Raw genomic sequence first — 115343 nt, 5'->3', positions numbered from 1 at the left:
ACGAAATTTATTTGCGTCGAATACACCACTCTCATTTAAGAACTGAGGACTTTGACTATATGCAGGGTTGCTGCTGATGTAATTTACAATCTGGTCCTGCTCAATATCAATACCAAGCTCTTCAAATTGCTGACCCATTACCATATTACGAACCTCTTGTTCCCAAACACTGTTTACTACTTGCATGGAAGAGGCTTGAGGGCCATATCTTCTAGATGCGGCCTCTACTTTTTGTCTAAACTCATCTATAGAGATATCCTCACCATTAATTTCTGCTATAGAAGAACCTACCTTTCCGTCAGAAAAGCCATTACTGCTGAATACACCTGAAATCACAAATGCAAACAAAGCCAAGCCGATAATTAAAATCAATACCGTAGTCCGTTTCCTAATCTTCTCTAATACTGCCATTATGTAAACTATTTTAAATCAGTTGGCGAAATTACCATTTTCTTTCATGTATTAAAATTTTTATTTTACAAATAGCAAAGAAAATATAGTATAACTGATGGATTCTAAATCTATTGTGGCTCCATTACATGGAATAAGCGAAAAAAGCAAGGGTACATTAATATTTCATCAAAGCTAAAGAGGTCCTCTATAGCAAGAACCTTTTAGATAAAACGAAATCTGAAAAGGAAAGCTTAATCGTTATCCAGAATTTTAAGACTAACTAGGTCTATCTTTGTATTAGAAGCCTCCAACACCGTAAACATGAAATTACCGATGACAATTTCGGAGTTATTGGCTGGAATTTCTCCAGTTTCATTAACGATAAGTCCTCCTAGGGTTTCATACTCGTCGCTATCAGGTAGATTGAGTTTATAGTTCTCGTTAATGTAATCTACCTCTAACCTAGCAGAGAACCTGTAGGAGTTATCTCCAATTTTTTCCTCAAGTAGGTCTGTGGAATCATGCTCATCCTCAATCTCTCCAAAAAGCTCTTCTACAATATCTTCCACGGTCATTATACCAGAAGTGCCCCCATATTCATCCAGAACCACAGCAATGCTTTTGCGTTTTTTTATTAGGACATTAAGAATATCGCTTATCATCATGGTTTCAGGGACAAATTCAACAGGAAGTAACACACTTTTAATAGTCTTTGGCTTTTTAAACAGCTCATAAGAATGGACGTAGCCTATAATATTGTCTATGGTGTCCTTATAAATAAGTATTTTAGAAAATCCTGTTTCGGTAAAAAGTTTTACTAAATTTTTTGGCTTCTCATGCAATTCCACAGCCGTAATCTCGGTTCGCGGGATCATAACTTCCCTTGCCTTGACAGCAGAAAATTCTAATGCATTTTGAAAAATTTGGATTTCAGAATCTACCTCATCTGCTTCTTCAACCGCTTCCATTTGTTCCGTGATGTAATCCCCTAACTCTATTTTACTGAATGCCAATTGAACCTCATCTCCATCTGTTTTAAAAAGAGCTTTTAAAATAAAATCGGACACCCAAATAACAAATTCGGAAATAACTGAAAAAAGAATGTAGAAAAGATAGGCAGGCACGGCCAATATTTTGAGAAGGGTATTGGAATAAATCTGGAATAACACCTTGGGTAAAAACTCTGCGGTAAAAAGAATCACAAAAGTTGAAATAATCGTTTGAGCCACTAAACTAAAATCGGTCAACATAATATTGACCAAGCCATAAGAGGAGGGATACATGCCTTGAAACCATTGCATGAGGACATCTCCCATATAAAACCCGTAAACAACCAAGGCTATATTGTTACCAATCAGCATGGATGCAATAAATTTGGAAGGTTTTCTGGTAAGTCTAGTAAGTACTTTAGCTAAAATACCTTCCTGCTTTTTCTCAATTTCTATGTGAATTTTATTCGCAGAAATAAACGCTATTTCCATTCCAGAAAAAAATGCGGATAATAAAAGGGTGACAATTATTATAATTGAAGAGGCGTCCACTATTCTTTTTGATTATCATTTTTACGTTGTTCGAATTTCTTTCGATAATTTCTCCTGAAAAAGAACATCCCTAATGAAACTGCTGCGAAGAAAATAAAAATATAAGTCTCTTGTGGCGCTATGCCCCAAAGTGTTGCTATTTTATATAGTGAAATGATGGCAACTACCAGATAAAGATATTCTGTATATTTTAAAACTTTGATCATATTACTCTTCTTTAATGCTCATAAAACCATACGTTTTATGTGCGCTGAAAAAACTAAAATCTTTATTAAAATCCATTCCCTCACCGTCCATTATGGTACCGTCTTCTGGATTGGTATACTTAAATTTTGCTTGGGTAAAAATCCATTCATTAGCCCTATCCCAATAAAGCTGTGGCGTTTCCAACTTTTTACCATCATAGGTCTCAATGACCACATTCCCTTGTAAATCTATCAAATTTGTATCAGAATAAATAATTCCATAATCGGAGCTTACAATGCTTTTGTTATTTTGATCATCATAAAAGTCAACCCTTAATCCATCTGGAAAAGTTCTATACCTGAACCTTAGGTTATCAAAATCCTCAGTGCTGGGACTTGAAAGAACAGCTATAATTTTGGTCGCTTCAACACCCTCACTACCTAGGTCATTTTTAGTTTCGGTATAGGTAAGTGTGAAATTTTGGGCCACACCTTGGGGATATATTAATTCCGCCGCTTCTTTCCCAACCCTTTTATAGTTGTCCGTACAGGATAAAAAAAACATTGCCATAGAAAAAACTACGGCAATGCTCTTGAAATTATTTTTAAAAAGTTTGTGCATCTTATAAGCTAGGCACGGTTACGCTACCACCAACCCAACAATTGAAGGAAACAGTTTTACCCGACATTCCTGAGTTAAATATATCCTCTTTAGATGGAGCTTTCGACGCATAACTGGTGGCGGCTTGAGCAGCTCTACCACTTAAAGCAGGATCTACCCTACCGGCTTGTCTTGCTACATCTGCCGCTTTCCAATAAATAGCTCTTTTCTCAAAGGTAGTAGTTCCACAATCGTTAGCACTACTTGCATATAGACTAGCAATCATCAAATAAGCCTTTCCGTTGGAAGGATTTGCATCCAACGCCTTTTGGGCATAGCTCCGTGCTGATGACTTACTACTCCTAACGTAGGTAGTCGCAATTTTGTATGCGATCTCTGAACGTTTTTTAGCGTTAGTTTCTAAATCCAAGGCTTTGTTATAATCTGATAAAGCTCCTTTAGAATCACCTGCCTTCATCTTTAAAGTAGCCCCATACATGTAGGCTTCAGCTGAAGGATCTAAAGCCATTTGGGCTTCGAAAAGTTTTTTAAACAAAGGATCATCGGTACATTCCTTAGAGTACATTCTGCCTACTGCACCCTTCACCCAGTTTAAATCGTTCTTTTTATCATCAAAATTCTTTTCGTATAATGGGATCAAGTTTTCGCAGTTTGCTAAGGCACCTAATTTACCATCGATACTTTCAGAAATTTTACCATAAGTTTCCGAATAACTATTTGCCGACCTCAATTGACTTTTTTCTTTAGAGGTCAAAGTGTTGGCATCCTCTTTAGGAATTAATTTTGCGATAATACTTGTGTACTTATCATTTTCCACATATATTTTTGCTATAACAGCATCATAGGTCTGAAATACCAAATCCGGATCCTTACTTCCCTCTGCATTCAAATCTACAAGGCTTGAAAAGTAAAGGTACAATGCCTTTGGATTTGTGAAATTATCTTGGTCCTCTGTAAAGGCTTTGTGTAACTGATCGTAGATTTCACTATTGGAGGCAATTTTATTTTCATATTTTAAGATTATCTTATCAATGATAGTCTCGGCCTTAGTGGTTTTGTTTGAAAAGTATTTTAACCTGTTTTCATATAACATCTCCATCTGGTTAATGGCAGCAGTCTTATCTGCTCCAGTAGCCTTTTCAACCCTATCGGCAAGAATACGTTCCCCATATGCAAAGTTTGCCCAATTAAGATCAGGACAATTATCATAAACCATTTTCCAAGGGGTGTAGGCGGCATCGTAATTTTTAACTTTGGCATGCTCAACGTAGATAGAAAGGTTATTACTACATTCTGGATTTTGAGCCTGAGCTTGAGCATTGTTTATACCCCCATACCCCAATGCTGAGAAGACAGCGATGTAAAGTATCTTTTTCATTTTCTTATGAGTTTAAATGGTTAATGTGCAAATTTATTAATTAATTTTTCTTTTCTGGAACCACCTATCGTTCAAAGAAAGCCCTAAATTCATTTTTAGATAACTTTCTTCTACCAAATTAGCGTCTGTTGTTCCCCTTCTTCCCAACTCGAAACCGATGTTGAGATTGGAGAAACTTCCTCCCAGTGGTAATCCAACTCCAAAAGTTATGCCAAAGTTATTTATCTCCTTATCATTAATCACCAAGCCTGACTTAGTAAGCTTAGCCCCAGCTCTATAAGTTACTCTTTTAAAGTAACTTGTAAAAGAAGAATAGTCAGGAACAAAAAATCCTCCAAAACCAAAAGTACTAGCGTCATTATAAGAAACATTGTCTCTTCTCAAGAAATCATTTTCAAAAGAAGAAAATTGCTGCAAACTATATTCGGCTCCTAAAAACCATTTATTATCCTCTCCTATTCCAAGTCCTAAAGTCGTTGTCGTTGGAACCTTAATTTCCGTATTTTTTAGACCCTGTGCTTGCAAATTTACATTAATTACCTCAACCTCAGCACCTGTTGAAGAGGAAAATGATCCAATTGTACGTGTATTTTCTGAAACTAAATTCATTTGAGTATTCACCCCCACGGAGGTATATAACCTATTTTTTTTTGAAATTTTGGGGGTATAATTAGCCGCATAATTAAAATCGAACCCGTTTATCCTTGAACTCCTCCTATCTAATGTTCCAAATTGCACGCCTTCTATGGTCTGGATTCTATTATTGTTCAAAGTCCCAAAATTAAAGTTCAATGTGGCACCGATACTGAAATCCTTAAAAACTTCATAACCTAAGGAAGTGTAAAGTCGATTCAAACCTCCGTCGCCAGAAGCGGAATAGATCAAAGCAGCCCCTTCCGAATTGATACCCTGTATTACAGAATTGTACCCTACTGAAGAGAATGGCATCAAACCGAACCCCAATCCTAAACCATTTCCCAATGGCAATCCAATTGCTAAATAGTCCAAATTAGATACAGATGCATTTTCCTGATTGTCAAATGTCTTCAACCTAGATTCTCTTCTGGTCAGTCCCGCAGTGTATGTAGTCAATGCCAGTTTGCTGTAAGCTGCAGGGTTTCTAAGGTTGATATGAATACTATCCGCATAAACAGCAACGCCACCCATCATTTGGTTTTCAACAGTTCCTACTGCTTTTAATTCGCCAATACCAAAAGAATAAGGGGATACTGTACCGTTTTGGGAATAGATTATACAAGTTGCACAGTAGACAATTGCAATTACAAATTTTTTGATCATTTATCGTTTATTGTATTCGAGCAAATAATTTAACCCCTCTAGGAGAAATTTAGAATGCGCAAATATGGTATTTTTTAATCGTTTTGACAAAAATTGCATATCCCCACCCGTTAAAATAACTGTTAAATTTACAAATCTGGCATTATACTGCTGTATTACCCCATCTATTTCATTACAAACGCCATTAACTACGCCGCTGTGAATGCTATCCGCAGTTGTATTACCAATAAAGTCTAATATAGTTTTAGCTTCAAGTAATGGTAGTTTGGAAGTCTGCTCATGCAATGCCCTATACCGCATAGCTATTCCAGGGGAAATGGCACCCCCCAAGTATTCACCCATATCATTAATCATGTCATAGGTTATGCAAGTTCCTGCATCTATAACTAAAGTGTTTCCTTTGGGATTATGATAAAAGGCTGCGGTAGCCAAGGCAATCCTATCAACCCCTAACGTCTGGGGCGAGGCGTAGGAATTTTTAAAAGGCACCAAACTTTTGGCGCTTAAAAGATGCACCCTACTAAAAATAGCGACCATCTCGAGGTGCTTTTTCTCTAAAAACCCTACCGTGGAAACAATAGAATGATTAATATTCGGGTATTCCTCAAATAATTCTTTGATCTTTTTACAGAAACCATCTAATTCAACTTTTTGATTAGAAAGCATCCTATCTGTATCAAAGACAGCTAGTTTGATAAAAGTATTGCCGGCGTCAACTATGAGGTTCATACCACAAAGATCATCATTTGAAAAAAAACTATCTGCTTTTTTTTTGATTTTTGTTTGGATATCGCGAAATTGAAATTATATTTGCAACCGCTTAAAAGGCATGGTGCCTTAGCTCAGTTGGTAGAGCAATGGACTGAAAATCCATGTGTCCCTGGTTCGATTCCTGGAGGCACCACAAACAAATCCTTACTTCGGTAGGGATTTTTTGTTTTAGATAACTTATGAAACCTTCGATTTTTATAGGCTATAAAAAACCGCTTATTTTAACCTTCGCCTCCTCTTCCGCTTTTTATCCAAAACAATTTTTACACTAAAGGACCCAAAGATTCCTCCCAAAGTAGTAGCGACCATATCTCCTGTATCAGCTTTCCCATATCTATTATGATCAATAACCTCCTTGGTAATCCCTGCTAGCGTACTCAAGCCTATACCCCATATTACTGCCTTGGTCTTATTTTTGGTAATGCCATAGACCACACCTGTTGTTCCAGCACCAATCACTGCGCCTACACCAAAATGCAACATCTTATCCTCTTGGATTAACTGTCCCTTTAAAGTAGGAATTACCACAAAAAACATCCCAAGTATCAATAGTAGAGGCAACCTTTTAACCTTACTTGTATTTTGACCTCTTAAATATGTATCCATCTGTATCTTAAATCCCTGCAATTTCATAAAAAATTAGCTACTGTTGGCATTTTTTCCAAGATGAAGATAAAATTCGAATAATCACCATGTTAATTTCATGGTCAAACACACAAAGAGACCTCCCTAATCCTTTGTTAAAATCCATCAATTTCCTTACAAATTAATACCTTTGTTAGCAAAGATTTTATTTATCTCCTCTATGCGGTTATTTCTTTCAATTTTTATTTTTATTTCAGGCTTTCTTGGTTCCAATGCCCAAAATTCTATTGACGAAGTTTTAATGAAATATAACAAGCACAATGTGGCCTACATAAATACTCAAAAAGCTATTAGCCTTAAAGGTTATGTATTTTTAGATGCTAGAAAAAAGGAGGAATACGATGTTAGTCATATTGAGAATGCCATTTGGGTAGGCACTAATAAATTGAATTCTAAAGAAATATCTAGTTTGGTACTAGACAAAAGCACGCCTATTATTGTTTATTGCTCCATAGGTGTTCGCTCAGAAAATACCGCTGAAGAATTTTTAGCGGAGGGTTATACCAATGTCAAAAACTTATATGGGGGTATTTTCGAATGGAAAAACCAAGATTACCCAGTCTTTGACAATCAAGGAAAAGTAACGGATAAAGTACATGCCTTTAGTAAGCATTGGGGGCAATTTCTGACTAAAGGTGAAAAAGTATATTAACTTGCTTATGACATCCAATTCCGATTCTCCAAACCTGAAAAACCTACTTCTAATTTTCACTAGGAACCCAGAATTAGGGAAATGTAAGACTAGATTAGCAGCCAAAGTAGGCGACGCTATAGCCCTAGAAATCTATTCCTTTTTATTGGATCACACCCATGCCATTACTAAAGAGGTAAAAGCAGCAAAGCAAGTACTTTATTCGGAAGAAATATGGGAAAATGATATCTGGGAAAATTCACATTATCACAAAAATCTACAACAAGGTCAGGATCTAGGGGAGCGCATGTTAAAGGCCTTTCAGGAGGGATTTGAAGCAAAATATAAAAATATAATCATCATTGGTAGTGATATGTACGATCTCACCTCAAAAGACCTAAATACTGCTTTTAAAGAATTGGAAAATAGCAAATTTGTTATAGGACCAGCTGAAGATGGCGGATACTATCTTTTAGGGATGTCCACAATCAATAAGTCCATTTTTAAAAATAAAGCCTGGGGCACAGATACTGTGCTTGAGGAGACTTTAAATGATCTAAAAAACGAAAATGTCACATTATTGAAAATAAAAAATGATGTGGATCATTTTGAGGACATTCAACATATTGAAGCTTTTCAACCTTTTTTAAAAAACATAAAAATATGATATTAAAGCAATTAGAAGAGTCCACTGCCTATTTAAAGCACAAGGGTTTTGATGCCCCTGAATTGGGAATCATTCTAGGAACTGGACTTGGAAAATTAGTGGCTGAAATTGAAAATCCCATTGAGGCTCATTATAACGACATTCCATTTTTTCCATTAGCAACCGTTGAGTTTCATACCGGAAAATTGATCTATGGCACCATAGAAGGAAAAAAAGTGGTGGTAATGCAGGGTCGTTTTCACATATATGAAGGGTATGATTTAATTGATGTCACCTACCCTATCAGGGTGATGCACCAATTGGGAATCAAAAACCTATTCATCTCCAATGCAGCCGGGGCTGTAAACCTTGATTATAAAAAAGGAGATATTATGTTGATCGAAGACCATATCAATCTGCAAGGTGGATCCCCCTTAGCTTTTAAAAACATATCGGAATTTGGAGATCGATTTGTTGACATGAGTGAACCTTACGACCTAAAAATGCGTAAGAAGGTAGAAGCAATTGCACTAAGAGAAAATATTTCATTGAAGAAAGGCGTATACGCCTCTGTTGTTGGACCGCAATTGGAAACCAAGGCAGAATATAGAATGATAAAAATGATTGGTGCCGATGCCGTAGGAATGAGCACCGTGCCCGAAGTTATAGTAGCCAATCACCTCCGATTGCCTGTAATGGCAGTTTCTGTGCTTACGGATGAGTGCGACCCAGACAATCTGAAGCCTGTTAATATCGCAGAAATTATTCAGATCGCAGGAGAAACGGAACCAAAAATGATTACTTTATTCAAAGAATTAATAAAAGAAATATGAATTATTTAAATGCCACAAATAACCTATACAAAGAGGCTGCGTTAACACCCGATGTTGGTCTATGTTGTACCACAAATCCCGTATGGCAATTTCCCGGGCTTTCCATTCCTAAGATTATGCAGGAAATGAACTATGGCTGTGGAAGTACGGTTTCTGCCCAAGATTTAGTCAATAATCCTAAGGTGCTATATGTTGGGGTTGGAGGCGGAATGGAGCTTTTGCAATTCTCCTACTTCTCAAGACAGAAGCAGGGTGTAACAGGAGTAGATGTCGTAGATGAGATGTTGGAGGCCTCCAAAAAGAATTTCAAAATCGCAGAAGAGGAAAATGAATGGTTCAAGAGCGAGTTTGTGAATCTTATAAAAGGAGATGCCTTGAACCTTCCTGTAGCTAATGAAAGTATTGACGTAGCTGCACAAAATTGTTTATTCAATATATTCAAGGCAGAAGATCTACAAAAGGCGGTAGCGGAAATGTATCGTGTCCTAAAACCACAAGGTAGGTTGGTAATGAGCGATCCTATTTGCGAGCAGCCCATGAACGAAGAATTACGGAACGACGATAGGCTTCGTGCCCTTTGTCTTAGCGGTAGTATCCCCTTAAAAGATTATATCAAGGCATTAACAGATGCGGGATTTGGGACAATAGAAATAAGAGCGCGCAAATCATATCGCGTACTATCCCCCAACCACTACCCTACCGAGGAACTGATATATATAGAATCCATTGAGATAGCCGCGATTAAAGACCCCATGCCAACAGATGGGCCTTGCGTCTTTACTGGAAAAACAGCTATCTACTATGGTGACGAGCCATATTTTGATGACAAAAACGGACATGTTTTAATGCAAAATCAGCCTTTGGCAGTCTGCGATAAAACAGCCGCTGCTTTGGCAAAGACAAATGACCAAATACATATAAGTGCAAGTACCTGGCACTATAATGGGGGTGGATGTTGTTAACTGCAAGGTGAAATAGTAATACTTCTACATTGTAAGGTTAGCAAGTACTTCTATACTAATGTATTAACCGTCTAAGTTTTAAATAAATTCTATTGTGAAATATATTCTCATCCTATTGCTAGCGATTACCGGATATGCCAATGGCTATGCCAATTACTTTGGAATCGTAAAACCACCTATGACACTCTTAAAAATTGATTACTCAACTTGGGATAAGCTATTAAAAAAGTATGTTGACATAGATGGCAATGTAGATTACAAAAACTTAGGTAAGGAAATAGGATTGCTAAATTCATATTTAAAAGATCAAACTAAAAATCCCATTTCGGAATATGATACCAATGAAAGTAAATTAGTTTACTATATCAATTTATACAACGCGGCTACCGTGAAATTAATTCTTGATAATTATCCTTTAGGTAGTATCAAAGACCTTAAAGGTCCATGGAATAGGCAAGTCATTTCCATTCGTGACAAAAAACTCTCCTTAGGAGACATTGAACACAATATTTTAAGAAAAATGGACGAGCCTAGAATCCATTTTGCCATTAATTGCGCTTCGTATTCCTGTCCAAAACTTTTAAATGAAGCATTCACAGTTGAAAAGCTTGAAGAACAATTGGAAAAGACGGCAAGAAATTTCGTAAATGACCCAAAAAGGAATGTTATCAACAAGGAAAAAGCCATGCTATCGCAGATTTTTAAGTGGTACAAGAAAGACTTTACCGATAAAATGGCATTGGCAGATTACATCAACAAATATTCTACTACCAAGATATCAAATGATACCAGCATCGAATATATCAACTACGATTGGAGCCTAAATGCAGTTAAATGATTCCCTTAAAATAAGTATAATAATCCCAGTGCTCAACGAAGCTAAACATATTGGGAGTCTCTTAAAATTTCTTACAACTGAATGCAATACATCCCATGTTCAAGAGATCATAATTGTAGATGGAGGTAGCACGGATAATACCACAACTATTGCTAAAGAATTTGACACTATCTTGATATATTCAGAAAAAGGTAGGGCCAAACAAATGAACAAAGGAGCCAAGCTGGCAACTGGATCCATATTATACTTTTTACACGCAGACACCTATCCCCCTAAGAATTTTGATGCCCATATAATGAATACGGTGGTTTCAGGTAATCCTGCTGGATGCTTTCGCCTTAGATTCGACTCCAACAACTTGCTCCTAAAAGCATCAGGTTGGTTTTCTAGAATCAACCTTAAAATTTGTCGGGGAGGAGACCAATCCCTTTTCGTTACTAAGGAATTATGGGACATATCAAAAGGATTCAATGAAGCCTTTATTATTTACGAAGACAACGAGTTTATAGGTAGACTGTATAAATTAGGAAACTTTAAGGTATTACCACAAACAGTTATAACTTCTGCAAGAAAATACAATAAGAATGGAACCATTAAACTTCAATACCATTTTGGAGTAATCCATTTGATAAAACTATTGGGTGCTAGCCCGGAACGTCTATACCGTTATTATCAGAAGAACATTGTTACCTAAGGCACTTTATTCCTTGTTTGATAATCTAAAAGAACCCCTTCCGAAATCCATTTTGCTAAAGCTTGTCTGTTATCAGGATCTAATATTCTTCTTTGGTCTTTGGTGTTTTTTATGTTTCCAATTTCAATGTATACCATGGCAGGGTGCGTCTTTTTAACTAGATACAGATTCGTGCGATCCTCAAAAGTTCCCGAATATTCCCTGTTGGGCTGATATCTCTGATATTTGTTCTGAAAGGTAGTATGTATGTTCTCGGCAAACCTCTTCCCGTTCTTACTTTTCTCATGGTGGTAAAAAAATACATCAATGTTCTGCCCACTGCTGCGACTGTCAACATGAGTGACGATTAGTCGTTGATATTTTCCCATATTTTCCCCGTACAAGGTATTTACAGCATCTACTCTCTGCTTAAGTCTGGCCAATTGGTTAAGGGGAATTTCCAATGAAGGATAGGTAACCTCATCCCTGTCTATTTCTAAGATACGTTCATCACGAATCCCATCATTGGGGTCTCGTATAATAATATATACCTTTGCACCTTGAGACATCAGTTCACGAGCAAGACGCAAAGTAATATCATAGGCATATTCATCTTCGGCAATAATTTTTCCTTCATAATTTTCAATGGCACCGGGATCCGGACCACCATGGCCAGAAATCAAATAATATACAGCCCCATCCAACTCCTTACTCATATTTGGGACAAGGGCATACTTCTTCCCAAAAATAGCGTATTCGGTCTCACTGCTGATTATCTTTCTTTCGGTTGATTTTTTCTGAATAGTATCCACAACGACCACCTCTTCTTCCACAAAAGGCGGTAAAATATATTTACGGCCCTCGTACAGCTGAATGCTATCCCGGAGATTATCCTTATTCAAGGCCATGAAATGGCCATAATGTTTAATGGGATCCATGCCCTGCTTTCTAAGAATAGAAAAAATGCCATCGCCTTTTTCGGCAATTACAGTCCTAACAGCGTTTTGGGCACCAAGGGTTAGGGTTACTAAAACGAAAACCAATAATAAGAGACTACTTTTTTTGAGGTACACTGGGCTATTTTTGCGCAAATATTACCAAAAATAAGATGTACTTCCAAAAAGTAGTGCTTCAATTACGCAAATAGATCAATGATTTTTATAAAAGGTCCTTATTATTTCTTCCGCAGGTTTATTCTGAGGGGTAAATCTATTGTCTCCTCCCCCTCCCGCAGATTTATGATCTATAAACCATTTCCAAACAAAACCTCCTTGAAACCAATCTTCCCCCCAAAAAGATTCAAAAATGGCCTTAGTGGCATTGGCCTGTGCCTGAAGGTTTACGTCGTCCTTGCTACGATCTACCAACCATGGGCGTTTAGCAGCATAATCATTACTTCTATAGCCATATTCGGTAAATACAATGGGCCTGTCCAGATTTTCGGATAGCAACTTAAGTTTTTCTTTATAAGGAACCCACCCTTCTACCAATTGTTCTACCGTAGGGGTCTTCTCCTCGGAAAGGGGGAAATAGGCATCTACTCCAATGTAATCTAAGTCTTTCCAAAAAGGGGTCTTGTCATATTCATCCCAATTAGCTGCATAGGTTAGTTTACCTTTATATATCGTCCTGATATTTTTAACTAAGTCGTGCCAATATTCAGGCCTGTTGGCAATGAATTTTTCCAATTCTGTTCCAATACAAAAAAACTCCGTTTGCGTCTCTTCTGCCAATTGAGCATAAGTCATGATGAATTTTGTGTATGAGTTTTCCAAAGTCTTCCAATCTTCTTCCGAGTTCATTTTTAAGGTACCTGTAAATGTCCCTTTCCAAATCCAAATCTGGGGCTTCATCATCACTCTAACTCCATTTTTATGAAGTAATGCTATGTATTGCTTAGCACCCCTTTTGGTCTCTCCAAACCACTGCCGTTCAGTGTCAAAAATTATCTCAGGGGAAGATACATCCCTTATAAATCCAAAGGGCATGACTGCGGCTGATTCTGCATTGATTCTCAAAAGGGCATCTACATGTTCTTGAGACGCTTGATCTCTTGAAGCCACAAAACTTACGCCGTTTATTTTTTTTCTATCTTGACTTATACAAGAGAGTTGCAAAGAGAATAAGATTAAGAGGATCAGCTTTTTCATAGTACTAAAATACTGCAAATTAGGATTTGAAGTATAAATTATCACCTACATTAACATAAACCTAAGAAATGGTCTTTAGGTTTGTTCATATTTAAATAACTTATAAATATAAGCCTAGAATTAAGTTCTTATATTTAAGCACGACTTACAGACCAACAACCGCTACTACGCATGGAACATATTGTCATTATTGGAAATGGAATAGCTGGAATTACCGCTGCAAGACACATAAGAAAGCTTTCTGACAAAAAAATAACTATTGTTTCAGCTGAGACAGACCACTTCTTTGCTCGTACAGCCCTTATGTATGTTTATATGGGGCATATGAAGTTTGAGCACATAAAACCCTATGAGGATTTCTTTTGGAAAAAAAATCGATTCCACCTGGTAAATGGTTTTGTTACCAAGGTCGACTATAAATCAAAAAAAATAGTCCTGGCCAATTCTGAATCACTTGCCTACGATAAATTGATCATCGCAACCGGCTCCAAACCGAACAAGTTTGGATGGCCGGGACAAGATCTGAAAGGGGCACAAGGGTTATATTCAAAACAAGATCTCGACGCTTTGGAATTGCACGCCCCCAATAAAGAGGTTTGTTCCCGAGCTGTAATTGTAGGTGGTGGACTCATAGGAATAGAATTGGCAGAAATGTTGAGAACCAGAAAGATTCCAGTAACATTTTTAGTAAGGGAAGAGAGTTTTTGGAACGGGGTACTTCCCAAGGGAGAATCAGAAATGATCAATGAACATATTTTAGAACATCATATAGATTTACAACTGGGCACCAACCTAAAAGAAATACTGTCTGATGAAAATGGCCATGTCAGAGCTATTGTCACGGATAAGGGAGAAACGATTGAATGCAACCTAGTGGGTCTTACCGCTGGTGTAACCCCGAATATAGATTTTCTTAAGGACTCAGGTATTGAGCTGGATAAGGGAGTAAAAGTGAACCGCATGTTGGAGACCAATATTCCTAACATCTTTGCTATTGGCGACTGTGCGGAACAGCACGAACCCATTGGGAACAGAAGACCAGTGGAAGCTGTTTGGTATACAGGCCGAATGATGGGCGAAGCTATCGCCCAAACCATATGCGGCAACCCAACACCTTACAATCCAGGCCACTGGTTTAATTCTGCCAAATTTTTGGATATTGAGTATCAGACCTATGGATGGGTATTTAGTGAGCGCAATATAAAACCATATGAGGAACACTTCCATTGGAGGCATAAAGATGAAAAGATATGTATCACCATTTCATTCCACAAAGAGACTAAGGCATTTTTAGGCATTAACACATTTGGCATCCGAATGAGGCATGAAATGATGGATAGATGGTTAACAGAGAATAAATCCATTGAGCATGTCATAGCCCATTTACAGGATGCTAATTTTGATCCTGAATTTTATGCCACCTATGAAGCATCTATCGTAGCAAAATACAATGAACAGTTTAAGGCATCTATTGGTTTAAAAAAGAAAAGTTTAAAAAGAATATTTTTCAACATATAACCTCCTTCTTACATGAGTACTTACGACAAAAATATGGCCTTGACTGGCACCCCACCAAAATCTTTGAACCTAGGCCAAAAAATAGCTACCTTGATGGGAATGAGTGGACTTTCTATCTTAGTCCTAGCCATTTTCAATGTGAATTTCCCCCAAAAGGGAATTTGGCTTACCATATCACTATTAGCTATTTTTTCTGGCGTTGTTTTGTTTTCTGCCGCAGCATACGCCCAATCCCTTAAGGGAATAAAAAATGATGGGGTTTGGTTCAAATCCATCTCCGGTAGAGGAATATGGGCTTGGATGGCGGGTATTGCCCTTACTTCTTTTTATATTGTCCTCTATTTTTATCCACAATTTCTAGGTCTGGCAAAATCTGGCGATAATACAGGAATCATCGCTTTTTTTGATCCCTTAAGCAAACTTCTCAGTGGTAATCCCGCAAGTCAATGGTTTGTATACGGCACACTCTATACGGTGGCTATTTTAGCTTTCGGAATTAAGTTTATTTGGAAATATAGGCACAATAGGTATGAGATGATACGAACCTCTAGTGTCATGTTTTTCCAAACAGCTTTCGCTTTTTTGATTCCTGAATTTATGTCCAGACTAAACAGTGAATCATTTTCACTTCCGTACTACGACCTAAAGAACATTTGGCCCCTTAACTATTACAATTTTGAGCGTTACCGTGTTAATAGCATGATTGATTCCGGTGATATAGGGATAGCCATGCTCATATTTGGTGTCCTTTCTATCTTTGTAATTACGCCTATCCTCACCTACAAATATGGAAAACGATGGTATTGCTCATGGGTATGTGGATGCGGAGGCCTAGCGGAAACAGCAGGAGATTCCTTTAGACAATTAAGCGATAAAACCCAAAAAGCTTGGAAAATAGAACGATGGGTAGTACACAGTGTAGTAGTGTTTGTAACGTTAATGACTACAGCTGTAATTTATTCTTATCTAGGAAATGACAGTAGTACTTATTGGTTGACTAAAAATATCTTTTTACTTGGAGTAGCGGGCTTATTAACCCTGGTTTTCGGCTGGGTGATCCTCTTTAAAAGGAAAGAACTTCAAAAAGATGCCATCTATGGAGCTATAGGCTACTTTACCATCATAATTACCCTTATTGGATTCCATTACCTAAGTGGGGATGGGAACGTTTTTCTTTTTAAATCTGAAACCTTAAGAAAGACCTATGGCTTTTTAATAGGCAGTATTTTTTCTGGTGTAATTGGCACAGGATTCTACCCAATTTTTGGAAATAGGGTGTGGTGTAGATTTGGCTGCCCAATGGCCGCTGTCCTTGGGTTCCAGCAACGTCTTTTTTCAAGGTTTAGGATAACCACCAACGGTGGACAATGTATTTCTTGCGGTAACTGTTCCACCTACTGTGAAATGGGAATAGATGTAAGGGCCTATGCACAAAAGGGAGAGAATATAGTTAGATCTAGTTGTGTTGGTTGTGGTATTTGCTCTGCCGTATGTCCGCGTGGGGTTTTAAAGCTAGAAAATGGACCTGAAGAAGGCCGAATCAATCCTACTGAAATCCTTTTAGGCAACGATGTTAACCTAATGGATTTAGTTAATCAAAAATAAAAAAAACATTGTTATTTTCATGTTGTCGTTGACACCGAGTTATCTACTTTTGTCCCCTTTCCAAAACGATAAGAGGAATAGTAATTACATCAAAGATGAAGCTAAATCAATGTAAGATGGAAGGACAAGTTCCCGTCCAAATCTAGTATAATGAAAGATATCGTAGTAATTATTCCCGCTTATAATGAAGAAGATTCTATAGCCAAAGTAATTCAAGAAATCCCTGATTTTATATCAGAAATTATTGTCGTCAACAATAATTCTTCTGATAAAACTGCTATAAATGCCCAAAAGGCAGGTGCCACAGTACTAAACGAAAACAAACGGGGATATGGGTACGCTTGTCTTTGTGGAATGGATTACATAGCCAAAAGATCCAAAACACCAGATATTATCGTATTTATCGACGGTGACTATTCCGATTATCCGGATGAACTCACCAAAGTAGTTGAACCCATCATAAAAGAAGATATAGATTTTGTTATTGGGGCTCGCGTTAAGGAACTGAGGGAACAAGGTTCTATGACACCGCAACAAATTTTTGGCAATAATCTAGCAACTTTTCTAATGAAAATGCTTTTTAAGGCTAAATACACAGATTTAGGACCCTTCCGAGCCATAAAATACGACCGTTTATTGGCGCTGGAAATGGAAGACAAGACCTATGGTTGGACTGTGGAAATGCAGTTAAAAGCGTTACGTAAGAAACTTACATACACCGAAGTAGCAGTTCGATACAAAAAAAGAATTGGGGTGTCAAAAGTATCAGGTACGGTAAAAGGTAGTATATTTGCAGGCATAAAAATCCTAGGTTGGATTTTTAAATATAGTATTAAATAAAAAACAAACTTAATCACACTTTTCTTTATCAACTAAAATGGGACTAACCATCACTTACATTATCATTGCAGTCTACAGTATTGCGCTAGTTTTAATCTTCTTTTACAGTTTGGCTCAATTGAATCTTCTTGTAAATTATCTTTGGTATAAGAGACAGAACCAAGAAGCTCCAAAATACAATCTTCTTGATCCAAAAGAAATCCCATTTGTTACCATTCAGCTACCTATTTACAATGAAGAATATGTTGTAGAGAGATTACTGGAGAATATCGCGAAAATTGAATACCCATCTAGCAAACTTGAGATACAGGTATTGGATGATTCTACTGACGAATCGGTCAATGATACCGCTAGAAGAATTGCTGCCCTACAAGAAACTGGATTGGACATTACCCATATTAGAAGAGAAAATAGATCTGGCTATAAAGCTGGTGCCTTGAAAGAAGGCCTTACAATTGCCAAAGGTGAATTCATCGCAATTTTTGATGCCGACTTTTTACCTGACGCAGATTGGTTAAAAAAGACTGTTATCTATTTTAAAGATCAAGAAATTGGCGTGGTTCAGACCCGATGGGGGCACATCAATAGAGATTATTCTACTTTAACCAAGATACAAGCTTTTGCTTTAGATGCTCACTTCACCTTGGAACAAGTAGGAAGAAACGCAAAAGGACATTTTATCAACTTTAATGGTACAGCAGGAATTTGGCGTAAGGAATGTATCCTCGATGCTGGTAACTGGGAAGGTGATACCTTAACCGAAGATTTGGACTTGAGTTATAGAGCTCAATTGAAAAACTGGAAATTTAAATATTTGGAAGATGTAGAAACCCCTGCAGAGCTTCCTGTAGTTATAAGTGCAGCTCGTTCCCAACAATTTCGTTGGAATAAAGGTGGCGCAGAGAACTTTAGAAAAACAGTCTGGAGCGTTATTACCTCTAGAAATATTTCATTTAAAACAAAGTTTCATGGGGTAATGCACCTATTGAACAGTTCTATGTTCTTATGTGTATTTATAGTAGCATTTTTGAGTATCCCTATGCTCTATATTAAAAATATGTATGGGCACTTGGGATGGATCTTCGAAGTAACCAGTTTTTTTGTTGTAAGCTCCATTATCTTATTTGTATGCTACTGGTTTACCTATAAGAGTATTCAAGGCAGTGGTTTTGATAATTTTGTGGATTATATAAAAATATTCTTTACTTTCTTCTCCGTAGCTTTAGGTTTTTCCTTGCACAATTCTATGGCAGTTTTGGAAGGGCATATGGGAAAAAGAAGTGAATTTGTCAGGACTCCAAAGTTCAATATCAACAACCTTACAGACAGCTGGAAAGGAAATAAATATTTGACTAAAAAATTATCTCCGAACATGATCCTAGAAGCGTTGTTGATGATCTATTTCTTGTTTGGTATGTACAGTGCAATTCCTTTAAACGATTTTGGATTGTTTCCATTTCATTTTATGTTGTTCCTAGGTTTCGGATTTGTATTCTTCAACTCTCTTACTGCTAAAGCATAAGTATGTCCTCCTATTGGAAACTTCATAAATTTCCAATCCTCATGGTGCTTATCAGCATCAGTTTTTATGGGAGTTTTGCTTATGATTTAGAAAGAACAGATTTTATAAAACTAATAACCCTATCGCTAGGGTTATTTTTTTTGTGTTATAAAATCATACAATTTGAAAAGTGGAATTTTAAATTTATTCTAGTAGCTGGTATCCTTTTTCGTTTGGTGTTTTTTATGATCTTACCAAATCTCTCGCAAGATTTTTATCGTTTTATATGGGATGGGGAGTTAGTGGCCCATGGCTTCAACCCCTATATTTTTACCCCTAATGAATTAATAACTCAAGGTAATCTTGTTATTGCGAATGCACAGGAATTACATTTAGGAATGGGAGAGCTAAGCGCTAAACATTTTTCCAATTACCCTCCTCTTAATCAATTCCTTTTTGCTGTTGCTAGTATGTTGGGTGGGAAGTCCATACTAGGCAGCATCATTGCAATGCGTGTAATCATAATATCGGCAGATCTGGGTATTCTTTACTTTGGAATAAAGCTACTCAAACATTTAAACAAATCTTCTTATTTGATTTTTTGGTATTTTTTAAATCCGTTAGTCATTATAGAACTTACGGGAAATCTTCATTTTGAAGGGGTTATGCTGTTTTTCTTTTTGGTTTCCATCTATTTTATTGCAAAGAAAAAATGGCAATGGGGCAGCATATTTTATGCATTTGCTATTCTGACAAAGCTTGTTCCCCTTCTCTTTCTACCCCTATTTTTAAAATACTTTGGCCTTAAAAGAAGTATGATATTTTATTCTCTTATTGGAGCCGTCATTATTTCTTTTATCCTCCCATTTTTTACTATAGATTTCATAGCCCATTATTCTGCGACTTTAGGGCTTTGGTTCTCAAATTTCGAATTCAATGCCAGCAACTATAATATCATTAAATCTATTGGCAAACAATTGGATGTTCCGGCTTATGAAATGATCAAAATATTTGGAAAAATCATCCCATTTATAATTGTAATATTGGTCCTTATTTTTTCCTTTTTACGAAACAATAAAAACATATCTTCCCTGATTACTTCCATGTTATGGGTCCTAAGTTGTTATTATTTTTTAGCCACAACTGTTCACCCGTGGTACATCATCTTCTTAGTCATTTTGGCCATTTATACAGAATTTAGGTTTCCATTAGTTTGGTCACTTACTGTCTTGCTAAGCTACTGGGCCTACACTAATGCCCAATTTCAAGAGAACCTTTTAATTCTCAGCATTGAATATATCCTAGTATATGGCTTTCTAATCTATGAATTGATTAACCTAAATAACAAAAACTTGTTATTTTGTAAAAATTAAACATGTTTTGCCCCTATTTCATTTTAATTGATACTTTTGTCTTAGAATGAATACATCAACACACATACTTTTTTATAATCGGGTTTCTTTTCCCGCTTATTCATTTACGCCTACACGTCGTCGCCCGTAAGGGTGCACTCCTTTTATGGAAATAGGTGAGTCCATTTCCAACTCTCGAAAAAAATCATTATTTTATTCAATACTAAAGCAACATTCAATGAAGATTGTTATTGCTAACGAATCATATTTTAAATACTCTCAAATTATCTGTGATACCATAGAGGAGTCTGCCAAGGTACGTGGTACTGGTATAGCAAAACGTACTACGGAGTATATTGAGAAAAGACTAAAAAACGGCAATGCCATTTTAGCCTTAGATGGAGACAAATTTGCCGGTTTCTGTTATATTGAGGTATGGGGTCATGAAAAATTTGTCGCCAATTCAGGATTAATCGTACATCCAGACTATAGAGGGCAAGGCCTTGCCAAACAAATCAAAAAAGCTGTTTTCGAACTATCTAGAAAAAAGTTTCCTGACGCTAAAATATTTGGAATTACCACTGGGTTGGCCGTCATGAAAATGAATTACGAACTTGGCTATAAACCTGTTACCTTTTCCGAGCTAACCGATGATCCTGAGTTTTGGAAAGGTTGCCAGACCTGTAAGAATTTTGATATTCTTACTAGGACCGAAACAAAAATGTGCTTGTGTACGGGTATGTTATATGATCCTCATGCAAAGAAAAAAGTGGAGGAACATAAATTGAATACTAAAGCATTTACAAGATTAAAAAGTATAAAGGAGAACTTGTTCCTTAAAAAGAAAGAAAAATGAAAAAATTAGTATTAGCCTATAGTGGTGGTCTAGACACATCGTATTGTGCTAAATATCTGTCTAAGGACCAAGGCTTTGAAGTACATGCCGTAAGTGTAAATACTGGTGGGTTCTCAAAAGAAGAAATTAAGAACATTAAAAAGAAGGCACTACAATTGGGGGCTTCATCCTATACCTCAATTGATGCCGTTCAAACATTTTATGACAAGGTAGTGAAGTACTTGATCTTTGGTAATGTCCTAAAAAACAACACCTATCCCTTATCGGTAAGTGCTGAGCGTATTGTGCAGGCTATAGAAATAGTGAACCACGCTAAAAAAATAGACGCTTCCTACATTGCCCATGGGAGTACAGGAGCTGGTAATGATCAAGTTAGGTTCGATATGATATTTCAGATCTTGGCCCCAGAAATCGAGATCATCACCCCTATTAGGGACAACAAACTTTCCAGGGAAGCCGAAATAGCATACCTTAAAGAAAGTGGGATGGACTACCCCTGGGAAAAGGCCAAATATTCGATCAATAGAGGTCTTTGGGGTACATCCGTTGGTGGAGAGGAGACATTAACATCACATACCGCCCTTCCCGATACTGCCTATCCAAACCAGTTGCAAGAAACTAACCCAATGGATGTAAAACTCACCTTTAAAAAGGGCGAACTTGTAGCTTTAAACGACAAGATAAACACTCCTGTGAACAATATCATAGAATTAGATGCCCTTGCCTCTAAATTTGCTATTGGAAGGGACATACACGTTGGAGATACAATAATTGGCATAAAAGGAAGGGTTGGTTTTGAGGCCCCTGCATCTCTTATCATTATTAAAGCCCATCATTTGTTGGAAAAGCACACATTGAGCAAATGGCAACAATTCCAAAAAGAACAGCAAGGAAATTTCTATGGCATGCTCCTGCACGAAGGAAATTATCTAGATGAGGTTATGCGGAATATTGAGGTTTTTCTAACGGATACCCAGAAAAATGTTTCTGGAGATGTGTTTTTAAGTCTTCACCCTTATCGTTTTTCGCTAAATGGTATAACTTCTAAGCATGACCTCATGATTACCTCTTTTGGGAGCTATGGGGAAATGAACAAGGGTTGGACAGCAGATGATGCAAAAGGGTTCATCAAGATATTATCTAACGCAGGAAAAATATATAACCACGTCAACAATACTAATGATTAAAGCAGGAATAATAGGTGGGTCTGGATATACGGGAGGGGAACTAATAAGAATCCTCCTAAATCACCCCAAGGCAGTTATTGATTTCATATATAGTACTACTAGAGCAGGTAAAAATGTATCTTCTGCCCATCCCGATCTCTTGGGAGTAACTGGAATTAGGTTTACAGGAGAGGTAAATTTAAATGTGGATATAGTCTTTCTGTGCTTGGGACATGGTAATTCAACTGCTTTCCTAAACGAACACCAATTTTCGGCAAGCACGAAAATCATCGACTTGAGTAATGATTTTAGGCTAACAGCCGATTCAATTTTTAATGGCGACAATTTTGTCTATGGCCTTCCAGAATTGAATAAGGAAGCCATTAAAAAGGCAAAATATATTGCCAATCCAGGTTGCTTTGCTACGGCCATACAATTAGCCCTATTGCCCATGGCCAAAGCGGGTGCCCTTGAAAATTCGGTACACATCAATGCTGTCACAGGCAGTACAGGAGCAGGCGTTGGCCTTTCCTCAACTTCACATTTTAGTTGGAGAACCAACAACATATCTTGGTACAAGCCTTTTACACATCAACATCTGGGAGAAATAAACGAAAGTTTACATTCCCTTCAATCCAATGCAGGTGACCTGTTCTTTTTGCCAAGTCGTGGCAACTTCACTCGCGGCATATTTGCTACAGCCTATACCAATTATGGAGGGAGTATAGAAGCTGCCAAAAGCCTGTATCAGGATTTTTATGCCGATGCTAAATTTACCCAAATTTCTGATGAGGAAATATGCCTGAAACAAGTAGCGAACACGAATCATTGCCATATCCATCTGCATAAACACAACGGAGTGTTGTTGGTTACCTCTGCCATCGATAATTTATTAAAAGGTGCATCAGGGCAGGCTGTACAGAATATGAATTTAATGTTCGGGTTCGAAGAGACGGAAGGCCTTCAGTTAAAGGCAGGGATATTTTAACGTATTGAATGTTAACTTTTATGAGCAAAAACAAATAAACCAATCAAAAATGAAAATAGCTATAATTGGGACGGGGAACTTGGGTTTATCCATAGCCAAAGGATTATTGAATACAAATGACGGAATTTCCTCTATTTATCTTACCAAAAGGGATATAAATCAGATAAAAACCCTAGAATCCTACGGCAATGTAATAGTAACCAAGGATAACAAGGAAGCACTTAAAAATTCGGATATTTTAATTTTTTCTGTACAACCAGTACATTTTGAAGGCATCTTGGAACAGCTAAAAGACCAATTAGCAGAGAACCATATTATTATTTCCACCATTACGGGTTATAGTATGGCACGTATAGAAAAAGTCATAGGTAAAAATCACAATATTATTCGAAGCATGCCCAATACGGCTATTTCTGTAGGCCAGTCTATGACTTGTATCTGTGCCAATGAAAAGGGACAAGAAAAAATTGAACTAGCTAAAACCATTTTTAATAAAATGGGGCATTCTATGATTATACCAGAAAGTCAAATGCAGGCAGCCACAGTCATTTGTGCAAGTGGTATAGCGTTTTGGATGCGTCTTATTAGGGCAACCACCCAAGGTGCAATACAACTTGGTTTTGATGCTAAAGAAGCACAAGAATTGGCCATGCATACCTGTAATGGGGCCGCCCAATTGTTAATTGCCTCTGGTAATCATCCTGAAGAAGAAATTGACAAGGTGACCACCCCAAGGGGATGTACCATCCAAGGATTGAATGAGATGGAACACCAAGGCTTGAGCTCTTCTTTAATTCAAGGTATCGTGGCCTCCTATGAAAAGATCAATCAAATTAAAAAAGAATAACAATGAACCTATTTGATGTTTATCCCCTATATAACGTTACCCCAGTTTCGGCTAAAGGAATTGTCGTAACAGATGATAAAGGTCAGAAATATCTCGATTTTTATGGAGGACATGCGGTCATATCCATTGGTCACTCCCATCCGCACTATGTTAGGCGCATCAAGGAACAATTGGACCTAATTGGATTCTACAGCAATGCCATACAAAATCCTTTGCAGTGTGAATTGGCCGAAAAACTAGGAAAACTATCCCATTGCGAAGATTATAATCTTTTCCTGTGTAATTCTGGGGCGGAAGCTAATGAGAATGCCTTAAAATTAGCCTCTTTTCAAACTAAAAAATCAAGGGTGTTGGCATTTCACAACAGTTTCCACGGAAGGACCTCAGCCGCAGTTGCAGTAACGGACGACTTAAAAATAAATGCCCCCATCAACCAACAACAAAAGGTCTCGTTTTTACCATTTGATGATATAAAAGCGTTTTCCAAAGAAATTGAAAAAGGGGACGTGTGCGCAGTAATTATAGAAGCTATACAAGGCGTAGGGGGTTTAGACCAACCTTCTACCGAATTTTACCAAGAAATTGCCAGTCTTTGCAAAGAGTACCACGCACTACTCATTGCAGATGAAGTACAAGCCGGATATGGAAGAAGTGGCAAGTTCTTCGCTTTTCAGCATCACGACATTCAACCAGATATTATAACGATTGCAAAAGGGATGGGCAATGGTTTTCCTATAGGTGGCGTATTGATACATGAAAGCATTAAAGCTTCTTACGGATTATTGGGTACTACCTTTGGCGGCAATCATTTGGCTTGCGCCGCGGGATTGGCCGTATTGGAAGTCATTGAGCAGGAGTTCCTCATTGAGAATGCCAACAAACTATTCGAATATTTTAAGTCTAAAGCATCAAAAATACCAGAAGTCAAGAGGGTGAAGGGAAGGGGACTGATGATAGGCCTAGAGTTCAATTTTGATGTATCCGAATTGCGTAAAAAATTGATCTACAACCAATATTTATTTACGGGAGGAGCAAAAGACAAACATGTTTTGAGAATTCTCCCAGCTTTGAACATCACTAAAAAACATATAGATCTATTTTTTGAAGCCCTTCAAACGGAGTTAAAAACATAGAATTCCTTGATTGCCTTTTAACCAAAGTTTGTTGGGAGGCATAGTTACAGAAGCATGAAAAGAAAACGCATCTTACTTAAAATTGGCACCAATACCCTGACCAAGGAAACCGATCAGATTTCCAGAGGAAAAATTGAGGATATTGGCCGCCAGATAGCTTCATTAAAAGAACAATACGAATTTATTATTGTTAGTTCTGGAGCCATTGCCGCTGCAAGACAGTTCGTAAAATTAGAGCACAATGGAGCCGAAATCAATATAAAGCAGGCATTAGCAGCCATTGGTCAGCCACATTTGATGCGTATTTTTCAAGAAAATTTCAGGGAATTGGGATTGTTCACCTCACAATGCCTGCTGTCCTATTCAGATTTTGAAAAGGAGGCTTCCAAAATAAATATATGCAATACCATTAACGTCCTTGTAATCAATAACTTCATTCCCATCATCAATGAAAATGATACAGTGTCTACGGATGAAATCCAGTTTGGCGATAACGATAAATTAGCTGCTCTTACTGCTACCCTATTAAAAGCGGACCTACTTATAATAGCCACGAATACAGATGGTATTTACACCAAAGAATCTATAGAAAACAATAAACCTATAACGATTAGGACGGTAAACAACCTTGGAGAGCTAGAACGAGAAATAAGTAGCTTGAAGTCTTCCCTAGGAACAGGTGCAATGCAGTCGAAGATTGAAGCTGCAACAATTGCTAAAGAAGCAAATATTGAAACTTGGATCGTAAATGGTCTAAAGGATAATTTCATAATCGATTCCCTAAACAACAAGAGCAGTTTTACCAAAATAAAATAAAAGACATGTTACATTACCTATCCCTTAAAGATATTGACTCATTACCCAATTGGGTGCAAGAAGCGAGATCCTTAAAACCAAATCCTAAACTATATAAAGACCTAGGAAAAGATAAGACCTTAGGATTACTTTTTTTTAACAACAGCCTTAGGACACGTTTGAGCACTCAAAAGGCAGCTATGAACTTGGGAATGGATGTTATTGTTATGAATTTTGGAAGTGAAGGTTGGGCCTTAGAATATGGGGATGGCACTATTATGGATCAAGGGTCCTCTGAACATGTCAAAGAAGCTGCGCTAGTGATTTCCCAATATTGTGATATCATAGGCATAAGGGCCTTTGCCTCCCTCACCAATAAAGAGGAAGACGAATCGGAGATAGTGTTGGAATCATTTAAAAAATATGCCACGGTTCCCATTTTAAATATGGAAAGTTCCGTGGGACATCCATTGCAGGCCTTAGCCGATGCAATAACCTTAGCAGAAAACAATACCAAGTCTAAACCCAAAATAGTCCTTTCTTGGGCACCTCATCCAAGAGCCTTGCCCCATGCAGTGGCCAATTCTTTTGTAGAAATGATGCAGAGGCAAGAGGCAGATTTTGTAATCACCCATCCCAAAGGCTATGAGTTAAGTGAAAAAATCACGGGAGGTTGTACTATTGAATATGATCAAAAAAAGGCCCTAGAAGATGCAGACTTTGTGTACGTAAAAAACTGGAGTAGTTACAGGGATTACGGGAAGGTTACCAACAAGGATACCAATTGGACGATCGATTTAAAAAAGTTGGGACAGGCGAAATTTATGCATTGTCTGCCAGTTCGCAGAAACGTAATCGTGGCAGATGAGGTATTGGACAGTGCACAATCATTAGTCATTGAACAGGCAAATAACAGAACCTATGCAGCACAAATAGTACTAAAAAAAATATTGGAAAGCCTATCTTAATTCGTATTCATGAAAGAAAAATTATCCATAATTAAAATAGGGGGAAACGTCATACAAGAAGAAAATCAGCTATCCAAGTTTCTCCGCTCTTTTTCAAAAATGGAGGGTCTTAAAATCTTGGTACATGGTGGCGGCAAACTAGCCACACAATTGGCAGAAAAACTTGGAATACAGTCTCAATTGGTAGGTGGTAGAAGAATCACAGACCAAGAAAGCTTAAAAGTAATCACCATGGTATATGGCGGCCTTACTAATAAAAATATTGTGGCCCAATTACAGGCCAACAATTGCAATGCAATTGGACTAAGTGGTGCCGACGGCAATACCATCCAAGCCCATAAACGCCCTATTAAAAATATAGATTACGGTTATGCCGGTGATGTAGACGGTATAAATGCCAACACTATAAATGCGCTTCTTACCTCTGGACTAGTCCCTGTGTTCTGTGCCATCACCCATGACGGGAAAGGGCAATTATTGAATACCAATGCAGACACTATCGCTTCGGAAATCGCTATTGGCATGAGTATGCTTTATGAAACTACCTTGTATTACTGCTTTGAAAAAAAAGGCGTCTTGATGGATATTTCGGAAGAAGACTCCGTTGTCAAATATATTAATAGTCAATCTTACCAAGAACTTCTTACCCAAAAAATAATAGCTGACGGAATGCTTCCGAAATTGGAAAATTGCTTTCATGCCTTACACAAAAGTGTAGACAAGGTGTGCATAGGGGATATTTCCATGTTACAACCTACAGCCACCTTATATACAACTATTACTTTATGACCATAGACCAAAAACAACTCACATCAAAAGCACTAGCATTGTTGCAGCAATTGATATCAATACCATCTTTTTCTTCAGAAGAGGATAAAACTGCTGATGCCATTGAAGCTTGGTTCACAGCTTACAATATTCCCTTTAAGAGGGAGAAGAACAATGTGTACGCATTTAATAAATACTATGACGATAAAAAGCCTACCCTTTTACTAAACTCCCATCATGATACGGTAAAACCAAATTCGGCCTATTCCAAGGATCCCTTTCATCCACATATAGAGGATGGAAAATTATATGGCTTGGGAAGTAATGATGCAGGAGGTTGTTTGGTGTCATTAATCGCAACTTTCACACATTTCTACGAGACAAAAGACCTAAACCACAACATTATTATAGTTGCATCTGCAGAAGAAGAGAGTTCAGGCACAAATGGTCTTAATAGCATGCTTCTTATTTTGCCCCATATTGAAGTTGCCATTGTAGGGGAACCTACTTTGATGAACCTGGCAATTGCTGAAAAAGGACTGGTAGTTTTTGATGCCGAAGTAAAGGGAACCCCTTCACACGCTGCACATCCGAACAGCGATAATTCTATATACAATACCATAGAAGTACTTCAGTGGTTTCAAAACTATTCCTTTGAAAAGGTGTCCGAAGCCCTGGGAGAGGTAAAACTGACTGTTACCCAAATTAATGCGGGCAGCCAACATAATGTAGTTCCCGCAAAGGTAGATCTAGTAGTGGATGTAAGGGTCAATGACCGCTATAGCAATAAAGAGATTGCCGACATATTGACCAAGGAAGCTCCTTGCCTAATGAGGCCTCGGTCCCTAAGACTAAATTCATCCTCCATTGACAAAAATCACCCCTTGGTGCAATCGGGGATTAATTTAGGAAGAAGCACTTACGGCTCACCTACCCTGTCCGACCAAGCGGCATTAAGCTGTCAGTCTTTAAAATTGGGGCCTGGTGATAGTACAAGATCCCATTCTGCGGATGAATTTATCTATGTGGATGAGATTGAGGAAGGTATAGATTTGTATATTAAGATTTTAGAGGGATTCCTACTCTAATGATGCAGTAAAATAATAACAGCTGGTTGGAGATCAATCAAGAGCTAGAAAATTAAAGCATATGAAACTCTGGGACAAAGGATTTAGTACAGATAAAAAAATTGATCATTTCACGGTAGGAAATGATAGAGAACTGGATTTGGTTTTGGCTAAATACGATGTTATTGCATCTAAAGCACATGCCAAAATGCTTGGTAGAATTGGATTGTTGACGAGTGAGGAAACCCAAGCCTTATGTGCCGAATTAGATCAAATTTCCAAATCCATCGAGGAAGGAAAATTTATTATTGAGGACTCCTTTGAGGATATGCATTCCAAAATAGAATATGTGCTTACCGAAAAGCTAGGGGATACGGGCAAAAAGATCCATACCGCTAGATCTAGAAACGATCAGGTCTTAGTGGCCATGCAGCTCTATTTAAAAAATGAGCTTTCCGAAATAAAGGAAATGACCCAATCGTTGTTCCACCTTCTTTTAGAATTGGCAGACCATCATAAAGAGGTTTTACTTCCGGGATATACTCATTTACAGATAGCCATGCCTTCTTCGTTCGGACTATGGTTTTCGGCCTATGCAGAGAGTCTTGTGGACGACCTATATTTTATAGAAGCAGCATATAAGGTAGCTGACCAAAATCCCTTGGGAAGCGCAGCTGGATATGGCAGCTCCTTTCCCATAGACAGAAGTTTTACCACCATGGAAATGGGATTTGGAACCATGAAATACAATGTTGTTGCTGCACAAATGGGCAGGGGAAAAGTGGAAAAGGCCACCGCATTTGGAATAAGCAGTATTGCCGCAACCCTTTCTAAAATGGCTATGGACATCTGCTTATACATGAGTCAGAACTTTAATTTTATTTCCTTTCCCGATGAGCTTACTACGGGTTCTAGCATTATGCCCCATAAAAAGAATCCAGATGTTTTTGAATTGGTCAGGGGAAGATGCAATAAGCTGCAGGCCGTCCCTAATCAGCTCATATTAATCACCAACAATTTACCCAGTGGGTACCATAGGGATCTTCAATTGGTGAAGGAGGTCATTGTCCCGGCCATACAAGATTTAAAAGCGTGTTTGGAAATACTCACTTTCAGTTTAAAGGAAGTAAAGGTCAACAAGAGTATCTTAGAAGATCCCAAATACGATTACCTATTTAGCGTGGATACCTTGAACGAATTGGTATTGGGTGGAATGCCATTTAGGGATGCCTACAAGAAGATGGGAATGGAAATAAATGAAGGGAATTTTACTCCAAAAAGGGACATTAAACATATCCATGAAGGCAGCTTGGGAAATCTCTGTCTGGAAGAGATCCGTAAAAAAATGAAATAGCATTCAAGGAATAACAATAAAAAAGGGGCATAAACAATGTTTAAGCCCCTCTATATTTCTTAAGATCTATTGGCTATTTAATCATACCCAAATTAATCACTTCTTGTTCTGTAAGATATCTCCAATGACCTCTAGGTAAATCTTTTTTGGTTAGTCCGGCATATACCACACGATCCAATTTTTCAACTTCATAACCCAAGTGCTCAAATATTCTTTGAACAGCCTTATTACGCGTACTGTGTATCTCAATACCCACTTCACGCTTAGGAGAATTCTCTATATAACTTATTTCAGCTACCCTAATCACGCTCTCCTCAATGGTAACTCCCTCTTCTATAGCCTTTAAGTCTTCGAACTTTAAGTTTTTATCAAGAACAACATGGTAAATTTTCCTCAACCCATTCTGTGGGCGGGCCAAACGTTTGGCCATTTCACCATCATTAGTGAAAAGAATAAGTCCGGTATCGTCCTTATCTAAACGACCAATCGGGGATATTTTTGATTTGGAAGCATTCAATACCAATTGCATAGCCGAACGTCTCCCTCTTGAATCTGTAGCAATGGTCACGAAGTCTTTGGGCTTGTTCAAAAGAACGTATTCCTTTTTCTCCGGACTTAACAACCTACCATCAAACTTTACTACATCAGTAAGCTTTACCTTATAACCCATTTCAGTAACAGGCTTCCCATTTACAGAAACATTCCCTGAGGCGATATAAATATCGGCATCCCTTCTGGAACAAACCCCTGAATTGGCCACGTATTTGTTTAAACGTATTACATTGGGATCAGAAGGTTTCTTATCCCCTTCAGATTTTCTTTTTATGGGTGCATTTCCCCTCGCAAAGCTCTTTTTCTTAAAGCCTTCACCTCTTCCTGAAGTTTTCCCATCTCTATTGTCATCTGACCTTCCCATATGTACTATCTACAAAATATTTGCACAAAGGTACAAAGGAATTTCAGGATTATAGCAATTACCTTTTATATAGTTGATTAACCTCACAGGGGTTGATTAATCCTTGAATTCCACGGTAGATTGGCGTTCTCTGTTCACATATAGCTTTGTGACATCGGGCCTTGAATAATGCCCTACGGGATCAAAATTTTGACGTTCCCCATAAACCCTATTAAAATCTAAGGTTTGATAGATTAAGCCTTCTTTATTTACTACTGGTTCCAAGATCCATTCTCCATCGGGACCAGCAATACAAGAACCTCCATCCGCAAGAACCTCAGGTGCTTTTTCCAATATTTCATTTAAATAAGGGGTATCCTTGGGAAAATCCTCCTTTTTCATCAAAGAACTAACAGAAATTACAAAACTCCTGGATTCCCTGGCTATAAACCTAGTAATGTCCTTGGTATTGCATTCATTGCCGGGCCAAACAGCTATATGCAAATTTTCTCCTTGACCGTAAAGTGCTGCTCTTGGTAAGGGCATCCAATTTTCCCAGCAATTTAGTCCACCTACGGTAAACTGTTTTAAGGGGTGTACTTGAAGACCGTTCCCATCTCCAGGTGCCCAGGTCAACCTTTCATCATAAGTAGGTTGTAGTTTTCTATGGACAGACTTAATCTCGCCCAATGCATTTATGTAGACCAAAGAGCAGTAGATACTATGGCCTCCCCTATCCTTGGCACGTTCCATGATCCCCAGATAAATGGCAATTTTATGTTCCCTTGCTAAAAGGCAAATAGAATCCAATTCTCCCGCTTCTATTTGTACCGCATTTCTAACATAGTGGGCATGAATTTCCTTGTTCACCTTTAAATCCCATGCAGCCCCATTGGTCAGAGCCAACCAAAATGGATAACCAGGCAAAAGGGCCTCTCCAAACACAACTAGCTCGGCCTTATTGGTGGAAGCCTCCAAGATGGTTTTTTCAATTTTAACGAGTGTAGCTTTTTTGTTCAACCAAACTGGACTAATCTGAGCTAGCGCTACTTTTAGTAAGTTTTCCATTATATTATTCTATTTAACACCAATTGTACATTAATTAATAATATACTAAAAACACCTACAATGATAATCAGCTTTAAAATATTATGCAGCCACACATAATGTTTCTTACTATTTGATTTCCAAAGTAAGACAAGAAAAATAAGGAGTAGGACAATTGCCAAGATAAAATAGATGTACATATATCCAACGTCATAGGTGGTGATTAGCAAAATGGAAGGAACTAAAGTCAGTGCTATCAAAATGCTAATTCCTATCTTAGAAAAACTCTCCCCGTATAAAATAGGGATGGTTCTATAATTTTGCGCCAAATCTCCGGCCATATTTTCCATATCCTTGATCATTTCCCTAGCCAAAATCAATAAAAACAGAAAGATAGCATGAACAAATATTTGAGCTTCAAAATTTTTATAATGAACAAAGACGATAAAAAAGGGTGTAATGGCCAGAATAGCAGATACTATATTACCCACAAAAGGTAATTTTTTCAATTTATGGGAGTATAGCCAAATACCAAAAATATATGCCGAAAAAAAGACAACCGCCTTAAATGAGACATAACTAGATAAAAAGACTGAGATAAAATTGAGAACAAAATAGGTGGTTAACTTAGTGCGCTGGCTTACCAAGCGATCTAACATAGTTTTTCTTGGTTTGTTTATCAAATCCTTTTCAGCATCATAAAAGTTATTGATGATATAGCCTCCAGCAATGACCAAGGCCGAAGCTGCAACTAAAACAAACAGATTTACATCCAAAACCACCCTCCTTAAAGGAAGATCTGGTGCCAATATGTATATGGAAGCTAGGTATTGGGCCAATACAATCATTAGAATGTTGTATCCCCTAACCACGGAAACAAGACTCAAGAACTTTAATAAAAGGAGCTTGTTTTTTCTACTAAGCATGGCTCAAACCTTTAGAAGTTATAGACCACTTCTAAATTATAGCCATGTAGTGCTTTTTTTGCTTTATTGATGTCTTGGGTAAAACCTAAAATATAACCTCCTCCACCTGAGCCGCAAAGCTTTAGATAGTAATCGTTAGTTTCTATCCCGTTCTTCCAAAGTTTGTGAAATTCTGCTGGAATCATGGGCTTAAAATTGTCTAAAACCACATTGGAAAGTTCTTTTAAATTTCCAAAAAGCGATTTTATATTCCCACTGATAAAATCCTCCACACAGGCGTCTGTGTGTTTTATGAATTGGTCTTTCAACATATTCCTAAATCCATCCTGCTTCATTTGTTCCATGAATATTTGTACCATAGGGGCAGTTTCCCCAATGATACCGCTATCCAGCAAGAATACGGCTCCAGTTCCTTCCAAGTTCTGTGAAGGAATGCTGGCAGATTCTATATTGTCCTTTGAATTAATTAAAATGGGGAGACTTAAATAGCTATTTAAGGGGTCTAATCCTGAAGATTTTCCGTGAAAAAAGGATTCCATTGAACCAAATATAGCCTTCAAGGAAAGTAATTTTTCTCGAGTAAGATTCTCTAAAACTGTAATTTTTTCGACTGCATATTTATCATAAATGGCAGCCACTAGGGCACCGCTACTACCAACACCGTAACCTTGTGGTATGGAACTGTCAAAATACATACCATTAGCAACGTCCTTTTTCAAGGACCCAAGATCAAATGTCACCAATTCAGGATTTTCAAACTGCATTTTTTCCAAATAAACTGCGAACGCCCTTAGGCTTTCGTTCGACTTCACTGCCGTTTCAGAAAGATTCTTGCTGGTTTTTAAGGCTCCTTTGAAGAAGTTATAGGGAATAGAAAGACCTTTTGAATCTTTTATAATCCCATATTCCCCAAAAAGTAAAATTTTAGAGTAAAATAATGGTCCTTTCATAGCCTTTTTAAAATTGAATTCTAAAAGCGATATACAAATAACGCCTTATTTAGTCAATAATGATATTAAATTACATTTTTTTGGCACCATATCCAATTGCATCACAAATATACTGCCCGTTTTCGCAATATGCAACCAACTCATTCTTAATAAATTGATAAACTATTTCCTTTTCTGCTTCGGGGTACAATACGTGTACATTTGCTCCTGCATCTAAGGTAAAACAGACGTGGGTTTTGGAAAGTTCACGAAAGGCCCATATCTTATTAATGATTTCCAGGGTATTGGGCTTCATTAATATAAAATAGGGCAAACTGGTCATCATCATGGCGTGTAAGGTCAAGGCCTCACTTTCCACAATTTCAATAAATTCATTTAAGTTTCCGTTAGCAAAAACCAATTGCAATTTGGTGAGATTGTTATGGGCTTGCAGGAAACGTTGTTCCGCAAAGGGATGTCCATGCATCAGCTCATGTCCAACCGTGCTACTCACCTGTTTTTGTCCTTTATCTACTAGTAAGATGGTGTCTTGATAGTTAGTAAACACCTTATGTATTGTATAAGGGTATTTGATGGCATATTCATTAGAACTCCCATCTGTTTCACCGTGTAGACCCCATTCCATAAGATTTCCTTCTATACTTCTACAGGCACTACCAGAACCCAAACGAGCTAAAAAGGAGGCTTTTCTATTAAAGTATTCCGCACTCATTTCTGGATACAATTCCTTTTCAAGACTCATTAAACACAAGGAGAGGGCACTCATTCCACTCGCTGAAGAGGCAATTCCACTACTATGTGGAAAAGAATTGGAAGTTTCTATTGTAAAATGATAGGATTTTAAAAAAGGCAGGTACTTTTCTATCCTCTTAAAAAAAGTCATGATTTTTGGCCTGAATGAATCTTTTGGCTTCCCTTCAAAAAGTAGATCAAATGAGAATTCGTTCCCTTCTTCCTCCAACTTCCTATAAGCAATCGTTGTGGTTGTAGCGCAGGTATCTAAAGTAAAACTGATAGAAGGATTGGCAGGAATCTGGTTTTCTTTCTTCCCCCAATATTTCACAAGGGCTATATTACTAGGTGATTTCCAAGTGATCTTCCCATTCGCTACTTCATTTGAATATGCGAAAGGGACAAAGTCTGATGCGGTCATTTGGTAAATAATTTTTGCAAAGATAGTTTTTAAGAGGTTTTACGATGGTCCCGATTAAAATAAATTACTACTTTAGGGTCTTATACCCATATTTTGAAAAAAAGAATCTACTACATAACAATTTCCGTTGCAGTTTGTTTGCTGATTGGATTTCTATCCAGTTTTGCTACACAATCCTCTATAAATGATTGGTATGTAACCCTTAACAAGCCAAGTTTTAACCCTCCCAATTGGATCTTTGCCCCTGTATGGACATTACTTTACATAATGATGGGCATAGCAGCCGGATTGGTTTGGGCTAGGGGTTTCTATCATGTTTGGGTAAAAACAGCCTTATATCATTTTGGATTCCAACTATTGCTCAATGCCCTTTGGAGCATCGTATTCTTTGGATTTCAAAACCCCTTAATGGCCTTATTGGTCATTGTGACCTTATTGATTATGATTGTGTTAACTATCAACTGGTTTAAAGTGGTATACAGACCAGCTGCCTATTTGATGATTCCCTATTTATTATGGGTAGGTTTTGCGATGGTATTAAATTACAAGATTTGGGAATTAAATTAAGTGTTCCTAATGTGAACAGTAAGAATTAAGATTCTCCAAGATTTATAACATCCTCAATTCTCTGCTATTGCTTTAGCTGCAATATAAGCGCCCGTCCAAGCATTTTGAAAATTAAAACCTCCCGTAATAGCATCCACATTCATCACTTCCCCTGCAAAATAGAGCCCAGGTACCATTTTACTCTCGTAGGTTTTAAAATTTATTTCCTTTAAATCTATCCCCCCTGCAGTAACAAACTCTTCTTTAAAGGTACTTTTACCATCTACTATAAACTCAGAACGAGTTAATTGTCCAGTCAGTTCTTGAAGGTCATTCTTAGAAATATCAGCCCATTTAGTGCTGTCGGATATCCCTGCTGCCTTTACTAGATTTACCCACAATCGTTTTGGGATATCAAAGGCATTGGTTCGCAGGATGGTCTTTTTTGCTTCTACCTCCTTTATGTCCAGTAATTGTTGATATACCCCACCTTCGTGATAGGTTGGCAACCAATTTACCCTAATTCTAAATTTGTATTTGTAATCACTTAATACCCTTGCACCCCATGCCGACAATTTTAATATTGCCGGACCACTCATCCCCCAATGGGTTATCAATAATGGTCCTTCTGACTCAAGGCTTAGTTCCTGTGTAATCTTACTTTTAAGGGGTATGTTTACCTTTGAATCTAAGGGAATTTGGGGCAAAACCACAACAGCCGCATGTGTACTTACCCCAGGAATTTCTGAAATACGGTCGTCTTTGATATTAAAAGTAAAAAGGGAAGGAACAGGGGAAACAATGGAATGCCCCAAATCTTGCAACATTTTCCAAATTTTTGGATTACTGCCCGTAGCTACTAATATTTTTTTTGCGTGATACTCTTTTTTTATGGATTGTATAGTAAAAACATTTTCTGTCTTGGTTATCCCGGTGACCGAACTATTTTTTAGAATGGTAATATCCAATCGGTCCACTTCACCCATAAAGCAATCAATAATAGTCTGTGAAGAATTTGAAACCGGAAACATACGACCATCCTCCTCAATTTTAAGAGACACGCCCCTAGCCTCAAAAAATGCAATCGTATCGCCTGTACAAAAGGTGTGAAAAGGCCCTAATAATTCCTTGTCTCCTCGGGGATAGTGATTAATCAATTCCCCAGGATCAAACTCGGCGTGGGTAACATTACATCTACCTCCCCCAGATACTTTTACCTTGGTGAGCACTTCCTTTCCACGCTCTAAAAGCACAATTTTTAACTCTGGGTTTTTCTCTGCGATATGGATAGCCGCAAAAAACCCTGCAGCCCCACCGCCAATGATCAGCACATCGTACATTAACGTATCCGTTCTGGAAAATTAGTAAAAATACCATTTACCCCTAAATCCTTCATTTTCTCAATATCTTTAGGTTCATTTACAGTATAGGTGTAGATTTTAAAACCTCCGTCCTTAATTTCCTCTACATTTTCTGAATTGAGCATTTTATAATCTGGATTAATGGCAATAGCTCCCAGCTCTTTGGCCATAGGGATGGCCTCAATTGGGTTTCCATCAGAGAGTATCGCTATGGCAATATTTTTGTTTATTTTGCGCATATCCCTCAGTTCATCCCAATTAAAACTGGAAATTAAAAAATCTTCTATTTTCCAGCCTTTTTCTTTAATATAATATTCTACAATAAAATTAACACGGTCTGCGGTTCCAGCACCTTTCAATTCAATATTCAAGGAAACCTTATGATCTATTAATCTGAGCACATCCTGCAACATAGGTATTTTGTGATTGCCTTCTAAAATTACCTTCTTCAGGTCAAAAATATTATAGTCCTCAATTCTTCCCCCAGCATTTGAGAGGCGCTCCAAAGTTTCATCATGAAATACAACAATCTCCCCACTTTTGACCTTAAAGACATCAATCTCAATCATATCCACTCCAAGATCCAATGCTTTTTGGACTGACGCCAAGGTATTTTCCGTTTCATGGCCCATGGCCCCCCTATGTCCTATTACCATTATTTCGTTCATTTTTTTACAATTAGATAATGTAAGCAAGAAGACTAAACTTAAAAAGAAGCAGTACTTTTTCATTTTTGGTTTGTTTAAATGAGAGTTCAAAAATACAATTTGAAATGGAATTTACACTATTGGAAATTTATAGATATAAACGATAAAAAATGATTATAAATAAATGGAATCACTATGTAAAGTGTTAAATTATTCATTATATCATAATATTTAACTAACCATACCCTTTTAAATTAATAAAGTATGTTTTCAAAATCAAACGTATTAGCCACCGTTGTAGGCTTCCTAATCATGTTTCTTTTGGGTTATGCCTTATGAGGCATAGCTACAGCTGATTTTTTTGAAGCCCACGCCACAAAAAACATAATGAAAGACCCACCCAATATATTGTTTATCGCCTTGGTAAATTTGATAGGAACATTAGCAATAAGCACCATCTACGGCAAATGGGCTGCAGGGGTATATAGTGCCTCCAATGGTTTTGCCTTTGGCGTTTGGATAGGAATATTTGTCGGTTTGGGAATGGGCTTGCTTTGGTATGGCACCTCCGAACTAATGGATATGAAAGTTCACTTGGTAGAAGCTATCATTGATATCGTATTTAATGGAATTATAGGCGCAGTTATTGGATAAGTATATCAAAAAACAGCAGCTTAAAAGCAAAAATAAGAACTGGGTAATTATTGGTTACACCAGTTCTTGTTTTTATTTATTTGGATACAAGGCATATTCCCTAGGATAAATAAACCCCAAAATCTTATTAATTCTCCAATTTAAATATGAAAGACTGCAAAGGCTTTAAATCAACACGCATCTTAGCATTCCCTTTTTGCACCTTAAGGATAGCTATGCCTTCACCATAAAGCTGATCTGTCAGCAAATAATCCCCGTCTTTTAATTGCCATTTATTGATAAGATCGTGCGGTAGACCAAGGCTAAAACCATATGTGCCATTGGCATCAAAATTGGTGACGATGATCAGTTTTTCCGTATCTGACCATCTGGCAAAGGAAAAAACGCGATGATTATACCATTCTGTATGTTCCCTATTGAAAGAATGTATCTCTTGGTAGTTACCCATTAAAGCACTGCTTTGGATGGTAAAATTCAAAAGTCTTTTGTAAAAATCCCTTAATTCCTTTTCTTGTGGTTTTAAAGCGGCACCATCAAACTTTTTATTATTGACCCATCGTTGCAAATGGGGCACCCCGATATAGTCGAAAATAGAGGTACGACCAACGCTTCCAAATCCAGGATTTTCTAACCCAGGCTCTCCAACCTCTTGTCCAAAATAGATCATCGTAGGGGAGGTACTAATTGTTGCGGATACAACCATTGCTGGCTTACCATTTTCAGCACTGCCTGCAAATTCAGGACTTGGTAGACGGAGTTCATCATGATTTTCCAAAAAGTGCAACATATGATGCTCTATATCCAACATACTCTGTTGTACCGTATTGATCTGATCTGTCCAACCATGCCCTTGAATTATTGGAACCAAAGAATCATACAACCCCACCTTATCATATAAAAAGTCCATTTTACCCTTATGGATATAATCCCTGTACAAGTGTGGTCGGTAAACCTCTGCCATCAAGAAGGCCTCGGGATTCTTCATTTTAATGGATGAATTCATAAAGCTCCAGAACTCTACGGGGACTATTTCAGCCATATCATATCGGAAACCATCTACCCCGAAATCGATCCAATACAAGGCGATATCTCTAAATTTTTCCCAACTATTGGGCACATCCTTATTATTCCAAAACTTGAAATGGACCTTGTAATCTTTTGTATCATACCCTTCAGGTAGGCTATCAAACTCGTACACTCCATCTGGGGTAATACCATAATTAATTTTTACCGTCTCATACCAATCATTGAATCCGGGCTGGGAAGTGCGCGCTCCATTCCCGGTCCATTTTGCAGGGAATTCATCAAATTTATCATCGATAAATTTTGATTTTTCTCCTCCTAAAGGCAAGTAACCATGCTCCCAATGGGGCACTATAAATGGTTTTCCTGGATTATAATAGAAATCATTGTCTCGCTTATAGGTTACCGAAGTATCGTCCTCTGCACCAAAATCTACGATCCCTTCCGGATTGGTTTTTCCTTCATATTGTCTGGCAACATGGTTGGGAACAATATCGATGATCACTTTCAATCCATTTATATGGGTTCGCTCCACTAGTTCCTTAAACTCTTCCAACCTCTTGGCGGGATCTGTTGCCAAATCAGGATTCACATTGTAATAATCCTTTACCGCATAGGGAGAACCAGCTCTGCCTTTCACCACATCAGGATCATCATTGGAAATTCCATAAGCAGTATAATCATTGATTACGGCATGATGTGGAATCCCTGTATACCAAATATGGGTGACACCAAGATCCTTTATTTCTTTAAGGGCTACATCGGTAAAGTCGGCAAATTTCCCCACCCCGTTTTCCTTTAAAGTTCCCCAAGGTTTGTTAGTGGTATTTGTATTTCCAAACAAACGGGTAAACACTTGATAAACCACCTCTTTATGTTCTTCTTTCGCCTTTTTCATTTCTAATTTTTCTTTTTTCTCTTGTCCATAACCCAATATTAAAAGGCATACACTTATTGTACTAAAGATAATAAATGTCAATTTCTTCATAGGATGATAGGTCAGATTTTACAAAAGGTAACAAATTCTACTTTTAAAGTTGAAATTCCAACATGTTAGATCTTATTTCTCTAATTCAAGGATCATACTTTTCTTGGGCCTAATAGTCAATTTATGGCCTAATTTTATAACCGCATCGGTCAATACATCTTTCCCTTGTTGAAAACCCTTCAAGTTTTCGGTAAACCTATCCAATGAAAGCTCTTTTGATGTCTTATTATTGTTCAAGATTACCATTACCGCTTTCCCTTCCATAAACCTAAAATAAACATATAACTCATCTTCAGGCAGGTAATGAGTGGTTTGTCCTTGATGAATCACATTGGCACTTTTGCGCCAATTGAAAAGTTTTTTTGAAAAATTAAAATATCTGTTTTGCGTCTCGTTTCTTCCTTCAGCAGTAAAAGCAGTAGAGGAATCACTTTGCCAACCTCCAGGAAAATCCCTGCGGATATCCCCATCGCCTCTATACTTATCACCCTTCATTCCTATCTCGCTACCGTAATAAATTTGGGGAATACCCCTCACGGTTGCAATTAGGGTCATGGCCAATTGGTAATCCTCAAAATTAGGATACAGCTCATTGATCCTAGGAGTATCATGATTTTCTGCAAATACCAGAATATTATTGATGTTGGGATAAAGGAAGTCGTTTACGAAATTCTCATAAACCTGAATAATCCCGGTGTTCCATGTAGGTTTTTCAACCCTAAAGACTTCCATAATGGCATCATGCAGAGTAAAATCCATTACCGTAGGCAAGTTGGAGTTATACCCCTGAATAGCACCCACCTGGCTATCTTTTTGCCAATAGGCCATCTGTGCCTGATCATGCATCCAGACTTCCCCAGCGATGTTGAAATTTGGATATTCATCGGTTATGGCCTTGGTCCACTTAGCAATCGCTTCCTTATCGTTAAAGGAATAGGTGTCTACCCTAAACCCATCCAAATTAGCATATTCAATCCACCAAATGGCATTTTGTGTGAGATAGTTCAATACCAAGGGGTTCTTTTGATTAAGATCGGGCATGGACTTTACAAACCATCCATCCATACAATATCTGTAATCGTATTGGGACGTATTGGGGTCCATTTGCGTGGTTGTTCTATAGTTCGTTTGACCATAGCCAGGAAATTGATGGATCCAATCATAGGTAGGTAGATCTTTCATCATCCAATGGGTAAGACCCCAATGATTGGTTACGTAATCAAAAACCAGTTTCATCTCCCTCTTATGAAGTTCCGATGCCAAGCGCTTATAGTCTTCATTGGTCCCAAACCTTGGGTCGATCTTATATACATCGCTCTGGGCGTAGGTATGGTAAGAATATTTTTCGTCATTATCCACACACAAAGGTGTACTCCAAATGGCAGTTACCCCCAACTCCTCTATATAGTTCAGATGATCAATAATACCCTGAATATCGCCCCCGTGACGGCCTCCATCTAATTTCCTGTTGACGTTTTCAATGACATCGGGATGTGAATCTATGGCCGGATTCCCATTGGCGAAACGATCTGGCATCAAGAGATAGATCAAATCAGAAGAATCATAACTCTTCCTATGTGCTGAATTAGACTTCCGTTCCTTGAGTTCAAAGGGAATCGTCTGTACCAGATCATCCCCGTCCTTAAGCCGGATCTCAAATATTCCCGCTTTTACACTAGCTATATTTAGCGTAATAAATAAGTAATTTAAATTCTCCGTACGGTGTACATCGGCAACATCCAAACCCTTCACATCAGGATCATACTTTGCAATCTCCTTTCCATATAGCATGACCTGCACTGCAGGGTTTTTCATGCCGCTCCACCAAAATGGCGGTTCTACCCTATCTACTTGTCCCATAACTGAAACACATGACAAGACAGAACATATCAAAAAGAAAACTTTTTTCATGCATCTTGGATTATTTAAAACGCTGGATTATCCTTCCTTGTTTATTCTATTCAGAGGAAGCAGATATCGTTTCTCCGGCCTTAAGCACCAATCTTTTTCCATTGACCCGTATGGACATTTCGTCCGTTCCCTCCAAATCAAAACTGCCTCCCTCTTCAGTTACCCTTACCTTTAATATCCTATTTCTAAAGTTTACCTTGAACGAATATGCCTTCCATTGTTTTGGGATTCTAGGAGTAAAGGACAATTTATCGTCTACCACACGCATTCCCCCAAAGCCTTCTACAATACTCATCCAAGTACCCGCCATGGACGTAATGTGCAACCCTTCTTCTACTTCCTTGTTATAGTCGTCCAGATCTAAACGAGAGGTTCGAAGATAAAAAGTATATGCCTGTTCCATCCTATTCAGCTTTGCTGCCTGTATGCTATGCACACATGGTGACAAGGAAGACTCATGAACGGTAAAAGGTTCGTAGAAATCAAAATGCTTTTCTAGTTGCTCCTGAGAAAAATGATCTTCGAACAAATAGAAGCCTTGTAGTGTGTCTGCTTGTTTGATATATGGAGATCTCAAAATACGGTCCCAGCTCCATTTTTGGTTGATGGGACGTTGGGTTCTATCCAAATTAGCAACGGTGATCAACTCTTTATCCAGGAATCCGTCTTGCTGCAAATAGATATCCAACTCTTCAGAAAATGGGAAATACATATTATCTGCCACTGCCTTCCAAGAATCCATTTCAGTATCCGTTAATTTGGTCATCCCTATGATTCTCTTGTGATCATCTGAATATCCATCCTTCACTTTTCCAATCTGTTCCAAAGTATAGTTGATACACCATTTTGCAAGATAATTGGTATACCAGTTGTTATTTACGTTGTTCTCATATTCGTTGGGTCCAGTAACCCCCAAAATGACGAATTTGTCTTTTTGTTTTGAAAATGTAGCTCTTTGCTGCCAAAAACGAGAAATCCCAATGAGTACTTCCAGACCCATTTCCGGGATATAAGAGTAATCTCCCGTAAATCTGAGATAATTATATATAGCAAATGCAATAGCCCCATTGCGATGGATTTCCTCAAAAGTAATTTCCCACTCGTTATGACATTCTTCCCCATTCATAGTCACCATTGGGTACAATGCCGCTCCATTAGAGAAACCAAGCTTTTTGGCATTTTCTATAGCCTTTTCCAAATGATTATACCTGTATTTTAACAAACTCCTGGCAACTCGTTGATCTTTGGTCGCCATATAAAATGGGATGCAATATGCTTCGGTATCCCAATAGGTACTTCCCCCGTATTTTTCTCCCGTAAATCCTTTTGGTCCTATATTTAATCTTGAATCCTTTCCTAAGTAGGTCTGGTTCAATTGAAATATATTGAATCGAATACCTTGTTGGGCCTTAATATCCCCCTCAATGGTAATGTCGCTCATTTCCCAAATCTTTCCCCAAGCTTGCTTTTGTTTATCCATGAGAGTTTCATAGCCCAAGTTAGTCACCTTTTTCAAAACTAATTTTGCAGCATTGACAAGGTCAGAAGCTTCATGATTCCTCGAAACCGTATACCCTCCAAATTTATGTAAGGTAGCCGAATCTCCATTTTTCAAGGAAATTTTATACGTAAAACGCACTTCATGTTCTTCGGTTTTGGCATCGCTGTTTATAGCTACTGCTTTCCCATTATGGAACAGTTTAGACTCCATAAAAGTACAGGTCGCAAAATTGGTCTTCATAGTATGTGCCTCTATAAAGCCTTGCTGCCCTTGAGAAGAAACTTTAGTAGTATTCCAGAATTTGTCATCCCAGTTGGTGTCTTCATTGGTAATCCCACTATCAAGATACGGACTAAAGGTTAGGTCCATATCCCCGCCGAGGGCTTTAACGTCGTACTTAATGGCTCCTACCTCATCAATATCCAAACTCAAAAAGCGGGTTACATTAACCTCAATTTCCTGATCGTTTGGTAAAGTAGCCACAAAAGAACGCTTATACCAGCCTTCTTGCATGTTTAGCTCCCTCTTATAGTTGGCAACCTTCTTACATGTGTTCAAATCGAAGGCAACACCATTGACCATTACATCTATCCCAATCCAATTTGGAGCGTTTATTACCTTGGCAAAATATTCGGGATATCCATTTTTCCACCATCCTACACGCGTTTTATCTGGATAATAAACCCCAGCAATATAGCTACCTTGGAAAGTATGTCCCGTATATTGCTCCTCAAAATTGGCTCGTTGACCCATGGCTCCATTTCCAATACTGAACAAACTTTCGGAAGATTTTACTTTCTCCTTATCGAATCCTTCTTCTATGATCGACCAAACATTTGGTATTATATAATCTTGGTTCATATTATATCGTAGTTAGTTGTTTAATAAAATCTGTGCTTATTTCTGTAAAATTATTAAAATTATATTGGGCATCCGTCAGTATTGTAGTGTCTCCAATGCCTATGCTAGTCATTCCTGCAGAGTTGGCTGCCTGTATGCCAGCTAAGGCATCCTCAAATACCACACAATCTGTTGGATCAACACCTATGTCTTTTGCCGCCAAAAGAAATACTTCCGGATCGGGTTTTGCCTTGGTTACATTATTACCATCTACCACCACTTTAAAGTAAGAAAGCAAGCCTACCTTTCTCAAAATGGGAATTGCATTTTTACTAGCAGAGCCCAAGGCCATAGGAATATGATTAGCTTTTAGAAAATCAAGAATCTTTGGAACATCGGGGAGAATCTCAGATACATCCATTTTCTCGATATACCTTAAATAATCTTCATTTTTTTCTATCATCCAATGGTCAAACTGTTCTTGGGTGGCCTTAACCCCCCCAAGATCCAATAAAATTTCCAAGCATCTTTTTCTACTAACTCCTTTGAATGCTTCATTCTGTTCCTCATTAAATTGGAAACCTAATTCATTGGCTAACTTTTTCCATGCCAAATAATGGTATTTTGCGGTATCAACAATGACACCATCCAAATCAAATATGAATCCTTTGATCACTTTATACAGATTAAGTTATAGCACTAGGCCGATAAATAATTGAATACTATTTAAAAAAACGACCTTTTACATAGCCTTTTTCAATTGTACAATCATGGAAATAAAAAAAACACTAAAAATTGGAAGTTCCAATTTTTAGAAGAAATTTGTTATCAATAAATAATAATGAGAGGTATTTATAGCCAAACAAATATAAAAAAAATCTACTTATTTATGCTATGTATTGACAACCAGGAGAACCCAGCGCAACGATCCCTATTTTTAAGAAGCTAATTACCAACAAGTTTGAAAATGTTCTTTTCTTTAGTCCAACTTTCTAGATTCTTCAATCTAATTAACGGTTGACTCCCTTTCAATCAAGGTAGAATCTATAATTTCGGTTCGGTATACCTCATCATCTTCCTCATTTTCTACCTTATCTATCAACATTTGAGCAGCAACAGCCCCCATGTTTTCCCCGTGTTGGGCTATAGCACTAAGACTAGGATTGGCATATTTAGATAGGAGCCCGTCCGTAAAACCTATAAATGAAATATCTTCTGGAATTTTTAATCCTTTTTTTTGCACTACACGCATGCCATAAATGGCAAATATTTCATTCACACAAAGGACAGCATCCATGGATACAGTATCAAAAAAATATTGAATAGCCTTCTCATCTATACTTTCATGAGGCAGCGTTAATACCAATTTTTCATCTATGGAAATCCCTCCTTCTCTAAGTGCTTTATAATATCCTTCGGTTCTGGCATTGCTAACACTCAGATTTTCTGTATTGATTAGTGCAATTTTTCTCCTTCCACTATCAAGTAACTTTTTCACAGCCTTATAAGCACTATCCTTATCATTAATGATCACCTTATCACAATCCACTTCGTCTGTAACCCTATCAAACATGACCAACGGGATACCCTGACTAGTTACTTCCTTTATGTGGTTGTAATCCTTTTTTGCTTGGGTCTCTGTAGATAATGACATAATAAAACCATCAATACTTCCGTTGGCTAACATTTCCATATTAATAACCTCTTTGTCAAAGGATTCATCAGATAAACATACAATAACGTTATATCCCCTTTCATTAGCATACTTTTCAATACCACGTACCACAGTTGTAAAAAAATGATGAACTATATTAGGTATAATAACCCCTATATTCTTAGTACGCTTGTTCTTAAGGCTTACAGCTATATTGTTAGGCTTATAATTGTAAAGTTTTGCGAAAGCCTGAATCTTTTCTTTGGTATCCTTACTTATTTCTTCACTATTCTTTAGCGCTTTAGAAACAGTAGATATGGATACTTCCAATTCTCTGGCAATGTGCTTGAGGGTTATTTTTCTTTTCAAAGTGTACCAATATTTTAAGGCAATAGAAATTGCTGTTTGTGAAAAATAATCATTATTAAAATCATATAGGTAAAAATAGATTTATTTAACAACACAAAGATTAATTTAAAAAATAGTTGAATTCCAAAAAGCTATTTTAACATAATTTTTGATTAAATAAAATTTCCTATATTTGTTTAGACTTGCGATCTAGCAAACTTTGAATTAAAAAAATTATTAATATTGCAATCTGGAACTGCTAAGTTTACGAGTATGATATTTAACGGAAGTTATTAACACGAAACCGTTTTCGTAAAATTCTATACCAGATTCTTAGTTATTTTAACAAATTTTTTGCATAAGTTTAAACTTGAATTGGAATTAACTAAACTAAAATTACTTATTTATGAAGATTACGCTACTAAAAAGCTTCTTGCTTGTTGGGGCATTTTTATGCTTTGGACTTGCAAAAGCTCAGACGGTATCAGGTACTGTTTCTGATACCAGCGGCCCTTTACCTGGGGCTAGTATATTGGTGAAGGGAACTACTAATGGTACTCAAACAGATTTTGATGGTAATTACACATTGAACAATGTGGGAAATGGTGCAACATTAGTTTTTAGCTACATCGGATTTAAACCGATGGAAGTTTCTGTTAATGGCAGGTCGTCCATCAGCGTTACACTAGAAGAAGATGCACAGGCATTGGATGAGGTTGTTATCATTGGATATGGTACTACCACAATAAAGGATGCTACTGGTGCCGTAACTTCAGTAAGTGCTGAAGATTTTAATGGCGGTGTTATTGCTTCTCCTGAACAATTGATCCAAGGTAAAACTGCGGGTGTTAACATTCAGCAGACTAGTGGAGAACCTGGAGCAGGAATTCAGTTAAACATACGTGGCTCTAATTCCGTAAGGGGTGATAACAGTCCACTTTTCGTTGTTGACGGTGTGCCATTGGCAGGAGGTAATACTTCGCCAGGTGGTGATACAGGAAGCGGAGGAAACGCTGTTAAAAATCCATTGAATTTCTTAAACCCTTCAGATATTGAAAGCATAAGCATTCTTAAAGATGCTTCAGCTACAGCTATTTATGGTTCTAGAGGAGCAAACGGTGTGGTTATCATTACCACAAAAAGTGGTAAAGGTAGTGCAGGGGGGAAATTTGAATTTGCTTCCTCTTTAAGTGTTGCAACTCCTGCAAATAGTTATGACTTATTAAATAGAGAACAATACTTAAGTACAGTTTCACAGTTTGGAGGAGACCCTTCTGCAGTAGATTTTGGCAATGATACGGATTGGCAAGAATTCTTGACAAGAACAGCTGCCTCTCAAAATCAAAACTTATCATACTCCAATAATTATGGAAGTGGTAACATCCGTGCTACTTTTGGATACGGCAAACAGTTTGGAGTTGTAGAGAAATCTAGCTTAGAACGTATAACTGGTAGGTTGAATGTTACACAAAGATTTTTGGATGACAAATTAACTTTAGGACTTCAAACAAGTATTTCTAGAGTAAACGATGAAACAGCCCCTCTTTCTGGTGGCGCTGGTTTCCGTGGAGATATACTTGGAGCTGGTTATTCTGCCAACCCAACATGGAGTACAGATGCTAATTTTACCGATGGGGGAACACAGATTTTACCTGCTAACTACTTAGCGTATACTCAAAATGAAACATTCACTAACAGAATTCTTATTAATGCCTCTGTAGATTATAAATTTACCTCTGAATTAAGTGGTAAGGTGAACTTAGGATATGACAAATCAGAAGGAGAGAATACTTCTGTTATTTCTGGTGACGTAGAAAACTTCACTGGTATAGAAGGCCAGGGATTTGGGGTGTACAATATTCTTAATAGAGAGAATAACTTATTAGAAGCCACCCTTAATTATGCTAAAGATTTTGGAGATTCTAAATTTGATGTGTTAGTAGGTTATTCCTTCCAAGATTTTCAAACAAGCGGCAGGAATTCTGCTGCCAGAACATTTAACACTACAGATTTGAACCAAATGGGATCCGATTTAAGGGAAACTGTAAATAGTGCAGCGGGTCTTATTGATGGTTCTTTTCAACAGTACTTCTATGGTTCAAACACTAACGGTCTTATTGTAAACAGACTACAACCAAATGTTGTAACTGGTGAGAATGTTGGTGAAGGTTTCACCCAATTGGTAGCAGCAATGACGGCTGACACATTTAACTCTACGGATGAACTACAGTCATTCTTTGCACGTCTTAACTATACCATCTCCGATAAATATTTATTTACAGGTACAATTAGGGCGGATGGTTCCTCTCGATTTGGTCCGGCTAATCAATACGGATACTTCCCTTCTGGGGCTTTTGCTTGGAAAATGAGCGAAGAAGATTTTGTAGGTGATGCATTCTCTACCTTAAAACTACGTTTGAGTGCTGGAGAAGTTGGTAACCAAGATGGTTTAGGTTATGGAAATTTTGTTGCCAGACAGCGTTTCTCTGGACTAGGAATTCAGAACGATAACGCAGTAAACCAAAATGGGACGGCAATTGTAGCAACCGATGTACCTGATTTGAAATGGGAAACAACGTTTAACCTAAACGTAGGTATAGACTTTGGATTAAACAATGACAGGCTTTCAGGTAGTTTAGATGTATATCGCAACAAAACACGCGATCTTCTTCTTAGAACTCCACCAGCAGCACCAGCAGTAGATCCGTTCCAGTTTGGTAACGTCGATGCCTCTATTTTAAACCAAGGTATTGAATTATCTGTTGGTTATGATTTTGTTCAATCTGCAAATACTACCTTTTCTGCTAACTTCAACATAGCCTACAACCAAAACGAGGTGCAAGATTTTCAAAGTGCCGTGAACACAGGTGCAATTAACGGACAAGGTCTAACTGGTGCTTTCGCACAACGTTTAGAGTCTGGTAGATCTCTGTTCTCTTACTATATGGCAGTCTTTGAAGGCTTTGACGGCAATGGACTTCCTATATACGAAGATATTGATGGTAATGGAGTAGGTGATCCTAGTGCTGACAAGAAGTTTGTAGGCGAAGATGGTTTACCAGATGTTACTTCTGGTTTATCCTTAAACTTTAGAAGCGGAAACTGGGATGCTTCAACATATTTCTCAGGTCAGTTTGGCTTCTCTGTATACAACAACACAGCTAACGGATTCTTTACTGGAGGTTCTATTGGCAACAGTAGAAACGTAACTCAAAATGTTGTTACAAGTGGGGAATCTGGATCAGCTTCAGCTGATGTTTCAACAAGATTTCTTGAAAAAGGTGATTTCGTAAGATTCCAAAATGCTTCTATAGGATACAATGTACCTCTAACAGGTGAAGGGTTATTTAAAACATTACGTTTATCCTTAACCGGACAGAATTTATTTCTAATTACAGATTACAGTGGTCTTGATCCTGAAGTTACTTCGGCTACAGGTGATTTAGGTTCTGGTGTACCTACTAGAGGAATTGACTGGGCGGCGTATCCAAATCCAAGAACAATAACCTTTGGGCTTAATGCATCCTTTTAATTAAAAAATTGAATATCATGAAAAGAAAGCAATTTAAAATATACATTTTAACATTAGCATCTGTGGTAGGACTCACAGCATGTACCAATCTAGAAATAGAAGAAACCGACTCTATCATCAGTGAAGGTTTCCAAGGGTTGGCAGATACAAATTCCACCATAGGTGAACTTTACAACCGTATTGGTGGACAATATGGAGATCAAGCAAATTTCTTTGCACTCCAAGAAGTAACTACAGACGCAGCTCTTGTTCCGACAAGGGGTACTGACTGGGGTGATAACGGTTTATGGAGAGTACTTCATGACCATACATGGAATGGTGAGCACGCCTTTATTATCACGGTTTGGGATCAATTTAATGCCAACCAATTGTTCGCTTCACAAATATTAGATTCCAGAAGTAATCCTTCTCCAGCGAACATTGGAGATGCTAGCTTTTTGAGAGCCTATAGCATGTGGATTATCTTAGATAACTACGGCCAAATCCCATTTAGGGATACAGCCTTACCTTCATCTTCTTTACCTGTAGTTTTAACAGGACAAGCTGCTGTTGATTTTATAATTGCAGACCTAGATCAGGCCATTGCAAACTTACCAACTACAGCCGCTGGAACTGGCGATGCATTAAATACAGCAAGTAAGGCTGCAGCCCGTCATTTAAAAGCTAAAGTTCTGTTGAACAAGCATATTTATTTAGGTACTAGCCCAGATTCTGCAGATATGGCTCAAGTAATATCTTTGGTAGATGCGATAGCAGCAGATGGTTTTGCGCTACAGGCAGGATTTTTTGACTTATTCCGAGCAGCAGCGGATAACGAGACCATTTGGTCTTTGACGTCTTTGGCTACAGGAAACAGAATATTCAACGGGTTACATTATAACTCTACGTCTGTTGCAGGTGGTGGATGGAATGGTTTTAGTACCCTAGCAGAATACTATGACCTATACGAAGGAAACCCCGATAAAAACGAAGTTGATATTAACGGGAATCCATTAGACGGGCAAGAAGAACGTAGAGGAGGAGTTCCTCTAGCTGGTACCCCTTTTACAGGAGCTGCCGGAACTACGGATAATGGTGGTTTTGAAGATGCGTCTAACGTTGGTTTTGGATATCTAGTTGGCCAACAATACGCTTTAAATGGAACACCTTTAGCCGATAGGGCTGGTGCACCATTGACTTTTAAAAGAGATTTTAAAGATGGCCAAGGCAATACTAGCTTTATCAACAACGATGAAACCACAGGTGTTCGTGTTATGAAATACAACCCAAGATATGGTGGAGGATTTGTTGGTCACGAAATCATATTTCGTTATTCAGACGCATACTTAATGAAAGCTGAAGCCATGCTTAGAAGTGGTCAAGATCCCACAACAATGGTAAACGCCCTTCGTTCTTTAAGAGAAGCTAGCCCACTTGGAACTGTAGGAGAATCACAGCTTTTGGATGAGAGAGGTAGAGAACTATTTCAAGAAGTTTGGAGACGAAATGATTTGATCCGTTTTGGACAATTCAATAGAGATTGGTTATTTAAAGCACCTGCTCAAATTGGCAATACAGAACGTAACTTATTCCCAATTCCTCCAGCACAATTGTTGGCGAACCCTAATTTGGTTCAGAATCCTGGATATTAATCCAACATAACATATAAAGTTTAAAACCCTGACTAATTAGTCAGGGTTTTTTTTCATATCTGATATCTAAATCAGATTCATACCTCCTTAAACAATCGTGCAAAATTGATTTAAAACGCAAATAATAAAACACGTATTTTTAAAAAATTCATATAAAAAATTATACTTTTCAATTTCCGTGCTAATAGCAGATTAAGTATATTGTGCTCCTCATATTTAGAGTAATGAACAAGATATTTGGGCATTTAATTTTACTAACGATACTATTTTCCGGATGCCAAAAAAAAGAACCAAAAAGTTTTATAAAACTAGAAGCTTCTAATACCGGCATCAACTTTACAAACAAGCTTACCGAGACACCAGAATTAAATATTCTTACTTATTTATATTTCTACAATGGTGCTGGCATTGCTGCTGCTGACTTTAATAACGATGGTCTAGTAGACCTATATTTTGCGGCAAATCAAGGAGAAGACCAAATCTATATTAACCTTGGTGAAATGAAATTCAAAAATACCACTGCCACTTCCCAAATCAAAAACCAAGGGAATTGGACTACTGGGGTAACACATGTAGATATCAACAACGATGGTTTGCTGGATATTTATGTTTGCAAAGTTGGAGACTATAAAAACATTAAAGGAAAAAACTTATTGTTCGTTAACCAAGGAGTAAATTCTGAAGGTATTCCAATATTTAAGGAGGACGCAGCTGCATACGGACTAGATTTCATAGGATTCTCTACCCAAGCTGCATTTTTAGATTATGACCTCGATGGAGATCTAGATATGTTTCTAATGAACCATTCCGTGCATCCTAATAGTACTTATGGTAAAGGATCTCAAAGAGAACTACCAGACCCAAGATCAGGTGATAAATTCTTTAAAAATGATAATGGACACTTTATAGATATTTCAGACGAAGTAGGCATTTTTCAGGGAAAAATAGGTTACGGCCTGGGGTTAGGTGTTAGCGATCTAAATAATGACGGTTTTCCTGATATTTACGTTGGCAATGATTTCTTTGAAAATGATTATGTATACATCAACCAAACCGATGGTACTTTTAAAGAACTTATCACTAAAAATGATTTAAGTTTAGGTCACACCACACACTATTCCATGGGGAATGACATAGCCGATGTTAACAATGACGGTCTAGCAGACATTTTATCCTTGGATATGCTTCCGGAAAACTTAGAGACTTATAAAACTTCTGGATTGGAATATTCGTATCCTACCTACCAGTCCTATTTAAAAAATGGGTACTCTCCCCAATTTATGCAAAATACCTTACACATAAATCTTGGTAATACAACCTTTAGCGAAATTGGACATTTAACAGGAATTTCCGCCACGGAGTGGTCTTGGGGTGTTTTATTGGCAGATTTCGATAATGATTCCTTTAAGGACGCCTATATATCCAATGGCATAAAAAGAGCGACAAACGATATGGATTTTATTAGCTTTATAGCAAATGAATCTATACAACTAAGATTGGACAAAGGCATGTCCGCCTCAGACATGGAATTTATAAAAGATATACCCCAAAAGAAAGTTTCTAATTATTTTCTAAAGAATAAAGGTGATTTATCATTTCTAGACGTTACTTCAGACTGGTATAAAAAAGATCCTTCCTTTAGTAACGGATGTGTCTATGCCGATCTAGACAATGATGGTGACTTAGATATTATAGTAAATAACATTGATGAAGAGGCGTCTATACTTGAAAACCAATCCCGTTCGAAAGATCTTTCCAACTACTTGGAAGTAGTTTTAGAAGGTCAGCCGAAAAATAAATTTGGCATAGGCACCAAGCTCTTGGCATATAGTTCAAATGGAATTATTTTTCAGGAAAATTTTGTCACTCGGGGGTATCTATCTGCTGTTCCGAACAGTCAGCACATGGGTCTTGGAAACATTCAAAGCATTGATTCTCTTAGGGTAATTTGGCCTCAAGGAAAAACCCAGCTACTCTATAATGTCCCAGTCAACAAAAAAATAACAGTAAAAGAATCGGAAGCAAGCCACACTTATACCTATAGTTCTTTCAAGAGAGATAACTCCTATTTAAGCAATTCCGAAAATATAATTCCCTTTATTCATAAAGATCCATTCACATTAGAATTTAATAGGGATCCACTCATTCCCTATGCAAACACTAATGAAGGGCCCGCAATTTCCATTGGTGATATCAATAAGGACCATCTAGAGGATATTTTTATTGGAGGCGCAAAAGCACAATCCTCTCAATTATTTATACAGGATAAGCAAGGTGGTTTTAGCAGTGTACAAGACGATTTGTTTCTTGAAGATGCCCTTAGTGAAGACACCTCTCACATTTTCTTCGATGCAAACGGTGATACCTGGAAAGATCTTCTTGTGGTGAGCGGTGGAAATGAATTTGTAAACGGTCCAAGATTGCGTCCCAGGCTTTACCTGAATCAGATGGGCACATTTGTAAAAGACAGTATTCAATTTCAAAACGTGGAGGTTAATGCCTCAAAAGTTGAAGTAAAAGATTTGGATAATGATGGTGATCTAGATGTATTAATCTCTTCGGATCAAATACCGCTAAAATTTGGAGAATCGGCTCATCAATTCATATTTTTGAATGACGGTAAAGGTTCGTTTTATCACCCTAAATCGGACGTTTTTAAAAGTTTCACTGATCTATCAAACGTGAAAGACTTTATTTGGGCTGATGTTGATAATGACGGCCGTGAAGAGCTCATAAGTGTCGGTTATTGGGAACCCATTACTATATTGAAAAATGTAAACGGTAAATTTGCTCTATTAAATTCCTCTGGATTAGAAAAAACCCACGGATGGTGGAATGTTGTTGTAGCCGAGGACTTTGACAAAGATGGCGACATTGATCTTGTTGCAGGAAATTGGGGACTAAACAGTAGGTTAAAAGCAACAGAAGAAAAGCCTTTAACGTTATATAGGTCGGATTTTGATGAGAACGGGTCTATTGAACCACTGGTCACCTATTTCGAAGGAAATACAGAAACACCATTTGCTTCAAAAGATGAATTAGTCAAACAATTGCCATTCCTGAACAAAGAATATTTGTCTTACAAAAAATTTGCAAAAGCAAGCATAACAGACCTTTTTACCAAACAAAAATTGCTTAACGCCCAAAAAAAACAAATCTTTGAATTAAAGAGTATGTATTTGGAAAATGATGGCTCAGGGCATTTCACGAAGAAAGAGCTACCCTTAATAACCCAAGCATCCACAACCCACGATATATTAATAGAAGATCTAAATATGGATGGCTACAAAGACATGGTTTTGGTAGGGAACACCTTTGAAATTAGCACCCAATTAGGTAGGTTGGATGCATCACATGGCCTAGTTTTGATAAATGATAAAAAAGGAAGCTTTTATTGGGCTCGTAATCAATATTTCGATATTTCAGGGCCTGCAAGAACAATACAAAAAATAATTATAAATAATAGGGAACATTATATTGTTGGAATGAACAATGCGTCTCCTGTATTCTTGATCAAAAACAAGAAGAACTAGATATGAAGCTAAGAACAAAAATTATATTGCCCATTCTAATTGGAGTTTTAGGGATTTCTTTTAGTTGCACCTCCAAAAAGGAAAATAAGGAAAAAGATGCCGCTAAGGCCCCTACTCTATTTACCCTTCTCCCTTCTGAGGAAACAGGGATTGATTTTATTAACCGTATTGAAAATAAAAAGAACTTTAATATTTTCAAATACCGTAACTTTTATAATGGCGGTGGCGTTGCCATTGGAGATATCAACAACGACGGATTGGCAGATATTTATATGACCGCCAATATGGGACCCAATAAACTATACCTCAATAAAGGAAATATGAAGTTCGAGGATATTTCTGTCTCTGCTGGGGTAGAAGGAAGTAAACCTTGGTCCACTGGAGTAGTTATGGTAGATATCAATCAAGATGGACTTCTGGATATATATGTTAGTAATGCTGGTAACATGGAGGGCAACAACCATGATAACGATCTTTACATTAACAACGGTGATCTTACCTTTACGGAAAAGGCGGCATCTTATAATCTGGCCAAAACAGGCTTCTCTACCCATGCCAGTTTTTTTGACTATGATAAGGATGGTGATTTAGATGCCTACATCCTAAATAATAGCAATATCCCTGTAAGTAGTTTAGGATATGCAGAACAACGCGATGTGAGAGCCCAAGACTGGGAAGGGGTTCCTGATATATTTAGAGGCGTGGGAGATATGCTTTTACGCAATGATAATGGTGTTTTTGTTGATGTAAGTGAAAAAGCTGGAATCTACGGAAGCTTAATTGGATTTGGATTAGGAATTATGATTACCGATATAAACAAAGACCTCTATCCAGATATCTATGTTTCCAATGATTTTTACGAGAGGGATTACCTCTATATCAACAATCAAGACGGTACGTTTACTGAGGATATAAAAGGATGGACTTCCCATCTATCCCTGTCTGCTATGGGTGTAGATATGGCAGATATCAATAACGATGGAAATGTTGAAATATTTATAACCGACATGTTGCCTGAAGCCAATGAACGCGTAAAATCAGTTATGGAATTTGATGGGTACGATGTGTTTAAGCTTAAACAGGAAAAAGATTTTTATCAGCAATACATTCAAAATACCCTTCAACTCAATAATGGTAATGGTTCTTTTTCAGAAATAGCCTATTTCAGTGGTGTTGATGCAACAGATTGGAGCTGGGCTGGTTTGCTTTTTGATATGGACAACGACGGTTTCAGAGATATATATATAACCAATGGTATTAACCATGACCTTACAGATCTTGATTTTGTTGATTTTTTTGCCAATGAGATCATTCAAAAAATGGCGCTTACAGGCAGAAAAGAATCCATTGACTCCATTATTAAGAAAATGCCTATTAAACCACAGCCCAATTTCGCATACAAAAACAACAAAGACCTTACGTTCTCCAACGCCAACAAAGAATGGGGTTTTGAAATACCTAGTATGTCTAACGGGGCGGCTTATGGGGATTTAGATAATGATGGCGACCTAGACCTAGTCGTGAATAATGTAAATATGCCAGCCTTCGTTTATGAAAACAAGGCCAATACACTTACTAACAACCACTATATAAAACTAAAGTTCAAAGGTTCGGATAGCAATAGGTTTGGCGTAGGCGCCTCGGTGACTTTATACCATGCAGGCAATGTCGTCTATCAAGAATTAATTCCTTCTAGGGGGTTTCAATCTTCTATGGACTATACCATGACCATGGGATTAGGCAAATCTAAAACAATAGACTCCCTTAGGGTGATTTGGCCAGATGATATGACACAAAAAATGGAACATATTACTGCTGACCAGTCCATTACATTTGAACACAAACAAGCAACTGCCCGATATAAGGTTCCTAATCCTAAGGCTATAAAACCAATGCTGCAGGAAATAAAGAACAATTCACTTATCGCCCACAAGGAGAATAGTTATAATGATTTTGTATATGAAGGATTAATTTATAAACTCTTATCCCAAGAAGGTCCAGCATTGGCTGTTGGCGACATTAATGGCGATGGCAATGAGGATATCTTCATGGGTGGGGCCAAGGGGCAAACTGCAAGCATTTATACCCATTCCGGTAACGGCAAAATAACTCCAGTAAGTCAAAAAGTTTTTGTAGAAGACGCCGAATATGAGGATACTGCTGCTGCCTTCCTCGATGTTGATGGCGACAAGGATTTAGATCTTTTGGTAGGATCCGGTGGCAATCAAGTAGGAGAGGAAATGACATACCGCAGTCGTCTATACCTAAACAATGGAAAAGGTGTTTTTGAAAGGTCCAAGGAAATACTTCCATCCACATTTAAAAATATTTCTACCATAGCTCCAAGTGATTTTGACGGCGATGGGGACATAGATGTGTTCATTGGCTCCAGGAGTGTTGTAGGCACCTATGGCGTAAACCCAGATCATTTATTCCTTGAAAATAATGGTGATGGCACTTTTAAGAATTCAACGGAGCGTCTAGCCTATGATCTTAAAGACGCAGGGATGGTCACCAATGCAGTTTGGGCAGATATGGACGGAGATAAAAAGCAAGACCTTGTAACCGTATCGGAATGGGGAACTCCCAAAATATATAGAAATTCGGGAAGACGCTTATCCAAATTACCTACTACATTGGATAGCCTTGATGGACTATGGAATGTGGTAGAAGTGGCTGATTTGGATAACGATGGAGATAATGATCTGGTTCTGGGCAATCAAGGAACAAACTTACATTACAAACCAACGCCAAACAATCCAATGAAAATGTGGGTAAATGATTTTGATGGCAATGGAACCATAGAGCAGATTGTTACCTTACAGGAAAATGGAAAAGATTATCCATTACATCAGAAAAAAGAACTGACCAACCAGATGGTTTCTTTGAAGAAAAATAACCTAAAAGCTTCTGAATATGCAAAGAAGACCATTGATGAACTGTTTCCAAAAGAAGTATTCAATAACTCCATAATGAAACGATCAGTAATTGCCGAATCTGTCATTGCAATCAATGAAGGAGGAGGGAAATTTACAATTAAAGTACTACCCACTAGGGTGCAGCTGTCATGTGTGTGTGGTATTTCCTGTGTAGATATCAACCAAGATGGATACTTAGACCTTATCATGGGCGGTAATAATTTTGAATTTAAACCTCAATATTCAAGACAAGATGCCAATTTTGGCAACGTATTATTAGGTAATAAAGAACTGGATTATACATGGCAAGACTACAATAAAAGTGGATTTTTTATCAGGGATGAAATTAAACACCTAAAACAATTTAAAGACCGCAATGGTAAGACCTACTTAATTGCGGCATTAAACAATACACAACCCAAGATATACCGGTTAAATGAATAAAAATATTATTGTTACTCTTTTTATAATACTGCTATTAGGGTGTGGCAAGCAGGAGGGAGAATTATTTATGAACCCGTCGCCTGAAGAAACTGGCATTACCTTTAGTAATACCCTGACTGAAACCAATGATCTAAATATATTGGACTATCTCTATTTTTACAATGGTGGTGGGGTTGCTATTGGGGATGTCAACGGAGACGGTCTACAAGATATTTATCTTTCTGGGAATCAGGTGAAGAATAAACTTTATATCAATAAAGGCAATCTAACCTTTGAGGACATTACAGATAAAGCAGGGGTAGCTGGTCAAAGTACTTGGAATACTGGAGCAGTTATGGGTGATATCAACGGTGATGGTCTTCTGGATATTTATGTTTGTGCTGTAGTTGGAATAAATGGTTTTAACGGACACAACGAGCTATTTATCAATAATGGGGATGAAACATTCACTGAAAGTTCCGTAAAATATGGTCTCGATTTTGAAACCTTCAGCTCCAATGCAGCCTTTTTAGATTATGACCTAGATGGGGATCTTGACATTTACCTTCTTAATCATGCGGTTCACACCCAGAAATCATTTGGCAAGTCAGATCTTCGCTTTGAACGGGACGCCCAAACCGGGGACCGCTTACTTAGAAATGACGGCCAAACCTTTGTAGATGTAAGTGAGGAAGCTGGCATCTATGGGGGTATCAATGGGTATGGCTTAGGTGTTGCCATTAGCGATTTTAACCAAGATGGCTTTCCCGATATTTATGTTGGGAACGATTTTCATGAAGATGACTACTATTACCTAAATAACGGGGATGGCACTTTTAAAGAAAGTTTAAAGGATTATTTTGGTCAGACCACACGCTTTTCAATGGGTAATGATGTAAGTGATATCAATCACGATGGTTGGCCAGACATCCTATCCTTAGACATGCTCCCAGAAGATGAGACCGTACTTAAATCCTCCGAAGGGGACGATGACATACAAATCCAAAAGCTTCGAATAGAACAATTTGGATACCATTATCAATTTACCCGAAATATGCTTCAAATTAATCAGCAAGGCGGTAAATTTAAGGAAACAGCCCTTTTAAGCGGTATTGCCGCTACTGATTGGAGTTGGAGTTCCCTCTTCGCAGATTATAACCAAGACGGAGAACAGGATATTTTTATTTCAAATGGCATCCCTAAAAGGCCCAATGATCTGGATTTTATCAATTTTGCATCTAATGACCAGATCAAAAAGAAAATAGACAATACCAAGTTGGTGGACCAACAGGCCCTAGACATGATGCCCTCTGGAAACATTATAAATTATGTATTTGAAGGAAAAAAAGACTTGCGATTCGTAAACAGATCCAAAGACTGGATCTTACAGGACACGCTCATTTCAGGGGCGACGGCCATGGGTGATTTGGACAACGACGGGGACATGGATATTGTCACGAACAACATCAACCATAGCGCTACCCTCTATATTAATAAAACCGACAAAAAGGCGAACTATCTAAAGGTTAAATTAAAATCCTCCGGGAAAAATCCGTTTGCTATTGGTGCCAAAATACTATCGTATCATAAGGGCATTCTCCAATACAAAGAAATGTATACCGTCAGGGGGTTTCAGTCATCTTCAGAACCAATGATTCATTTTGGTTATGGTAAGGAAAGTAAAATTGATTCGCTTAGAATTATTTGGCCCGATAGGACCACTCAGCTATTAAAGGATGTAGCGGCAAACCAAACCTTGGTAATAAAACCGGAGAATAACACGCCTATAACCTACCCTCTGTTTACTAAAACAAAAAAGGAAATTTTCAAAAGAGTACAAGGAAATTTGGGTATTGATTTTGTGCACAAAGAAGATGCCTATTTTGATTTTAATAGACAGAAATTAATCCCTTATGAATTCTCTGATCGAGGACCAGCGGTTGCTGTAGGCGACCTTGATAATGATGGGAGCCAAGATATATTTTTTGGAGGATCTAAGTTTACCCCTTCCAAAATCTATACTCAACATTCAGAAGGATTTAGGGAAAAAAGTATAATTGCGATCAAAAAAGACTCTATAAAAGAAGATATAGAAGCACTTATTGAAGATTTTAATGGTGATGGAAAAAAAGATCTTTTCATTGGCTCCGGAGGTGCAGATTTTTTCAATCAAATGCTCCCACTATCAGATAGTTATTACGTTCAAAAAGATTCGACATTTATTTTAGGAAAACTCACGCCCACTTTTCAAAATGCCTCTGTATTGGCATCAGCCGATTTTGATTCAGACGGGGATATAGACCTCTTTGTAGGGAATCAGATGATTACTAATGATTTTGGTAAGATACCCCAGTCCTACCTTCTTGAGAACAAGAATGGCTCTTTTGAACTTGTAGAAAACAAGTCCTTATTAAATATTGGAATGGTTACAGATGCCATTTGGGATGATTACAATGGGGACGGTAGTCTTGATTTAATTATTGTTGGCGAATGGATGAATCCCGTTTTTTTCAAAAATAAAGGCGGTACATTGGAGAAAGATGATTTTAATCTTTCCTCGATCAAAGGCCTTTGGCAAAGCATAATTTCTTTTGATATTGATAATGACGGAGATAAAGATTATTTGCTTGGCAATTGGGGGTTAAATTCCAAATTTAAAGCCTCTCATAGAACACCCATGAAAATGTATTATGCCGATTTTGATGATAACGGAAGTACAGAAACCATCGTTACCATTGAAAAAAACGGGCAAGATTATCCCATTGAAGGGTTAAAAGGGCTTTCTGAGCAACTAGTAAGTCTTAGAAAGAAATTTACGGCCTATAAAGATTTTGCAGGCAAGCCAATAGAAGGTATACTCTCCAAAGAAGAACTAGAAAAAGCAACGATTTTTGAAGTAAGTGAGTTGAGTTCCGGGTACCTAGAGAACAAAGATGGAAAATTCAATTTTATACCTTTCCCGGTTGACCTGCAAGTAGCACCCATTATGACTTTTCTAAAATACGATTTTGATTCCGATGGGACGGAAGAGGTACTTGCTGCAGGCAACTATTTTGGGGTAAAACCCTATCATGGGCGTTTGGGGTCTTTCTCAGGTGCTATGATTAAAGATAAAAATAATGTAATTTTGGGTAATGAAATCGGATTGGATTTTTCTCAAAAATCAATTCGTCATCTCAATATTATAAACTTTAATAACCGACCTTATTTAATAGCGACTTTCAATAATGAACAAGTCCAAGTATATCAAATGGTAAACAAAATTGATAAATGATGAAGAAGATAAACTTATTAGTATTATTAATGGTATTAGGAAGTTGTCAGAAAAAGGAAGAACCTATACTCATTTCCCCAGACCTATTACATCAATCTATAGATAAGGTTACGGAAATAATGATTCACGACATTTTTTCTCCTCCTGTAGCAAGTAGAATTTTCGCCTATCCTAATATTGCGGCCTATGAGATTATTTCGGCAAATAATGATCAATACAAATCCTTAGCCGGCCAGGTAACTGATTTAACCCCTATTCCAAGTCCAAAATCAACTACACCTATAAATCCGCAATTGGCAGCCCTTATTGCTCATTTGGATATAAGTCGTAGGTTAATTTTTAGCGAGGAAAAATTGACTGTTTTTAGGGATAGCCTTTATACAATATGGTCTTCACAAAACCCAACTGAATTTGAAGCCTCCAAAGAGTATGGCCTTTCGGTAGCCGAGCATATTAGTGCTTGGATGAATGCGGATAATTACAAACAAACCCGTACCATGCCTAAATTTACGGTAATGTCCAATGAAGAGGCTCGCTGGCAACCCACTCCTCCTTCTTATATGGACGGCATAGAGCCCCACTGGAGTAAAATACGTCCGTTCGTAATAGACTCGGCAGCACAATTTAAACCTGTTCCTCCTCCTGCCTTTTCCATGGAAAAAAATTCGCCGTTTTATAAAGAGTTAAAGGAAGTTTATGACATAAGAAATGAAATTACTAGGAAAGGCGATTCATCAGAAGAAATAGCTATGGCTAAGTTCTGGGATTGTAATCCATATGTATCTGTGACCTATGGACATTTGATGTTCGCCACAAAAAAGATTACTCCCGGTGCACACTGGATTGGTATTGCTAAAATTGCATGTAAAAAAACAAGTTCAGATTTTGATAAATCTGTACTTGTATATACGAAAACATCCATGGCCATTGCAGATGCCTTTATTAGCTGTTGGGACGAAAAATACCGCAGTAATCTAATTCGGCCTGAAACACTTATCAACCAATATATAGACGAAAATTGGAAGCCGGTTTTACAAACGCCTCCATTCCCAGAATATACCAGTGGACACAGCGTAGTTTCTGGTGCAGCGTCAACCGCATTGACCAGCATTTTTGGGGCTGATTTTGCTTTTGATGACGACACGGAAACCCCTTACGGCCTACCCATTCGGAAATTTCCCTCTTTTGCTAAAGCAGCTGACGAGGCTGCCATCAGTAGGATGTATGGTGGCATACATTATAGATCAGCGGTAGAAGTAGGGGTAAAACAAGGAAGAGATTTAGGGAAATTTGTAATAGCCAATTTAAACATGAAACAAGAATCCCAAGTAGTAAGAACGGAGTAATTTATGAAGAAATTTTTTTTAATCCTCACCCTGATTTTTATTGTGAGCGCCATCTTGTATCTATTTTTATATCCGTACGATTATTTAGTAAGCATTAAGGCAAAGGGCAATGTAGGCACCATAAACCAGACTATAAAGCTTTGGAATTCCACTTTGGATAGCACAAAACTTAGTACTGGCACAGATTTATCTCATCTAGATCAGACTTTACAATTTAGTGACTCTACTCATATATATTCTTGGGAGATAAGCGAAGTAAATGATTCTGTTTCCAACATAAATATATATGCCAAGGATAACCAGCATACTCTTATGAACAAGATTAAAATTCCGTTCACGGATACGAACTTTGAAAAACGCACTGTAAGGACATTATCCGATTTTAATGAAAATCTCCACAACCACCTTAAGACAATACGGGTTAAGGTGGTTGGTGAAGATGAAATAGACTCCACTTATTACGCATATGTGACTGTGAAATCTTCACAATTTGACAAGGCCAGAGGCATGATGAGAAACTTTCCCTTACTTGACCCGTATTTAGTGAATAACGGTGCTACATTAAAAGGGAAACCCTTTATAGAGGTCACCAAATGGGATATGGAAAAGGACAGTATTGAGTATCATTTCGGGTACCCAATTATAAAATCTGATAGTTTGCCCTACCATCCCGATATTAAATATGCTTTTCGCAAAAAGAATAAAGCCCTAAAAGCAATTTACAATGGTAACTATATTACCTCGGACCGTGCTTGGTATGCGCTCTTGGATTATGCGAAAAAAAATAATATTACTACTACAGGACTTCCCATTGAGATCTTTTATAATAATCCTAACATGGGCGGTGACGAATTGAATTGGACCGCAGAAGTTTATATGCCGTTGGCAGATTAAAACTAAAAAGCCCAACAATTGTTGGGCTTTTTAGTTGAAAGACATTAACTATAATCAACTATTGCAATTTAAAAGTAATGGGGATGGCATAAATAACATTAGCGGCCACTCCTTCTTGTTTTCCTGGTTCCATCTTAGGCAGTCGTCTTATTATCCGTCCAGCCTCATCCTCCAATACTTCACTTGGTCCTCTTAATTTTAGGTTGGCTAGGTTCCCATTTCTATCAATGGTCATTAAAATATTCACTCGACCCTGAATACCGGCCTCTTGAGCTACTTCTGGATATCTAAAGTTTTTTCGGATGTGTTCTTGCATCTTCTCATTAAAACAAGCTCGTTTATCAGTGGCATCTTCACAACCTGGAAAAACAGGGACTTCGTCTATTTTACTAAATGTAGCCTCTTTATCCTCTTTTTGTTCTTCCTCTAATTTAAAGGTGATGGGAATGGCAAATGGTACGTTTACTGCAACACCCTTATGCATTCCTGCCTCCATTTTGGGCAATCTTTTTATAATACGTTCAGCCTCATTTTCCAATAATGGATTAGGACCACGCATTTTAACATTATGAATATCACCATCCGTGCCCATGGTAAACATAATACTCACCCTTCCTTGAATTCCCTTCTCCTGTGCCTCTGCAGAGTAATTAAAATGTTTACGGATATGTTCCTGAATTTTTTCTTGAAAACAGGCTCTTTTATCTTCGGCATTTTCACAGCCCGGAAATACGGGAACCTCGTCCACACTAGCAAAAGGAACAACCAAACCCTCTTCTAGGGAGGAACCTTTAGAATTACCCTTACCTTTTGTTGTCTCAAGCTGCTCCCCCTCAGGGACTTTACTGTTATTTCCTTCACAAGATGTATAACACAACATTCCTGCAATTAGTGGTAATAAAAGTAAATACTTTAATTGCCAGACTTTCTTTGATTTTGATTTTTGTAACATAACGACTCGTTTTTTGATTAATGATGATTTAAAAAATTGATTGATGAATGAAATATGATGAGTTTGAAACACTTCAGCCAATAAATTCTGATACTGTTCCTTTTTATGAGACTTGGATACCTTTGCATCGGCGATGAACTCGTGCAATTCAGAAATCCTAGATTGATATACATATACAAGAGGATTGAACCAGAAGACGATTCGCATCAATTCATAAAACAACAGATCTAATGAATGCCGCTGCTGAATATGTACCAACTCGTGCTGTAAAATACTTTCATGGTCCTTTTTAAAAACCTCATCCCCCAAGAAAATAGTTTTAAAAAACGAAAACGCGATACTGCTTTTAGCTAACACTACCCTAGTAAAATGATTAAAATAGTCAACCTCTCCTTTCTTTTTAAGCCGTTGGATTTGTACCAATTTAAAAATGAAGAGCATCGCTGCAAAAATCATACCTCCATAAAGAGTCATTTCATACCCGGAAAGATTAAAATAGGAAGTATCTTTTGTAAGAGCGAATTCAGATGCCATGTTTAATCCCCATAAATATTCAGGGTACGCTGCAAATTCATTGGAAACCGTAGTTTTCAATGCTTCTATCTTTATCCAAGGAAGTACTAAGGAAAGAACAAATGTCCCTATCAAATAGGCCCTATTCCATTGGAAAAAAGTTTCCCTTTTTAAAAACAGGTCATAAATTATAAGAAATAGCAGCTGGAACGCCACACTTTCTAAGATGTACTGTATCATATGCTGGTTTTTTAAATTTTAAAGAGTTTAAGTTGCTCCTTATCCTCCTACTTTCTATCAAATGAAATTCTATTCCTCGTCCTTTTTAATATCCTTTAATATGGATTCCAACTCCGAAAGGCTCATATCATTCTTCTTCATAAAAAAAGACACCATACTTTTAAAGGACCCTTGAAAATACCCATCCATTAGCTTGGTTATGGAGGCATTACTATAATCCGATTTTTTAACCACAGGAAAGTAGATATGTCCTTTCCCTTCCTTTTCGTGATCTACAAATCCCTTACTTTCTAATATCCGCACAATGGTTGAAACGGTATTATAGGCGGGTTTGGAATCTGGCAGCTTATCAATAATGGAAGCTACATTGCATTTCTGCAATTGCCATAATACGTGCATCACTTCCTCTTCTGCCTTGGTAAGCTGTTTTATGTTTTTCATTTAATTATCAATTTAAAACAAATAGAACCATTTTTATTCTTGACGCTAATGTAACTAAAGTTTTAGTTTAAACTAATAATTTAGTTAAATGATTTAGAAAATAGTTGCAATACCGATAAATACCATGTTACTAATTCTCTTTATATTCGTCCCAAACCCAAGACATTAAGAACATGGATATTCTTTTGGTCATTCTAGGATTTGCACTGATGCTTACGGGGATTATAGGTAGTTTCCTCCCTGTATTACCGGGACCTCCAATTAGTTGGGTGGGTTTGCTTCTTCTTTATTTTACTAGCGTTATTCCTATGGATTGGTTATTTCTGGGAATCACTTTGGTAATTGCTGTTCTGGTTTTAGGGCTGGATTATATCATTCCGGTAATAGGAACTAGAAAATTTGGTGGAAGTAAAGCTGGGATGATAGGAACAACCATTGGTCTTCTGGTAGCAATCATTTTCCCCATATTTGGCCTATTTGGTATTGTGATTTGGCCTTTTATTGGAGCTTTGGCTGGTGAACTTTTGAATAGGGCAGACCATAAAAAGGCATTGAAGTCGGCCTTTGGCTCTTTCCTAGGGTTTTTAACAGGGACGTTTTTAAAATTCTTGGTAGCCACCGTTTATTTAGGACTGTTTATTTCCAAGGTATGGGAATATAAAGAAGTGCTCTTTCCTTTTTTCAATGGATAGGAGCCTTATTCAATAACAGCTCCATACAATGCTTTAATGCCGGGTTTCTATTATCTTCTTTCCAAATCACAGACAGAATGGCACGCTGTGGAATATTTTTGAGTTCCAAAAATTTTACCCTCATATGAAATCCGTATTGCAGGGATGTGGGCACAATGGCAATTCCAAGATTGTTCTCTACCAGTTTAAATATGGTCTGGGCGTGAACTGATTTATGGGAGACCTTGGGTGTAAATCCTGCATCTTCGCAAATACTCATGATCGTATCATAATACAAGGGACTGTACTCTTGGGGAAAGAGCACAAAATTTTCCTTAGATACCTGATGTAAACCTTCAAATTCCCTAGAAAGTATGGGGTATGCCTCGGGCAAAACAACAGAAAAGGTGTCCTCAAAAACAGGATGGATATGGATGTCATCTGGTGCCCTGGCCAAGCGTACAAAGCCAATATCCAACTTATCCTTCATAACCGCATCCAGTTGCGCACTATTGGAGAGTTCTTCCAAACTGGTTCTCACCTTAGGATACTTCTCCTTTAGGCTAATCAATAATTCAGGAATCACATTCTGCATGGCCGAACCCAAAAATCCAATGCGAACTTCCCCTGAATCCCCATCTTTAATAAGCTCCAAATGCTTCTTGGTTAACTCAAGATGATTAAGGATATATTGAAGTTCAGCTCTTAAATACTCCCCTGCAGGGGTAAGGGTGACCTTTTTTTTACTTCGAATAAACAAAGGGGTATCTAAAATTTCCTCCATTTGTTTAATTTGCCTGCTAAGGCCAGGCTGGGAAATACAAAGCTTTTCGGCGGCCTTTCTATAGTGTAGTTCTTCCGCCACAGCCAAAAAATACTTAAAATGTCTAAGTTCTAATTGATAACCCATAGGTATGGAATGTTGACCAAAATGGTATTGGTAATTATCAAACTTAATCAATAATTTTAAAGTATTAAAATTGTAATCCATGATTCCTGTACCCAAAACATTTTTATTTGGAGAAGACTACCTCTCAGCGAGCATTGCACTGGCAATTGCCAATAACAAAACCCAAGGCACTATTTCTGCCCATAGCAGGAAAAAAATTAATCAAAGTAGCACCATTGTGGCAAACATCGTTGAAAAAGGACATGCCGTTTATGGGATCAATACAGGTTTTGGACCTTTGTGCACCACAAAAATATCCAAGACCGAAACCAAGATCTTACAGACCAACATCCTACAGAGCCATAGTGTTGGGGTGGGAACTCCCATCGCCTCTGAAATAGCCAAATTAATGCTGATTCTCAAAGTCCACTCGTTGGCCAAAGGCTATTCTGGGATTGCGGAAACAACCTTGGATCGAATTTTATGGCATATAGATAATGATGCCATTCCTGTGGTCCCTTCCCAGGGATCTGTTGGAGCCTCTGGAGACCTTGCCCCGCTTTCCCATTTATTTCTTCCGCTTATAGGTCTTGGAAAAGTGATATACAAAAATGAAGAAATCACCACTAAAAAGCTTTTTAAAAAATCGGGCTTAAAAGCATTGGAGCTAGGTCCTAAAGAAGGCTTGGCCTTGATCAATGGCACACAGTTTATTGCTGCCCATGCCGTAAAGGTGGTCGAAAAACTGCACAGTTGTCTTTCACAGGCAGATATCATTGGCGCCATGATGATAGAAGGACTTCAGGGCTCTATAAAACCTTTTTATAAAGAACTGCATGCCCTGAGACCATTTAAGGGCAATATTCACGTGGCTACAAGAATAAAATCTTTTTTGGAAGGTTCAGAGATCATGGAAGACCATATTGATTGTGACCGGGTTCAAGATCCATATTCTTTACGCTGTATGCCACAAGTTCATGGTGCCTCCAGAAATGCTTGGCTGCATTTAAAAGAACTATTGGAGATCGAATTAAATTCGGTGACCGACAACCCTATCATCATTGACGAGGAACTGACCATTAGTGGCGGAAATTTTCATGGGCAGCCTTTGGCCATGGCTTTGGATTATGCATGTTTGGCTGCTTCCGAAATTGGCAACATCTCCGATAGAAGGATCTATTTGGCCTTGGAAGGGAATAGTCCAGGGGTACCTAAATTATTAATGAAGGATACAGGGATCAATTCAGGGTATATGATCTTACAATATACCACCGCAGCCTTAGCGAGTGAGAATAAGGGATTGTGTTTTCCATCCAGCGCAGATAGCATCCCTACATCATTAGGCCAGGAAGACCATGTAAGCATGGGATCTATCAGCGGAAGGAAAGCCTTACAGGTATTAGGAAATGTAGAGAAGATCTTGGCCATAGAACTATTAACGGCTGCCCAGGCCTTTGAATTTCGTAAACCGATGAAATCTGGTATCTTATTGGATGAAATCCATAAGAAAATACGGACCAAAGTCGCTTTTGCAGATAAGGACAGGGTATTTGCCAACGATATTGAAGCAGGAATAGAAATGATCAAAGATCAAACTATCATTAAAGTAATAGACAGAATGAGTAAACGGGAGAAACTAGATCTTTCTACCCCGTATTCTCAAGAATTTGAAAACTACTAGTATGCATACGTACCAACTTATAGGGCCTTTTGCCCAAATCCTTCCAATGACCAATTTAAACCTCAAAGGGGCTATTCCCGATGAAGCCCTATTAGTCATAGACAATGGTGGTATCCTCATTGAAAACGACAGAATACATTCCCTTGGGAAATTCAACGAAATGCTCCTTGCAGCAAAAGAATTAGGCGCAAAGATTACCACCTTAGACGGCAGCGATGTTTGTCTACCCGGCTTTGTTGACGCCCATACCCATATTTGTTTTGGAGGCACAAGAGCCCATGATTACGCAATGCGCAATGCAGGAAAATCTTATTTGGAAATAGCCAAAAGCGGAGGTGGGATTTGGGATACAGTAACCCAGACTAGGAAAGCTACGAAGGACCAATTGATTGCTCTTATTATACAAAGGGCCAATAGACATCTGAACAATGGCATCACGACCATTGAAGTGAAAAGCGGTTATGGGCTTTCTGTAAATGAAGAGTTAAAAATGCTCTATGCCATTAAAGAAGCAAATCAAGAACTATATGTTGATCTTATCCCAACATGCTTGGCAGCACATATGGTCCCTATAGATTATTCGGGAACTGCCACAGACTATTTAGAAGAAATAAGTTCCCAACTCTTTCCAAAATTAAAGGCAGAACAACTTTGTAATAGAATAGATGCTTTTATTGAGGAAAGTGCCTATTCCAAAGAGGATATAGCCCCTTATTTTACCAAAGCAAAAGCCATGGGTTTTGATATTACGGTACATGCTGACCAGTTTTCCACATCAGGAAGTGCGGTGGCCATCGCCTTTGATGCCGTTAGCGCTGACCATTTGGAAGCGAGCACCACCAAAGAAATAGAGGCTTTAGCAAAGAGCAATGTCATTGCCACTGCATTACCAGGAGCAACCCTTGGATTGGGATGTGCCTTTACCCCTGCCCGTGAATTTTTAGATGCCGGTGGGGCATTGGCTATTGCGAGTGATTGGAATCCGGGTTCTGCACCAATGGGAGATTTATTGACCCAAGCAGCCATTTTGGGAACCTTTCAAAAACTTTCAAATGCCGAAGTATTGGCAGGAATAACCTTTAGGGCTGCCTTGGCCTTAAACTTAAAAGATAGGGGAAAATTGGATAAAGGTCACTTGGCCGACTTCATCTCCTTCCCTACCACTGACTATAAGGAAATACTCTACCAACAAGGCTCCCTAAAACCCAATAACGTATGGAAAAAGGGTAACCTAGTTATAGACCAAAAGAAAAAGTAAGATGAATTTTAAAGCACAGATACTTCAAGGTATTCCTTCCGATTTACCACCAACCAAAACAATACCTTCAACAGCGTCCCGGGCTCCAAAAAGAAAGGACATCCTATCCTTAGAGGAAAAAAAACTGGCGATACGAAATGCCCTTCGGTATTTCCCCTCTGTTTGGCATAAAATCTTATCCGTTGAATTTGCCAAGGAACTACAGGACTACGGTAGAATTTATATGCACAGGTTTACACCAGATTACGAGCTCTATGCAAGACCTATAAACGACTATCCTGCTCAAACATACCAAGCAGCAGCCATAATGCTCATGATCCAAAATAATCTGGATCCGGCAGTGGCTCAACACCCTGAGGAATTGATTACCTATGGGGGCAATGGAGCCGTTTTTCAGAATTGGGCCCAATACCTGCTCACCATGAAATACTTGGCCACCATGACCGAAGAGCAGACTTTGCATATCTATTCCGGGCATCCTATGGGGTTGTTCCCATCCTCAAAAGAAGCACCCCGTGTAGTGGTTACGAATGGCATGATGATCCCTAACTATTCCAAGCCCGACGATTGGGAAAAATATAATGCCCTAGGCGTTACCCAATACGGTCAAATGACCGCAGGCTCCTATATGTATATTGGTCCACAAGGAATTGTGCACGGTACAGCCATTACAGTGATGAATGCTTTTAGAAAGGTTTTGAAAGTGGGTGAAAACTCCAATGGAAAAATATTTTTAACAGCCGGATTGGGTGGCATGAGCGGTGCACAACCAAAAGCGGGAAATATAGCCGGATGTATTACAGTATGTGCAGAAATAAATCCAGCTGCCGCTACCAAAAGACATAATCAGGGATGGGTTGATGAACTTATAAAAGATCTGGATCAATTGACCAAAAGGGTACAACAAGCCATTCAACAACAAGAGGTAGTATCCATTGCCTTTATTGGTAACATCGTGGATGTTTGGGAAAAGTTTTATAAGGAGGAAGTGTTCATACATTTGGGGTCGGACCAAACTTCCCTGCACAATCCGTGGTCCGGCGGCTATTATCCAGTTGGATTAAGTTTTGAAGAAGCAAATACCCTGATGAGCACTAAACCAGAGGTGTTTAAAGAAAAGGTGCAGGAATCCTTGAGAAGACAAATCACTGCTATTAACAAGCACACTGCAAAAGGCACTTATTTCTTTGACTACGGCAATGCCTTTCTTTTGGAGGCTTCCCGTGCCGGCGCAGATGTTATGGCCGACAACAACATCGACTTTAGATATCCTTCCTATGTTCAGGATATTTTGGGGCCTATGTGCTTTGATTATGGCTTTGGCCCGTTTAGGTGGGTATGTACGTCTGGTGATCCTAAAGATTTAAGGAAGACAGATGTTATAGCACTTAAAGTGATGGAAGAGATAAAAAAAACTGCACCTGCAGAAATCCAACAGCAAATGGCCGATAATATCAAATGGATTCGTGAAGCAGAATCCAATAGACTGGTAGTAGGGTCACAAGCACGCATCTTATATGCAGATGCGGAAGGTCGTGCTAAGATCGCAGAAGCACTCAACCAAGCTATTAAATCAAAAGAAATTACTGCCCCGATTGTTATAGGTAGGGACCACCATGATGTCAGTGGTACAGATTCGCCCTTTAGGGAGACCAGTAATATTTATGATGGCAGTAAGTTCACGGCCGATATGGCCATCCATAATGTGATAGGGGATAGTTTTAGGGGAGCTACCTGGGTATCCATTCACAATGGCGGTGGTGTTGGCTGGGGAGAGGTCATTAATGGCGGCTTCGGCATGGTGCTGGATGGTTCAGAAGAAGCCTCCAAGAAACTAAAAAATATGCTGTTCTATGATGTGAATAACGGTATTTCTAGGAGAAGCTGGGCCAGGAATAAGGAAGCCTTGTTTGCCATACAACGTGAGATGGACAGAACACCCAACTTGAAAGTTACCCTTCCCAATCTGGTGGAGGATGAATTGTTAGAAGATTTATTTTAGAATAAAACACTAATCATAAGATTACAAAGAATGTTCTTTTCAAGAAACTTAAATTACTTTAAGGACTCAACACACTTTCAAAATAAAAAAAATAGGATTATTTTGGATTTATCTTTTGGAGATGTAATTTTATTCTTAAAAGTGCCCATAATCTTTATACGTTTCTGTAAATAATATTTATTCAATTATTAACCATTTAAGAAGTAATGAAATTAGGCCATTTAAATCGTTCTATTTTCAATGAAAGCAATTACCAAGGAACGGGAAATGGCACTTATAACAGAATTAAAGGAGACATTGCCTAATTTTCTAGAAGACAAATTTTCAGACAAACTATTTAATTACGTTATGAAGCGATACCAAACCACAAATCAAGAACTCTGGACCGGCCGTGAGTCGGACCAAAACTTATATTTTCATCAGAAGGTACAATTTATTGATATGGAGGCTATTTCCGAGATACAGGGACAAAAGTCCAATGTCGCTTTCTTGGGGTACGCATGTGATGAAGGGGTAAAAAGAAACCAAGGAAGAATTGGTGCAAGTCAAGGTCCAGAAGCGATTAGAAGGCATTTGGCAAAACAACCCGAACACTTGTCTGAGACCCTTTCCATTTATGATGCTGGAAATATACGTTGCGAAGATGAAGATTTAGAAAAATCCCAAGCATGTTTAACGCGTAACGTAACAGATTTATTAACCAATGGTTTTTTTCCAATACTTCTGGGTGGCGGTCATGATATAGCCTATGCCCATTATAATGGTATTAAAGAACATTTAAAATCTGATAGAGAAAATAAAACCATTGGAATTATAAATTTTGACGCCCATTTTGATCTACGCTCCGACGAAGATGGAGCTAATTCTGGTACACCCTTTTATCAAATAGCAAAAGAATGTGAAGCAGAGGGTACAGCCTTCCGTTACATGTGTTTGGGCGTCAGAAAGGATGCTAATAGTAAGCTTCTTTTTGAAACCGCCGAAAACCGGGAAGTCATATTTGTAGAAAATGAGCATTTTAACATGCACTATTTGGCCCATAACCTTAAGATCATTCAGCACTTCATTAAGGAAGTAGATGTTATTTACACAACTATAGATTTAGACGGGTTTTCATCGGCCTATGCTCCAGGGGTCAGTGCTCCATCCCCACTGGGTTTCGCTCCTGATATCGTAATGGAAGTATTAAAAATAATTATTGACTCTAATAAATTAATAAGCTTGGATGTAGCTGAGCTCAATCCAAGCTTTGATAAAGATCACCAAACAGCCAAATTAGCAGCTGGATTAGTTCATTTTATTATTCACCGTTTGGACTACTCCAGCCAAGACTGGTAATAGGTTCCATCATCAATATCCAAAGCGGTCTGTGTAAGCTGTAACGGCTTAAAAGTATCTATCATTACCGCCAACTCTTCAGTTTTGGTATGTCCAATACTACGCTCATAGGCTCCGGGGTGCGGTCCGTGCGGAATACCGGCAGGGTGTAAGGAGATATACCCTTTGTCAATATTATTTCTGCTCATGAAATCCCCATCCACATAGTAGAGGACCTCATCAGAATCTATATTACTGTGATTATAGGGTGCAGGAATAGATTGCGGATGATAGTCGTACATTCTTGGGCAGAACGAGCATACTACAAACGCACTTGTCTCAAAAGTCTGATGTACTGGAGGCGGTTGATGTACCCTACCTGTTATGGGCTCAAAATCATGTATGGAAAACGCATAAGGATAATTATACCCGTCCCAACCAACTACATCAAAAGGATGGGAGGCATAGGTTAAATGGTGCAGCTGCCCTTGCTTTTTTACTTTTATTACAAAATCGCCCCATTCGTCATGAGCCTTTAAATCTTGTGGTAATTTAAAATCGCGTTCACAAAAAGGAGAATGCTCCAAATGCTGACCAAACCAGTTTCTATAACGTTTTGGGGTATAAATGGGGTGGTAGGATTCTGCAATTAACAATCGGTTGTCTTCGGCATCAAATGATATCTGATAAATCATTCCCCTAGGGATAATGATATAATCTCCATATTCAAAGGGAATTTCCCCTAACATGGTCTTTAAAGTTCCTGTGCCTTTATGGATGAAAAGCATCTCATCGGCATCGGTATTCTTATAAAAATAATCCGTCATGGACTTTTTCGGAGCGGCAAGACTTACGTGCACATCATTATTGAAAAGGACAACTTTCCTGCTCTCTAGAAAATCATTTTCTGGCCTAACCTGAAACCCTTTTAACAATCTGGATTTTATATTGTGTTCTACAGCGGCCTTGGGTCTCATATCAACACTTTTTCCCACTTCCTTGACCATGGTTGGCCTCTGCAAATGATACATCAGGGAAGACATGCCATCAAATCCTACTGTTCCAAACAGTTGTTCGTAATGCAAGGTGCCGTCTTCCTTTTTAAAAATGGTGTGTCTTTTGTGGGGTATTTTACCTAATTTATGATAAAGTGGCATTCGATTTTTCTTTATAATATCCTCAGTAAAAATACGATAAAATAAAGATTTTGTAAAATATTAATCCCCAAATCAGCAGTTTTTAAGGGACTCGTAAACATTTGGAATGTACCCATGTTCATTAAACAAAAAAAGCCTCCCATATAGGAAAGCCTTTCATTGGTTGGACCGAACAACAATTCGGCTTACACAACCTTGGTCTCAAAAGAGACACAACACAACCTCACAAAGATAGGAAAGGAATTCAATATGACGACTACACCTACCTCCTATTTTGAATTTCTAGATATAAAAACCCTTATTTTTTATTGGAATATGGCCGTACAATTAATCGTGCCGCCTTATCATAATTGATATAGTTATACGCCCAATTAAAAAAAACAATCACCTTGTTTCTAAAGCCCACCAACGCCATAAGATGCACGAACATCCAAATAAACCAAGCCAAGAATCCTCCGAAACTTAATTTATGAAGATCTACTACTGCCCTATTACGCCCCACTGTAGCCATACTACCTTTATCAAAATATGAAAATGGTTCCATAGTTTTCCCAGCTAAGAGTCTATCGAAATTTTTAGCCAAATGTCCCCCCTGCTGAATAGCAGGCTGCGCCACTTGGGGATGCCCTTTAGGATATGTATTGGAACTCATAAAAGCAATATCGCCAATAGCAAAAATATGCTCATAGTCTTCTATTTGATTAAAGGCATTTACCTTATATCTGTTTACCCGCTCTACTAAAGTATCACTGGAAAAACCTTCCAAGGAAGCTCCTGTTACGCCAGCAGTCCAAATAAAATTTTTCGTTTTCATCACCTCTCCATTGCTCAAGGTCATGTTCTCCCCGTCATAATCCTTCACAATGGTATTTAAATGAAGGTTCACTCCCAATTCCTCCAAAAATTGGGTTGCTTTTTTTGATGCTTTTTCGCTCATGGGAGATAATACTCTATCTGCACCCTCGAACAAATGAATTTCCATATGTTCTACGTTAAGATGTTTATAGTCCTTAGGAAACACATTTTTTTTGAGTTCTGCAAACGCCCCTGATAACTCAACACCTGTTGGTCCACCACCAACTATGCAAAAGTTCATCAACATTTTTCGTTCCTCCTCTGTTACGGCATCATCTGCCAATTCAAAATTTTGTAGCATGAGACTGCGTATGTTTAAGGCTTGAGGTACACTTTTCATGGGCATGGCGTGTTCCTGGATACTCGTATTTCCAAAAAAATTAGTCTTGGTTCCCGTGGCAATCACCAAGTAATCAAAAGTAAGATTCCCGATATCGGTGACCACCTCCTTCTTCTCCACATTGATCTTCTGCACGGTTGCCAATCGAAAATAAAAATTATTAAGCCCCTTTAAAATTTTACGAATAGGATAAGCAATGGAATCTGGTTCTAGTCCACTAGTGGACACCTGATACAATAGGGGTTGAAAAGTATGGTAGTTGTGTTTATCGATGACCACGACTTGCACATCCAAATTTTTAAGTTTTTTAGCTAAGGATATTCCTCCAAATCCAGCACCAATGATTACAATTCTTTTTTTACCAATATCAGGAAGGTTCATAGCATCTATTTTCTTATAAATTTACTGAAACTATTACAATCAAAGAATATTTTAAGGGATGTATAAAAATAAAAGCTATTAACACGGTAAACGTGTCAAAATCGCTGATAGCTTGATAAATTTAATACTTTATTAACGCCTTAAAATTTTGATAATTAGTACCTTATAAAAAAAAGATGAAGATCTCCGCAATTGGTATAGTAGCCATAACAACTGGTTTGCTTGCATTATTAACGGTAATAGCAGTCATGAATTTCCCTTTTAGCTGGGTATTTTACCTAACCGTTTTGGGCCAAGCCCTGCTGATTTACATGGTATATAGAGTATTGGTGGACGACTATAAAACCGATAAGACATTTGAAGATTTCTATGAGGACCATCCCATAGGAAAAGAATCTAACTAGAAAAGTGAATTTCTGAATGTTTTTTGGATCCCGATGAAGCACCCATTCCCAATTCGGGGATTACAAGTAAAGGCACGTGAGAATGAAAAACCAATCGATTTACAATGGGTTCTTTAGTTAGATTTTCCATAAGGCTGTGTTGGTAATTGAGCATGGCCAATAAATGTATGTCCAAATCGTCCGAAAAAGCCTCCAATGTTTTAGAAACAGAGTTTAATTCTGTGACTGTATGTATACTATGCTCTACTTCACTTAAATATTTGCTGAGCATATCTAAATTGAATTGTTGTATTTCTGTCAATTCATTTATTTTATATTGAACATGAACAATGCGTATGCTTGCTTTAAAAGCTTTTGCCATTTCTAAAAGGGGGAACAACTCCGAAATTGTATAGAACCGGTTGAAATCTGTGGCAAAGGCAATTTCAGAAAGTGTTGAAAAGTGGAAATCCTTTGGAATGGCAAGCACAGGACAATTTTTAATGCATTTAATGATTCGCACCGTATTACTTCCCATAAATACTTCTTCCAGTCCAGTAGCACCCTTTGCGCCAGTTACTATTAGATCTATCTTTTCCTGATTGACAATCGCCTTGACCTTATCAACCAATAAATTAAAGGAAGAAATGGTCATATACCTATGGTTTGGATACTGAAAAGTTTCATTTATCCTCTCTACTACCTTCTTTAATCCATTCTCCGAATTTGTTTGGATAACATCTTCCAAGTCATGCCCTTCCAGAGCCTCGGCCATAAAACTACCTGAAACTTTTGCAGGGGTATATGTATTCAATAAATAGAACATACAATCCGTATCCTTATACAATTCAATGGCGTATTTAGTCGCATTCCAAGCGTCTTCAGAAAAATCGGTAGCTATTACTATTTTCTTCAAAGTATAACAGTTAAAATTCCTTGGGTTTAATTTTTCAACGGATAGATCAAAATTAAAGGAAGACCTAAATTGAAACTATGACATTCATCAGGTTTTAAGAAAGTTCCATTATCGAAATAAAACTGACAGATATCATATTTTAAAAGGGGGTAGGACTTCAATTTTGTATCGGGGAAAACTAGCAGAAATATGGTTAAAAATAAGTGTTACCATTGTGGGAACGAGTGTACTGAAGGTGGCATTATATACGATAGAAAAAACTTCTGTTGCCAAGGTTGCCGTGCGGTCTATGAGATATTTTCATGTAATGATCTCTCCTATTATTATGACCTACAAACCGCTGCAGGGACCTCTCCAAAAGTTACTGAAGGCAAATACGATTTTCTTTCGTCTAAAGCCATCACCAATAAATTAGTGGAGTTCCAAGATGACGAAATACAAATCATTTCTCTCTATATTCCCAACATCCATTGTAGTTCATGTATATGGATTCTCGAAAACCTGGATAAACTTCATAAGTCCATTTTTAATTCACAAGTAGATTTTCCAAAAAAAAGTATCCGCATAAGCTATAATTGGCAATCCATCACCCTAAAGGAATTGGTTCTTTTACTGAGCAGAATTGGATATGAGCCCAATATATCCCTAGAAGATTACGACAAAAAAATAAAGAAGACAGATTATACCCTAATCTATAAATTGGGGGTAGCCGGTTTCGCTTTCGGCAATATAATGTTCCTCTCTTTCCCAGAGTATTTTGAAGTTGGGGAGTTTTGGATAGATCAGTACAAGCCTCTTTTCCGCTGGCTTATGTTCTTTTTTTCCCTTCCGGTTGTTTTTTATGCTGCACAAGACTATTTCATATCGGCCTACAAAGGGTTACATTCCAAATTATTGAATATAGATGTCCCCATAGCGTTGGGGATTTTTGTTTTATTTATCAGAAGTTCCATCGAAATTATTTTCGATTGGGGATCTGGATTTTTTGATAGTTTAACTGGCTTAGTTTTCTTTCTGTTATTGGGTAAATTTTTTCAACAGCAAACCTATTCCTTTCTTTCCTTTGAAAGGGACTATAAATCCTATTTCCCCATTGCCATCACACGGATTTTAAATGATGGCACAGAAGACACTATACAACTTTATGATATCCAAAAAGGAGATCGTTTACTAATCAGAAACGAAGAATTGATTCCTGTAGACGGACTTCTACTTATTGGAGATGCCAGGATAGATTATAGTTTTGTCAGCGGCGAATCGGCAACTGTTTACAGAGAGCCCAGCGATAAAATTTATGCTGGAGGGAAACAGCTCTCTGGCGCCATAGAAATGGAAGCGTTAAAATCTGTTCCCCAAAGTTATCTTACCCAATTATGGGGAAATGCCATTTTTCAAAAAGATCGTACTAATAGCTTTAGGACACTCACAGATCGTATTGGAAAACGGTTCACTATAGGGGTTCTAACAATAGCATTCACCTCGGCCCTATTTTGGTTATTTATGGACAGTAATAAATTAATCAATGTATTTACTGCGGTACTCATTATTGCCTGTCCTTGCGCTATCGCATTGGCGGCCCCGTTTACCCTGGGCAATATGCTCCGCATTTTTGGAAATAAAAAATTCTATCTCAAGGACACCCAGACCATAGAGCGGCTAGCACAGGTGGATATGGCGATATTTGATAAGACAGGAACAATCACCACCGCTAAAAAGAGTACAGTAAGCTACGAAGGGATGGATCTAACCCAATCTGAGGAATCACTACTAAAAAATACGCTTCGAGCCTCCAACCATCCGTTGAGTCGGGCACTTTATGACCTACTAGCAGAGCACGATATAATCACGTTGGATGAATATCAGGAACATATAGGCTATGGTATTAGGGGTTCTAAAGAAGACGGACAAATAAAAATTGGATCGGCAACCTTTGTTGGCAAAACTAAAGGAACAACAAGCCAAAATACGGCAGTACATGTTAGTGCCAACGATGAATATAAAGGCTGTTTTATATTTCAAAATGACTATAGGGAAGGGGTTTCCGTTGTATTCAACACTATGCAAAACAACATGGACCTTGCTATTCTGTCAGGTGATAATTCTGGTGAAAAATCCAATTTAGAAGCATTAGTCCCTAAGGGAACTCCGCTCTATTTTAATCAAAAACCAGAGGATAAACTACACTTTATAGCCTCCTGTCAAGAAAATAGTAAAACGGTATTAATGGTTGGTGACGGACTCAATGATGCAGGAGCTTTGGCGCAAAGTGATGTGGGCATTGCAATTTCTGAAAATATTAATGTGTTTTCACCAGCCTGTGACGCTATTTTGGACGCCACGAAATTTCAACAATTACCTTCCTATATTCAAGCATCAAAAAAAGCCATGATGGTGATCAAGTTGAGTTTTGTACTGTCGCTTCTCTATAACGTAATAGGTCTATTTTTTGCGATCACTGGGCAATTAGAACCTGTAATAGCAGCCATATTAATGCCTTTGAGCTCCATAAGCATCGTAGCTTTTACAACCGTTTCGACCTATGCCATAGGAAGGAAATTAATCTGAATTCTTAGGACCTTTCTATACTAAAAACAAAAAAGCGAAACCTGATAAATGTCATTTTCTGACCCTTACGGCAGAGTTAGTTTTACACCATAAATCAAAAAGGTATGAGTGTTATATATGTGTTATTGACTATTAGCATCGTAGTTGCGGTAATTTTTTTTACCGCATTTATTTTTTCAGTTAAAAGTGGTCAATATGACGACACCTATACGCCTTCCGTACGCATGCTCTTTGAAGATGAATTGGTAAAAACTACACCTCTACCAGAAACTAAAAAATTGAATCAACCAAAAGAGAATAATCAATAAATTATGGAAGTACAGCAGTTTTATTACGATAACAAAATCGTAAAAAATTTCATTTATGCCACGTTGTTCTGGGGTATAGTGGGAATGTCCGTTGGACTATTATTAGCTTTTATGTTTTTGTTTCCCAATGTAACAGATGGTATCTCTTGGCTTAGTTTTGGAAGGTTAAGACCTTTACACACCAATGCAGTCATCTTTGCCTTTATTGGAAACGCCATTTTTGCAGGAGTCTATTATTCTACCCAAAGGTTATTAAAGGCAAGAATGTACAGTGATGCCTTGAGTAAATTTAATTTTTGGGGTTGGCAGGTCATTATTGTTGCCGCTGCCATCACTTTGCCTTTAGGGTATTCCACTTCCAAGGAATACGCCGAATTAGAATGGCCCATAGATATTGCTATTGCTTTGGTTTGGGTGGGTTTTGGCGCAAACCTCATAGGTACAATGATTAAAAGGAGACAACGTCACCTTTATGTAGCCATTTGGTTTTACCTGGCAACGTTTGTAACCGTAGCTGTCTTGCATATTTTCAATAGCTTGGAACTTCCTGTTAGTGGTTTAAAAAGTTATTCGGTATACGCTGGGGTCCAAGATGCTTTGGTGCAATGGTGGTATGGGCATAATGCCGTGGCTTTTTTCCTGACCACCCCTTTTTTAGGACTGATGTATTACTTTGTTCCCAAGGCCGCCAACAGGCCAGTTTATTCATATAGGTTATCCATTGTCCATTTTTGGTCCTTAATCTTTATCTACATCTGGGCCGGACCACACCATTTGCTATACTCAACACTACCCGAATGGGCGCAGAATTTAGGAGTTGCCTTCTCCATTATGTTAATTGCCCCTTCTTGGGGTGGGATGATCAATGGATTATTAACCCTCAGGGGAGCATGGGACAAGGTAAGGACAGATGCAACTTTGAAGTTTATGGTAGTCGCCATTACCGGATATGGTATGGCCACCTTTGAGGGACCCATGTTATCCCTTAAAAATGTAAATGCCATAGCCCATTTTAGCGATTGGATTATTGCCCATGTTCATGTTGGTGCATTGGCCTGGAATGGTTTCTTAACCTTTGGAATGATCTACTGGTTGGTTCCCAAAATGTTCAAGACCAGCTTATACTCTAAGAGTTTGGCGAATTTTCATTTCTGGATAGGTACCTTAGGAATTATTCTTTATGCCCTTCCGATGTATGTGGCGGGGTTTACCCAAGCCCTCATGTGGAAGGAGTTTAATCCCGATGGAACACTTGCCTATGGAAATTTCCTAGAAACAGTAAATGAAATTATGCCCATGTATTGGATGAGGGCCATTGGAGGCAGTCTTTATATCATCGGAGCAATTGTTATGGTGTACAATATGGTCGCTACCATAAAAAAGGGAACCGAAGTAGCCGATGAATTGGCAGAAGCTCCTGCCCTGACCAAAATTTTAAATAGAAGAATCGCTGGAGAAACATTTCATACCTGGTTGGAGCGCAAACCTGTACAATTGACCCTCCTGGCCACAGTAGCCATATTAATTGGGGGAATCATACAAATTGTACCTACAATCTTGGTGAAGTCAAACATTCCAACAATCACCAGTGTAAAACCTTATACCCCTTTGGAATTAGAAGGTAGAGATCTATATATACGCGAAGGCTGCGTCGGCTGCCACTCCCAAATGGTTCGTCCGTTCAGAAGTGAAGTAGAGCGATATGGGGAATATGCCAAAGCTGGGGAATTTGTTTACGACCATCCATTTCTTTGGGGTAGTAAAAGAACAGGCCCTGATTTACTTAGGATTGGCGGGAAATATTCCGACAATTGGCATTTAAACCACATGTACGATCCTCAAAGCACTTCTTCGGGTTCTATTATGCCCGCCTATCAGTGGCTGGTTAGGAATGAGTTGGACAGATCTAATATAACTGGTAAAATGGAAGCCATGGTTACTCTTGGCGTTCCATATACTGTCACCGACATTGCCAATGCCACCAAATCCATGGATGATCAGGCTCTAAAAATTGAACGCAACCTATATTCTGATCCTGATTTCGCTTCCAATTATGAAGCAGATAAAGTTTCAGCTCAGAAGAACGGAGAGACTTTTATAAACATGCGAGATCGCGAAATCGTAGCCCTCATTGCTTACTTACAACGTTTGGGTACCGATATTAAGATTAAAGAAACCAACGAAATCATTTCTCAAAACCAATAGACCATGCTAAAATTCGTTAAAAACTACATGGAGACCATAGATGGCGTTGCCACCTATCCTATGATATCGCTTCTTATCTTTTTTATTTTTTTTGCCATTCTTTTTTGGTGGGTTCTTACAGCCTCCAAAGAGCACATAACAGAGGTAAGCAGAATACCCTTGGAAGAGGAAGACACCAACCAAAATAACCAAACCCTATGAGAAATATGTCCCCTTGGTGGATTCGAATCCCCTTACTATTCTTTATCATCTTTGGATTGATAGAGTACGTAATAGATTCTGGAAATCAGTTAGCCATTATCGTATATCCCATAACACAGCTCTTTTTATTGCTGGTATTGATGATATTAATAGCGATAGAGCTTATTGTACAATCTATAGAGAATGTAATGTTCCAAACCCTACCCGAAAAAGCCAAGGAGCGCTATTTGGCCACCCAATCCAATACATGGCAATGGACATGGGCGAGAAAATGGTACCAAAAGCTTACAGGAAACAAACCCATTGAAGAGGAAGGTGAGATTATTTTAGACCATAATTATGATGGTATTAGGGAATTAGACAACGATTTGCCACCATGGTGGGTATATATGTTTTATGCGACCATTGTGTTTGGGGTAATTTATCTTGCACGATACCACGTGTTCAATGGAGCTGACCAAAATATGGAATATGAAATGGAAGTAGTAGAAGCCCAATTGGCCATAGTCGAATATAAAAAGAATGCAAAAGACCTAGTGGATATCAATACGGTTGAGTTTCTCGAAGACGCATCAGATCTCAAAGCCGGCGAGGCTATTTTCCTAAGCAATTGTGTAGCCTGCCATATGGCAGATGGAGGAGGTGGTATTGGCCCCAACTTAACGGATCCTAATTGGATTTTAGGAGGAGGTATTAAAAATATTTTCCAAACCATTTCTGAAGGTGGAAGGGACGGAAAAGGGATGATTTCATGGAAACAGACCTTAAAACCTATTGAGATGGCACAAGTTGCTAGTTATGTTCTGACAATGGAAGGAAAAATTCCTGCCAATCCAAAAGAAGCCCAAGGTGAACTATGGATTGATGTTAACAACCCTACTATTAAAAACATTCTAAAAGAAAGAAATGAACAAGAAACAGATACGGTAAGCGTTGCACTGAATTAAAATTTATTGGGGTTTGCTGGACTTGCAATTGTAGTATAGACTTATGGACGATAATTTTAGAGATTCAATAGGAACCATTAATGAAGAAGGAAAGCGCGCTTGGGTTTTTCCTAAAAAGCCCAATGGCAAATACTATACGTATCGGAAATGGGTGAGCTATGGCCTCTTGTTGTTTCTTGTCCTTTCTCCATTTGTAAAAATAAATGGGAATCAATTTTTGATGTTTAATGTTTTGGAACGCAGGTTCAATATTTTTAGTTTTCCATTTTGGCCCCAAGATTTTCATTTGTTCGTCATCTCCATGATTACGGGTGTTATTTTTGTAGCGCTCTTTACCGTTGCTTTTGGCCGTATTTTCTGCGGCTGGATATGTCCCCAGACCATTTTCATGGAGATGGTATTCCGTAGGATTGAGTTTTTAATTGATGGGGATAGGGGTGCACAGACTAAGCTAGACAAACAATCGTGGAATGCAGAAAAAATTAGAAAAAGGGTTTTAAAATGGACAATGTTCCTGATTATTTCCTTTATAATCGCCAACGTATTTTTAGCTTATCTGATTGGAAGCGATACATTATTACAATATATAATTGACGGACCGCTAAAGCATGTTAGCACACTTATTTCCTTATCTATTTTTACCATGGTTTTCTATTTTGTATTCGTCTGGTTTAGAGAACAAGTTTGTATTATAGCATGCCCTTATGGACGTATGCAAGGCGTTTTATTGGACAACCAATCCATTATTGTTGCCTATGATCATAAAAGAGGAGAAAATGAAAAGGGGAGAAAGAAATTCAGAAAAAACGAGGATAGAGAAGCTTTGGGCCACGGAGATTGTATTGATTGTTTCCAATGCGTAAATGTATGCCCTACGGGGATAGATATCCGCAATGGCACCCAATTGGAGTGTGTTAATTGTACGGCCTGCATAGATGAATGCGACCATATCATGGAAAAATTAAACCTTCCCAAAGGACTTATCCGATATGCGAGCGAGAACAATATAGAACGGAAAGAAAAATTTAAGTTTACACCAAGACTTAAAGGATACTCAGCCGTTTTGATCATATTAACGGGAGTTTTGATTGGGATGCTATTTCTAAGGAATGATCTTGAGGCCAATATTCTCAGACTACCTGGTCAGCTCTATGAACATAAAGAAGGAAATGTTATTAGTAATGTTTACACGTACAAATTATTGAATAAAACCACGAAAGATATAGCCAATGTTCATTTTGTATTATTGTCACATCAAGGCAAGATTAAGTTAGTTAGAAATCAAGACTTTCGTGTCCCTGCCGAGCAACTATCTGAAGGAACGTTATTTATTGAAATAAACAATAAAGCATTGAGCGGGGACAAGGATAAATTGAAAATAGGGGTCTATAGTGGTAAAAAGTTAATAGAATCTACAACAGCGGGCTTCTTGGCACCTAGAAGGTATAAATAATGTGAATCATCTTAAAGTACTATAATCATGAAAATAAATTGGGGAACAGGAATAGTTTTAGCCTTTATTGCTTTTATAAGCTTTATCCTATTTTTTGTAGTCAGGATGACGATGGACAGTAATTCCAATCACGATTTGGTGACCGAAGGATACTATAAAGAAGAATTGAATTTTCAAAAAAAAATGGATGCTGAACGCAATGCAAATAATTTAAGCACAAAGATCCGAATTGAGAAAACTACATATGGTTGGGATATCCTTTTTCCAGAAAATATGGAAGCCCAGAAAATAAAAGGAAACGTGTCCTTATACAGACCATCTAACAAGAACTTGGATTTTGATGTACCCATCAGCACATCCAATTCTCATATGCTCATACCTAACAAACGCTTGTTGGATGGTCGTTGGGATATTACAATTGCCTTGGAATACGACAATCAATCCTACCTACATAGGGAAAGTCTAACCTATATAAAAAATTAACAACCACAGAAATTTAATCTTACTGAATATTTACAATCCATTGAATTAAATGCTTTTATCCGCTATCATATTGGGACTTTTGGGCAGCTTGCACTGTGTTGGAATGTGTGGGCCCATTGCCTTTCTATTGCCAGTGGATAGAAACAATTCCTATAAGAAATTCTCCCAAATCTTCATCTACCATTTGGGAAGAATCTTGGCCTATGGAACCATTGGATTGATTTTTGGATTTTTGGGCAAGGGACTTTATGTTTTTGGTATGCAACAAAAACTATCAATATTTATTGGCGTCCTCATGATTCTTGTTGTACTCCTTCCCTATAAAACCTTTCAAAAATACAATTTGTCCAAACCCTTATTCAAAGTGCTTTCAAAAGTAAAAAATCGGTTAGGAAAAGAGCTCCAAAAAAAATCTCCAGATACGTTTTTGACCATTGGTTTTTTAAATGGATTCCTTCCTTGTGGCTTGGTGTACATGGCACTTTTTGCATCCATTGCCATGGGAAATCCATGGAATGGTTCACTATATATGATTTTATTTGGTCTGGGCACCATCCCGTTAATGACCACTGCTATTTATTTTACTGGAATTTTAAAAGGTAGGTCCCGCGAAAGAATACATAAATTAATCCCAGTATTTGTAATTGTAATTGGTTTACTATTTATACTTAGAGGATTAGGACTGGGCATACCCTATATTTCTCCAGAGCCGGTTATAGAATTGATCACCAGTAACATTGATTGTCTTGATTAATCATTAAATAGAACTTCCCTGATCTATGTCAGGGAAGTTCTATTTAAAAAACTTAAAAATTTTAGCACTATTGAAAATTCTAATTTTTTATAACCTAAAAAAGTCATAGTTATGAAAAACAAATCGACTCCAGTATCCATTGTAGGAAAAAAGGATAATAAATACATGCTGAAATTTCCGCATTTAAATGTAAGGTTTTGGTGAACGAAGAATTATATACAAAAATGCTTCAAAGTAATTTATATTAGTTTGAACCTATGCGAAATGAAAAATCGACCTAATTATAGCATGGTTGACTTTAAAAATGGAATTAGTTAGGCCCTCAACCAAAGATTATACAATAACTGGCATATACAAAGTTTAGGGTCAGGTATTGGCATCATCAAGGTTTGCGATCGGTTCGTTATAATTCTAATGAATATACCCATAAAATGCTTCCAAATTAGAACTTTTTATCAGCTTTTAAAGTTTAAAGGTAACCACAGGTATTTTAGAATGATTGGCTACATCCTCTCCAATACTACCCATAAAGAAGTGGGTAAGCCCTTTTCGTCCATGCGTTGGGATACCTAAAATATCAGCATTAATATCCTTACTGTAATTCAATATTCCCTTTTCCACGGTATAATCGTTATAGATCTCCACTTCCTTACCCACTTTAGCCTTGGCCAAGAACTGTGTAACCCTTGCATAGATATCCGAAGTACTTAAAAAATCATCTCCTGGGGTATTTATATAAACCAAATGAAGCTCAGCTGACAATTTCTTAGCAAAATCCTTAGCCTTATGCAAGGCTAGCAGATTATCCTCTTTAAAATCACATGCAAAAACAAAATGATCTATTTTAAAGTCCTCTATCTCATCTTTAATCACCAATACAGGGACATCAGAGTTTCTTACCACTTTTTCTGCATTTGAACCAATGAATATCTCTTTCAAACCATCGGAACCATGGGAGCCCATGACTACCAAATCAGCTTGATGCTTTTCAGCGACCTCATTTAGTTCACTGAACACTTTAAAGTGCTTAATTATGGGGGTTACTTTAATATTTTGAAGATAGGGTTTATCCAAAAATTCCCTAAATCTCTTTTCAGAAAGTTTAATTAAAAATAGCATCTGATCTTGCTGCAATCCTTCCGAAGTGGATATAATTGCTGTAGAAAGTTCCAACATATGAACTGCAAAAATTTCAGAACCATACTTTTTAGCAATGGATACAGCTACTTTTAGTGCATACTCAGATTGTTCAGAAAAATCAACAGGTACAATTATTTTTTTCATAATTTCTTATTTTCAGATTTATCTTTGTTATTAAATAGTCAATGAAAACAAACGTGTATCGGGAGCTTTTTTGTGTAACAATACATCAAAGGCCATACATATATTTCTAATGAAAGGTCTGCCTTTTGCTGTTACTTTTAAAACGTTATTAGAAATCTCCACTAACCTATCTGATTCCATTTCTCCTAACCGTTCTAACACATCCATAAGTTCTGGAAAATATTCCTCCTGAGTATACCAAGTGGTTTCAAAGCGACACATTAAATTTAGGATATGTTGTCTTATTATTTGATCTGCCTCCGTTAAAATGTGACCTCGATAGATAGGGATAATATTATTCTCAATAAGGTGGTAATACTCTTCCAAGCCTTTTACATTTTGGACAAATGCGTACCAACTATCACTGATACTAGACACACCCAGACCCGGCGTCAACTGGGTTTTGGATGCCGTATAACCCATAAAATTTCTGTGTAAAGTTGAAGATTCCATAGAATTAAAAAGGTTGTCAGATGGCAAGGCAAAATGATCCATCCCTATTTCTTTATACCCCACTTTTGCGAGTGTACGCTTTCCCATTTCATATTGATCACGCTTTTCATCCCCTGAGGGCAGATCAGCATCTAAATAGCCACGCTGGCCATTATCCTTCAACCAAGGTACATGAGCATAGCTGTAGAATGCCAAGCGATCGGGCATCAGTTCTTTAGTCTTTAAAATAGTCTGTTCTACATGCGTTAAGGTCTGAAAAGGCAATCCGAAAATAATGTCATGCCCCACAGAGGTATATCCAATGTCCCGAGCGTACTCTGTTACTCGCTTTACATTTTCGAAAGGCTGAATCCTGTTAATAGCCTTTTGTACCATTTCATTATAATCCTGAACCCCAAAACTCACCCTTCTAAAACCAAGATCAAACAAAGTCTTGAGATGATCCTTAGTCGTATTTTTAGGGTGACCTTCAAAACTGAATTCAGAACCTTCGGCCTTTTCCGCACTATTAAAAATACCATCAATCAACATCCTTAGATTTTCTGGAGAAAAAAAAGTAGGTGTACCCCCTCCCAAATGCAATTCTTTGATCCTAGGTCTGTAAGAAAACAAATCACAGTAGAGCCTCCATTCTTTAAGCACCGCATTTATGTACGGCCCTTCTTTATCATGACATTTTGTAATGCGCTTATGGCAACCACAAAAGGTGCACATCTGTTCACAAAAGGGCAAATGAATATATAGGCTTATGCCCTCGGTAGTATTGCTTTCTTTAAAGCTTTGAATTATGGTCTGCCGCCATGCTTTTCCTGAAAAAGATTCCAGATCCCAATAAGGAACCGTAGGGTAACTAGTATATCTAGGACCAGCAATATTGTACTTTTGAACTAATGTTGACATTTATGGCACTTTGATAGTTTCAAAAGTAAATGCCCTACGGAAAAGAATATATGACATCTATCATGTTTAAGATAGATGTATTCCCATACCTCTAAAAGGTCTCCTTTATCCAATTATATGGCGGGCGTTTCATCCATAACCCTCTTGTAAAATCAGGGAAGTTTTGGGGCTCCCCATTGTTTTCTATGGACACCTCTGACAAAGGGGTTATGGCACTCCAAGCCGCGGCATCATATGCATCCAGTGGTGGCGCAGTATTGAGTTTCGCAGATTCAACAAAGGAGTTCAGCACAAAGAAATCCATTCCCCCATGTCCAGATCCTTCCGCATATTCCCCATATTTTTTCCAAAGGGGGTGATCGTATTCCTTAAGCCAATCATCGGCAACATCCCATCTATGGGGCTCCGATTTTCCTTCTATATATATTCTATTACCATCAACCTCCCAGAGTCCGTTTGCACCTTGTACCCTAAACCCTAACGAGTACGGTCTTGGCAGGTTACAATCATGAGTTACAATAATAGTTTCCGCATTGGCAGTCTCTATAGTAGAGGTAATGACATCACCTTGTTTAAATTTTATTTTAGCATTTGGATGGTCCTGCCCTGCTTGTTTTATAATATGGTTGTGCAGTCCTATGCCCTTGCTTGCGCTTGACGTCATGGAAACAAACCTATTCCCCCTGTTGATATCGGCCATGACCGCAATAGGGCCAACCCCGTGGGTGGGATACACATCGGCATTTCGCTTTACCGAGTGTTCTGTTCTCCAGCGGGCTTCGGAATATCCCTTTTCCCCAAACTCAACTCCCCCTCCATAAGGTTGCTTCCCATTATTAAATTTAACTTCCCTTAAATCGTGTTGATACCCACATCTAAAATGTACAAGTTCACCAAATACGTTTTGGCGGACCATATTAAGAATGGCCATTACGTCCCTTCGGTAATTGACATTTTCCAAAATCATCATATGCGTACCTGTACGCTCGTGAGTATTTACCAAATCCCAACATTCCTCCAAAGTATTTGCTGCAGATACCTCAACTCCAGCATATATCTTCGCTTCCATGGCATCTACCGCCATTCTGGTATGCCAAAGCCATGGGGTGGCGATGATAACGGCATCTACCTCTTTTAATTCCAAGAGGTTTCGATAATCATAGTCATTGCTCCCGAATATTTTAGGTGCTTTTTTACCTGCCTTAGTCATCTTGTCCTTCGCTTCTTCAACCCTACTCGAATCAATGTCGCAAATAGCCGTTACATTTACATCCTTGCGCAAAAGCAAATTACTTAGATGGTTATTTCCCCGCTCCCCTACGCCAATAAGACCAATATTTAACTTTTGGGATTCAAAATTTCCAAAAATAGTGGAAGATATGGCTGGTGTCACCAGTATTCCTGCTCCTAACGCACTCGTTTTCTTAATAAACTTTCTTCTTGTGGTCATCTGTTAAAATAAGTTGGTTATTGGTGGTTTAAATTAGACATTTTGAGATAATATATGAAGCCTCTTCTTTTTTAAAATGGAGTTCCTCTCAAAAATCTTATTTTTACTTCTGATGCAAAAAAAGATGACACTGTTATTAATGGCTGCTGGAAAAGGCAGCCGCTACGGAAAACTGAAACAATTTGACAGTTTGGGCCCTAAAGAAGAATTCCTGATGGAGTTTAGTATATTCGATGCTATTGAGGCAGGTTTTAATCATATTGTTATCATCACCCAACGGGACCATGTTGAGTTTCTTAAGGTACATTTAGAGACACGCATACCAAAAAACTTAAAATTAGATGTCCTTTCACAAGAATTAGAGGAGCTTCCCCGGGAAATAAAAATTTTAGAAGAACGACTTAAACCCTGGGGTACCGCCCATGCTGTTTGGACAGCCAGACAACATATTGCCAACCCTTTTGTGGTATTGAATGCCGATGATTATTACGGTAGGGATGCATTTTACCATGCGGCCTCATTTATAAAAAACTCAACAAGCACCACCGTATTTGCTATGGTGGGTTACACCCTTAAAGAGACGCTTTCCCCCAATGGATCTGTTTCCAGGGGCATCTGTAGCGTAATACATTCTAACCTCTTAGATTTACAAGAGCGACTAAAGATTATATACGAAAAAGGAGAAATAACCGACTTAGATTCTGGGGAGTATTTCAGTGGAGAAGAAAAAGTGAGTATGAATTTTTGGGTATGTCAGCCTATGCTCTTTTCTGAGATTGAAGTATATTTTTCTCAATTTCTTAGAGATAAAGAATTAGTAAAAAACAGTGAAGTCTACCTTCCCGCAGTGATCCAAGAGTTAATAGCAAAAAAGAAAGTCTCTGTTACCGTATTGCCTTCAGGTGGAAAATGGTTTGGGGTTACCTATGCTAATGACCGAGAGCTGGCGGTAAAGGAATTGACGGAGATGACCAAAAATACTATATATCCATCCCCTCTTTGGGACAAATTAAATTAAAGAACATGAATACTATTCATGAAAATAAGGATCTCCAAAATTTATTAAATACCTTTTCTGTTGACCAAGGCAATTATACCTTTAGTAAAATAAATCAAGGCTATATAAACGACACCTTCCTGGTTTTAGAACACGGGCAGCCCCTATATATACTTCAACGAATCAATAGCGTAGTTTTTTCCAATGTGCCTGCGGTAATGAGCAATATGTCCAATACCCTATCTTATCTAAAAGATAAAGAGTATAGCACTGTAGCTTTGGTCCCAACAAAAACCGGCGAACTTTTTTGCGAATTAAAACATCAGGACTATTGGAGGCTTATAAGGTATGTTCCTAACAGTATTGCTTATGACATAGCCCTAAATACCAAAGTGGCACATGAAGCGGGAAAGATTTTGGGTAAGTTCCATTCTTTGTTACAAAATGCTACTTCAGACCAATTTGTGGATACCATTCCCCAATTCCACGATTTGAAATTGCGAAAAGTACAGTTCCAAGAAGCAATGAATAATGCAAGCCAAGAAAGACTCCATAAAGCAATTGTTGCAATTGAATTTGTAACTTTTATATTTCCGCAGCTTTCGGAACTATCTAGTCTTAAATTGCCTTCGCGAATCTGTCATAACGATACCAAATTAAATAATATTCTATTCTCCAAAAAAACCAACCAAGCGTTGTGCTTTATTGACTTAGATACGATCATGAAGGGCTATTTTTATTATGATTTTGGAGATTTGGTACGTACCATTGCGAATACGGGGAAAGAGGATGAAAAAAACCACGACAAAATCACATTTGATAAAATCATGTTCGAATCCCTCTTGGATGGACTTAAAACCACTTCTAATTTCCTTACTCCACCAGAACTGAAATCACTTCCTTTGGGCGTTGTCTTCATGCCCTTTATCCATGGATTAAGAGCCCTGACAGATTACCTAAACAACGATACCTACTACAAAGTTTCCTATGTAGATCAAAACTTAGACAGAAGTCTTAGTTTATTGGATTTTAGCAAAAAAGCACTATTACAAATACATTATATTGAGGCGATGGTTACTAAAAAACTACAAGCAAGTGGTAATTAAAACAAAAGCCTTCAATTAAATTTTAGGATTCTATTTTTTCTATCAAGTGTTTTAATATTAAGATTCAATCCTTGTTATATGCAAATTGTCCCTTTTTGCCACATTGATGGGTATTTTTTCTTCAATGGTATTGGTTTCATCCAATCCAAAATCTTCTATGGCAGTAAGGCCCATAGATTTTAAAAAGCGATAAATACGAACGCTAAAGGCTTCCAGCACGGTGAGTCGGTTATCTGAAGCAACCCTTGAATTGATCAATATGTACTTAAAATCAGGAGGGACCTGCAAGTTCGGATCCTGATAAAAAATATTATGCCCAGAAACCTCACCAGATTTAACCAAATCGGCATGTATATTTTTCATTTTATAATCTAACAAATGGCGTTCTTTAAAGCCTATATTTAATTTAATGAAAAAACATTTTTGTGGAATTATAGTAGTCACCGTATATGCAATACCGTATGGTACGTCTGTAATATGCAAATGTAAAAACCAATATACTTCTGCCTTCTTGGGCTGGAGATAGAACAAAGAATGCACAATGGTCATGTCAATAAAGTTCACCCTAGAAGACCTTGTAGGCAATACAAGATTAGTCGCCAAATAAGGCAATTTATCATTATTCATTACGTCCGTCAACAAAGGGGTAACTTCTTCCAGTTTTTGGTATTCCGCAACTCTACTACGTAATTGCCTTGCAAAACGGTAAAATAGCAATAAGGTGAAAAGGAATAAGGCTAACAACAAGGTGAACCAACCTCCATGTATAATCTTGTTTAAGTTCGAAATTAAAAATGTGGTTTCCACTAGTAGGAACAAGGAGAATAAGAGCGTAATTATGATTTCACCTTTTTTTGCCCTGATCAATAATAAATATCCCAACAACAAGCTAGTCATTAGCATGTCTATCGTAATAGCCAATCCGTAGGCCGATTCCATGTTAGATGATCTTTTGAAAATAAATACGACTAACAAACATCCTACCAATAAAAAGTAATTGATAAAAGGGATGTAGATCTGCCCTTTATGATCTGAAGGGTACTTTACTTTTAAGTTCGTCCATAATTTTAGCTTGATAGCCTCATTCACCAAGGTAAAAATACCGGTGATTAAAGCCTGGCTCGCCACAATAGTGGACACCGTTGCAATCCCAATCACATAGGGCAACCAGCCCTGAGGAACGGTGGCATAAAAAACAGAATCTAACTGCTCCCCTTTTGGCAAGGAGAGACAATATGCCGCTTGACCAAAATAATTTAATAACAACATAGATAAAACAAAAATCCAGGTCAGCCGTATATTCCTTTTTCCACAATGCCCTAAATCAGAGTAAAGCGCTTCTGCTCCTGTGGTACATAAGAAGACTGCACCCAATATCCATAGTGCTTCTGGATAATTGATCAAGAAGGTTAATGCATACATAGGATTAATAGCCTTAAGCACTTCCGGATTTTGTATCAATTGCCTAACACCTAAAAATCCTAAAGTCAAAAACCAAAGCAACATCACTGGTCCAAATAGTCCTCCTATTTTTTTAGTGCCGAACTGTTGTATTAAGAAGAGACCTATAATAATGACACATACAATGGGCAATGTAGGAATATCGCTATAGAGTATTGAAACACCTTCTACTGCCGATGATATAGATATGGCTGGGGTTATAAAGCCATCGCTGATCAAAGTAGCACACCCGATTAGGGCGGGATAGATGATCCATTTCGATTTTGTTTTTCGCAAAAGCGCATAAAGAGCAAAAATCCCCCCTTCCCCATGATTATCTGCATTAAGTGCCAGATAAATATATTTAACTGTTGCCAACAGCATCAGTGTCCAAAACACACAAGAAAGACTCCCCAAAACCAGTAGTTCGTCAAAGTTTTTACCTTGTGTTATGGCTGTAAAAACGTATAAGGGAGAGGTGCCAATATCCCCAAAAACTATCCCTAGCGTCATCAATAGTGAGGCTAGGGATACTTTATGATCGGATGCTTTCATTAATTCATTAAGATAAAGACCACTATCCCAGAAAAATAACCGAGAAGGGCCAACCATGTTATGCGTTTAAGATACCAAATAAAATCTATCTTTAAAATTCCCATAGCTGCAACTCCTGCTGCTGAACCAATAATCAAAGCACTACCGCCAGTACCTGCACAATAGGCTAAAAAATTCCAAAATTCATGATCCTGAGGGTAACGTTCCATGGTATACATCCCCATAGCCCCGGCCACTAATGGTACGTTATCTACCACAGAAGACAATAGACCTAAAAGAATATTTACAATATAGTAATTATCAAATGAACTGTCCAGTGAATTTCCTACGGCACCGAGTACCCCATTGGTCTGCATCGCTGCTACAGCAAGTAAGATACCCATGAAGAACAATATACTGGGCGTATCTATACGCCTGATAGTATTTGCAACCGAAAAGTGATGCTTAATTTCAAAAGGCTTCTTCCTATGTATAATTTCTGTGGCTATCCAAAGCACTCCCAAACTGAATAACATGCCCATAAATGGCGGTAGGTGCGTAATTGTCTTAAACACAGGTACAAACAATAAAGAAAGTACCCCTAAAATAAGTACAAACATGCTTTCTCCATTCCCAATCTGTTGATGACTTGGTTTCTGTTCCAAAACCACACTTTGCACTTTTCCCTTAAGAAAAAAGGAGACTAAAATTAGTGGCACTAACAAGCAGGCAACGCTAGGCCAGAAGACCTCTGTAAGGATAGAGTGAGTAGAGACTTGCCCTCCGTTCCATAACATTATAGTGGTCACATCCCCTATTGGAGACCATGCCCCGCCAGCATTTGCCGCTATCACAATAAACCCAGCAAAATACCAGAGATCATTTTTACTATCCATAAACTTTTTCAATAGAGCAATCATGACAATTGTTGTGGTCAGGTTATCCAATACCGCAGAAAGAAAGAAGGTTAAAATAGTTAAGATCCATAATAACTTTTTCTTGTTGGTTGTCTTTATCACTTTATGAATGACCTTAAAACCGTCGTGGGAGTCTATAAGCTCTACAATGGTCATGGCACCCAAAAGGAAAAACAAGATTTCAGAAATCTCCTCGAAATGTTCCTTGAGTTGAACTAATGTCTCACTAAGTTCTGTTTGGTTAAAAACCAAAAGCACCCACAACAAAACCCCAGTAAAAAGAGCTGTTGCCGCCTTATCTAGCTTTACAACATGCTCCATAGCAATTAATAGATAACCAATAACGAAAACTACAATAGTTATTTCCATAGTTACTTGCACGAGAGTTTACTAATACCTGTCCAGTTATTCAATTTTACATTCATTAGATTACAATTTTATTTGGTTTATTAAGTTATGCTGCCTTCTTACCAGCGGACATGGTACTCATATGCTCTTTAACGATCGTTTTCCATTTTTCAGCTCTTGCCATTTCAAAATCTTCCCCATAGATACCTTCTGCATCGTAAAAGTTAAGAATACCTTCAAAGCTATTGGTACCAGGAGAGGTGATTTTTAGATTTAGTTGTTGTAAAATGCTATCTTTTTTAATTTTTGTTTTAATAATTTCCACTTTACTTTCAATTTCACAAGATTGGATTTTACCTAAATCTATTAGATGAATTGTGGGCTCTGCTTCTAAAAACTTCATGAAAAGCATTTTTTTCTGTACTCTGTCAATGCCAATAAAAGTATTACCCCAATTTTCTTGCTCGGTCACTTTCAAATTATACTTGACCTGTTCTAATTTAAACAAGTTCCTCATTTGTTTGATTCCACTTTTACCAGAAAAATCAATAATAAAAAACGGTACGAAAACACTTGCTACAAGTATTAATGATATAATTACTAATTCTAAATCCATGACTCAATATTTAAATGTTGAAATAAATGTTTGATATTTTGTTGAAGGTGCACTCAAAAATAGCCCAATGAAGGACAAATTATAGGTGCGACTTAGACTGAGAGAAACAGCACGGTTCCTCTAAATCAGACTTGTTTTACCAAACAATTTTAAATATAAGTATGAAAGGGAAAAATCATGGTCAACGTGTCCAACCCAGGTTCTATGGTATTGGAATAAATAATATATTGAATTTCGGAACCTTTAAGACTACAAAGAACAGGTGCTATCCTTTTTGAAGTCAGCCAAAACTGTGTATTTATTTTATCAAGGACTGAAAGCTGCAGAACCGTTTCAAATTCTTGTTGTTGAAAAGTAAAAACGACTCCCTCTTTATTGAGAAGTTTTTTCAACTTTATATCATTACTCAAATGTGAACTCAAGGGAATAGAAGTAGATGATGATGCATAAACTGCATTACCTATACCCCAAAAAAACATCAAAATCAGAAGGCTAAAAAAGCCAAAATGTTTCATTCTTTTCACGAAGTAAATGTATATATTAAAACGTTAAGTATATGTTAAATTAATACGCTCTATAATTTCTGATAAAAAAATATTCTGTAACCGTATGATAAATATATGTCTGAACTTCAGAAACTTAAGCCCACCTTACTTCTAGGACTATTCTCTAAATAAAAGCGTGTCATTCTCCTCTTTATATTGAAAAAAGAAATAAATTCGTCCCACCAAAATGTAATTATAATTATGGCAATGTTATCTTACCCAATACGACTCTAATGATCCCGCTAAAAAGGACTCCCTAAAATTCAGCAAGAGGATCCTTTATAAAAATCATCATCTCTTATTTTAATAGCTTTAGATAACGAATACTTTTACAATGGAACAAGTTATTGCCTATGTAGGCTTCATGATTGCTGCTTATTCTGTTATCGCCAATGATGTAATACAAACCCTAGGGACATTTTTATCCTCCAACCATAAAAAGAGTTGGCAAATCCTATGGGCATTTGCCGGTACAATTCTAGCGGTGACAATGATTTATGGTTGGTACACATTTGATGGTGATGTCTCCTATGCTCGTTTGGCCAATATTCCGCTACCAGAAAAAATTCAATGGTGGTATTTATTAGCGCCTTTGACGCTTTTGATCATTACACGTTTTGGTATTCCTGTGAGTACAACTTTTATGATTTTGAGTGTCTTTTCAACTCAAACACTCATTGAAAAGATGATAGTCAAGTCTGTATTTGGTTATGCCCTTGCCGTTATTTCTGCTTTGCTGATCTATCTGGTGATAGCCAAACGATTTGAATCGAATAGTTCTTTGGAAGAAATGGACAAAAAAAAACAGAAAAAATTTTGGATGGGCGCTCAATGGTGTTCTACCGCTTTTTTATGGTCTCAGTGGCTAATACAAGATTTTGCAAACATTTATGTATTTCTTCCTAGGCAATTGGGAATTTATGAACTCTTGGGATCTTTATTGGTTATACTAGCTATAATGGCTTATATTTTTAAGAATAGGGGAGGTAAGATACAAGAAATTGTCAACCAGAAAGCAAATACTCAAAATATAAGATCTGCTACCTTAATTGATATCTGCTATGCGCTCTTACTATATATCTACGGAAATATGAATTCAGTACCAATGAGTACCACCTGGACCTTTATTGGTATTCTAGCCGGAAGAGAAATTGCCATTAATTATTTACTTCAAAAAGATAAATTAAAAAAGGCCTATCATTTAATCGTTAAGGATTTTGCCAAAGTAAATATTGGTTTAGCAATAAGTATAGCAATTGCATATTTAATACAATTGTTGAAATAATACCGAGAGAATTTATAGGTTTACAACTCTAATCTCAGACTACATAAAGATCAAATACTACTTATAATTCTTTGTCTGTTATTGTTCAGGTAATTGATGATTAGAGTTAATTTTATGCCTTATTACCTTCTTCTGCCGTTCAAAGTGAACGTATAAAGCAAGCCAATATTTAAGGTGGTCCATGTTTTGCTATCCAATTCTATAGCGGTATAGGAAAGGTTCAATTCTGCATTAGAATCAACAAGGTATCCAATTTGTGGCCTGTAGTAGAGGCCTCCATCATTACCCTTATTTATGCCAACTGCTTGCCCTCCATCTACTCCAAAGGAAAAAGAATTCCCAGCCCATATTCTTACAGAAGCCGCAAAGGGTGCAAATTGAACATGAGGTAAATCTTCGCGGACTATATCTGAATGGAAGGTTTCTGGAAAGCCATTTATAAAGCCCATGGTAATTCCGGCATCAACAACTTCTCCAAGTGCCCACATATAACCTACATCCAAACCTAGGGTGAGTGACACGTCATCATTAAAGTCGTCAAAAGGCATACCGCCCTGAATCCCAGCTTTCAAACCTTCTTGTGCGTACGATCCAATGGCAAAAAACAAGCAAACGAATACCAAGATTCTATTTTTCATGGATTTGAATTTTTAAATAGTATCCAAACAAAACTAAAATCTTTCTTAGGTGCTCCACTATTTTTGTTGCAAAACAATAAGAAAAGGTTGTCCATGACTAGATTATAAGCTTTTGACATAGATTGTTACCTTCTTTTTAGCCTCTTATGTACTATGAGGCCAATAAAAAAAATTTATGGCATGCCTACGATACAATACTAATCAAAGGCAAAACCTGTGATTACCCTAAAGACAAAGGCATACATCACTATTGCAAACATTATAAAACTAAAAATAGCAAAAACTTTAAAATAGTTCCTAACGAATACGTTTCCAATATTTCTAAATCCGTCTAAATAAATATTTTTTACGAGTAATAATGTTTTCATTTTAATGGGGTTTTTTGTTTTTTCTACAAAGGTAGGCAGAGGGTTTCCTTTAATTGGAACTTTTTGTTCAATGGAATAATTTGTAAGCTAAAGTACATTAGGAGATAAATTTATCCTTTAAATTGGTAGTTTAAAGAAGATGCCTTTCCCTATAAAGAATACTTTGGGATGATTAGCACTACTAAAGAGCATTAAGTATTTAGGTTGTTACCAGTCGTAGTTTATTTGGATTTAGGATCTAATGCTCTCTTTGCATTAAGGCTGTCCATTTCCTTTCTGAACCTTAAAATCATGAAGCTATCCAATTGACTTCCGATACTATCTCTCATGGTCTGCCAATTGGTCTGATTAATTCTTCCTGTAAACTGGCGTATTTTATAGAACCGTTCCATATTGAACCTATTTGCCTTCCAAGCAGCCTCAGTACTTTCCTGGTGTTTTAAATCCTGAACGTATATTCCCACACCAAAGCCCGCAATAACCACCACCAAGGCAATCCACAAAAGGGTCGTAGTTTTTTTCATTGCTTTTTTTTAGAAATTACAATTCATTATTAAATGTATAATCAACAGTAAGGAATGCCAAGTTCTAAAACAAAGCAATACAACAAGTTACATTTTTAATTAAAATTAAGTTGGTTTGTTCCGCTTACAAAACATATCTGTTTAACCTACACTAATGTGGGATAAAGTACAAGTGTAGGAAAATATAAGCTCACTATTTAATCCAATTAAGGTTATAATAGACCCCTATTTATAAAATATTTTATTTTTTAATGAAGATAGAAAACACCATAAAAAAAGCTCTCAACTTGGGTTGAAGGCTTTTAGCGGTCCGGACGGCCCCGAAGCCTCGGGGGAACCCCACCACCCATATCTAGGAAGCAAAACAAAAATATGCCAAAATGAAAAAAGCCCTCAACTTGCGTTGAAGGCTTTTAGCGGTCCGGACGGGACTCGAACCCGCGACCCCCTGCGTGACAGGCAGGTATTCTAACCAACTGAACTACCGAACCGTGGCGTTTAGCGAGTGCAAATATACACCGCTTATTTAATTGCACAAATAATTTCACCTAAAAAATAGCCCTTGTTATAGAAATTTTTGACGCTCCACCATGTAAGTGTTCATAACTCTCGAGAAATCAGCATGTATATCCACCTCCACATATTTAATTTTATATTGTGCACAGCGTAACTTTAACATTTCAAAATAAGCGCCCACCTCCTTTTCATAAGCCTCCTTTATCCCTTCGGCATAAAGATCTATATGTTCTCCCGTTTCCACATCTACAAAACGCTTGGGCGTGTTCTCAAAATTGAAATGAAACTCCTTATCCCTATCCATCAGATGAAACAATACCACTTCATGTTTATTATACTTTAAGTGTCGTAAAGCATCAAACAATTGATCATTATCTGTGGTGTTTTGAAACATATCAGTAAACAAAAATATGAGACTCCTTCGCTTTATTTTTTCAGCTATCTGATGTAGGTAGGTATAGGTATCAGTGCCCTTGGAAGGTTTGGATTCCACACTAATATCATTGAGTTTGGATAAAAGCATCTGGTGATGACGCTCACTCCCTTTTTCTGGGAAATAATATTCGTAGGTATCTGAATAGACGCTTAAACCAACTGCGTCCCTTTGTCGCTTCAGAATATTGAGTAGGGCGGCAATGGCCAAAACACCAAAACCAATCTTATTCAAATTAGTAACACTCAAATTCTGGACTTCGGGATAGTACATGGAAGCTGAGTTGTCCAAAATCATGTGACACCTAAGATTGGTCTCTTCTTCGTACCGTTTGGTATACAGCTTATCTGTTTTTGCGAATAATTTCCAATCTATATGCTTCGTACCTTCTCCATTGTTGTAGATTTTGTGTTCCGCAAACTCAGCAGAGAAACCGTGGAAGGGGCTTTTATGGATACCACTTATAAAGCCTTCCACCACCTGGTTGGCCAATAGTTCCAGGTTCTGGAACAAAGAAGCGTTGTTTATTTCGGATTGAAGATTCATAGCGTTATGGATACCCTAAGATAACAAACATCCATTGGGCCAAAAAATTTAGTTGAAAAGAAAAGGTATTAATTAAAAAAGGCCTGACAAAAGTCAGGCCTTTTTTAATATTATAAGGGTTACCTATAGTGCTGCATCAATAGCATCGGTATATACCTTCTTAGGAGAAACTCCTACTTGTCTGTTAACGATTTCACCGTTCTTGAAAACTAAAACTGTTGGAATATTACGCACCCCATATTTTGCAGCAAATTCTTGATTGGCGTCAACATCTACCTTACCAACTACAGCCTTTCCTTCATATTCAGTACTAACCTCATCAATAATTGGACCTACCATTCTACAAGGTCCACACCATGCTGCCCAAAAATCTACAACAACTGGTTTATCACTTTTTAAAACTACCTCATCAAAAGTAGCATCTGTTATTTCTAATGCCATGTTTGTTTATTTTTTAATTATGCAAATTTAGTCAATTAATTAACGCTTTCCTTACTAACGTTATATTCGTTTTACCTATTGTAATATAAGTAAAGTTTATATGAAATAATGACCGAAATTGCATTAATTCAACTTGTAATGGACTTCTTTTCCTTCCAGCTCCAGCAATAGTTCCGTAGAGATCTGTACTTTCTGTTTTCTACAGGTTAAATTCACCTTGATCTCCTCCTCCATTTCGTAAACCACAAAACTCAATGGATGGCTTCCCTGATGCGATACCAAAGTATCCTTTAACTCATAGATCTGTTGTTCCTTTAATTGGCCTATATCTAGTTTGATGGTCAGCTTACGTGCATAGGCCTCCATCACGTCCTGAAGCATCATTACGGTATTGTACTGCAACCGTGGTTCACCTTTCTTTCCTGTATCCCTGTTGGTCCACCCCTCCTTCACAAACAACTTAAAATAGGCAAAGGAATTGATTATTAAAAAGTGTCTATATTTTAGGTACTCCTCCCCAAATATTCGAAACTCGTAGGTGTCGGTATAGTCCTCCAAAATAAAAGAGGCCCAGCCCTTGCCGTTTTTAGAAACCCTATGTTGAACATCGGATATAACCCCTGCTAGGGCAAGTTCCCTTCCCACAAAAGTTTCCATCTGATGTACATTGGAAATGGTGGCATTGCAAAACGCATTCATTTCCGTTTTAAAGTCATCCAAGGGATGACCAGAGATGTAGATCCCGACCACCTCTTTTTCCTGTCTCAACTTTTCCATGGTTCCCCATTCCTCACATGGTGGCACCACAGGCTCAGGAATCTGTACCTCACTAGCCTCACCAAAAAGACTTACCTGGGAAGAGTTTTCACTCTCTTGAAATTTAGCCCCATATTTAATGACCTTTTCCAAAAAGGTAATCCCATCCCCATCATCATGAAAATACTGCGCTCTATGCGTATCCCCAAAAGAATCGAAACCACCTGCCAGTGTAAGGTTTTCAAAAGCTTTTTTATTGGCCGCCCGTAAATCTATTCGTTTGGTAAGGTCAAAGACCGACTTAAACCTGCCTTCTTCCTTTCTGTTCTCCACTATGGTTTCTACGGCACCACGACCCACTCCTTTGATGGCTCCCATCCCAAAACGCACCGCATTTTGGTCATTCACCGCAAACTTGTAGTAGGACTCGTTCACATCTGGGCCTAAAACTTCCAAGCCCATACGTTTACACTCCTCCATAAAGAAGGTCACCTGCTTAATATCGTTCATGTTGTTGGATAGTACCGATGCCATATATTCCGCAGGGTAATGTGCCTTTAAATAGGCCGTTTGATACGCTATATAGGCATAACAGGTAGAGTGACTCTTATTAAAGGCATAGGACGCAAATGCCTCCCAGTCTTTCCAAATTTTCTCCAGAACATCCCTTGGATGGCCTTTCTTTTCCCCACCGTCCAAAAACTGTGGTTTTAACTTTTCAAGAAGGGCAAAGATCTTTTTACCCATTGCCTTTCGCAACACATCCGCATCACCTTTGGAAAATCCGGCCAATTTTTGTGACAGCAACATCACCTGCTCTTGGTAGACGGTAATACCATAAGTTTCCTTTAGGTATTCCTCCATATCCGCCAAATCATAGGTAATCTCCTCACGTCCGTGTTTACGGGCAATAAAACTGGGGATATACTCCATTGGGCCCGGTCTATACAAGGCATTCATGGCAATAAGGTCGTCAAAAACCGTTGGCTTCAGCTCTTTCATATGTTTCTGCATTCCAACAGATTCATATTGAAACACTCCTACCGTATCTCCTCTTTGGAAAAGCTCATAAGTCTTTTCGTCATCCAAAGGAAAATCATCTGGCACCAACGTAATCCCGTGTTTGGCCTTTACAATTTTCACAGTATCCTTTATCAGTGTCAAGGTTTTGAGTCCCAAGAAATCCATCTTAAGCAACCCAGCACTTTCTACCACAGAGTTATCAAATTGGGTAACATATAGATCTGAATCCTTGGCAGTGGCCACAGGAACAAACTTGGTAATATCATCTGGGGTAATGATCACCCCACAGGCATGGATTCCAGTATTCCGTACAGACCCTTCCAAAATACGGGCCATTCTTAAGGTCTGTGCCTCCAAATCATCGCCTTTGGCAATATTGAGAAGTTCATTCACCTTCTCCAATTCCTCTGCCCTAAATCTTTTTTTCAATTCTGCCTCGCTTACCTCAAATATCTTGCTCAACTTAGACATAGTCGGTATCAGCTTGGCAATCCTATCGGCATCCATCAACGGCAAATCCAATACCCTTGCGGTATCACGAATAGAGGATTTTGCCGCCATAGTGCCATAGGTGATGATCTGGGCCACTTGATTAGCACCATATTTTTTGATCACATAATCCATAACACGCCCACGACCCTCGTCATCAAAATCGATATCAATATCGGGCATAGACACCCTATCCGGATTTAAGAAACGCTCAAAAAGAAGATCGTATTTTAGTGGATCTATATTGGTTATGGTAAGACAGTATGCTACTACGGAACCTGCGGCAGATCCACGACCTGGACCCACAGAAACATCCATGTTCCGTGCCTCACGTATAAAATCTTCAGTAATCAAGAAATACCCTGGATACCCTGAATTCTCAATAGTTTGTAACTCAAAATCTATCCGCTCCCGAATCACATCCGTTAGTTCCGGATATCTTTTTTTGGCTCCTTCATAGGTGATATGACGCAAATAAGCATTTTCCCCCCTATTGCCTCCATCTGTCACGTCCTCCGCCACTTTAAATTCCTCTGGAATATTGAACTTGGGCAAAAGGACGTCCCTTGCCAATTCATAAGATTCGATTTTATTGACAACTTCCTGTATGTTCAAGATGGTCTCAGGAAGATCTTTGAAGATTTCCTTCATCTCATCAGACGACTTAAAATAGTATTCTTGATTGGGGAGTCCATACCTATAGCCTCTCCCGCGACCTATAGGGGTCGCCTGCTTTTCTCCGTCTTTTACACATAACAGAACATCGTGGGCATCCGCATCTTCTTTGGCACAATAATAGGTATTATTGGTAGCCACCATTTTTACCTGATGTTTTTTGGCCAGTTCCACCAATACTTGGTTCACCCGGTCCTCATCTTCTTGGCCATGGCGCATAATTTCCATATACAGGTCATCGCCAAATTGTTCTTTCCACCACACCAAAGCTTCTTCTGCCTGGTTCTCGCCAACATTCAATACTTTGGCGGGCACTTCCCCATAGAGGTTACCCGTTAACACAATGATATCCTCCTTGTACTGTTCTATGACCTTTTTATCGATACGGGGCACGTAGTAAAATCCTTCGGTGTAGGCTATAGAAGACATTTTAGATAGGTTGTGGTACCCATTCTTATTTTTAGCTAAGAGCACAATTTGGTATCCGTAATCCTTAACATTCTTGTTGTTATGGTCTTCACAAACAAAAAATTCGCAACCTAAAATAGGCTTCATTTCCTTTTCTAGGGCTGGTTCGCCTTTTTCCAAGGCTTCGTCATTTTTAGCCTTTACTTTTGCATTTTGGGCTTTTACTTCCTTTACAAAATGAAAGGCCCCCATCATGTTGGCATGGTCTGTAAGGGCCACAGCGGGCATATTATTACTTGCTGCAGATCGAACAAGATCTGCGATTGAAATGGTAGATTGAAGGACCGAAAATTGTGAATGGTTATGCAAATGCACAAACTCAGTATCGGAAAGAACCGCAATATTTTCTTTTATTTCTTCTTTTGAAATCTCAACTGTTTCATTGAGCCCCAATTGATTCGCGATTTTCTTAGAAGCCTTTTTGAGGTTGATGTGCTTTAGGCCTATCAGCCGTATTTCCTTAGGATTAGCCTCAGAGAAATTTTTAAAATACCCAGGCTGCACATCCAACTGCTCCACCGTAAACTCTTGTCTGCGAACTAACTCCAAGAAACATCGGGTAGTTGCCTCCACATCGGCAGTAGCGTTGTGCGCCTCTCCAAAGGGCTCGCCAAAAAGATATTGGTGAAGTTCCGTTAGTGTGGGCAACTTAAATTTCCCTCCCCTACCTCCAGGTATTTGACATAATTGTGCCGTATGTTCCGTACAGGTGTCCAAGACCGGCAGTTCTTGTAATGGGTTTTCTACTTGTAGTCTATGGAATTCTGCTCCCATGATATTAAGATCAAAACCTACATTCTGCCCAACAACAAACTTTGTTTTGGACATAGCGATATTGAATTTCTCCAGCACTTCCGCCAGTGAGATTCCCCTTTCCAATGATAATTCTGTAGATATCCCATGAATCTGCTCTGCATCATATGGAATATTGAACCCCTCGGGGCGTACCAAATAATCCTGACGCTCTATGAGGTTTCCCATGTCATCATGTAATTGCCAAGCAATCTGTATGCACCGTGGCCAGTTATCCGTATCGGTAATTGGGGCGTTCCATCGCTTGGGCAATCCGGTGGTTTCCGTGTCAAAAATAAGGTACATAGTGCGGGTTTATTTCATGGAAATTGAAGTTGTAAATCTACGGAAATACAACATAGATCAAAAGAGGATTTATCAGGAGTTATTAACGTCATGAAATACAAAAACCAGATGTACATCTGGTTTTAACTATATCAAAAAATATAATTTATGCTTATGCCATATGCTCATGGATGTTGGCTACTGTTAGGGACGATGTAATGGCATCCCTATGGCGCATCAACATGTTTTTGGTTGATGGTAGCAATGTCATGTCCTTATCCGTGATAATTTCGTTGTACTCCTCAAGACTTGCTCTTTCTCCACGTTTCACCTCTTCTAATAGCTTTTCACTTTTATTGGAAGACACTGCAGCCCTTAAATCCATCCAAGCTCTATGTATGTCTCCTATTGCACTTCCATCATTCTCCGTCAATTCTCCATATTGCACTATTTCTTTCTTCAACTCATGTCCCAAATCCGATCGTTGTTCCGCTCTATCGTTTAAAAATTTTTTAGTGGTCGAATTTTCAATTTTATCTTGAGCCAACTTGAATCCCTTTTCGGCATCGTATGTTTTTTCTAATAAATTATTTAATCGGTTTGAAATTTTTTCTGAATACTTCATTCTATCTCTCTTCATTTTAATTATTTCCTTTATTAACTACTTTCGATAACATTTTACAAGCTACAAGATGTTAGCACTCTGCCAAGTTCTAGCTCGAGTTTGGCCTAAATTTAACAAGATATCTTATGGTCTATTATGGGATTTGCACCTAAAATTGAATTTTTGTTCAATTTCTTGATTACCACATAAAAAAGAAATATTATATTTGCATCCGCTTGGGATATATTTAGCGAATAAAAGAATTAATAATCAAGGGTCGGGCACCCTACAAATTAATGTGATATGCCAGTAAAAATTAGATTACAAAGACACGGTAAAAAAGGAAAACCATTCTATTGGGTAGTAGCTGCTGATGCACGCGCTAAAAGAGATGGTAAGTATTTGGAAAAATTGGGAATCTACAACCCAAACACCAACCCTGCAACAATTGAACTTAATGTTGATAGTGCTGTAACCTGGTTACAAAACGGTGCTCAACCAACTGAAACTGCTAGCAGAATTCTATCTTACAAAGGAGTTCTTCTTAAAAATCATTTGGCTGGTGGTGTTCGTAAAGGTGCATTGACCGAAGAACAAGCAGAAGAAAAATTCAACGCTTGGTTGGCACAAAAAGAAGAAATCGTATCAGGTAAGGTAGGCGGCTTAGATAAAGCTAAAGACGAAGCAAAAGCTAAAGCTTTGGAAGCTGAGAAGGCTGTAAGTGAAAAGCGTGCCGCTGAAGCTGCTGCAGCACTTGCTCCAGAAGTTGAAGAAGTTGCTGAAGAAGAAGCTACTGAACCAGTTGCTGAAGAAACAGCTACTCCTGCTTCCGACGAAGCTGCTACAGAAGAAAAATAAGCTAAAGATAGAACGATGACAAAGGAAGAATGTTTCTACCTAGGTAAAGTCGTTTCAAAATACAGCTATAAGGGTGAAGTATTGGTGAAAATTGATGCTGATGAACCCGAAATTTACGAAAACATGGAATCAGTATTCGTTTCTTTAGGAAACAATCTGGTTCCATTTTTTATTGATAAATGTGTACTCCACAAATCCAGCTTACTTCGCATCCGGTTTGAAGAGGTTCAAGACGAGTCTGCAGCAGATAACATCATGGGTTCAGAACTTTACTTACCCTTAAAATTCCTTCCTAAACTTACCGGTAACAAATTTTATTACCACGACATTATCGGATTCCGTCTAGAAGACAACATCCACGGAGATATAGGCATCATTCAAGGTGTAAACGACTCAACCTCCCAAGCCTTGTTTATAGCTAAAAAAGGAGATAAAGAATTGCTTATCCCCATAAATGATGAAATTATTACCCATGTAGACAGAGATGCCAGAACCATTCATATCACTACCCCAGAAGGTTTGGTAGACCTGTATTTAGGATAAGAACATAACAAACCTCCTTCTCAATTATTTTTATAACTTCAGTAATCACAAGTATAAAATATTGGAGAAAACCTACTACTTTTAGACTATATTTAATAGGCTAATTACTATAATCTAATGATTCATCCTAAAACAGAACTTAGGTTCATCAATAATGAAGTTGGCTACGGCGTAGTAGCTACTGAATTTATTCCAGCTGGTACCATTACTTGGGTATTGGATAAATTAGATAGGAGTTTTACTCAAGATCAGTTGACCGCTATGGATCCCCTTTACCAATCCATTCTGGACACCTATACCTTTAGGGATAACCAGGGCAAATACATTTTGTGTTGGGACAATGCTAGATATGTAAACCACAGTTTCAATTCTAACTGTCTTACCACGGCCTATGATTTTGAAGTCGCAATAAGGGATATTCCTGTCGGAGAGCAGCTAACGGATGATTATGGGTACCTTAATATCCCAGAACCCTTTGAGGCTGTAGACGAAGGAACCGAACGAAAAGTGGTCTACCCAGACGATTTATTAAAATATCACAAGACATGGGACAAAAAACTACTGAAAGTATTCCACAAAATCCCAACCTTAGAACAACCCTTAAAGTCCCTGATTTCGCAGAAGTTGTGGGTAAAAGTTACGGAGATTGCCAATGGCAAAATCCCTATGGACTCCATTAAGGAAAATTATTATAATGGGAAATAAAACTAAAACATCACTAACTCTGGTTTAAATATTCAGTAAAACGAGTACCTAAGCAGTCTTTAAAACAGCAACAATAATCAGGTGTTGAAATAGTACTCTTACTTATCTTTGCAATGCAACTATAATTTAATTTTCCTGCTTTTCTAAATTTATCTGAAACCACATCAATTTATAATTAAAGTAATTTTGACCCAAGACTGGCATCTAAATAAATTATGAGTAAACCCTTTCAGTTTAAACAATTCTCCGTAGACCAAGACCAATGTGCCATGAAAATAGGCACGGATGGAGTGCTTCTAGGAGCATGGAGCAACATTAACAAAAGACCTTTTGCTATTCTGGATATCGGTTCAGGTACTGGACTTATTGCCCTAATGCTGGCACAACGCAGCGATGCCGAAATGATAGACGCCATAGAAATTGATGGGAATGCCTATGAACAGAGTGTGGAGAACTTTGAACGTTCTCCTTGGGCAGACCGACTTTATTGTTATCACGCGGGTTTGGATGAATTTGTTGATGAACTGGATGAAAAGTACGACCTGATTGTTTCTAACCCACCTTTTTATAGCGAAGAAATGCCCAGTGGAAATGAGGCGCGGGATATTGCCCGTCAAAACAGTGCACTCCCTTTTGATGAACTGTTGGATGGCGTTAGCAAACTACTGGAAGATGAAGGAATATTCTCTACCATCATACCATTTAAAGAAGAAGAGGCTTTTATAAAAATGGCCTCTAGTTTCAATTTATTCGCCAATAGGATTACACGAGTAAAAGGAAACCCTACCACGGAAACGAAACGAAGCCTTTTGGAATTTAGTTTCTCAGAAAATAGTATGGACCTCGGTGAACTGACTATAGAAGAAGAACGTCATCATTACACCCAAGAATATACAGAGCTCACCAAAGAGTTTTACCTTAAAATGTAACTTATAGACGTCTGCGAATGGGCCTCGTTAAACAGGTAGGTCCTCCTCCCCCTTTAACACTTATTTCCTCACCAACATAGGTATGCACTTCACAACCTACATTTCTTAGCAGGGCTTCGGTTTTATCATTTCCAGCTACCATCAGACAATGTCTTGGACCAATGGCTAATACGTTACAACCCATGGAATTAAACTCCTCTTCAGGAACTTCCAATAATTCCATACCCCGTTTGAGTAGCTCCTTCCTAAAATGAATGGGAAGCAACGGAGAATAGACCACGGCCAAATCTTTATCTACAGGGCTAAAGACCGACATTAAATGAAAAACATCCGATGGCCCTTTATAATGCGGCAATTCCACCACCAATACTTTAATGGAGAAGGGAGCTAATAGATTTTTCAATTGTTTTATGCCGTCTTCATTGGTGCGATAGGAATGCCCCACTGCCAAGGTGGACTCATCCAACCAAGCGACATCTCCTCCTTCCAACGTTCCCGGAGCCAATATTTGTCCTAAAATGGAGACATTATTCTTTTTATAAACCACCTCCTGCACCTTGGGTTCTGGAATTCTTCTTTCTTTGCCCATTCGGCACAGCACCACCCCAAAATTGGTCACTATAGCAGCATCCCTAGTGTAAATGGCATCTATAGAAACAGCAGCATCCTGTGGCTGCCTTAGTATAGATGCACCTTTGGATTGCAACAACTTTTCAAAGACGTTAAACTCTGCTTCTCCCTTTTGAAAATCAGGTTTAGAGAGATAATTGAGTGCTTTCCACTGGTTTTTCAATTTTTGTTCATCAACAAATGCATTTGCTACTGAATTGATCAACACCAAATCCAGTTCATGATATTCTGAATGACAGGTATATTCCATAAATCAACTGTTAGTCTTTATCCTTTTTCCTTGTTTTCATCAATACATAAAATGGAATTCCCGACATTAACAGTATAAAACCATAGAAAACAGCAGGTTCCCCTGCTCCAAATATGGCCCAGAGTGAAAACAGAAAGGCCATTCCCCCTAAAGAAACCACACTAACGGTATTCTTAAGAGCCAATTTTTCTTGCAAGACAAGAAGCACATACGCAGCCGTAGAAAATAAATAAGGAATCAAACAACATAAAGTGGACAGTAAGACAATAAATTTAAATTGCTCTACCAGACCATCAGTGAAGTTTAAAAGCATGATGACAGAAGTTAAAAAACTTCCAATAACCATTCCCAATACTGGGGCTCCATGTTTATTTTCCCTTTTAAATATGCGTGGAAACAAGTCGTCCTTTGCAGTAGCCATGGCCACTTGTCCTTGTACCAGTATCCATCCGTTTAAGGCTCCAAAAGCGGCAATTACCGCACCTGCACCCACCAAATCACGTCCCCATTCCCCACTCATAATTTCCATGGCATCTGCAAAAGGTGTAGGTGACTCCGATAGGATATTGGCAGGAATCATTCCCATGACAACAACGGTCCCTAATAGATACACCACCGTTGTAATGATAGTACCTATCATTGTCGCCTTAGGAATAGTTTTTTCCGGATCCTTAACATTCCCCGAGGGTACCGTAGCACTTTCTATCCCTAAAAATGCGTATAGGGTCATGGTCGCAGTTATGGCGATGGCACTAAAATTTGATTTGCCACTGATATTGAAAGGATAAAAGTTTTCAGGATTGAAAAAGAAAAACCCACCAAGGATAACAATAAATAGAGGGGATAATTTTAAAATGGTCGTAATCAATTGCATTTTTCCAGAAGCCCTTACCCCTCTCGAGTTTAGTGCCGTAAGCCCCCAAATGGCACTTAAACCAACCAAAACCGCTATTATTGGGTTTTGGTCCAAAATAGGAAAAAAAACGCTTAAAGCACTAACAAATGCTATAGCGATGGCCGCGTTACTTGTCCATACCGATATCCAATAGCCCCAGGCCACTAAAAACCCAGCAAAATCACCAAAGGCAGCTTTAGTAAAAGCATAGGGGCCTCCACTTTTGTTGGCTACAAGAACACTAAGTTTACTAAATACCCTAGCAAGTAAAAGCGCTCCAAATGCAGAAAAAAGCCATCCAATAGTGCTGATACCCCCAAAAGATGCCAAAGCTGCTGGCATAAGAAATACACCAGCACCAATCATATTGCCAATTACCAAGGAAGTGCTCGTCCAGAGTCCTATTTTTTTTATTTCAACAGGTTTGGCCATAAAAATTGATTACTGTAAGATCTCATTATAAATTAATTAAATTTGAGAAGAAATCCCTTGCCAAGTTACAATATAATATGATTATGAACTTTTATATAGAATCGGATATCACAAAAGCATTTACTTTGCCTGCCTCATTTTACAGAAATCCCAAGGTTTTTGAGGCAATTAAAAACGATATTTTTTATAAATCTTGGCAGTGGGTAGGACACGAAAATTTAGTGGAATTGCCTCAACAACAATATCCTTTTACCCTTTTGGACGGTTATTTGACAGAACCTGTAGTTTTGACAAGGGACGAGGGGAATCATGTTCATTGTTTATCCAACGTATGCACACATAGGGGGAATTTGGTGGTGGCCCAAAATTCCAATACAAAAAAATTGATCTGTGGTTATCACGGAAGAAGATTTCAGTTGGACGGTACTATGGAACATATGCCTGAATTTAAAGAGGCCCAAGATTTTCCTAAACCGTGCGATAATCTTTATAAATTTCCATTGTGCCACTGGGGGCCATTTATGTTTATGGGCCTAAATCCAACGTTTAATATAGATGCCGTTTTGGAGGTCATGAATGAACGAATAGGATTTTTACCATTACATGATTTTAAATTAGATGAAAGTCGCTCTAAAGAATATATGGTACATGCCCATTGGGCGCTTTATTGTGATAATTATCTAGAAGGCTTCCATATTCCTTTTGTGCATGACGACCTAAACAAAGCATTGGATTATAGTAATTACGAGACCTTATTATTTGATCATGTGAACCTACAGATTGGATATGCCCAAGGATCTGAGGAAATTTTTAATTTTCCAGAAAGCCATATTGATCATGGAAAAAGTATCGCAGCTTATTACTTCTGGGTCTTTCCCAATATGATGTTCAATTTCTATCCATGGGGTCTTTCAGTAAACATTGTTCACCCATTGGGCCTAGAGAGCACTAAAGTTTCTTTTCAATCCTATGTCTATGATGAGAGTAAATTAGACAAGGGAGCGGGATCTGGCTTGGATAAGGTAGAATTGGAAGATGAAGCGGTCGTAGAAGGCGTCCAAAAAGGAGTGAACTCAAAATTTTACAAAGCAGGTCGTTTTTCCCCTACTAGGGAAAAAGGCGTACATCATTTTCACCGTCTCTTAGCCCGTTTTCTTAATAGCCGAGAATAAGAAGTTAAAATAAACAAGGGTTGGCCAATAATGTAACACGGCAGCCTTGTAATGTTATATTCCTTTAATTATCTTTGAGTAAAATAAAAGCCCATATGAAGCCAGATTTGTTTGAAGCTCCCGATTATTACAATCTTGACGATCTATTATCAGAAGAGCATAAATTGGTGCGTGATGCTGCCCGTCAATGGGTAAAGCGTGATGTTTCCCCCATCATTGAGGAGTACGCACAGAAAGCGGAGTTCCCAAAACAAATAATTGGCGGCTTGGCAGAGATAGGTGCTTTTGGTCCCTATATCCCACAAGAATATGGTGGGGCAGGTTTAGACCAGATTAGCTATGGCCTAATTATGCAAGAAATAGAACGAGGTGATAGTGGAGTTAGATCTACGGCTTCTGTGCAGTCGTCCTTAGTGATGTATCCTATCTACACCTATGGAACGGAGGAACAACGAAAAAAATACTTGCCTAAATTGGCATCAGGGGAGTTCATGGGCTGTTTTGGACTTACAGAACCCAACCACGGATCTAACCCTGGTGGTATGGAAACAAAATTTAAGGATATGGGTGACCATTACCTTTTAAATGGTGCGAAACTCTGGATCTCCAATTCCCCCTTCGCTGACATTGCTGTGGTATGGGCCAAAAATGAAGAAGGAAGAATCCATGGCCTAATCGTGGAACGTGGTATGGAAGGCTTTTCTACTCCCGAAACTCATAATAAATGGTCTTTAAGAGCGTCCGCCACAGGAGAGCTTATTTTTGATAATGTTAAAGTCCCAAAGGAAAACCTATTACCGGGCAAAAACGGTTTGGGAGCACCTCTCGGTTGTTTAGATTCTGCCAGATATGGCATTGCATGGGGTGCCATTGGTGCTGCCATGGACTGCTATGACACGGCTTTAAGGTATGCCAAAGAGCGTATTCAATTTGGTAAGCCTATTGGAGCTACACAGCTTCAGCAGAAGAAATTAGCGGAAATGATTACGGAAATAACAAAGGCACAACTATTAGCCTTTAGATTGGGACAATTAAAAAATCAAGGAAAAGCTACTACTGCCCAAATTTCTATGGCCAAGCGTAACAATGTAGATATGGCGATAAAAATAGCCCGCGAAGCAAGACAGGTATTAGGAGGTATGGGAATTTCTGGGGAATACAGTATTATGAGGCATATGATGAACCTAGAAAGTGTGATCACGTATGAGGGCACCCATGATATACA

The 115343-nt window shown here is 38.0% G+C and carries 97 protein-coding genes and 2 tRNA genes (2 of these 99 cut by a window edge); 54 read left to right on the top strand and 45 right to left on the bottom strand.

What is annotated here, in order from left to right:
- The 7 genes from ABXZ36_RS11940 to ABXZ36_RS11910 form a co-directional block, all read right to left on the bottom strand.
- On the bottom strand, window positions 1–411 hold the 5' end (the start) of the coding sequence (locus ABXZ36_RS11940; protein ID WP_354615900.1) for a peptidylprolyl isomerase. 1710 nt of this gene lie to the left of the window's left edge; 411 of the gene's 2121 nt are visible here — the first part of the coding sequence; it begins with the start codon at window positions 409–411; its stop codon lies off the left edge, out of view.
- Between the two features lie 233 nt (window positions 412–644).
- Complete coding sequence (locus tag ABXZ36_RS11935) at window positions 645–1934, bottom strand: hemolysin family protein (protein ID WP_354615899.1); 1290 nt, start codon at window positions 1932–1934, stop codon at window positions 645–647.
- Window positions 1934–2140, bottom strand: a complete 207-nt coding sequence (locus ABXZ36_RS11930) for a hypothetical protein (RefSeq protein ID WP_354615898.1) — start codon at window positions 2138–2140, stop codon at window positions 1934–1936. The genes ABXZ36_RS11935 and ABXZ36_RS11930 overlap by 1 nt, the downstream gene beginning before the upstream one ends.
- 1 nt (window position 2141) lies before the next feature.
- Entirely contained in the window at window positions 2142–2741 is a 600-nt protein-coding gene (gene lptC / locus ABXZ36_RS11925) for an LPS export ABC transporter periplasmic protein LptC (RefSeq protein ID WP_354615897.1), read from the bottom strand.
- A 1-nt stretch (window position 2742) separates the two neighbouring features.
- Window positions 2743–4119, bottom strand: coding sequence for a tetratricopeptide repeat protein (locus ABXZ36_RS11920; RefSeq protein WP_354615896.1), 1377 nt, complete (start codon window positions 4117–4119; stop codon window positions 2743–2745).
- A 36-nt stretch (window positions 4120–4155) separates the two neighbouring features.
- Entirely contained in the window at window positions 4156–5418 is a 1263-nt protein-coding gene (gene bamG / locus ABXZ36_RS11915) for a BamG family beta-barrel-assembly machinery protein (protein ID WP_354615895.1), read from the bottom strand.
- Complete coding sequence (locus tag ABXZ36_RS11910) at window positions 5419–6147, bottom strand: type III pantothenate kinase (protein WP_354615894.1); 729 nt, start codon at window positions 6145–6147, stop codon at window positions 5419–5421.
- A 102-nt stretch (window positions 6148–6249) separates the two neighbouring features.
- On the opposite strand from ABXZ36_RS11910, the gene ABXZ36_RS11905 reads away from it, so the two are divergent.
- Window positions 6250–6322, top strand: a tRNA-Phe gene (locus tag ABXZ36_RS11905).
- 83 nt (window positions 6323–6405) lie between these two features.
- Here the strand turns inward: ABXZ36_RS11905 and ABXZ36_RS11900 are convergent.
- The gene (locus ABXZ36_RS11900) at window positions 6406–6822 is read right to left on the bottom strand and encodes a hypothetical protein (RefSeq protein WP_354615893.1); all 417 of its coding nucleotides are present in this window, start codon (window positions 6820–6822) and stop codon (window positions 6406–6408) included.
- A 142-nt stretch (window positions 6823–6964) separates the two neighbouring features.
- Here ABXZ36_RS11900 and ABXZ36_RS11895 point away from each other — a divergent pair, with 142 nt between their 5' ends.
- The 6 genes from ABXZ36_RS11895 (at window position 6965) to ABXZ36_RS11870 (ending at window position 11438) form a co-directional block, all read left to right on the top strand.
- Window positions 6965–7486: a rhodanese-like domain-containing protein gene (locus ABXZ36_RS11895; RefSeq protein ID WP_354615892.1), complete on the top strand. Its 522-nt coding sequence runs from the start codon at window positions 6965–6967 to the stop codon at window positions 7484–7486.
- Window positions 7487–7493: 7 nt separating this feature from the next.
- Window positions 7494–8132: a TIGR04282 family arsenosugar biosynthesis glycosyltransferase gene (locus ABXZ36_RS11890; RefSeq protein ID WP_354615891.1), complete on the top strand. Its 639-nt coding sequence runs from the start codon at window positions 7494–7496 to the stop codon at window positions 8130–8132.
- Window positions 8129–8944 carry a purine-nucleoside phosphorylase gene (locus ABXZ36_RS11885; protein WP_354615890.1) on the top strand — a complete coding sequence of 272 codons (816 nt, stop codon included), beginning with the start codon at window positions 8129–8131 and terminating at the stop codon, window positions 8942–8944. The genes ABXZ36_RS11890 and ABXZ36_RS11885 overlap by 4 nt, the downstream gene beginning before the upstream one ends.
- The gene (gene arsM / locus ABXZ36_RS11880; protein ID WP_354615889.1) at window positions 8941–9906 is read left to right on the top strand and encodes an arsenosugar biosynthesis arsenite methyltransferase ArsM; all 966 of its coding nucleotides are present in this window, start codon (window positions 8941–8943) and stop codon (window positions 9904–9906) included. Before ABXZ36_RS11885 ends, arsM begins: the two co-directional genes overlap by 4 nt.
- A gap of 94 nt (window positions 9907–10000) precedes the next feature.
- Complete coding sequence (locus ABXZ36_RS11875; RefSeq protein ID WP_354615888.1) at window positions 10001–10744, top strand: DUF547 domain-containing protein; 744 nt, start codon at window positions 10001–10003, stop codon at window positions 10742–10744.
- Window positions 10731–11438 (top strand): TIGR04283 family arsenosugar biosynthesis glycosyltransferase, encoded by a 708-nt coding sequence (locus ABXZ36_RS11870; protein WP_354615887.1) that lies wholly within the window; start codon window positions 10731–10733, stop codon window positions 11436–11438. Before ABXZ36_RS11875 ends, ABXZ36_RS11870 begins: the two co-directional genes overlap by 14 nt.
- Here the strand turns inward: ABXZ36_RS11870 and ABXZ36_RS11865 are convergent.
- Both ABXZ36_RS11865 and ABXZ36_RS11860 read right to left on the bottom strand, forming a co-directional pair.
- Window positions 11435–12490, bottom strand: a complete 1056-nt coding sequence (locus tag ABXZ36_RS11865) for an N-acetylmuramoyl-L-alanine amidase family protein (RefSeq protein ID WP_354615886.1) — start codon at window positions 12488–12490, stop codon at window positions 11435–11437. The genes ABXZ36_RS11870 and ABXZ36_RS11865 overlap by 4 nt on opposite strands.
- 75 nt (window positions 12491–12565) lie before the next feature.
- Window positions 12566–13567 (bottom strand): glycoside hydrolase family 113, encoded by a 1002-nt coding sequence (locus tag ABXZ36_RS11860; RefSeq protein ID WP_354615885.1) that lies wholly within the window; start codon window positions 13565–13567, stop codon window positions 12566–12568.
- A 171-nt stretch (window positions 13568–13738) separates the two neighbouring features.
- Between ABXZ36_RS11860 and ABXZ36_RS11855 the strand changes: the two genes are divergently transcribed.
- The 15 genes from ABXZ36_RS11855 to argH all read left to right on the top strand — a co-directional run bounded on the left by ABXZ36_RS11855 (window position 13739) and on the right by argH (window position 30325).
- On the top strand, window positions 13739–15085 hold the full coding sequence (locus ABXZ36_RS11855) for an NAD(P)/FAD-dependent oxidoreductase (protein WP_354615884.1): 1347 nt from the start codon (window positions 13739–13741) through the stop codon (window positions 15083–15085).
- Between the two features lie 12 nt (window positions 15086–15097).
- The gene (locus ABXZ36_RS11850; protein ID WP_354615883.1) at window positions 15098–16690 is read left to right on the top strand and encodes a 4Fe-4S binding protein; all 1593 of its coding nucleotides are present in this window, start codon (window positions 15098–15100) and stop codon (window positions 16688–16690) included.
- Window positions 16691–16840: 150 nt separating this feature from the next.
- The gene (locus tag ABXZ36_RS11845) at window positions 16841–17530 is read left to right on the top strand and encodes a glycosyltransferase family 2 protein (protein ID WP_354615882.1); all 690 of its coding nucleotides are present in this window, start codon (window positions 16841–16843) and stop codon (window positions 17528–17530) included.
- Between the two features lie 37 nt (window positions 17531–17567).
- A complete protein-coding gene (locus tag ABXZ36_RS11840) occupies window positions 17568–19052 on the top strand; it encodes a cellulose synthase family protein (protein ID WP_354615881.1) in 1485 nt (494 codons plus the stop codon).
- A 2-nt stretch (window positions 19053–19054) separates the two neighbouring features.
- Complete coding sequence (mptB, locus tag ABXZ36_RS11835) at window positions 19055–20404, top strand: polyprenol phosphomannose-dependent alpha 1,6 mannosyltransferase MptB (protein WP_354615880.1); 1350 nt, start codon at window positions 19055–19057, stop codon at window positions 20402–20404.
- A gap of 217 nt (window positions 20405–20621) precedes the next feature.
- Window positions 20622–21239, top strand: a complete 618-nt coding sequence (locus ABXZ36_RS11830) for a GNAT family N-acetyltransferase (RefSeq protein WP_354615879.1) — start codon at window positions 20622–20624, stop codon at window positions 21237–21239.
- The gene (locus tag ABXZ36_RS11825; protein ID WP_354615878.1) at window positions 21236–22426 is read left to right on the top strand and encodes an argininosuccinate synthase; all 1191 of its coding nucleotides are present in this window, start codon (window positions 21236–21238) and stop codon (window positions 22424–22426) included. Before ABXZ36_RS11830 ends, ABXZ36_RS11825 begins: the two co-directional genes overlap by 4 nt.
- Complete coding sequence (argC, locus tag ABXZ36_RS11820; protein ID WP_354615877.1) at window positions 22419–23393, top strand: N-acetyl-gamma-glutamyl-phosphate reductase; 975 nt, start codon at window positions 22419–22421, stop codon at window positions 23391–23393. Before ABXZ36_RS11825 ends, argC begins: the two co-directional genes overlap by 8 nt.
- Before the next feature lie 49 nt (window positions 23394–23442).
- Window positions 23443–24240 carry a pyrroline-5-carboxylate reductase gene (gene proC, locus ABXZ36_RS11815; protein ID WP_354615876.1) on the top strand — a complete coding sequence of 266 codons (798 nt, stop codon included), beginning with the start codon at window positions 23443–23445 and terminating at the stop codon, window positions 24238–24240.
- Window positions 24241–24242: 2 nt separating this feature from the next.
- Complete coding sequence (locus ABXZ36_RS11810; protein WP_354615875.1) at window positions 24243–25373, top strand: aspartate aminotransferase family protein; 1131 nt, start codon at window positions 24243–24245, stop codon at window positions 25371–25373.
- A gap of 54 nt (window positions 25374–25427) precedes the next feature.
- Window positions 25428–26189 (top strand): glutamate 5-kinase, encoded by a 762-nt coding sequence (gene proB / locus ABXZ36_RS11805; protein ID WP_354615874.1) that lies wholly within the window; start codon window positions 25428–25430, stop codon window positions 26187–26189.
- A 5-nt stretch (window positions 26190–26194) separates the two neighbouring features.
- Window positions 26195–27136, top strand: coding sequence for a Rossmann-fold NAD(P)-binding domain-containing protein (locus ABXZ36_RS11800; RefSeq protein WP_354615873.1), 942 nt, complete (start codon window positions 26195–26197; stop codon window positions 27134–27136).
- Between the two features lie 9 nt (window positions 27137–27145).
- A complete protein-coding gene (gene argB / locus ABXZ36_RS11795; protein ID WP_354615872.1) occupies window positions 27146–27925 on the top strand; it encodes an acetylglutamate kinase in 780 nt (259 codons plus the stop codon).
- A complete protein-coding gene (locus ABXZ36_RS11790; protein ID WP_354615871.1) occupies window positions 27922–28992 on the top strand; it encodes a M20 family metallo-hydrolase in 1071 nt (356 codons plus the stop codon). The genes argB and ABXZ36_RS11790 overlap by 4 nt, the downstream gene beginning before the upstream one ends.
- 61 nt (window positions 28993–29053) lie before the next feature.
- Window positions 29054–30325 carry an argininosuccinate lyase gene (gene argH / locus ABXZ36_RS11785; protein ID WP_354615870.1) on the top strand — a complete coding sequence of 424 codons (1272 nt, stop codon included), beginning with the start codon at window positions 29054–29056 and terminating at the stop codon, window positions 30323–30325.
- A gap of 73 nt (window positions 30326–30398) precedes the next feature.
- Here the strand turns inward: argH and ABXZ36_RS11780 are convergent, their stop codons facing one another.
- The 5 genes from ABXZ36_RS11780 to ABXZ36_RS11760 form a co-directional block, all read right to left on the bottom strand.
- Complete coding sequence (locus tag ABXZ36_RS11780; RefSeq protein ID WP_354615869.1) at window positions 30399–31241, bottom strand: pseudouridine synthase; 843 nt, start codon at window positions 31239–31241, stop codon at window positions 30399–30401.
- A gap of 96 nt (window positions 31242–31337) precedes the next feature.
- A complete protein-coding gene (locus ABXZ36_RS11775; RefSeq protein ID WP_354615868.1) occupies window positions 31338–32288 on the bottom strand; it encodes a carbon-nitrogen hydrolase family protein in 951 nt (316 codons plus the stop codon).
- Complete coding sequence (locus ABXZ36_RS11770) at window positions 32288–33193, bottom strand: geranylgeranylglycerol-phosphate geranylgeranyltransferase (RefSeq protein WP_354615867.1); 906 nt, start codon at window positions 33191–33193, stop codon at window positions 32288–32290. The genes ABXZ36_RS11775 and ABXZ36_RS11770 overlap by 1 nt, the downstream gene beginning before the upstream one ends.
- Before the next feature lie 11 nt (window positions 33194–33204).
- The gene (locus tag ABXZ36_RS11765) at window positions 33205–34143 is read right to left on the bottom strand and encodes a mevalonate kinase family protein (RefSeq protein ID WP_354615866.1); all 939 of its coding nucleotides are present in this window, start codon (window positions 34141–34143) and stop codon (window positions 33205–33207) included.
- Window positions 34144–34213: 70 nt separating this feature from the next.
- On the bottom strand, window positions 34214–35296 hold the full coding sequence (locus tag ABXZ36_RS11760) for a diphosphomevalonate decarboxylase (protein WP_354615865.1): 1083 nt from the start codon (window positions 35294–35296) through the stop codon (window positions 34214–34216).
- A gap of 93 nt (window positions 35297–35389) precedes the next feature.
- On the opposite strand from ABXZ36_RS11760, the gene ABXZ36_RS11755 reads away from it, so the two are divergent.
- A complete protein-coding gene (locus ABXZ36_RS11755; RefSeq protein ID WP_354615864.1) occupies window positions 35390–35863 on the top strand; it encodes a TspO/MBR family protein in 474 nt (157 codons plus the stop codon).
- A gap of 53 nt (window positions 35864–35916) precedes the next feature.
- On the opposite strand, the gene ABXZ36_RS11750 is transcribed toward ABXZ36_RS11755, so the two are convergent.
- Window positions 35917–37182 carry a BaiN/RdsA family NAD(P)/FAD-dependent oxidoreductase gene (locus ABXZ36_RS11750; RefSeq protein WP_354615863.1) on the bottom strand — a complete coding sequence of 422 codons (1266 nt, stop codon included), beginning with the start codon at window positions 37180–37182 and terminating at the stop codon, window positions 35917–35919.
- Window positions 37182–37934: a glycerophosphodiester phosphodiesterase gene (locus ABXZ36_RS11745; RefSeq protein ID WP_354615862.1), complete on the bottom strand. Its 753-nt coding sequence runs from the start codon at window positions 37932–37934 to the stop codon at window positions 37182–37184. The genes ABXZ36_RS11750 and ABXZ36_RS11745 overlap by 1 nt, the downstream gene beginning before the upstream one ends.
- 303 nt (window positions 37935–38237) lie before the next feature.
- Between ABXZ36_RS11745 and ABXZ36_RS11740 the strand changes: the two genes are divergently transcribed.
- The gene (locus ABXZ36_RS11740) at window positions 38238–38504 is read left to right on the top strand and encodes a hypothetical protein (protein WP_354615860.1); all 267 of its coding nucleotides are present in this window, start codon (window positions 38238–38240) and stop codon (window positions 38502–38504) included.
- Window positions 38505–38631: 127 nt separating this feature from the next.
- Here ABXZ36_RS11740 and ABXZ36_RS11735 read toward each other — a convergent pair whose 3' ends face one another.
- The 5 genes from ABXZ36_RS11735 to ABXZ36_RS11715 all read right to left on the bottom strand — a co-directional run bounded on the left by ABXZ36_RS11735 (window position 38632) and on the right by ABXZ36_RS11715 (window position 46790).
- Window positions 38632–40515: an alpha-amylase family protein gene (locus ABXZ36_RS11735; RefSeq protein WP_354615858.1), complete on the bottom strand. Its 1884-nt coding sequence runs from the start codon at window positions 40513–40515 to the stop codon at window positions 38632–38634.
- A gap of 72 nt (window positions 40516–40587) precedes the next feature.
- Window positions 40588–42426: a glycoside hydrolase family 13 protein gene (locus tag ABXZ36_RS11730; protein WP_354615856.1), complete on the bottom strand. Its 1839-nt coding sequence runs from the start codon at window positions 42424–42426 to the stop codon at window positions 40588–40590.
- 46 nt (window positions 42427–42472) lie between these two features.
- The gene (locus ABXZ36_RS11725) at window positions 42473–44788 is read right to left on the bottom strand and encodes a glycoside hydrolase family 65 protein (protein ID WP_354615854.1); all 2316 of its coding nucleotides are present in this window, start codon (window positions 44786–44788) and stop codon (window positions 42473–42475) included.
- A 1-nt stretch (window position 44789) separates the two neighbouring features.
- A complete protein-coding gene (gene pgmB, locus ABXZ36_RS11720; protein WP_354615853.1) occupies window positions 44790–45443 on the bottom strand; it encodes a beta-phosphoglucomutase in 654 nt (217 codons plus the stop codon).
- A gap of 330 nt (window positions 45444–45773) precedes the next feature.
- A complete protein-coding gene (locus ABXZ36_RS11715) occupies window positions 45774–46790 on the bottom strand; it encodes a LacI family DNA-binding transcriptional regulator (RefSeq protein ID WP_354615851.1) in 1017 nt (338 codons plus the stop codon).
- Between the two features lie 385 nt (window positions 46791–47175).
- Between ABXZ36_RS11715 and ABXZ36_RS11710 the strand changes: the two genes are divergently transcribed.
- The 7 genes from ABXZ36_RS11710 (at window position 47176) to ABXZ36_RS11680 (ending at window position 64320) form a co-directional block, all read left to right on the top strand.
- Window positions 47176–50301 (top strand): SusC/RagA family TonB-linked outer membrane protein, encoded by a 3126-nt coding sequence (locus ABXZ36_RS11710; protein WP_354615849.1) that lies wholly within the window; start codon window positions 47176–47178, stop codon window positions 50299–50301.
- A gap of 17 nt (window positions 50302–50318) precedes the next feature.
- The gene (locus tag ABXZ36_RS11705) at window positions 50319–51932 is read left to right on the top strand and encodes a RagB/SusD family nutrient uptake outer membrane protein (protein ID WP_354615847.1); all 1614 of its coding nucleotides are present in this window, start codon (window positions 50319–50321) and stop codon (window positions 51930–51932) included.
- Between the two features lie 224 nt (window positions 51933–52156).
- Window positions 52157–55465, top strand: coding sequence for a VCBS repeat-containing protein (locus ABXZ36_RS11700; protein ID WP_354615845.1), 3309 nt, complete (start codon window positions 52157–52159; stop codon window positions 55463–55465).
- Window positions 55466–55467: 2 nt separating this feature from the next.
- Complete coding sequence (locus tag ABXZ36_RS11695) at window positions 55468–58827, top strand: VCBS repeat-containing protein (protein WP_354615843.1); 3360 nt, start codon at window positions 55468–55470, stop codon at window positions 58825–58827.
- Window positions 58820–62080, top strand: coding sequence for a VCBS repeat-containing protein (locus ABXZ36_RS11690; RefSeq protein WP_354615841.1), 3261 nt, complete (start codon window positions 58820–58822; stop codon window positions 62078–62080). Before ABXZ36_RS11695 ends, ABXZ36_RS11690 begins: the two co-directional genes overlap by 8 nt.
- The gene (locus ABXZ36_RS11685) at window positions 62080–63426 is read left to right on the top strand and encodes a vanadium-dependent haloperoxidase (protein ID WP_435602477.1); all 1347 of its coding nucleotides are present in this window, start codon (window positions 62080–62082) and stop codon (window positions 63424–63426) included. Before ABXZ36_RS11690 ends, ABXZ36_RS11685 begins: the two co-directional genes overlap by 1 nt.
- A gap of 3 nt (window positions 63427–63429) precedes the next feature.
- Window positions 63430–64320, top strand: coding sequence for a GyrI-like domain-containing protein (locus ABXZ36_RS11680; protein ID WP_354615838.1), 891 nt, complete (start codon window positions 63430–63432; stop codon window positions 64318–64320).
- A gap of 58 nt (window positions 64321–64378) precedes the next feature.
- On the opposite strand, the gene ABXZ36_RS11675 is transcribed toward ABXZ36_RS11680, so the two are convergent.
- Complete coding sequence (locus ABXZ36_RS11675) at window positions 64379–66025, bottom strand: TonB family protein (protein ID WP_354615836.1); 1647 nt, start codon at window positions 66023–66025, stop codon at window positions 64379–64381.
- A 69-nt stretch (window positions 66026–66094) separates the two neighbouring features.
- The gene (locus ABXZ36_RS11670; protein ID WP_354616003.1) at window positions 66095–66457 is read right to left on the bottom strand and encodes a BlaI/MecI/CopY family transcriptional regulator; all 363 of its coding nucleotides are present in this window, start codon (window positions 66455–66457) and stop codon (window positions 66095–66097) included.
- A 182-nt stretch (window positions 66458–66639) separates the two neighbouring features.
- Between ABXZ36_RS11670 and ABXZ36_RS11665 the strand changes: the two genes are divergently transcribed.
- A complete protein-coding gene (locus ABXZ36_RS11665) occupies window positions 66640–67158 on the top strand; it encodes a DUF456 domain-containing protein (protein WP_354615834.1) in 519 nt (172 codons plus the stop codon).
- Here ABXZ36_RS11665 and ABXZ36_RS11660 read toward each other — a convergent pair.
- Window positions 67148–68047 carry a LysR family transcriptional regulator gene (locus ABXZ36_RS11660; RefSeq protein ID WP_354616002.1) on the bottom strand — a complete coding sequence of 300 codons (900 nt, stop codon included), beginning with the start codon at window positions 68045–68047 and terminating at the stop codon, window positions 67148–67150. The two genes, ABXZ36_RS11665 and ABXZ36_RS11660, sit on opposite strands and share 11 nt — an antisense overlap.
- Before the next feature lie 79 nt (window positions 68048–68126).
- Here ABXZ36_RS11660 and hutH point away from each other — a divergent pair, with 79 nt between their 5' ends.
- From hutH to hutG, 4 genes are all read left to right on the top strand, one after another.
- Window positions 68127–69707 carry a histidine ammonia-lyase gene (gene hutH / locus ABXZ36_RS11655; RefSeq protein WP_354615832.1) on the top strand — a complete coding sequence of 527 codons (1581 nt, stop codon included), beginning with the start codon at window positions 68127–68129 and terminating at the stop codon, window positions 69705–69707.
- Between the two features lies 1 nt (window position 69708).
- Window positions 69709–70965, top strand: a complete 1257-nt coding sequence (hutI, locus tag ABXZ36_RS11650) for an imidazolonepropionase (protein WP_354615830.1) — start codon at window positions 69709–69711, stop codon at window positions 70963–70965.
- Window position 70966: 1 nt separating this feature from the next.
- A complete protein-coding gene (gene hutU, locus ABXZ36_RS11645) occupies window positions 70967–72967 on the top strand; it encodes a urocanate hydratase (RefSeq protein WP_354615828.1) in 2001 nt (666 codons plus the stop codon).
- 240 nt (window positions 72968–73207) lie between these two features.
- The gene (gene hutG / locus ABXZ36_RS11640) at window positions 73208–74305 is read left to right on the top strand and encodes a formimidoylglutamase (protein ID WP_354615826.1); all 1098 of its coding nucleotides are present in this window, start codon (window positions 73208–73210) and stop codon (window positions 74303–74305) included.
- Here hutG and ABXZ36_RS11635 read toward each other — a convergent pair.
- Both ABXZ36_RS11635 and ABXZ36_RS11630 read right to left on the bottom strand, forming a co-directional pair.
- Window positions 74284–75441: a homogentisate 1,2-dioxygenase gene (locus tag ABXZ36_RS11635; RefSeq protein WP_354615824.1), complete on the bottom strand. Its 1158-nt coding sequence runs from the start codon at window positions 75439–75441 to the stop codon at window positions 74284–74286. The genes hutG and ABXZ36_RS11635 overlap by 22 nt on opposite strands.
- Window positions 75442–75739: 298 nt before the next feature.
- Window positions 75740–77017 carry an NAD(P)/FAD-dependent oxidoreductase gene (locus tag ABXZ36_RS11630; RefSeq protein ID WP_354615823.1) on the bottom strand — a complete coding sequence of 426 codons (1278 nt, stop codon included), beginning with the start codon at window positions 77015–77017 and terminating at the stop codon, window positions 75740–75742.
- 176 nt (window positions 77018–77193) lie between these two features.
- On the opposite strand from ABXZ36_RS11630, the gene ABXZ36_RS11625 reads away from it, so the two are divergent.
- Entirely contained in the window at window positions 77194–77421 is a 228-nt protein-coding gene (locus ABXZ36_RS11625) for a hypothetical protein (protein ID WP_354615821.1), read from the top strand.
- Here ABXZ36_RS11625 and ABXZ36_RS11620 read toward each other — a convergent pair.
- Window positions 77414–78316 (bottom strand): universal stress protein, encoded by a 903-nt coding sequence (locus ABXZ36_RS11620; RefSeq protein ID WP_354615819.1) that lies wholly within the window; start codon window positions 78314–78316, stop codon window positions 77414–77416. The two genes, ABXZ36_RS11625 and ABXZ36_RS11620, sit on opposite strands and share 8 nt — an antisense overlap.
- 189 nt (window positions 78317–78505) lie before the next feature.
- On the opposite strand from ABXZ36_RS11620, the gene ABXZ36_RS11615 reads away from it, so the two are divergent.
- The 8 genes from ABXZ36_RS11615 (at window position 78506) to ABXZ36_RS11580 (ending at window position 87232) form a co-directional block, all read left to right on the top strand.
- Window positions 78506–80881, top strand: a complete 2376-nt coding sequence (locus tag ABXZ36_RS11615) for a heavy metal translocating P-type ATPase (RefSeq protein WP_354615817.1) — start codon at window positions 78506–78508, stop codon at window positions 80879–80881.
- 104 nt (window positions 80882–80985) lie between these two features.
- Window positions 80986–81189, top strand: a complete 204-nt coding sequence (ccoS, locus tag ABXZ36_RS11610; protein WP_354615816.1) for a cbb3-type cytochrome oxidase assembly protein CcoS — start codon at window positions 80986–80988, stop codon at window positions 81187–81189.
- A gap of 3 nt (window positions 81190–81192) precedes the next feature.
- On the top strand, window positions 81193–83394 hold the full coding sequence (gene ccoN / locus ABXZ36_RS11605; RefSeq protein WP_354615814.1) for a cytochrome-c oxidase, cbb3-type subunit I: 2202 nt from the start codon (window positions 81193–81195) through the stop codon (window positions 83392–83394).
- A gap of 3 nt (window positions 83395–83397) precedes the next feature.
- On the top strand, window positions 83398–83595 hold the full coding sequence (locus ABXZ36_RS11600) for a CcoQ/FixQ family Cbb3-type cytochrome c oxidase assembly chaperone (RefSeq protein ID WP_354615812.1): 198 nt from the start codon (window positions 83398–83400) through the stop codon (window positions 83593–83595).
- A complete protein-coding gene (locus tag ABXZ36_RS11595) occupies window positions 83592–84542 on the top strand; it encodes a cbb3-type cytochrome c oxidase N-terminal domain-containing protein (RefSeq protein ID WP_354615810.1) in 951 nt (316 codons plus the stop codon). The genes ABXZ36_RS11600 and ABXZ36_RS11595 overlap by 4 nt, the downstream gene beginning before the upstream one ends.
- Before the next feature lie 43 nt (window positions 84543–84585).
- Window positions 84586–85995, top strand: coding sequence for a cytochrome c oxidase accessory protein CcoG (ccoG, locus tag ABXZ36_RS11590; RefSeq protein ID WP_354615808.1), 1410 nt, complete (start codon window positions 84586–84588; stop codon window positions 85993–85995).
- 27 nt (window positions 85996–86022) lie between these two features.
- Window positions 86023–86478, top strand: a complete 456-nt coding sequence (locus tag ABXZ36_RS11585; RefSeq protein ID WP_354615807.1) for a FixH family protein — start codon at window positions 86023–86025, stop codon at window positions 86476–86478.
- Window positions 86479–86527: 49 nt separating this feature from the next.
- The gene (locus tag ABXZ36_RS11580) at window positions 86528–87232 is read left to right on the top strand and encodes a sulfite exporter TauE/SafE family protein (RefSeq protein ID WP_354615805.1); all 705 of its coding nucleotides are present in this window, start codon (window positions 86528–86530) and stop codon (window positions 87230–87232) included.
- A 462-nt stretch (window positions 87233–87694) separates the two neighbouring features.
- Here ABXZ36_RS11580 and ABXZ36_RS11575 read toward each other — a convergent pair whose 3' ends face one another.
- From ABXZ36_RS11575 to ABXZ36_RS11565, 3 genes are all read right to left on the bottom strand, one after another.
- Window positions 87695–88516, bottom strand: coding sequence for a universal stress protein (locus tag ABXZ36_RS11575; protein WP_354615803.1), 822 nt, complete (start codon window positions 88514–88516; stop codon window positions 87695–87697).
- A 30-nt stretch (window positions 88517–88546) separates the two neighbouring features.
- Window positions 88547–89908, bottom strand: a complete 1362-nt coding sequence (gene hemN, locus ABXZ36_RS11570) for an oxygen-independent coproporphyrinogen III oxidase (RefSeq protein ID WP_354615801.1) — start codon at window positions 89906–89908, stop codon at window positions 88547–88549.
- Between the two features lie 91 nt (window positions 89909–89999).
- The gene (locus ABXZ36_RS11565) at window positions 90000–91358 is read right to left on the bottom strand and encodes a Gfo/Idh/MocA family protein (RefSeq protein WP_354615799.1); all 1359 of its coding nucleotides are present in this window, start codon (window positions 91356–91358) and stop codon (window positions 90000–90002) included.
- A 124-nt stretch (window positions 91359–91482) separates the two neighbouring features.
- Here ABXZ36_RS11565 and ABXZ36_RS11560 point away from each other — a divergent pair, with 124 nt between their 5' ends.
- Both ABXZ36_RS11560 and ABXZ36_RS11555 read left to right on the top strand, forming a co-directional pair.
- Window positions 91483–92376, top strand: coding sequence for a nucleotidyltransferase family protein (locus ABXZ36_RS11560; RefSeq protein ID WP_354615798.1), 894 nt, complete (start codon window positions 91483–91485; stop codon window positions 92374–92376).
- Between the two features lie 5 nt (window positions 92377–92381).
- Window positions 92382–93461 (top strand): phosphotransferase enzyme family protein, encoded by a 1080-nt coding sequence (locus ABXZ36_RS11555; RefSeq protein WP_354615796.1) that lies wholly within the window; start codon window positions 92382–92384, stop codon window positions 93459–93461.
- A gap of 57 nt (window positions 93462–93518) precedes the next feature.
- On the opposite strand, the gene ABXZ36_RS11550 is transcribed toward ABXZ36_RS11555, so the two are convergent.
- The 4 genes from ABXZ36_RS11550 to ABXZ36_RS11535 form a co-directional block, all read right to left on the bottom strand.
- On the bottom strand, window positions 93519–95513 hold the full coding sequence (locus ABXZ36_RS11550) for a KUP/HAK/KT family potassium transporter (RefSeq protein WP_354615794.1): 1995 nt from the start codon (window positions 95511–95513) through the stop codon (window positions 93519–93521).
- On the bottom strand, window positions 95456–96721 hold the full coding sequence (gene nhaD / locus ABXZ36_RS11545) for a sodium:proton antiporter NhaD (protein WP_354615792.1): 1266 nt from the start codon (window positions 96719–96721) through the stop codon (window positions 95456–95458). The genes ABXZ36_RS11550 and nhaD overlap by 58 nt, the downstream gene beginning before the upstream one ends.
- A gap of 85 nt (window positions 96722–96806) precedes the next feature.
- On the bottom strand, window positions 96807–97316 hold the full coding sequence (locus ABXZ36_RS11540) for a hypothetical protein (RefSeq protein WP_354615791.1): 510 nt from the start codon (window positions 97314–97316) through the stop codon (window positions 96807–96809).
- A 149-nt stretch (window positions 97317–97465) separates the two neighbouring features.
- The gene (locus tag ABXZ36_RS11535) at window positions 97466–97840 is read right to left on the bottom strand and encodes a hypothetical protein (protein WP_354615790.1); all 375 of its coding nucleotides are present in this window, start codon (window positions 97838–97840) and stop codon (window positions 97466–97468) included.
- A gap of 355 nt (window positions 97841–98195) precedes the next feature.
- Here ABXZ36_RS11535 and ABXZ36_RS11530 point away from each other — a divergent pair, with 355 nt between their 5' ends.
- A complete protein-coding gene (locus ABXZ36_RS11530) occupies window positions 98196–99146 on the top strand; it encodes a hypothetical protein (protein ID WP_354615788.1) in 951 nt (316 codons plus the stop codon).
- A gap of 122 nt (window positions 99147–99268) precedes the next feature.
- On the opposite strand, the gene ABXZ36_RS11525 is transcribed toward ABXZ36_RS11530, so the two are convergent.
- The 8 genes from ABXZ36_RS11525 to ABXZ36_RS11490 all read right to left on the bottom strand — a co-directional run bounded on the left by ABXZ36_RS11525 (window position 99269) and on the right by ABXZ36_RS11490 (window position 107740).
- A complete protein-coding gene (locus tag ABXZ36_RS11525; RefSeq protein WP_354615786.1) occupies window positions 99269–99784 on the bottom strand; it encodes a hypothetical protein in 516 nt (171 codons plus the stop codon).
- Between the two features lie 197 nt (window positions 99785–99981).
- The gene (locus ABXZ36_RS11520) at window positions 99982–100152 is read right to left on the bottom strand and encodes a DUF6747 family protein (protein WP_354615784.1); all 171 of its coding nucleotides are present in this window, start codon (window positions 100150–100152) and stop codon (window positions 99982–99984) included.
- A gap of 221 nt (window positions 100153–100373) precedes the next feature.
- The gene (locus tag ABXZ36_RS11515) at window positions 100374–100676 is read right to left on the bottom strand and encodes a hypothetical protein (RefSeq protein WP_354615782.1); all 303 of its coding nucleotides are present in this window, start codon (window positions 100674–100676) and stop codon (window positions 100374–100376) included.
- A gap of 417 nt (window positions 100677–101093) precedes the next feature.
- Window positions 101094–101167 (bottom strand) — tRNA-Asp (locus tag ABXZ36_RS11510).
- Window positions 101168–101241: 74 nt separating this feature from the next.
- Entirely contained in the window at window positions 101242–102171 is a 930-nt protein-coding gene (locus ABXZ36_RS11505; protein ID WP_354615780.1) for a DUF58 domain-containing protein, read from the bottom strand.
- 123 nt (window positions 102172–102294) lie between these two features.
- The gene (gene trxA, locus ABXZ36_RS11500) at window positions 102295–102612 is read right to left on the bottom strand and encodes a thioredoxin (RefSeq protein WP_354615778.1); all 318 of its coding nucleotides are present in this window, start codon (window positions 102610–102612) and stop codon (window positions 102295–102297) included.
- Between the two features lie 123 nt (window positions 102613–102735).
- Window positions 102736–107121: a DNA polymerase III subunit alpha gene (dnaE, locus tag ABXZ36_RS11495; RefSeq protein WP_354615776.1), complete on the bottom strand. Its 4386-nt coding sequence runs from the start codon at window positions 107119–107121 to the stop codon at window positions 102736–102738.
- Window positions 107122–107272: 151 nt separating this feature from the next.
- The gene (locus ABXZ36_RS11490) at window positions 107273–107740 is read right to left on the bottom strand and encodes a ferritin-like domain-containing protein (RefSeq protein WP_354615775.1); all 468 of its coding nucleotides are present in this window, start codon (window positions 107738–107740) and stop codon (window positions 107273–107275) included.
- Window positions 107741–108007: 267 nt separating this feature from the next.
- On the opposite strand from ABXZ36_RS11490, the gene ABXZ36_RS11485 reads away from it, so the two are divergent.
- From ABXZ36_RS11485 to ABXZ36_RS11470, 4 genes are all read left to right on the top strand, one after another.
- Window positions 108008–108562 (top strand): 30S ribosomal protein S16, encoded by a 555-nt coding sequence (locus ABXZ36_RS11485; protein ID WP_354615773.1) that lies wholly within the window; start codon window positions 108008–108010, stop codon window positions 108560–108562.
- A gap of 15 nt (window positions 108563–108577) precedes the next feature.
- The gene (gene rimM, locus ABXZ36_RS11480) at window positions 108578–109105 is read left to right on the top strand and encodes a ribosome maturation factor RimM (RefSeq protein ID WP_354615771.1); all 528 of its coding nucleotides are present in this window, start codon (window positions 108578–108580) and stop codon (window positions 109103–109105) included.
- 117 nt (window positions 109106–109222) lie between these two features.
- Window positions 109223–109810, top strand: a complete 588-nt coding sequence (locus ABXZ36_RS11475; protein ID WP_354615769.1) for an SET domain-containing protein — start codon at window positions 109223–109225, stop codon at window positions 109808–109810.
- 215 nt (window positions 109811–110025) lie between these two features.
- A complete protein-coding gene (locus ABXZ36_RS11470; RefSeq protein WP_354615767.1) occupies window positions 110026–110739 on the top strand; it encodes a tRNA1(Val) (adenine(37)-N6)-methyltransferase in 714 nt (237 codons plus the stop codon).
- Between the two features lies 1 nt (window position 110740).
- On the opposite strand, the gene ABXZ36_RS11465 is transcribed toward ABXZ36_RS11470, so the two are convergent.
- Together ABXZ36_RS11465 and ABXZ36_RS11460 are read right to left on the bottom strand one after the other, a co-directional pair.
- Window positions 110741–111619 (bottom strand): dimethylarginine dimethylaminohydrolase family protein, encoded by an 879-nt coding sequence (locus tag ABXZ36_RS11465; RefSeq protein WP_354615765.1) that lies wholly within the window; start codon window positions 111617–111619, stop codon window positions 110741–110743.
- 10 nt (window positions 111620–111629) lie between these two features.
- The gene (locus ABXZ36_RS11460; RefSeq protein WP_354615763.1) at window positions 111630–112946 is read right to left on the bottom strand and encodes an amino acid permease; all 1317 of its coding nucleotides are present in this window, start codon (window positions 112944–112946) and stop codon (window positions 111630–111632) included.
- A gap of 83 nt (window positions 112947–113029) precedes the next feature.
- Here ABXZ36_RS11460 and ABXZ36_RS11455 point away from each other — a divergent pair, with 83 nt between their 5' ends.
- Both ABXZ36_RS11455 and ABXZ36_RS11450 read left to right on the top strand, forming a co-directional pair.
- Window positions 113030–114118, top strand: a complete 1089-nt coding sequence (locus ABXZ36_RS11455; RefSeq protein WP_354615761.1) for an aromatic ring-hydroxylating oxygenase subunit alpha — start codon at window positions 113030–113032, stop codon at window positions 114116–114118.
- Window positions 114119–114213: 95 nt separating this feature from the next.
- Window positions 114214–115343, top strand: the 5' portion of a protein-coding gene (locus tag ABXZ36_RS11450; RefSeq protein WP_354615760.1) for an acyl-CoA dehydrogenase family protein. The gene runs 49 nt beyond the window's last position; only the first 1130 of its 1179 coding nucleotides appear in the window; it begins with the start codon at window positions 114214–114216; the stop codon falls past the right edge of the window.

Source organism: Sediminicola arcticus (assembly GCF_040566695.1).
GTDB classification, from domain to species: Bacteria; Bacteroidota; Bacteroidia; order Flavobacteriales; family Flavobacteriaceae; genus Sediminicola; species Sediminicola arcticus.
This window is presented reverse-complemented; position numbering and strand designations above follow the sequence as displayed.

What these genes read in the sequence shown, in the direction of transcription:
- ABXZ36_RS11930 (WP_354615898.1), bottom strand. Translation starts at nt 2,140, where the DNA reads ATGATCAAAGTTTTAAAATATACAGAATATCTTTATCTGGTAGTTGCC.
- lptC (WP_354615897.1), bottom strand. Translation starts at nt 2,741, where the DNA reads ATGCACAAACTTTTTAAAAATAATTTCAAGAGCATTGCCGTAGTTTTT.
- ABXZ36_RS11920 (WP_354615896.1), bottom strand. Translation starts at nt 4,119, where the DNA reads ATGAAAAAGATACTTTACATCGCTGTCTTCTCAGCATTGGGGTATGGG.
- bamG (WP_354615895.1), bottom strand. Translation starts at nt 5,418, where the DNA reads ATGATCAAAAAATTTGTAATTGCAATTGTCTACTGTGCAACTTGTATA.
- ABXZ36_RS11910 (WP_354615894.1), bottom strand. Translation starts at nt 6,147, where the DNA reads ATGAACCTCATAGTTGACGCCGGCAATACTTTTATCAAACTAGCTGTC.
- ABXZ36_RS11900 (WP_354615893.1), bottom strand. Translation starts at nt 6,822, where the DNA reads ATGAAATTGCAGGGATTTAAGATACAGATGGATACATATTTAAGAGGT.
- ABXZ36_RS11890 (WP_354615891.1), top strand. Translation starts at nt 7,494, where the DNA reads ATGACATCCAATTCCGATTCTCCAAACCTGAAAAACCTACTTCTAATT.
- ABXZ36_RS11885 (WP_354615890.1), top strand. Translation starts at nt 8,129, where the DNA reads ATGATATTAAAGCAATTAGAAGAGTCCACTGCCTATTTAAAGCACAAG.
- arsM (WP_354615889.1), top strand. Translation starts at nt 8,941, where the DNA reads ATGAATTATTTAAATGCCACAAATAACCTATACAAAGAGGCTGCGTTA.
- ABXZ36_RS11870 (WP_354615887.1), top strand. Translation starts at nt 10,731, where the DNA reads ATGCAGTTAAATGATTCCCTTAAAATAAGTATAATAATCCCAGTGCTC.
- ABXZ36_RS11860 (WP_354615885.1), bottom strand. Translation starts at nt 13,567, where the DNA reads ATGAAAAAGCTGATCCTCTTAATCTTATTCTCTTTGCAACTCTCTTGT.
- ABXZ36_RS11855 (WP_354615884.1), top strand. Translation starts at nt 13,739, where the DNA reads ATGGAACATATTGTCATTATTGGAAATGGAATAGCTGGAATTACCGCT.
- ABXZ36_RS11850 (WP_354615883.1), top strand. Translation starts at nt 15,098, where the DNA reads ATGAGTACTTACGACAAAAATATGGCCTTGACTGGCACCCCACCAAAA.
- ABXZ36_RS11845 (WP_354615882.1), top strand. Translation starts at nt 16,841, where the DNA reads ATGAAAGATATCGTAGTAATTATTCCCGCTTATAATGAAGAAGATTCT.
- ABXZ36_RS11840 (WP_354615881.1), top strand. Translation starts at nt 17,568, where the DNA reads ATGGGACTAACCATCACTTACATTATCATTGCAGTCTACAGTATTGCG.
- mptB (WP_354615880.1), top strand. Translation starts at nt 19,055, where the DNA reads ATGTCCTCCTATTGGAAACTTCATAAATTTCCAATCCTCATGGTGCTT.
- ABXZ36_RS11830 (WP_354615879.1), top strand. Translation starts at nt 20,622, where the DNA reads ATGAAGATTGTTATTGCTAACGAATCATATTTTAAATACTCTCAAATT.
- ABXZ36_RS11825 (WP_354615878.1), top strand. Translation starts at nt 21,236, where the DNA reads ATGAAAAAATTAGTATTAGCCTATAGTGGTGGTCTAGACACATCGTAT.
- argC (WP_354615877.1), top strand. Translation starts at nt 22,419, where the DNA reads ATGATTAAAGCAGGAATAATAGGTGGGTCTGGATATACGGGAGGGGAA.
- proC (WP_354615876.1), top strand. Translation starts at nt 23,443, where the DNA reads ATGAAAATAGCTATAATTGGGACGGGGAACTTGGGTTTATCCATAGCC.
- ABXZ36_RS11810 (WP_354615875.1), top strand. Translation starts at nt 24,243, where the DNA reads ATGAACCTATTTGATGTTTATCCCCTATATAACGTTACCCCAGTTTCG.
- proB (WP_354615874.1), top strand. Translation starts at nt 25,428, where the DNA reads ATGAAAAGAAAACGCATCTTACTTAAAATTGGCACCAATACCCTGACC.
- ABXZ36_RS11800 (WP_354615873.1), top strand. Translation starts at nt 26,195, where the DNA reads ATGTTACATTACCTATCCCTTAAAGATATTGACTCATTACCCAATTGG.
- argB (WP_354615872.1), top strand. Translation starts at nt 27,146, where the DNA reads ATGAAAGAAAAATTATCCATAATTAAAATAGGGGGAAACGTCATACAA.
- ABXZ36_RS11790 (WP_354615871.1), top strand. Translation starts at nt 27,922, where the DNA reads ATGACCATAGACCAAAAACAACTCACATCAAAAGCACTAGCATTGTTG.
- argH (WP_354615870.1), top strand. Translation starts at nt 29,054, where the DNA reads ATGAAACTCTGGGACAAAGGATTTAGTACAGATAAAAAAATTGATCAT.
- ABXZ36_RS11780 (WP_354615869.1), bottom strand. Translation starts at nt 31,241, where the DNA reads ATGGGAAGGTCAGATGACAATAGAGATGGGAAAACTTCAGGAAGAGGT.
- ABXZ36_RS11775 (WP_354615868.1), bottom strand. Translation starts at nt 32,288, where the DNA reads ATGGAAAACTTACTAAAAGTAGCGCTAGCTCAGATTAGTCCAGTTTGG.
- ABXZ36_RS11770 (WP_354615867.1), bottom strand. Translation starts at nt 33,193, where the DNA reads ATGCTTAGTAGAAAAAACAAGCTCCTTTTATTAAAGTTCTTGAGTCTT.
- ABXZ36_RS11765 (WP_354615866.1), bottom strand. Translation starts at nt 34,143, where the DNA reads ATGAAAGGACCATTATTTTACTCTAAAATTTTACTTTTTGGGGAATAT.
- ABXZ36_RS11760 (WP_354615865.1), bottom strand. Translation starts at nt 35,296, where the DNA reads ATGACCGCATCAGACTTTGTCCCTTTCGCATATTCAAATGAAGTAGCG.
- ABXZ36_RS11750 (WP_354615863.1), bottom strand. Translation starts at nt 37,182, where the DNA reads ATGTACGATGTGCTGATCATTGGCGGTGGGGCTGCAGGGTTTTTTGCG.
- ABXZ36_RS11745 (WP_354615862.1), bottom strand. Translation starts at nt 37,934, where the DNA reads ATGAAAAAGTACTGCTTCTTTTTAAGTTTAGTCTTCTTGCTTACATTA.
- ABXZ36_RS11740 (WP_354615860.1), top strand. Translation starts at nt 38,238, where the DNA reads ATGAAAGACCCACCCAATATATTGTTTATCGCCTTGGTAAATTTGATA.
- ABXZ36_RS11735 (WP_354615858.1), bottom strand. Translation starts at nt 40,515, where the DNA reads ATGAAGAAATTGACATTTATTATCTTTAGTACAATAAGTGTATGCCTT.
- ABXZ36_RS11730 (WP_354615856.1), bottom strand. Translation starts at nt 42,426, where the DNA reads ATGAAAAAAGTTTTCTTTTTGATATGTTCTGTCTTGTCATGTGTTTCA.
- ABXZ36_RS11725 (WP_354615854.1), bottom strand. Translation starts at nt 44,788, where the DNA reads ATGAACCAAGATTATATAATACCAAATGTTTGGTCGATCATAGAAGAA.
- ABXZ36_RS11710 (WP_354615849.1), top strand. Translation starts at nt 47,176, where the DNA reads ATGAAGATTACGCTACTAAAAAGCTTCTTGCTTGTTGGGGCATTTTTA.
- ABXZ36_RS11705 (WP_354615847.1), top strand. Translation starts at nt 50,319, where the DNA reads ATGAAAAGAAAGCAATTTAAAATATACATTTTAACATTAGCATCTGTG.
- ABXZ36_RS11700 (WP_354615845.1), top strand. Translation starts at nt 52,157, where the DNA reads ATGAACAAGATATTTGGGCATTTAATTTTACTAACGATACTATTTTCC.
- ABXZ36_RS11695 (WP_354615843.1), top strand. Translation starts at nt 55,468, where the DNA reads ATGAAGCTAAGAACAAAAATTATATTGCCCATTCTAATTGGAGTTTTA.
- ABXZ36_RS11690 (WP_354615841.1), top strand. Translation starts at nt 58,820, where the DNA reads ATGAATAAAAATATTATTGTTACTCTTTTTATAATACTGCTATTAGGG.
- ABXZ36_RS11685 (WP_435602477.1), top strand. Translation starts at nt 62,080, where the DNA reads ATGAAGAAGATAAACTTATTAGTATTATTAATGGTATTAGGAAGTTGT.
- ABXZ36_RS11680 (WP_354615838.1), top strand. Translation starts at nt 63,430, where the DNA reads ATGAAGAAATTTTTTTTAATCCTCACCCTGATTTTTATTGTGAGCGCC.
- ABXZ36_RS11675 (WP_354615836.1), bottom strand. Translation starts at nt 66,025, where the DNA reads ATGATACAGTACATCTTAGAAAGTGTGGCGTTCCAGCTGCTATTTCTT.
- ABXZ36_RS11665 (WP_354615834.1), top strand. Translation starts at nt 66,640, where the DNA reads ATGGATATTCTTTTGGTCATTCTAGGATTTGCACTGATGCTTACGGGG.
- ABXZ36_RS11660 (WP_354616002.1), bottom strand. Translation starts at nt 68,047, where the DNA reads ATGGGTTATCAATTAGAACTTAGACATTTTAAGTATTTTTTGGCTGTG.
- hutH (WP_354615832.1), top strand. Translation starts at nt 68,127, where the DNA reads ATGATTCCTGTACCCAAAACATTTTTATTTGGAGAAGACTACCTCTCA.
- hutI (WP_354615830.1), top strand. Translation starts at nt 69,709, where the DNA reads ATGCATACGTACCAACTTATAGGGCCTTTTGCCCAAATCCTTCCAATG.
- hutU (WP_354615828.1), top strand. Translation starts at nt 70,967, where the DNA reads ATGAATTTTAAAGCACAGATACTTCAAGGTATTCCTTCCGATTTACCA.
- hutG (WP_354615826.1), top strand. Translation starts at nt 73,208, where the DNA reads ATGAAAGCAATTACCAAGGAACGGGAAATGGCACTTATAACAGAATTA.
- ABXZ36_RS11635 (WP_354615824.1), bottom strand. Translation starts at nt 75,441, where the DNA reads ATGCCACTTTATCATAAATTAGGTAAAATACCCCACAAAAGACACACC.
- ABXZ36_RS11630 (WP_354615823.1), bottom strand. Translation starts at nt 77,017, where the DNA reads ATGAACCTTCCTGATATTGGTAAAAAAAGAATTGTAATCATTGGTGCT.
- ABXZ36_RS11625 (WP_354615821.1), top strand. Translation starts at nt 77,194, where the DNA reads ATGAAGATCTCCGCAATTGGTATAGTAGCCATAACAACTGGTTTGCTT.
- ABXZ36_RS11615 (WP_354615817.1), top strand. Translation starts at nt 78,506, where the DNA reads ATGGTTAAAAATAAGTGTTACCATTGTGGGAACGAGTGTACTGAAGGT.
- ccoS (WP_354615816.1), top strand. Translation starts at nt 80,986, where the DNA reads ATGAGTGTTATATATGTGTTATTGACTATTAGCATCGTAGTTGCGGTA.
- ccoN (WP_354615814.1), top strand. Translation starts at nt 81,193, where the DNA reads ATGGAAGTACAGCAGTTTTATTACGATAACAAAATCGTAAAAAATTTC.
- ABXZ36_RS11600 (WP_354615812.1), top strand. Translation starts at nt 83,398, where the DNA reads ATGCTAAAATTCGTTAAAAACTACATGGAGACCATAGATGGCGTTGCC.
- ABXZ36_RS11595 (WP_354615810.1), top strand. Translation starts at nt 83,592, where the DNA reads ATGAGAAATATGTCCCCTTGGTGGATTCGAATCCCCTTACTATTCTTT.
- ccoG (WP_354615808.1), top strand. Translation starts at nt 84,586, where the DNA reads ATGGACGATAATTTTAGAGATTCAATAGGAACCATTAATGAAGAAGGA.
- ABXZ36_RS11585 (WP_354615807.1), top strand. Translation starts at nt 86,023, where the DNA reads ATGAAAATAAATTGGGGAACAGGAATAGTTTTAGCCTTTATTGCTTTT.
- ABXZ36_RS11580 (WP_354615805.1), top strand. Translation starts at nt 86,528, where the DNA reads ATGCTTTTATCCGCTATCATATTGGGACTTTTGGGCAGCTTGCACTGT.
- ABXZ36_RS11575 (WP_354615803.1), bottom strand. Translation starts at nt 88,516, where the DNA reads ATGAAAAAAATAATTGTACCTGTTGATTTTTCTGAACAATCTGAGTAT.
- hemN (WP_354615801.1), bottom strand. Translation starts at nt 89,908, where the DNA reads ATGTCAACATTAGTTCAAAAGTACAATATTGCTGGTCCTAGATATACT.
- ABXZ36_RS11565 (WP_354615799.1), bottom strand. Translation starts at nt 91,358, where the DNA reads ATGACCACAAGAAGAAAGTTTATTAAGAAAACGAGTGCGTTAGGAGCA.
- ABXZ36_RS11560 (WP_354615798.1), top strand. Translation starts at nt 91,483, where the DNA reads ATGACACTGTTATTAATGGCTGCTGGAAAAGGCAGCCGCTACGGAAAA.
- ABXZ36_RS11555 (WP_354615796.1), top strand. Translation starts at nt 92,382, where the DNA reads ATGAATACTATTCATGAAAATAAGGATCTCCAAAATTTATTAAATACC.
- ABXZ36_RS11550 (WP_354615794.1), bottom strand. Translation starts at nt 95,513, where the DNA reads ATGGTTGGCCCTTCTCGGTTATTTTTCTGGGATAGTGGTCTTTATCTT.
- nhaD (WP_354615792.1), bottom strand. Translation starts at nt 96,721, where the DNA reads ATGGAAATAACTATTGTAGTTTTCGTTATTGGTTATCTATTAATTGCT.
- ABXZ36_RS11540 (WP_354615791.1), bottom strand. Translation starts at nt 97,316, where the DNA reads ATGGATTTAGAATTAGTAATTATATCATTAATACTTGTAGCAAGTGTT.
- ABXZ36_RS11530 (WP_354615788.1), top strand. Translation starts at nt 98,196, where the DNA reads ATGGAACAAGTTATTGCCTATGTAGGCTTCATGATTGCTGCTTATTCT.
- ABXZ36_RS11525 (WP_354615786.1), bottom strand. Translation starts at nt 99,784, where the DNA reads ATGAAAAATAGAATCTTGGTATTCGTTTGCTTGTTTTTTGCCATTGGA.
- ABXZ36_RS11520 (WP_354615784.1), bottom strand. Translation starts at nt 100,152, where the DNA reads ATGAAAACATTATTACTCGTAAAAAATATTTATTTAGACGGATTTAGA.
- ABXZ36_RS11515 (WP_354615782.1), bottom strand. Translation starts at nt 100,676, where the DNA reads ATGAAAAAAACTACGACCCTTTTGTGGATTGCCTTGGTGGTGGTTATT.
- ABXZ36_RS11505 (WP_354615780.1), bottom strand. Translation starts at nt 102,171, where the DNA reads ATGAATCTTCAATCCGAAATAAACAACGCTTCTTTGTTCCAGAACCTG.
- trxA (WP_354615778.1), bottom strand. Translation starts at nt 102,612, where the DNA reads ATGGCATTAGAAATAACAGATGCTACTTTTGATGAGGTAGTTTTAAAA.
- dnaE (WP_354615776.1), bottom strand. Translation starts at nt 107,121, where the DNA reads ATGTACCTTATTTTTGACACGGAAACCACCGGATTGCCCAAGCGATGG.
- ABXZ36_RS11490 (WP_354615775.1), bottom strand. Translation starts at nt 107,740, where the DNA reads ATGAAGAGAGATAGAATGAAGTATTCAGAAAAAATTTCAAACCGATTA.
- ABXZ36_RS11485 (WP_354615773.1), top strand. Translation starts at nt 108,008, where the DNA reads ATGCCAGTAAAAATTAGATTACAAAGACACGGTAAAAAAGGAAAACCA.
- rimM (WP_354615771.1), top strand. Translation starts at nt 108,578, where the DNA reads ATGACAAAGGAAGAATGTTTCTACCTAGGTAAAGTCGTTTCAAAATAC.
- ABXZ36_RS11475 (WP_354615769.1), top strand. Translation starts at nt 109,223, where the DNA reads ATGATTCATCCTAAAACAGAACTTAGGTTCATCAATAATGAAGTTGGC.
- ABXZ36_RS11470 (WP_354615767.1), top strand. Translation starts at nt 110,026, where the DNA reads ATGAGTAAACCCTTTCAGTTTAAACAATTCTCCGTAGACCAAGACCAA.
- ABXZ36_RS11465 (WP_354615765.1), bottom strand. Translation starts at nt 111,619, where the DNA reads ATGGAATATACCTGTCATTCAGAATATCATGAACTGGATTTGGTGTTG.
- ABXZ36_RS11460 (WP_354615763.1), bottom strand. Translation starts at nt 112,946, where the DNA reads ATGGCCAAACCTGTTGAAATAAAAAAAATAGGACTCTGGACGAGCACT.
- ABXZ36_RS11455 (WP_354615761.1), top strand. Translation starts at nt 113,030, where the DNA reads ATGAACTTTTATATAGAATCGGATATCACAAAAGCATTTACTTTGCCT.